Below are 115343 nucleotides of genomic sequence, written 5' to 3'. Positions count from 1 at the left end.
TGTGCGGTGACCGTGACTTCCTTGAGTGTCACCGTGCCGAGTGCTGCGCGTGTGAACGTGAAGAACTCCTCGTCGGCCTTTGCGGCATCCGCGACCACCTGCTTCTCGGCAAGCACGTGGCCGTTATATGTCACCACCAATACATAGGTGCCCGGCTCGACCGCCTCGAAACGATACGTGCCGTCGATGGCGGTTAGCACGTTGCTGCTGTGGCCAGCGCCGCGGATCTCGACACGGGCGCCGGCCAAGGGCCGGTGTTCCTCGGCGCTTTCAACCTGACCCGACAGCGTCGCCGTCCCGGCGGCGTAAGCGAGCTGCACACCGACGGAAAACACCGCAAAGCCGAACAGCTTGAAGCGTCCACTGGACATCGCCGGATTCCTTGAATGGGAAAAGAATCCCCAGCGACACCCGAAGCCCGCCCCGGCCAGCATGTCATCCGGTCGATGCTAGGGATCCTGCGTGACTGTTTAGATACCGATCGTTTACAGATCGGCGGCTCTGCCGCACGTATCCGTTGGCCCGACGCACCCCGCACGCCACGGCGAGCGTTCGTGTTCAGGGAATGCGCACTTGGCTGACACCGGGTCGTTTGATGCAGGGCCAGTGTTCCGGCCGAGCGCACGACCTGGCTATTCGCTCCGGCAGCAGCAAGACACGAGACGCTTGATTACGGCGTCCGCGCATAGCCTGAGGAGAGACAACGAAATTCGTAAATCCCCTCAACGAACTTTTAAGGATCAATGTGTTACAACAACTATGCGTTACCTGTGTTCCCCCAAGACGTGCCCTGCTTTTGCGCCCTGTCGGGTGTTAGAGCGTGCACGGATATCGTCCGCCTGCATGAAGTTCTGATCGCAGCGGATTACCGCTTCTGCAAGAACAAACGGCCGCATCGGTGTCGCTTCGGACACGGTGCGACCACGCAACGCCGCGCAGCGCTCCCTCGTTTCCCGATGCAGAGCCTGGCGGGCGGTCCTGGATGGACCAGCCCGGAATCCGGATGGGCGCAGCGTGCGCCCATGTCGATCCGTGCGTTCAGCAGTCGACCCAGTCCATCTACACGAGAAACCAGAATGATTTTCCGCGTCATCATCGCCAGCGTGTTGCTGGTACCCATCGCACGAGCGCAGCCAGCCGATGCCATGTTTGCGGACGGCTTTGAAGCTGCGTCCTACTGCCCGCCGGGCCGCATCGGCACCACGACCGTCAACTGGCGGTACGACGGATTCGATCAACGGGTCGTGGATGCCACGCAGGCCATCAATATATGGGGCCACAACATCGCGACGGCCCCTCTGGTGGACATGCCATGGGCGCAGGGATACGCCGTGTTCTGGTACTTCCCGCGCGACGGCTATCTGGCCGCAGAATTCACTGTGCCGGAGGGATTGTCGCCGGATCAGCGCGGAATGTTTTCGCACGGCGAAACCCTGCCCGGCCTGAACGTCACGATGGCCATCAGCCCCAAGTGCGGGGACTTCCATCCCACCGGCGCGATGTGCCTTGTCGAGAACGTTTCGCCCGGGGGAATCATGGGCACATGGAAAGTTCCGACCGCCTCCGCACAAGGATGCGAGCTCACGCCCGGACAGACGTACTACGCCAATGTGAAATTCACCGATCCAACCGCTGATAGCTACGACTGCGGATCGACGCAGTGTCGCGCTTCGTTCCAGAGCAACCACACCCCATGATCCATCACTGCAGACGAAGCCTGCGGTGATGGGGTGGGCGGCTACGCGATGCGCTCGGCCCCACCCATGTACTGGCGCAACGCCGCTGGCACGGTGATCGAACCGTCCACGTTCTGGTAGTTCTCCATCACCGCGATCAGCGCGCGACCGACCGCGACGCCGGAACCGTTCAGCGTATGCACGAGTTCGGGTTTGCCGGTCTCCGGATTGCGCCAGCGCGCGTGCATGCGACGCGCCTGGAAGTCCGTGCAGTTCGAGCACGAGGAGATTTCGCGGTAGGTGTTCTGCGAAGGCAGCCAGACCTCGAGATCGAAGGTCTTGGTCGCGGTGAAGCCCATGTCGCCGGTGCACAGCAGCACGCGGCGATACGGCAGGCCGAGCTTCTCCAGCACGACCTCGGCGCAACGCGTCATGCGCTCGTGCTCGGCGAAGCTCTCGGCCGGCTTGGCGATGCTGACCAGCTCGACTTTCTCGAACTGGTGCTGGCGGATCATGCCGCGTGTATCGCGGCCGTGTGAGCCGGCCTCGGCGCGGAAGCACAGCGAATGCGCGGCCATGCGCAGCGGCAGCTTGTCCGCCTCAACGATCTCCTCGCGCACGATGTTGGTCAGCGAGACTTCGGCCGTCGGGATCAGATAGCGCTTCGTTTCGCCGACCTCGGTTGCGAACAAGTCCTCTTCGAACTTCGGCAACTGGCCGGTGCCCTGCATCGCGTCGGCATTGACCAGCAGCGGCACGTTGCATTCGAGATAGCCGTGCTCTGTCGTGTGCAGATCGAGCATGAACTGCGCAAGCGCGCGATGCAGCCGTGCGAGTTCGCCGCGCAGCACGGTAAAGCGCGCGCCGGACAGCTTCGCGCCGGTGTCACCATCGAGCCAGCCCTTGTGTGCGCCGAGTTCGACATGATCCTTGACGGCAAAATCGAACGCGCGCGGCGTACCCCAGCGGTGCTGTTCGACATTGCCGGTTTCGTCGTCGCCGACCGGCGCGGATTCGTGCGGCAGGTTCGGCATGCCGAGCGCGATGTCCGCCAACTTCGCCTGGATCTCGGCCAGATGCTGCTCGTTCGCCTTCAACTTGTCGCCGATGCCGGCGACCTCGGCCAGCAGCGCAGACGCGTCCTCGCCCTTGCCTTTTGCAACGCCGATCGCCTTCGAGCGCGTGTTGCGCAGGTTCTGCAGCTCCTGCGTCTCGGTCTGCGCGCTCTTGCGCTGCGCCTCGATCGCCTCCAGCGCGGCGACATCGAGCGTGTAGCCGCGGGTCGCGAGACGCTTGGCAGTTTCGGCGAGGTGGCCGCGCAGCAGGGCCGGGTCGAGCATGTGAGAGTCCGCGAAGATCGAAAGATCGCGGATTATCGCGGCTGGGCGCCGCTCTCCGCAAACTGCAGTTGCATCGTAGGAGCGGCTTCAGCCGCGATGCTCTCTCAAGCCCTCCCCGTTCAAGGGGAGGGTTGGGTGGGGATGGTGTTCGCCCTATGGAAAAGCATCGCGGCTGAAGCCTGTCCTGAGCCCGTCGAAGGGCCGCTCCTACGGAAGGCTGTGGCCTCCGTCATGGCCCTTACGCACCCAGAACCACAGCAGAAACGCAGCAGCGAATGCGCAACCTGCGCCGAACGCGAACGCCGCGAACGGTGACAGCGTCGACCACAACCAGCCGAACAGCAGTGAGGCCGGCAACAGGAAGATGCCGGAGACGAGGTTGTACCAGCCGAACGCGGTGCCGATGCGCTCGCGCGGCACGAGATCGGCGACCAGCGCCTTCTCGGTGCCCTCCAGCGCCGCGGTGACGACGCCATAGCCGGCGAATGCGACCCACAAGGCCCAGTCCGCACCCGGCAGCAGACCAATGACCAGATACGCGACCGCGTACGCGGCCCAGGCGACGCCGAGCGTGCGTGCCCTGCCCCAGCGGTCGGACAAGGCCGACAGCGGCGTCGACAGCACGGCCGCGACCAACGAGAACAGCGCCCACATCAGGGTCACGCGGGTCGCGCTGGCACCGAGTTCGTTCGCGCGCAGCAGCAGAAACATGTTCGAGGAATTGCCGAGCGTGAACAGCGCGAGCACGAGCAGATAGCGGCGGAACGATGGCGGAAGTCCGCTGAATGTCCAGCGGACCGGTTCCTTCGTGCGCGCTGCCGGATGCTCGGGTTCCGGCACCGCGAACGCGAGCGCGAGCACGATCAGCGCCGGCACGATCGCGAGCAGGAACACGTGACGAAGTCCGACGCCGGCTGCGAGCAGGGCTGCCGCCATCAGCGGCCCGATCACCGCACCGAAGTTGTCCATCGCACGGTGAAAGCCGAACGCGAGCCCGCGCTGGCCCGGTTCGACGCTGAGGCTGATCAGCGCATCACGCGGCGCCGAACGCAGGCCCTTGCCGACGCGATCGGCGAAGCGGCAGGCGAGCACGCCGAGCCAGCTGCTCGTGATCCCGATCAGGGGCCGCGCGAAACCGGCGACGCCGTAGCCGGCGACCACCCAGACGCGCACCTTGCCGCTGCGGTCGGCGAGCACGCCGGCGAACAGCTTGAGCAGGCTCGATACCGCTTCGGCAACGCCCTCGATCAGGCCGAGCGCTTTGGGCCCGGCCATCAACACCGAGGCGAGATACAACGGCACCAGCGGATAGATCATGTCGCTGGCGGCGTCGTTGAACAGGCTGATCGTCGCGACCAGCCAGACCGTGCGAGGCAACGCGCGGATCGCGCCGATCATCGGAACTGTTCCTCGCCGCACATGCCCGGCACTCCCGGAAGAAATGCGGCGATTATGGCCTGCTGGCCGCTCGAGCTGGCCACGCGGCCGTCGGCACGTCCATTCAGCTATTGGCCAGCGCCGAACTCAACCCGGGTCGATCAGTCGCCGATGACTCGAAGAATCCGGATCGTCACAGCGCCCCGCTGCGCTCGATCGCCCGGTCCCACGGCGCCGTCGAAAAGATCCCTAGTCGAAACCGTTGTAGAAGATTTCATCGTCCACGTCCTGCCGCTCGTAGGCGCCAATATCCGCAGCGGCGCCTCGAACCCGCTCGAAGAACGTGCCGCGTTCGTCATACGCGAGGCCGGCGGCATTGTTGCCGGCGTCGACGGCGGGGCTCGTTGGATTCAGAGCGTGCGTGAGCAAGCGCACGACGGACACACCGGTGCCGTGATACGACAAGGGACCCAGCTGCGGGTCCGCGGTGATGTTTCCCGGCGGATAGCGGTTCGACGAAATGATCAGATCGTTCGAACCCGAAAGTATCTTGGTCGGAGGGATGTACAGATCCGCGAAGACTCCGGTGGAGCTGTACATGTTCTTCGCGATGATCGAACTCTGCACGGCCATGTCGGTGCTCGTTTTGACGCCGGGAATTTGACTGTCCGCGACGTTGAACGCGATCGTGCTGTTGGCGATCTTCGTGAATGTTGCCGTCTCCACGCCGCCGGCGATGGTTGCGTGGTTGCCCGAAACGGTCGAGTCGGTCAGATACAGGTGATTGCTACCGCCGGCAAGCGAGCCCGCTAATATGCCGCCGCCATGCGATGCCTTGTTGGAATCGATCGTGCTGCTGGATATCCCGATGGCTCCTCGGGCATATATCCCGCCGCCGTTGGCTATCCTGCCGCCGGACACGCTGTTGCCGCTCACCGCGCTGTAGCCCATCTGCAGTCCGGCGGCTGCGTATATCCCGCCACCGCTTGCATATCCGGTGCTGCCGCTGACGATCACCAGGTTGCCGCTGACCGTACTGTTGGCCACGACCGCGCCGTGCGCATAGATGCCACCGCCGTGAACATTGGCTCCCGCAGTGCTCGAACTCGCAATGCATCCGGTGACGGCGGCCTCGGAGAGAAAGACGGTGCCATTGACCGACACGACGCATCCGCCCTGTGCGTAGGCCGCGCCCGCGTATTTGCCGTTAGCCAACGTCAGGTCTGCGATCTCGAGCGTGCCCGTCCCCGTGTGGTTGAACACGCGGCTCCTGCTGCCGGCGTCGATCGTCAGCGTATGGTCAAGCGGACCCGACACAACGAGACTCTTCTGGGCTACCGCGATCTCGCCCGACTGCAGCGTGATCTTGCTGCAGGAGAGCGAACTCAGGTCGACGATATCGCCCGTTGCCGCGCTGGCGACGACCTTGCGCAGGGTTCCGGGAGACAGGTCGTCCAGGCAACTGGTGACCTTGTCGATGTTGGTAGCCGATGCGCTCAGGGGCGCGCCCAATGCGAACGCAGCGGCCAGGCAGGCAGCGAGTTGCCTGACCGGAAGATGGCGAGTAACCGACGTGGGCTGCATGGATCCTCCGAAAACCGACCAGACCGTCACCCGGAAGGTGGCGGCAACCCGGCACCACCGGACTGCACTCGGGGCTGCCTGTTACCTGAAACGGATCGCGGGGCGGTTTGCGACATGAAGGCGCCGCCCAGGCTTTCACCAGCTAGTCGAAGCCGCTGTAGAAGATCTCGTCATCGTGGTTCTGGCGCTCGTAGGCGCCGATATCGGGCGCTAGCCCCACGGAACGGTTGAGACCACGTTCATCCGTGGAACCTCCCGCAGCAGTGGCCACTCCCTGGTCTACCGCCGGGCTCGACGGATTCAACGCGTGGGTGCGTCTCAATTCGCCGTGATAGGCGAGCGGCGCCAGTTGCGGATCGGCACTGATGGTATCCGCCGGCGCCGTGTTGCTCGACATGATCAGGTTGCTGTTGCCCAAGAAAGTGAAGCCGCTGCCCACGAACAGGTCCTGGAAGGTGCTTGCCGAGCTGTTCTTCGCGATGATGGAACTGACGATCGTCGCGTTGCCTTGCAGATACGCCCCCTGGCGGGTCGTCGAGGTATTGAATGCGATCGTGCTGTTGTAGAGGTGCAGCGAAGACGCGAATACCTCCAAGCCGCCCACGCTCTTCGCGCTGTTGCCGGAGATGGTGCTGGTTTCGATGAGCTCCGTGTCGCTCGAGAAGTGTCCCAGCGACACGCCGCCGACGCGGTCTGATGCCTGATTGGAATCGATCGTCGAATGGTGGATCGACGCGATCCCGGCGAACACACCACCGGCAGCGCCGGTGGCTGTGTTCGAACCGCTGGCCACATTTCCACTGATCGTGCTGTAAGAGCTGGTGAACTTGCTGGTCTTGATGCCGCCGCCACTGGCAAAGTTGTTGTAGTTGGCAGCGATGGCCGTATTGCCGCTGATTTGGCTCTCGTAGAGTGATACCGCGGGCGCATAGATCCCGGCACCTCCCGCGATAAAGGCACTGGAGGGCGCCTTTCCTGATACTTCGACCGAGCAGTTGCTGACAGTGGACCACCGCAGTCTGACCGTTCCCGAGGAAGCGATGCAGCCGCCCACGGCGCTTCCGGTGGTGCTTGTATATTTGCCTCCAGTCAGCTTCAGATAGTTGACGTCCAGATAACCGCTGCCGGTGTGATGCAGCACCCTGCTCCCGTTGGCTGCGTCGATCGTCACCCAGCCGGGAAACGACATGTCCCCTTCGAATTTCAGGTTGTTCACGGCAACCGGAATCTCGCCGTGGGCCAGGGTGATCATGCTGCAGGTGAGCCGGAGCCCGGAGAGGTCGACGAAGTCGCCGTCCTTCGCGCTGGCCACCGCCTGTCGGAGGGTGCCAGCGGAAAAGTCGTCGGCGCAGCTGTTGACGCTCCAGACCGTCGTTGCACCGGTGCGCAACGGCAGTGCCAGGCCCAATGCCATGGCGAGGCAGGCTGCCAGCGGTGCTGTGCGGGGAAAGTGGTCGCGTCGGGTGGCAGACATATTCCTTCCTCCTGTCAGTCCAGCTGTGCAGTCGGCAACGCATACCGGGGGTCTGGTATCCCGGAGATCACCTGCCTGCCTTTTGAAACGGAATACGGCGCGGTTTGCGACACGCGGAGGCCACCCAACCGTAGTCAATCGAAGCCGCTGTAGAAGATCTCGTCGTCGTTTACCTGTCGCTCGTATGCGCCGATATCAGGCGCACCGGCTGGCACCTCGCGGGCGTATCCGGTGCCGCGCTCGTCCGTTGTTAGCGACAGCGGATTTCTTCCGTTATCAACGACGACACTCGTCGCAAGCGGCGCATGCGTGCGCAAGCCGACATTCAGGAAGTCACCATGAACCGCCAGTGGCGTCAGTTGTGGATCTGCCCTGATCGTATCGGGCAAACCAAGATTGGACGAGATGATCAGGTTGTTCGATCCACTCAGAGTATGGCCTGCGCCGTTGACGTACAGATCGGTGAAGCCGCCGAGCGTCGTCGTGTTCTTAGCAATGATGGAACTGACGACCATGGCATTCGCGTTCGAGAACACCGCTGCCTTGTCGTTGCCCGAATTGAAGGCGAACGTGCTGTTGTAGATCTGGATCGGCGCCGCGGAAGAAACGGCGCCGATATTGCCGCTGGCCGTGTTGCCCGAGATCGTGCTGTTGACGAACTTCGCCGTAGTGCCAGTGGACCTCTCGCACAACCCACCGACATTGAGTGCCTGATTCGAATCGATCGTCGTCTGGGTGACGGTGACATTGCCGGTCGCGTTTATGCCACCGCAAATGGCTACGGCAGCGGCATTCTGACCGACGGCGCTATTGCCGCTGATGGTGCTGGCGTAGGCGCTGAACCCGTTCGTCGCAACCCCACCTCCGGTCGCATACCCATCCGGGGTGATTGCGGAATTACCGCTGACGCGGCTCGCGGTCACGTTCGTATAGCCGGAGGAAAAGATGCCGCCACCGACCGCAATGAACCCCGAAGGCGCCGCGGCCGCGCAATTACTGACGACAACCCCTACCACCCTGACGTTACCTGCCGAGTTGATGCATCCGCCCTTGGCATCTCCGCTTACCGGCGCGTAATGCCCTCCTGCCACTCGGAATCCGTTGAGGTGCAGCCGGCCTGTTCCGGTGTGGTGGAAGATGCGACTGCTGGCGCCGCTCGGCACGGTGACGGTCAGCAGCAAGTGGTCGAGAGATACATCCCCCGGTCCCAAATTGGGGCCGCCCGGTCCCTGAAAATCGAGATTGTTCACCGCGATGGGGATCTCTCCATGCATGAGTGTGATCGTGCCGCAGGTGAGCCCCGACATGTCGACGATGTCGCCATCCACCGCCACGCTCACCACCTGGCGCAGCGTGCCAACCGACAAGTCATCCGCACAGCTGATCACGTTGCGGATCGCGGCATGTGCTGACGGTGACGGCAGACCGAGCGCCGCCGCGAGACATGCAACCAAGGGTGCCATGCGTAACGTGTTGGCGAATTGCATGGTGTTGATCCCGTTGCCTCTGTTGCGTGAAAAACCAGACGTGCGAATACGACGGGCCCGAGCGATTGGCATGTTCAGCTTCGTGACGCGGAAGGGTCGCTTCGGCGGCGCGAACGGCTGCGCTGGTCCGCATCAACCACCAGCCTCGTCCTTCTGAAACGGAATACCGCTCGGTTTGCGACAAGACGGTGTGCTGGGGTCGCTCTGGCAGCAGCACATCGATGAGCAACCAATACCAATGGATCCGATTCCGCTGACTGCATGGCTTCGAGCTGCGGCCAGCGGCGACGGCGGTGACCGAGCCTACGCCCGTGTTTACGCCGAGTTACGCCGCTTCGCTGCCCGCCAGTGGGCAGGTCCGGCGATCAGGCCACGCTGACGCCGACCGCGCTGGTCAACGAGACGTTCCTGAGGCTTCGCCGGCGGATCGCCCACGACGCTGAACGACCGCCGTCACTTCTTCAATCTCGCCGCCTGTGCGATGCGTCAGACCGTGATCGACAATGCGCGCGAACGGCTTGCCTGCAAACGCGGCGGCGATCTGGTGCGCACGCAATTCGACGAGGACCTGCCCGACCGCGCGCTCGACGCACCCCAGGCGCTCGCCGTGGAACAAGCGTTCGGCGCGCTCGAACGGCAGGATCCTGAGCTCGCGCAGACCCTGAACTGGAGCGTGTTCGCAGGCCTTTCCGCACTGCAGATCGCCGAACTGCGCGAGGTGAACATGCGCACCGTGCAACGCGACCTTGCGCACCATTGAGCATCCGCTCCGGACTCGGGCGGTCACCTCGTACTTGAAATGTACGGAGGTTGAGGCGCCTCATTCACCTCTGCTGCGACTCGCAGCGCGTCGGGACGCGCGCAACGCTTCGAGCTTGTCGCGAAACTTGCCCTCCAGGCCGCGCTCGGTCGGCGCATAGAACGTCGCGTCGGCGAGGGCATCCGGCAGGCATTGCTGGTCGAGCGCGACGCCGCCCTCGGCATCGTGGTCGTACTGATAGCCCTTGCCGTAGCCGAGCCCCTTCATCAGTTTCGTCGGCGCATTGCGTAGGTGCATCGGCACCTCAAGCGTGCCGGTTTCACGCACGATGCCTTTGACCTGGTTGAATGCCGCGTAGGCCGCGTTGCTCTTCGGCGCGACCGCGAGATACAGCGCAAGCTCGGCGAGACCGAGCTCACCTTCCGGACTGCCGAGCCGGTCATATGTCTCCCAGGCGTCGAGCGCCATGCGCCACGCGCGAGGGTCGGCGAGACCGATGTCCTCGACGGCCATGCGCACCATGCGCCGCGCGAGATACTTCGGATCGCAGCCGCCATCGAGCATGCGCGTCAGCCAGTACAGCGCCGCGTCGGGATCGGACGAGCGCACCGACTTGTGCAGCGCCGAGATCTGGTCGTAGAACTGCTCGCCCCTCTTGTCGAAGCGGCGCGTGCGGTCGGCGAGCACTTGCGCGAGCGTGGCTGCGTCGATCACGCCGTCGTGGGCCAGCTCGGCGGCGATCTCGAGAAACGTCAGCGCGCGGCGCACGTCACCGTCGGCAGCCTGTGCCATTGTCGCCAGCGCAGCGTCGTCGACGCTCAGTTTCAGCGCGCCGAGCCCGCGCTTCGCATCCGCCAGCGCACGGTGGAGCGCCGCGAGGATCGCGTCGGCCGGCACCGCATCCATCACGTGCACGCGGCAGCGTGACAGCAGCGCGGAGTTCAGCTCGAACGACGGGTTTTCAGTGGTGGCACCGACGAACACGATCACACCCTTTTCGATATGCGGCAGGAACGCGTCCTGCTGCACCTTGTTGAAGCGGTGCACCTCGTCGACGAACAGCACCGTGCGCACGCCCTGTGCAAAGCGCACCTCGGCCTCGGCCAGCGCGGCACGCACATCCGGCAGTCCGGACAGCACTGCCGAGATCGCGCGGAACTCCGCATCCGCATATTTCGCCAGCAACAGCGCGAGCGTCGTCTTGCCGCAGCCGGGCGGCCCCCACAGGATCATCGAATGCACGTGCCCGGCCTCGATCGCGCGGCGCAGCGGCGTGTCTTCGCCGAGCAGGCGCGGCTGGCCGACGATCTCAGCCAGCGTGCGCGGACGCATGCGCTCGGCGAGCGGCTTCAGGTCGTCAGACTCGGTGAACAGTCCGCTGACGGGTGATGAGGGTTTGCGGCGGGACATGGCCGCATCATAAGCCACGGCGGCGACCTGCCTGAGTCTTCACGAAGATCCACATGCGCACCTCCCTAGAACCACACCCGCACGCCGGCGACCCAGCGCAGGTCGGTGACATCGTGACCGTCCTCGCGCGCGAAGTCCGCGGTCGCACCAAAACTCTTCGTCCACTCGACGCCAACATACGGCGCGAACTCGCGGCGGATTTCGTAGCGCAGGCGCAAGCCGAATGATGTGTCGGAAAGTCCGGAGCCAATGCGCAGCGCCGGATCGGCCCTGCCATACGCGTTGAGTTCGACACGCGGCTGCAGCACGAGGCGCTGGGTCAGCAGCAGCTCGTAGTCGACTTCCGCTCGCAGCGCGGTCCTATCCTGCTCGCCGACATATGCGGTCGCCGCGATCTCGAACCAGTACGGTGCCAGTCCCTGCACACCGAACGCGACCCAGCCGCGATCCGGACCGCGCCCGAAATCGCGGCGCACACCCAGCTGGCTGTCCCAGAACGGCGCGATCGCGTGGCCCCACAGCAACTCAAGATCCGCGTGCTCGACCGCACCGTTCGCGCGCGAGCCTTCGCTGCGTACGTGCAGCTTGTCGAAATCGCCGCCGAGCCAGCCCTGCGCGCTCCATGAGGTCGCGTAGCCATCGCCGGTCTTCACGCGTTCGAACCGGTCCAGCGCGAACAGTCCGAACATCGCACGATCGTCCATGCCCATGACGTCGACCATCTGCACAGGCGACATCGGACCCATCTCATGGGTCGGCGCTGGCGGCGGCACATGATCGGGCGGCGGACGCGAGGCGACGGCGTGGCTCGCGCCATGCTGCATGCCGCCGTGGTCCATGGCGCTGTGGGCGGATTCTGCAGGCTGTGCACGGGCGCCCTGCGCTTGCACCGGCTTCTTCTCGGACGACTCTTCCGGATGATCGCCATGCGATTGCGCGTGAGCGCCCACGGCAAACGCAAGCGCCAGCGCCAGCGCCGCGCCGAATCGGGGGATGTACCGATGGATGCTCATGCGACCATCACCTCGCGAAACATGCCCGCTTCCATGTGGTAGAGCAGATGGCAGTGATAGGCCCAGCGCCCGAGCGCGTCGGCGCTGACGCGATAGCTGAGCTTCTGCGCAGGCTGCACGACGACCGTGTGCTTGCGCATCTGGAACGATCCGTCCGGCGTTTCGACTTCGCTCCACATGCCGTGCAGGTGGATCGGATGGTTCATCATCGTGTCGTTGACCAGTGTGATGCGCACACGCTCGCCGTGCTTGAGGCGCAGCGGTTCGGCGTCGGAGAACTTCCGGCCGTTGAACGACCAGACGTAGCGTTCCATGTGCCCGGTCAGATGCAGCTCGATGTCGCGCTGCGTATCCACCGAGATCGGTGCGGTCACGCTGTGCAGGTCGGCATAGGTCAGTACGCGGCGGCCGTTGTCGCGCAAGCCGATGCCGGGATCGTCGAGATTCGTGCGCGGCATGTCGACACGCATGTCGACGCCGGGGCCGAACTCGGCGCGCGCGTGCGTGACCGTGGCGACATCTCCGTGCCGCATGTCGCCGTGGTCCATGCCGGGCATCGACGCGTGATCCATGCTGCCGCGCATCGCCGCGCCGCAGCCACCTTCCATGCCCTTCATCGCGGCGCGACCGGACCCGTCCATGGCGCCATGATCCATCCCACCCATCATGTCGCGCATGGTCAGCAGCGAGCGCGGATCGAGCGACGGCACTACGACCGACATGCCTTCGCGTGGGGCCAGTGTGCCGCGCGCGTAACCCGATCGATCCATCGACTGCGCGAAGATCGTGTAGGCATGCTCCGCATCTGGCTCAACGATCACGTCGCAGGTCTCGGCCGGGCCCAGACGGAATTCGTCGACGCTGACCGGCTCGACATCCTGGCCATCGTGCGCGACCACGCGCAGTTTCAATCCGGGAATGCGCACGTCGAAGAACGTCATCGATGCGCCGTTGATGAAGCGCAGGCGCACCTTCTCGCCGCGCATGAACAGGCCGGTCCAGTTCGCGGCCGGCGTCGTGCCGTTCATCAGATAGGTGTAGGCGTAGCCGGAGACATCAGCAAGATCGCTCGGATTCATGCGCATCTCGTTCCACATGCGCCGCTCGGCGAGCGCTTGCTGCAGGCCCCGCCCGCTCGCGTCGCGAAGGAAATCCAGCGCGGTCGGCTTGGCGAAGTTGTAGTAGTCGCTGCGCTTCTTCAGCGTCGCGTAGATGTGCTCGGGATCGATGTCGGTCCAATCCGAGAGCAGGACGACATGTTCGCGATCGCTCGGGAAGCGTTCGCCACCGCGTGGCTCGATCACGATCGGCCCATACAGCCCGATCTGTTCCTGGAAGCGCGAGTGGCTGTGATACCAGTAGGTGCCGGCCTGGTTCACCGTGAAGCGATAGGTGTAGCTCTCGCCCGGTGCGATGCCCATGAACGAAAGCCCGGGCACGCCGTCCATGTCGGCCGGCAGGATGATGCCGTGCCAGTGGATCGAGCTGCGGTCCCGAAGCACGTTGTGCACGCGCAAGCTGACCGTGTCGCCCTGGCGCCAGCGCAGCAGCGGCGCCGGCAACTGGCCGTTGACGACGACCGCGTCGCGCGCGGCGCCGGTGAAGTTGACCGGCAACGCGCCGATCTCCAGATCGAATTCATTGCCGTACAGCACGCTGCGCTTAGGCGAGGCCGCTGCGGCAAATGCCGGCAGCCGCGCCAGACCGAGGCCGGCAGCAAGGCCACCCAGTGCGAGACCCTGTACGAAGCGCCTGCGCGGCAGCAGCACACACGCGGATTTGCGCGGATCCGCGGAAAAAATACCCATGTCGATGATTCTCCGTGTCGCTTTCGATGCGCACGCGCGCATCGGGATCGATCAAGCGTGCGGACTTGCGCCCGCATGCGAGGATCAGGATGGATCCAGGGGGAAATTCAGGCGATCGGAGGCCGCAGCAACCGTGACGTAACCATCGCATACACGTCCGTCGCATTGGCGACGGGTGCCGCAGTGCGCGGCAGGACCATCACGGACGCCATCGGCGATGCGATCCAGCCCGCGCAGACGAAGCCACAGGCACAGACCTTGCCCAAGCAGCATGGGCAATCGCCGGCATGCCGATCGGCATGCGCGGATCGTGGCGTCATCTGATCCGGATGTGCGCAGTGCGTGCTGGCCGCGGCGTGGTGCATGTCGCCGACATTCACGCCGGCCGATACGAACGGAATCGCTGAGGCAGCGATGCCATTCACGAACATCGACATCGCCAGCGCGAACGCGAGCAGACGCAGCACGCGCAGGTGCGCGAGACGACTCAGGCGGAAACGGGAGCTGGCGAAGGAAGGCGTCACGACCGAGAATGGTACGCGCACAGCCGCTGCGGGCCAATACGACCGTCCGGATCGCGCATCGTTCGATCCGTATCGGCGCGCCATGAATACGCGCGCCCACTATCGAGGCTCCATGAACTACCGCCATGCGTTCCACGCCGGCAACTTCGCCGATGTCTTCAAGCATGCCATCCTGATCGGCCTGCTGGGCGCGCTGAAAGCGAAGCCGACACCGTTCTGCTACGTCGACACCCACGCCGGCCGCGGCCTCTACGACCTGCGCGGCGACGCAGCCCAGCGCACCCATGAACATCTCGACGGCGTGCAGCGCCTGCTGGCCGCTACGCAGCTGCCGGCACCGCTGCAGGCGTATGTCGACCTCGTCCGCTCGTTCGATGCAGGCGACAACGGCACGCTCGCAAGCTATCCGGGCTCGCCGCTGATCGCGGGCCGGCTGATGCGTGAGCAGGATCGCGCGATCGTCTGCGAGCTGCACGAGGAGGAAGCGGCCGCGTTGCGCGCCGCGTTGCACGGCGATCCGCGCTTCGCGATCCACCGCCGCGACGGCTACGCATCACTGAGGGCGCTGCTGCCCCCGGCGCAGAAACGCGGCCTGGTCCTGATCGACCCGCCGTTCGAGGCGCAGGCCAGCGAGTACACGCAGATCCAGAATGCGCTGGAAAACGCATTCGAGCGCTGGCCGAACGCGATTCACGCAATTTGGTATCCGATCAAATTGCGTGACCCGATCGCGCCGTTCCACCGCTGGCTGGCATCGCACGAACGCCCTGCCGACGTGCTCGTCGCGGAATTGCTGCTGCATCCGGACAACTCGATGCTGCGGCTGAACGGCTGCGGCCTGGCGATCGTGAATCCGCCCTGGCAGTTCGACCGTGAACTCGGAACGTGGCTGCCGGCACTGGCGGATTTGCTTGCGCAGAGCCGTTATGGCGCGGCCCGAATCGACTGGCTGAAGACCGACGCGGGTTGAAGGCGCCCGAAGCATTCACTGCCGATTCAATCCGTGCGGCTCAAGGTAGCGGAGTCCTCGCGGGCCGGTCCCGCCGCGTGGCGAAAGGTTCCTTTGCCGGCAGGCAAGATGTCGGCGGGCTGAAAGGCACAGCAGCGAAACCGGCGTGGAAATCGCTGGCGAAGCAAGGAGTCTCACCTATGGGCAGCAGCAGCGAGAATGAGCAAAGGAAATGCGCGAATGCACCCTGCAATTGCGTGGCGCGATCACATGACGCGTATTGCAGCGACTATTGCAAGCACGCAGCGACCAGTGGGCCGCCGCGCCAGGAACCGGTCTGCGCCTGCGAACACGAGCTCTGCAAGAAAGAGTGACTCGCGTTCGCGCGAATTGCCGTGGCGCGAAAACGGCCACGTCAGACCAGCAGCCCGGACTCCTCGAACGGCAACTGCATCGCCCCCGCCCGCGTCAGCGCGTCGGCGACCGCGCTTGCACGTATGCGCGCATCGTCGATGATCACCAGGATCCGGCCGTCCTCGATCTCCGCCTCGAACATGCGCCGGACCGGATTCGGATAGCCGGCACCGGCGAGCGCCGACGACCAGCCGCCGACCGCCGCGCCGATCAACGCAAGCAAGCCGGCGCCCGCGATCGTGATGCCGATGGCGGGCACCGCCACCGCCACGATGCCGGCAACACACCCGACGACTGCACCCGCGCCGGCGCCACGCAAGGCTGCCGGCAACATGTCGGTGGAGACCTCCAGCCGTTCCATCGGGACCGACTTCACCTCGATGTCGGAACGCGCGATCAGCGAGATGTCCTCATCCGCGACACCGACCTCGCGTGCAGCGGCGATCGCACGCTCCACGGTCGGCAGGTCCGGCGCACTGAATACATGGCGAATCCTCATGGCGTCACCTCGTTCGGCGACCGTGCCGTACGTCCATCCTGCAGCGGCCCACTTGGCTGCCGAATGAATGGCCTCTCAGGTTTGTGCGCGCAAGGCGGGCAAAAGTTGCTGCGCACGCCCACGAGAGCAAGCAAAGCGCCCCGCGCCGCCCGCGGGCCGCCACAATCGCGCGGCTATACTGCCGCCGCCATCCACCGGGGGAGTTCACAATGGATCTGCGTTCACCCGTGTCCCGCCTGCGGCACGTCGGTACGATTCTGCTCATTATCGTTTCACTGCTCGTCGTCGCCTGCAACCGCCCGCACGAAGGCGTGCCGGACATGCAGGGCAAGAAGCCGGTCACCGCCGAGGCGGCGAAAACGGAAAAGCCGCAGGGCTTTGCACTCGGTTCCGCTCATCCCGAGCAATACCAGGGCCAGCTCGCGATCGCGCTGGAGTTCACGCAGCCGCTGGTCGGCACGCAGGCGTTCGACACGCTGATCGCGGTGACCGATGCCAAGGGCGCGGCGGTCCAGGGCAGCTGGGCGCTCGACCCCGACGGCAAGACACTGCGCTTTCCGTATGTGCAGGCCGATGCAAACTACACGCTGCGCATCAAGGGCGAGCTCGCCGCCGCCGACGGCAAGACGCTGGGCAGCGAGATCGGCCGGGAGGTCTATACCGGCCCGATGCAGCCCGCGGCCGGTTTTGCCTCGCAGGGCAGCGTGCTGCCGGCGCGCGAGACGCGTGGCCTGCCGGTCGTCTCGGTCAACGTCAAGGAGGTCGATGTCGAATTCCTGCGCGTGCACGACAAGGAGGTCGCGAATTTCTTCGCCGCGTACCAGAAGAACGGCAAACGCAGCGGCTGGGAACTGGATCCGCGCGGCGGCTGGTACGGACGCAAGGGCCGGCCGGTTGCCGACATCGCCGATTCGGTCTACTCGAACCGCTTCGTGCTCGCCGGCAAGGAGAACGAGCGCACGCTGAACTATCTGCCGATCCAGAACATCGGCGAACTGGCACAGCCGGGCCTGTACTTTGCAGTCATGAAGCGCGCCGGCACCTTCAGCGAGGAATACGAGACCAGCTTCTTCTTCGTCAGCGACATCGGCCTGCATACGCGCGCCTACAAGAACGCGCTGTTCGTGCACGCGGCGTCGCTCAGGAATGGCGAGCCGCTGGGCAGCGTCGAGCTTTCGGTGCTCGACGCGAAAGGCGAAGCCGTCGTCACCGGCGCGACCGATGCCAGCGGCAACGCGCAGCTTGCCTATGAACTCAAGGCCGACCAGGTGCTGGTCGCGAAGAGCGGCAAGGACGTCTCGCTGCTGCCGTTCAACCAGCCTGCACTGGATCTTTCCGATTTCGCTGTCGCCGGCCGCAAACAGGCCTGGTTCGACGTGTTCGGCTGGTCGGATCGCGATCTGTACCGCCCCGGCGAGACGATTCGCCTTTCCGCACTGCTGCGCGACCATGACGGCAACGCGATCAAGCCGCAGCCGCTGTTCCTGACGCTGAAGCAGCCGGATGGCCGCCCGTATGCCGAGGCGCAGCTCGATCCGAAGGACCTCAATTATTTCGAGTGGTCGCGCGAGATTCCGGTCGACGCGCCGACCGGGCGCTGGCAGGTCGAATTCCGTACCGATCCGAAATCGAAGGAAGCGACCCAGGGCCTGACCTTCCGCATCGAGGAGTTCCTGCCGGAACGCCTGAAGCTGAATCTTTCGACGGCACAAGCCGTGCTCAAACCCGGCGAGTCGCTGAAACTCGCCGTCGAAGGCGACTATTTGTACGGCGCGCCCGCCTCCGGCAACCGCTTCACCGCGCGCCTGACCCTGGCTGCCGACCAGCACCCGGTCGACGCGCACAAGGACTTCTTCTTCGGCGATCCGACCATCGAGCTGCCAAAGGAAGCGAAAGACGTCATCGACGACAAGCTCGACGAGCACGGCAAGCTCGAACAGGACATTCCCATTCTCGGCACGGAGAGACCGGCCGCGCCGATCGCGGCGATGCTCTCCGGCAGCGTCTACGAAACGGGCGGCCGCACGGTCACGCGCACCCTGAAACGCACGGTATGGCCGGCCGATGCGCTGGTCGGCATCCGTCCGCTGTTCGACCTCAAGGACGGCTCCGATGCGCGCGCGCGCGCCGGCTTCGAGGTGATCCGCAGCAACGCGGCCGGCGACCTGCTCGCCGGCCAGCATCTCAAGCTCACCCTGGTGCGCGAATCCCGCGACTATCGCTGGGTCTTCGACAACGAGAGCGGCTGGCACTTCGACTACAACCAGCGCTACGAAAATGCGGAGTCGCGCGAACTCGACGTCGAAGCCGGCAAGGTGCTGAAGTTCGACGTGCCGGTCGAATGGGGCAACTACCGCGTCGAGGTTCTCGATCCGGTCACCGGCCTGATCACGCGCCTGCCGTTCTACGCCGGCTGGAGCTGGAACGACGACAACCGCGGCAAGGAAGCGCGCCCGGACAAGGTCAAGCTCGCGCTCGATAAGCCGACCTATCGCGCCGGCGACACGCTAAAGGTCACGGTCACCCCGCCGCAGGCGGGCCAGGGCCTGCTGCTGGTCGAATCCGACCACCTGCTTTACACGAGGAACATCGACGCCAAGCCCGGCGCGACGTTCGAGATCCCGGTCACCCAGGACTGGGAACGCCATGACGTCTACGTGACCGCTCTGGTGTTCCGCGGCGGCTCCGCGGTCGAGAAGACCACACCGGCGCGCGCGGTCGGCGAGGCGTTCGTGCCGATCGACCGCAGCGGACGCAAGATCGACGTGCAGATCGACGCGCCGAAGCAGATGAAGCCGGAAACGGATCTGCCGGTCACCGTCAAGGCACCCGCGCTCGCCGGCAAGAAGGCCTACGTCACGGTGTCCGCGGTCGACGTCGGCATCCTCAACATCACGCGCTTCGCGCGCCCCGACGCAAACGCCTGGTTCTTCGCCCAGCGCGCGCTCGGCATCGACGCCTACGATCTCTACGGCCGCGTCATCGAGAGCTTCGACGGCAACACCGCGAAGCTCCGCTACGGCGGCGACATGGCACTGGCCGCGTTGCCGCAGGCGCGCCGTCCGACTGCTAAGGTGCTGACGGTGGACCTGTTCTCCGGCGTCGTCGCGCTCGATGCCAAGGGCGAGGCCAAGGTCGCGCTGAAGATGCCGGACTTCAACGGCAGCGTGCGCGTGACCGCGCTCGTGTTCGGCGAGAACCAGTACGGCGGCACCGATGCGGAAACCATCGTGCGCGCGCCCCTGGTCGCGGAAATCTCCACGCCGCGGGTATTGGCGCCGGGCGACAAGTCCGCGCTCACGCTCGATCTGCAGAATTTCTCGGGCGCCGAGCACGAGTTCACCGTGAAGGTCGCCGCGAACAAACCGCTGTCAATCGAGAAAGGCGAGCGCAAGGTCAAGCTCGCCGACAACGCGAAGACCACCTTGAACTTCCCTCTTGGAGCACTCGATGGCTATGGCGTCGGCAAGATCAATGTCACTGCCTCGAGTGGCGACATCAAGATCGACCGTCATTTCGAGATGACCGTGCGCGCGGCGTGGCCGAGCGTACTGCGCTCGACGCCGCGCACCCTCGACAAGCTGGAGCCGGTCACACTCGGCGCCGACACGATCGATGGCCTGCTCGCCGACTCGGTCAATGCGCGGCTGACCGTTTCCAGCCTGCCGCCGCTGCCGTTCGCCAGTGCACTGAAGGATCTGCTGAAGTATCCGTACGGCTGCATCGAGCAGACCACGAGCAAGGGCTTTGGCTCGCTGTTGCTGGACGAGAAGACCGCCGAGAACCTGCACGTGGATGGCCTGCCGCCGGATCAGCGCAAGGCCAGGGTCGACGGCGCGATCGGGCGCATCGCCTCGATGCAGATCCCGTCCGGGCATTTTTCGATGTGGGGCGGCGACAGCTACGTCAGCGAGATCATCACACCGTACGTCGTCGAATTTCTCGAGGACGCGCGCGACGAAGGCTTCACGGTGCCGGATGATCTTTTGCAGAAGGCGCTGAAGCGGCTCAACGACGACCTGCTCTCCGGCGGTCATCCGTATTACAACTACGAGCACAGCGACCACCTGCGCTTTGCGGACGAGGCGTACTCCGGCTACGTGCTCGCGCGCGTCAACCGCGCTCCGCTCGGCACGCTGCGCGCGCTCTACGACAACGATCGCACGAAGTCTGTCACCGCGTTGCCTCTTGTGCATCTGGGCATTGCATTGAAACTCATGGGTGATCAGCCGCGGGCGGAGAAAGCCATTGCCGAGGCGTTCGCGAAAAAGGTCGAGCGCCCGTGGTACCTGGGCGACTACGGCTCGAACCTGCGCGACACCGCGCTGATGATCGCGCTGACGCACCGCTATGGTCTGTCCAAGCCCGAATACGACGGCCGCGTGTTCGACATCGCGAGGTCGCTGACCAACGAAGAACACCAGGCCGACGATCGCCAGCGCAAGTACGGCTGGCGCTGGATGTATCTCAGCACGCAGGAGCAGATCGCGATCGCGCGCCTCGGCAAGACGCTGATCAAGGACGGCGACACCGTCGTCTCGGGCACGCTTGCGATCGGCGCCGCGTCGAATCCGATCAGCCCGGATCGCCTCTGGAGCCGTGAGTTCGGCGCGAGCGAGCTCGCCTCCGGCGTGCGCTTCACCCCACAGGGCGATCTGCCGCTGTACGTCAGCACCGATATCGCCGGCGTGCCGAAGACTGCCCCGCCCGTCGACGACCACTATGTTGCGGTCCAGCGCCAGTTCTACACGCTGGACGGTAAACCCTGGGAGCCGGCGGCGCTGAAGGAAGGCGACAGCCTGATCGTCGGACTGAAACTGGAAGCACGCGAGGCTATGCCGGACGCGCTGCTGGTCGACCTGCTGCCCGGCGGCCTGGAAATCGAGAACTTCAACCTGACCGACGCCAAGCAGTGGGCCGACGTCGTCGTCGACGGCATCACGATCACCGATCGCGCGCAAGCCGCGGAGGTCCGCCACGAGGAGTTCCGCGACGACCGCTACGTCGCCGCGCTGAAGCTCGACAAGGGCCAGACCGCACACGTGTTCTACCTGGTCCGCGCAGTATCGCCCGGCACGTTCCAGGTGCCGCCGCCGCTGGTCGAGGACATGTACAAGCCCGAGGTGCGCGGCATCGGCAAGAGCGTGCCGGCGTCGGTCAAGGTCGTCGAGCCGTAGCACCGAAGCCGCGCTTTGAAGCCCTCCCCTTGAAGGGGAGGGCTAGAGCAGGCAACGGCCCCGGCCATGCAAACGCACAGCGACGACTTCGCTTTGAAACCCTCCCCTTCAAGGGGAGGGTTTGGGTGGGGATGGGTTTCGCGCAACGGCGCAGGTTTGTCGAAATGACGCCGCGCCTGCGCCGCCTGACGAAGCGCTTCGCACTCGCTGCGCTACTGCTGATAGCGGGCGTGATCCTGCTCGACCGCCTGTTCCCGTTGCCCTTGCCCGACGCAAGCGGTGGCAGCACCGTGGTGCTCGCGCGCGACGGCACGCCGCTGCGCGCGTTTCCCGACAGCGACGGGGTCTGGCGCTATCCGATCCAGCTGCAGGATGTCTCGCCGCTGTACATCCAGGCGCTGCTGACCTACGAGGACCGCTGGTTCTGGCGCCATCCCGGCGTCAACCCGTTCGCACTCGCGCGCGCGGCCGCGCAGTGGGTCGTGCATCGCCGACTCGTTTCCGGCGGTTCGACGTTGACGATGCAGGTCGCGCGCATCCTCGACGGCACGCCGCACAGCGCAGCCGGCAAGCTGCGCCAGATCCTGCGTGCGCTGCAGCTCGAGGCGCACCTGTCCAAGCGCGAAATCCTGACCGTGTATCTGGATCGCGCGCCATTTGGAGGCACCATCGAGGGCGTAGAAGCCGCATCGTGGGCCTATCTGGGGAAACCGGCATCGCGCCTGTCGCGCGCCGAGGCGGCGCTGCTCACGGTGCTGCCGCAGATGCCGAGCCGGCTGCGGCCCGACCGCAACGCCGAAGCGGCACGTGGGGCGCGTGACAAGGTGCTCGATCGCATGGCCCAGCTCGGCGTGTGGACGCGCGGCGAAGTGCGCGATGCCGAGATCGAATCGGTCGCCGCGCGCGCCTTGCAACCCCCTCTGTCCGCCGCTCTGCTGGCCGAGCGCCTGCATGCGGAGCAGCCTGAAGCGCACCGCATCGCGACGACGATCGATGCCGAACTGCAACGCGCGCTCGAAGCGCGGGTGACGGATTATCTTGCGCGCCTGCCTGACCGCACGTCGGCGGCCCTGATGGTCGTAGATAACGCGACATTGGAAGCGCGCGCCTACGTCGGCTCGGCCGCATTCGGCGACGAACAGCGCCTCGGACACGTCGACATGGTGCGCGCGTGGCGCTCGCCCGGATCAACGCTGAAGCCGTTCCTGTACGGGCTCGCGCTCGACGATGGCCTGATCGATTCGGAGAGCTTGCTGATCGACGCGCCGCAGTCGTTCGGCAGCTATCGGCCCGGCAACTTCGACCTCGCCTACAACGGCCCCATCGGAGCAGCGGAAGCGCTGCGGCTTTCGTTGAACGTACCCGCCGTCGACCTGCTCGACCGTGTCGGCCCCACGCGCTTCGCCGCGCGCCTGGCCAACGCCGGACTCGATCTGCGCCTGCCGCGTGGCGTGCAACCGAACCTGTCGGTGATCCTCGGCGGCGCCGGCGTGCGCATGGAGGACCTGGTCGGCGCCTACACCGCGCTGAACCGTGCCGGCGTGGGCGGACGCGTGCGCTATGCGCAAGACGACACGATGACTGAACGCCGCGTGCTCTCCGACGGCGCGGCGTGGATCGTGCGCGACATCCTCGAGGCGAACCCACGCCCGGGCTACTCACCCGGCACGTTCGATCCGGGCTCCCGTCCGAGAGTCGCGTGGAAGACTGGCACCAGCTATGGCTTCCGCGATGCCTGGGCGGTCGGAGCGACGCGGCGCTACACGGTTGCGGTCTGGATCGGCCGCCCGGACGGCACACCGCTGCCGGGCCAGTACGGTGCAGTCACCGCGCTGCCGCTGATGTTCCAGGTCGTGGACAGCTTGCCGCGCAACGCGCTCTCGGCGGCGCCGGAACCGCCGCCGGCCGGCGTTACGCAGACCGATGTCTGCTGGCCGCTCGGCCTCGCGTTCGATCCCACGCATGCGGAGCTTTGCCACCAGAAGCGCACCGCCTGGGTACTCAACGGTGTAATCCCGCCGACACTGCCCGAACGCGACGCGACGAGCTGGAGTGCCGGCCTCGTGCACTTGCGCACCGATGCGGACACGGGTGCGCGTCTCGGCGCCACCTGCACGGCCGCGCGAATCACGGAAGTGGAGATCGCGCGCTGGCCAGCCCTCGCCTATCCGTGGCTGTCACGCGATCTGCGCCACCGCGCCAGCCTGCCGCCGCTCGCGAGAGGCTGCGCGTCTGACGGACTCGATGCGAGCCAGCCGATCCGCATCGACGGCATCGCCGACCGCGCCGCGATCGCGCGCGCGCCGAACAGCGATAAGCCCGCCACGTTGCGCCTGCGCGCGCTTGGCGCCGGCGGCGACGTGCTCTGGCTGGTGAATGGCAAGCTCGAAGGCGAGACACGCGGTGCGCAGTCGTTCGAGCACGCGTTCGCCGAACCCGGCGACCAGACGATCACTGCGCTCGCCGCCAGCGGCGCCTACGCGCAGCTGCAGGTGCGCGTGCTGCGCTAATCGTCGTCCCAGAGCGACGTCTTTTTCGCAGGCGCAACGCGTTTCGCGGGTGCGGAATCGGCTACTGCATGCCATACGGCCAACGCATCGCGCGTGATCGCGACATCATGCACGCGCACGATCACGGCACCGTTCTGCACCGCAATCAACGCAGCGGCTGCGGAACCAGCGGCGCGTTCGGCGGGATTCTGGTGGCCGGTCAGCGCGCCGATCATCGACTTGCGCGACAGCCCGGCCATCACCGGCGCCAGTTCCGGGAAGCGACCGAGCTCGCGCAACAGGGCAAGGTTGTGCTCCAGCGTCTTGCCGAAACCGAAGCCGGGGTCGATCAGGATCTTCTTCTTGTCGATGCCGGCCATCTGGCAGGCGAACAGGCGCTCGGCAAGGAAACGGTGCACGTCGCCAACGACGTCGTCGTAGTGCGGTGCGTCCTGCATCGTGCGCGGCTCGCCCTGCATGTGCATCAGGCAGACCGGCACGCCGAGTGCAGCGGCCGCATCAAGCGCGCCATCGCGACGCAATGCGTACACGTCATTGATCAGCCCCGCGCCGGCCGCGACCGCCGCACGCATGACCTCGGGTTTCGACGTGTCGACCGAAATCGGCACCGACGTCCGTTTCGCCAACGCCTCGATGACCGGCACGATTCTCGCGATTTCGTCCGCGGCGCTGACTTCGCCCGCACCCGGCCGCGTCGATTCGCCGCCGATGTCGAGCAGATCCGCACCTTCCTCGACGAGTCTCAGTCCGTGCTCGATCGCGCGTTGCGGATCCAGAAATTCGCCGCCATCGGAGAACGAATCAGCGGTGACATTGACGATGCCGCAGATGCGTGCGCGATCGAGCACGAGTTCGCGGCCATGGCAGTCGATCGTTTTCGCGAACATGCGGACCCCCTAACGAAAAGGGCCGCCCAATGGCGACCCTTGTGAGGCTCGCCCTTCGATACCTCAGGGCGAACGGCATTCCGGAATCATGTCCAGCATATCGAAGGTCAATCGATGCGCACGCGCGGCTGCACCGCTGGCCCGCCGATCGGGCTCTCGCCGCGCGGCTTGCTGCCGCCCGAGCCGGACCCCGGTTTCGAATCGCTGGTCCAGTCCTTCGGCGGGTTGGGGACCTGGCCGGCCATGATCGCGGCGATCTGCTCGCGGTCGATGGTCTCGTACTGCAGCAGCGCGGCAGCCATCGCCTCGAGCTTGGGCATGTTCGTGGTCAGGATGCCGCGCGCGCGTTCGTAGGCGCGATCGATCACGCCACGCACGACCGCGTCGATCTTGCGTGCAGTCTCCTCGGAGACGTGCTTGTGCTGGGTCACCGAGCGACCGAGGAACACTTCATCTTCCTCGTCGGCGTAAGTCATCGGGCCGAGCTCTTCCGAAAGACCGTATTTCGTGACCATATCGCGTGCGAGCTGGGTCGCTCGCTGGATGTCGTTCGAAGCGCCGGTGGTGACCTTGTCCTCGCCGAAGATCAGTTCCTCGGCGACGCGGCCGCCGTACAGGCTGGCGAGGCGGCTTTCCAGCGAACTCTTGGAATAACTGTAGCGGTCAGCTTCCGGCAGGAACATCGTCACGCCGAGCGCCCGGCCGCGCGGAATGATCGTGACCTTGTGCACCGGATCGTGCTCGGGCACGGACAGGCCGACGATCGCGTGACCCGCCTCGTGATAGGCGGTCAGCTTCTTCTCGTCATCGCTCATGATCATCGAGCGTCGCTCGGCGCCCATCATGATCTTGTCCTTGGCGCGCTCGAAGTCCTGCATGCTGACCTCGCGCGAATTGCCGCGTGCGGCGAACAGCGCAGCCTCATTGACGAGATTGGCGAGGTCGGCGCCGGAGAAGCCCGGCGTGCCGCGCGCGATCGTCAGCGGCTCGACGTCGTTCGAGACCGGCACCTTGCGCATATGCACCTTCAGGATCTGCTCGCGGCCCTTCACGTCCGGCAGTGGCACAACGACCTGGCGATCGAAACGACCCGGGCGCAGCAGCGCAGGATCGAGGACGTCCGGGCGGTTCGTCGCGGCGATCACGATCACGCCCTCGCTGCCCTCGAAGCCATCCATCTCGACCAGCAACTGGTTCAGCGTCTGCTCGCGTTCGTCATGACCGCCACCGAGGCCGGCACCGCGATGGCGGCCGACCGCGTCGATTTCGTCGATGAAGATAATGCACGGCGCGTGTTTCTTGGCCTGCTCGAACATGTCGCGCACGCGCGCGGCGCCGACGCCGACGAACATCTCGACGAAATCGGAGCCGGAGATCGAGAAGAACGGCACCTTGGCCTCACCCGCGATCGCCTTCGCAAGCAGCGTCTTGCCGGTGCCGGGCGAGCCGACCATCAGCACGCCGCGCGGGATCTTGCCGCCGAGCTTGGTGAACTTGGACGGATCGCGCAGGAACTCGACGAGTTCGGACACTTCTTCCTTCGCCTCGTCGCAGCCGGCGACATCGGCGAACGTGATCTTGACCTGGTCCTCGCCCTGCAACTTGGCGCGCGAACGCCCGAACGACATCGCGCCGCGCCCGCCGGCGCCGGCCTGCATCTGGCGCATGAAGTAGATCAGCAGGCCGATGAAGATCAGGATCGGCACCCAGTCGAGCAGGATGCGCCACAACGGCATCACGTTGTCCTGGGGCGTCTGACGGACCTCGACGTTGGCCTTGGCGAGCAGTTCCAGCAACTGCGGGTTGCCGTCGATCGGCACCGTGGTCGAAACCGAGTTGCCGTCCTTGAGCTTCGCGGTCGCCTTCGACGGCACCTCGGCGCTGAGCACGACCGAGGCGATACCGCCGTTGCCGATCTGCTGCGTGAAATCCGAATACGGCACGTCGGACGGTGCCGCCGTACGCGGATTGAAGCTCTGGAACACGGTCAGCAGGACGACCGCGATGATCACCCAGAGCAGCAGATTCTTGGCCATGTCGTTCACGATGCGAGTCCCTCGCAAGAGCCCGCACATCCATGTGCGGACTTCTCACGGAATGCAAAAACGGTGATCCAGTTGACGTCGAACACGCTCATTTATCTCCTGCGCGCTTGCCGGTGGCCAGCGCATAGACTTCAGGGCTGCGCGGCCGCGAGGCCTTCGGTTTACGGATGCTGACGCGCTCATAGCCTGCACGCAAGCGCCTTACGAAATCGTCAAAACCTTCGCCCTGGAACACTTTGGTCAGGAATGCGCCGCCGGTGCGCAGATGCGCCGCCGCGAATTCCTCGGCCAATTCCACCAGATGCATCGAACGCGGCTGGTCGACGGCGGTCATGCCGCTGAAATTGGGGGCCATGTCCGAAAGCACAAGATCAACCATGGCGCCGCCCAGCGCCTGTTTCAATTGCTCAAGCACCGCGTCCTCACGGAAGTCGCCCAAGATGAACTCGACCCCGCCGATGCCCTGCATCGGCAGGATATCCAGTGCGATCACGCGGCCCTTGTCGCCGAGCCGCTCGCGCGCAACCTGCGACCAGCCGCCGGGCGCCGCGCCGAGATCGACGATCACCATGCCGGGCTTGAGCAGGCGATCGCGCTCGATCAGCTCCTCGAGCTTGAACACCGCGCGCGAGCGCCAACCCTCGGCCTGCGCGCGCTTCACGTACGGGTCGCTGAAATGTTCCTTGAGCCAGCGGGAGCTGGATTTGCTGCGCGCCATCGCCTCGAAGCCTTGAAGAACAGCGATGTCGCTCCTGTTGAAAAGTCCGCACATGGATGTGCGGACTCTTGCGAAGGACTCGCATACATTCCGCATGATACCCTGTGCGGCTCGCGCACCGCTGCGCCGCCCGTCCCCATTCGGTTTGCGTTCATGAGCCTGACCCCGTCCCAGAAGCGCTACCTGCGCGGTTTCGCCCACGACCTGAAGCCGGTGATCCTGGTCGGCCAGAAAGGCGTGACGCCGGCCCTGCTCAAGGAGTTCGATGGCGCGCTGGAGCACCACGAGCTGGTCAAGGTCAAGCTCGCCGACGACGATCGCGAATCGCGCGCCGAGTCGATCGAGCAGATCCGCGCCAGTTCCGGCGCCGAGCTCGTGCAGACGATCGGCCGCACCGCCAGCTTCTACCGGCGCAATCCGGACAAGGCGCAGTTCGACGAAATGCGAGTCCCTCGCAAGAACCCGCACGTCCGTGTGCGGACTTCTGAATAAACAGCGCCCGTGCAGTTCACCCAGGACCTGCCCGAAGGCTATTTGTTCTTCCGCAACTGCACGGCGGATGCGGTGACCATCGTCGACCGTGTGCTGACGCGCAGCTTCCTGCTTGCACCGGACCGGCTCGTCGAGGATTGGCCGGTGGTTACGGCCGACCAGTTCGATCTCACCGCCGTCGATGCGGTCGCCGCGCTCGATCCCGAGGTCGTCCTGCTGGGCACCGGTGCGCGCCAGGTATTTCCGCCGCGCGAGGCCCAGGCCGCGCTGCTGCGCCGGCGCATCGGCATCGAGGTCATGGACAATGCCGCGGCGTGCCGCACCTACAACCTGCTCGCCGGCGAAGGACGTCGCGTCGTCGCGGCGATCATGCTGCCTGCAAGTTCACCCTAGGACGGCCTTCGCAGGAGCGGCTTCAGCCGCGATGCTTTAAGCCCTCCCCTTCAAGGGGAGGGTTGGGTGGGGATGGTGTTCGCCACGCGACAAGCATCGCGGCTGAAGCCGCTCCTACCGAAAATGCGGGACGCCTTACGATTCATTCGCCAGTACGTTCGTGCGAAAGCTTGCGCAGACGGCGCAGCGCGTCTTCCTGGATCTGCCGCGCGCGTTCGCGCGAGATGCCAAGGTCGCGGCCAATCTCGGCCAGTGACTGTACCGGCGTGCCGTCGAGACCGAAACGGCGCTGCAGCACGAGGCGCTGGCGTTCGTTGAGTGCGGCCATCAGGGTGCCGAGCCGCTCGCTGCTGATCGCTGCGGAGCTGTCACCTGACGCCGCCTCCTCGCGTTCCTGGATATGCCCGATCAGCGCGCGCTCGCCGGAGGAGTCGACCGCATCGAGCGAACCGACGCGCTCGCCGACACGGAACAATTCGGCGACGTCCTGCACGCTCTTGCCTGCCACCGTGGCGATCTGCTCAAGACTCGGTGGCGCGCCAAGGCGCGCGGCGAGTTCGCGTTCCGCGCGCAGCACCTGCGCGAGTTCGCGCAGTATGTGCACCGGCAGGCGCACGGTGCGCCCCTGGTTCATGATCGCCGACTGCACGGCCTCGCGGATCCACCAGACCGCGTAGGTCGAGAACCGCAGGCGGCGTGACGGATCGAATTTACCGACCGCCCGGATCAGGCCGAGATTGCCCTCGGCGATGAGGTCCAGCAGCGGCACGCCACGCCCGACATACGGTCGCGCGACGGAAACGACCAGTCGCAGGTTCGCCTCGATCATGCGCCGGCGCGCCTCGGCGTCACCGGCCTGCACGCGCTCGGCCAGCGCCCATTCTCCTGCGGCATCGAGCAGCGGAATCAGGCCGATCTCGCCCAGATACGCGCTGGTCGAGCTGCGCGCCTCCTCGTCCTGCGGCTCGATCGCATCGACCAGATCGAGGATGTCCTCAGGCGCGGAATCGGGTTCGTCGGGAATCGGTGCGCTCACCAGGGATGCTCTGATCTATTCCGCGCAGGCGTCACCGGTCGGTCTGCCCGCAGATCGAGGCGCGTCGGCGAAGGCAGACGGGCGGTCTGTCGAGCCGGCGCAGCGACGAGCCGCGGGCAGACGGACCGGCCCGGCGTGATGGCAAACGACAGGATGATGTCCAGAAAGCCCGCGTAGCGGCGCGCCCGGCTTTCCCAGGCAACCCGCCTGGGCGGCGCCACGCGCCCCACTTGGAAAACCTTCTGGACATCATGCCGCCTGTGCGGAATAGATCAGAGCTTAGCGCCATCAATGGCGCGGCAGATAGTCGATCGGATTCGCCGGCTTGCCGTTCTTGCGGATCTCGAAATGCAGCGAATCCCGGTTTGCGCTGCTCGAGCCCATCTCGGCGATCACCTGTCCGGACTTCACACGGTCGCCTTCCTTGACCAGGCGCTTGCGGTTGTGGCCGTAGGCAGACAGGAAACCGGGACTGTGCTTGACGATGATCAACTCGCCGTAACCGATCAGACCGTTGCCGCTGTAGACCACGCTGCCGTCGGCCGCCGCACGCACCGGATCGCCGGACTTGCCGGCGATGTCGATGCCTTGCCGGGTCTGATCGCCAGCGACGAAACCTGCGACGACCTGACCATCCGCCGGCCAGCGCCAGGCGACCTCGCTGGAGGACACCGTCGCCGCGCTGGACGGTGGTGGTGGTGGCGACGGCACCGGTTTCGCAGCCGCTTCCGTGGCGACCGCTGGAGCGTTTGGAGCGGGTGCGCTCGGCATCACGGGCGACGATGCCGCGGGCGGCGGATTCGGTGCTGCGACGGGCGAGGACTGCCCGGCCACCGTCTCGAACGGCGCTGGTTTCGGCACGGCCGGCCCCGTCGGGGCAGACGGTTTCACTGGCGCGGGCGTGGGTGTGGCGGCAGTGACCGGGTGCTGCGTCGTTGTTGGTACAGCGGCTGCAACGGGTGCGCCCGTGGAATGCGGCGCGACTCGCAGCTCCTGGCCGACATAGATCGTGTACGGCGCCGAGATGCCATTCCAACCCGCCAGCTCGCGGTAATCGACGCCATGCCGGAACGCGATGCTGTAGAGCGTGTCGCCGCGCTGCACGCGATAGCTGGCGCCCGGCTGGGCGGATGGGCGGGCGGTTTCCTTCCGCGCGCCAGGCGTCGCCCTCGGCGCACCGAGGCTGCGATCCTCGACGGGCGCCGGACCGGTCGACGCACAAGCCGCGAGCAGCAGCGCGGCGACCGGAGCAGCCATCCGCATGATCCTAAAATATCGTTTCATAACAATATTTTATCGGATAAACCTGAAGTAGATAAACAAGCCAACGATCAGCGCGACCAGTGCCCAGCCGATCCATTCGATCCAACGGTGCAGCGCCTCTTCGGCTCGCTTGCCGCCGAGCCGGATCAGGCCGGCGAGCAGGAACACACGCTTGCCGCGGCCAACGAACATGCTGGCGACAAATGCAGGCAAGGGTATCCCGACAATCCCCGAAGCCCAGGTGAAAATTTTCAACGGCACCGGCGTGAAGCCGGCCAGCACCAGCGTCCAGAACGCGGTCCACGGATGCAGCGCGACGTCCTGCTTCAACTGCTCGACCAACGCATCGATGCGCGGCAACCAGCCGAGATCGGCGAACAGCGGGCGCAACGCATCAAACGCGTAGTGACCGAGCGCATAACCGACCAGCGCTCCGAGCAGCGAACCGGCCAGGCTGATCGTCGCGAAGCGCGCCCAGCGTTGCGGCTTGGCGAGCACCATCGGCGCGAGCATGATCTCCGGCGCGACCGGAAAGATGATCGCCTCGACGAAGCTCAACAGCGCGAGATACCAGGCGGCCTGCGGATGCGCGGCCCAGCGAAGCGCATGCTCGTACAACGGACGGAACAACTTCATCGCGCGGCCTCCCTGCCCGGATCGGTGACAGACGCCCTCATTCAGTACCCCCGAGCAGGGGCACGAAGCTGACCGCGCCGAGCGATTCGCGCAGCCAGCCGTCTGCACCGGCGCGCACGCGCAACAGCGTCTGCCGCCCGGCCGGGCCGACTGGCGCGACCAGGCAGCCATCCTCCGCGAGCTGGTCCAGCAGCGCATGCTCGAGCTCGGCGCCGGCTGCGGTCACGATGATCGCGTCGAACGGCGCCTCGTCCGGCCAGCCAAGCCGGCCGTCATCGTGACGCGAGCGGATGTTGGCGAGGCCGAGCTTGCGGAAACGCCGCCGCGCGTTGCGCAGCAGCTCGTCGATGCGCTCGACCGTATAGACCTGCTCGACCAGCTGCGCGAGTACCGCGCATTGGTAACCGGAGCCGGTGCCGACCTCGAGCACGCGACGCGGCAGGCGCTGCTCGATCAGCGCCTCGGTCATGCGTGCGACCACCCACGGCTGCGAGATCGTCTGGCCTTGCCCGATCGGCAATGCGGTGTCCTCGTAGGCGCGCGAGGCCAGCGCCTCGTCGATGAACAGGTGGCGTGGCAGTTGGCGCATCACCTCGAGCACGCGGCGGTCGCGGATGCCTTCCGCAGCCAGGCGCTCGATCAGGCGATCGCGCGCGCGCTGCGAGGTCATACCGAGCCCGCGCGTGGCCGGATCGCGCCGTGAGAACAGACTCATAACAGCGGACTCATGACAGCAGGCTCATGGCAGCGCACTCATGCACGACGCCTCACGCCGCGTCGCCGAGATTCGGCTGCAGCGCGGCGACCCAGCCGCTGACCTTCTCCAGAGCCTGGAAACGGGTCAGGTCGACATGGATCGGCGTGATCGAGACATAGCCATCGCGGACGGCATTGAAATCGGTGCCCGGGCCGTCATCGGCCGCCTCGCCCGGCGGACCGATCCAGTAGATCGGACGGCCGCGCGGATCGGTCTGCGCGACGCACGGCGCCGAGCGATGGCGGCGACCGAGCCGGGTCACTGCGAGACCGCGGATCTCATTCCACGGCCGGTCCGGCACGTTCACGTTGAGGATCGTGTCGGCCGGCAGCGGATCGACGAGCAGGCGCCGCATCAGCAGCAGCACCGCTTCGGCGGCGCTGTCGTAATGCGTGCCCTTGTGGTCCGTCGACGCCAGCGAGACGGCGATCGCCGGCAGACCGAGGAAGCGCCCTTCCATCGCCGCGGAGACCGTGCCCGAATAGATCACGTCATCGCCGAGGTTGGCTGAGTTGTTGATGCCGGAGACGACGATGTCCGGCTCATGATCGAGCAGACCGGACAGCGCCAGATGCACGCAATCGGTCGGCGTGCCGGCAATGCGCCAGCGGCCGTCCTCGAGGCGTGTCGCGCGGATCGGCTGGTCCAGGGTCAGCGAATTGCTGGCACCGGAGCGGTCGCGGTCCGGTGCGACCACGGTCACGTCACCGACCGCGGCGAGGCGCTGCGCGAGCACGCGGATGCCCGGTGCGTCGACGCCATCATCATTGCTGACCAGAACTCGCATGCGGCTTCCTGCGCGGCGCCCGGCGCGAAACGTCCGCAACGCATGGCGAACGATACCGTTGGGGCATCTTGGTGGGAACATGGAATGATAGCGGATTCACGGCGTGCGCCGCAGTCGCAGCGGGCGATCGCGCACGCATGTCGCGGACACGACTCCTCGAGTGTTTCTGCTAGCCTGCCTGCATGGCCGCTCGTGACGAAAACAAGGACGATGCCCACCTGTTCCGCGAGGCGATTGGCGGTGTGCGTCCACTGCGGCAGGCTTACGCCGATGCCCCGCCACGACCACGACCGCCGCCCGAACCGATCCAGGCGCTGCGCGATGAGGCCAGCGTGCGCGACGAACTGCTGACGCACGCAATCGATCCGGCCGCGATCGAGGGCGGCGACGAAATCAGCTACCTGAAACCGGGTCAACCGCCACGTCTGCTGAAACGCTTGCGTCGCGGGCTTTTCAGCATCCGTGCGGAGATCGACCTGCACGAAATGAGCAGCGCGGTTGCGCGCGACGCGATCCGCCTGTTTCTCGACGACTGCCTTCGCCAAGGCGAACTCTGCGTGCGCATCGTGCACGGCAAAGGCCTGCGTTCGAAGGCGCAGGGCCCAGTGTTGAAGCAACTCACCGATTCACTGCTGCGCCGGCGCGCGGACGTGCTGGCCTTCACGTCAGCACGTCCCGCTCAGGGCGGTACCGGCGCGGTGATCGTGCTGCTGCAGCGAAGCTAGAGCCTGACTTCTGCCGCCCAGGCTCCTGGGCTCAGGTGCCGCTCGGCCTGGGGCTGCGCCGGGTCGGATAGTTCACCCAGACCACAGTCGCGTGGCGCCGCTCGGCCCACTGGTTCACCGCGACGACCTTGCCGTAGTCGATATCACTGTCCATGGATCCGCTGCGGGCGATGCCATTACGACCTGCGCTGCCCGCACACGCCGACAGCCCGAGACTGACGGCAGCTGCCGCACCGATTGCCAGCCATTTCATGACGACCTCCGCTTCGAAGAGCGGTCGGCGCGCCGATCGCGTCGGCCGTGGGGAGACTATAGACCCGCCTATCGAGGCGCGGGAGTGCCATCCGTCGCCGAAACCGGGCGTTTCGACGCACTAAGCCGAAAACTCGGCCCAATCGCACAATTCACGCAACACGGTCGTAGCGAAAGCACCCTGCGCGAGCTGGAAATCCAGCACCAGGCCGCCGTCCGGCAACCATTCGTGGACGAGATCGCGTGCGCCGAGACGCAGCGCGCGACGCTCCTGTTCGAGCCCGGCGCGCTGCAAGCCCTCGGCGAGGGCACGCCCGGGCTCAATGGCAGCACGTTCCAGAGCGCGCACCTGCCCCTCGCTGCGCAACTCGCCCCTGCCCCACAGCGGCCCGGTCGGATGGATGTCGAACGCGGCCAGGCGCGCGGCCAGATCGGCGTTCCAGGGTTCCGGACCGAACACCGAATGCGAGCCGTCGAGCATCCAGACCTCGCCGTCGAGCGCGCGATCCCAGCTCGCGTCCGCCACGCGCGTCGCGAGCACGGCGTTGAACAGCTCCGAACGCGCCGCCGACAGCGCGAAACCGCGTTGCGCGCGCGGCATGCGCCGGCCCGCGAACAGCGCTTCGGCGAGCGCGAGATTCTGGCCGTCACGACCGAAGCGCTGCTCACCGAAATAATTCGGCACGCCGCGTTCGCGGATCGTCAGGAGCTTCGTCTCGACCTGATCGAGTTCACCCCGCACGTCGCGCAGGCGGATCCGGAACCGGTTGCCGCGATGCGCACCGCGCTTGAGCTTGCGGTTGTGGCGGGTTGCCGAGATGACGCTGACGCCGGGAATCGCGAGCGCTGCCCAGTCAGGATCCGCGCGACCGGGCAATTGCACGCTGAAGCTCTGGCGCGTGACCGCGTGGCGGTCCTTGAGCCCCGCGTAACCGACCGCAACCGGCGCGACGCCGGCCACCTCCGCAAGCTGACGCGCAACCCACTCGGTGTTCGCATCGGTCTTCTCGACGAGCAGGAACGCGTGCTCGCCCTCTCCTGCCGGCTCGAAGCCGAGGATCTCCTCGACACGGAAATCCGTGGGCTCGGCGCGCAGCCGCCCGGCGATCGGAGGTCCGCCGTGTGCATACGGCAGTGGCTGGCTCATCCTCCTTCCAGATCCGGTTCGAGGCGGCCGACCAGGGCGCGCAGTTCGGGCGTGCTGCCCACGCTGACATTGACCTTCTCGCGGCGCCGCTGCAGCAACACGACTGCGGACGCGGCGATGCCCTCGCCACGTCCGGTAAAACCCAGCTTCTCGCTGGTCGTCGCCTTGACGCTGACGTCGCCGATCGCGCAGCCGAGGTCGATCGAGAGGTTGCGCCGCATCGCATCCACATGCGGTCCGATCTTCGGCCGCTCGCAGATCACGGTGATGTCGGCGTTGGCGAGCTCGTAGCGGCGCTCGATCATCAGCGCCGCGCAATGCAGCAGGAGGTGCCGGCTGTTGACGTCCTTCCAACGCGGATCACCCGGCGGAAAGTGATGGCCGATGTCGCCGAGCGCGAGCGCGCCGAGCAAGGCGTCGCAGAGCGCATGGATCACCACATCGCCGTCCGAATGCGCGATGAGACCCCGCTCATGCAGGATATGCACGCCGGCAAGCACAACGTGGTCGCCGGGTCCGAATGCATGAACGTCGATGCCTTGTCCGATGCGCATGAGAAGGGCCAGGGGCTAGGAATTGGGATCGGGGAGCGAAGGCATAGGAATCGGAGCCCGCGCCAGACGCGAAGCTTGGACAGAAACGGCATGTTTGTCACACCGCCGGATTCCCGCGCCCTCGCTGCTCATTTTCTCATCCCTGCTTCAGAAGGAATTCCGCCAGTGCGAGATCGGCCGCCGTCGTCACCTTGATATTGCTCTCGGCGCCCTCGACCAGCAAAGGGCGGTGGCCGATGCGCTCCATTGCCATCGCCTCGTCGGTGACTGCAACACCGTCGCGTTCCGCTTGCTCGAGCGCCATGGTCAGTTCGCCGCGGCGGAACATCTGCGGCGTCAATGCACGCCAGCGCGCCTCGCGCGGCTCTGTCGCGACGACGCGCGCGGCGCGGTCGCCGAGTTTCAATGTGTCGCGCAACGGTGCCGCGAGCAACGCGCCGCCAGCCGGAACGCCGTACTCGATCAAGCGTTCGATATCGCCTGCCAGTACGCAGGGCCGTGCGGCGTCATGAACCAGCACGAACGCGTCCTCGCTGACCGATTCCGGCAGTGCATGCAGTCCGGCCAGCACCGAACCGCTGCGCTCGGCGGCGCCGCTCGCGGTGAGCACCGGTTTTCCGGCAATCGACTCCAGCTTTGGCCAGTGCGGATCATCGACGGCGAGCACGACCATCAATCCGGCGATCCGCTGCGTCGCTGCCAATCGACGCAGCGTCCAGATGAGCAGCGGCTCGCCGTCCAGCTCGACGTACTGCTTTGGCCGTTCCGCGCCGAACCGCGCGCCGCGCCCCGCCGCGGGCACGACGCACCAGAGCCGATCAATGCCGGGCCGATCAATGCCGGTCATTGGCATTCGTGTTGTCGCCGGATTTCGCGCCATCCGCGGCGGGCTCGACGACCTGATAGAACGTCTCGCCGGGCTTCAGCAGGCCGAGTTCGGACCGCGCGCGCTCCTCGATCGCCTCGTCGCCGTGCTTGAGGTCGTCGACCTCGGCCGAGAGGGTCTCGTTGCGCGTCTTCAGCTTCGCGTTCTCGGCCTTCTGCTCCTCGACCCGTTGGCGCAGGCGCCAGACCTCGCGCATGCCACCCGGCCCGGTCCACAGGTGTACCTGCAGAGCGATCAGCAGGATCAGCAGGATCAGCGCGAGATAGCGCAGCACGCGCGCGACACCTCAGCGACCGAAGTTCGGCAGGCTCGGGAACGCGTCCTTGCCGGCGTAACGCGCTGCGGAACCGAGCGCTTCCTCGATGCGCAGCAATTGGTTGTACTTGGCGACACGGTCGGAGCGGCACAGCGAGCCGGTCTTGATCTGCGTCGCGGCGGTCGACACCGACAGGTCGGCGATCGTGGTGTCCTCGGTCTCGCCGGAACGGTGCGAGATGATCGAGGCGTACTTCGCCGCATCGGCCATCGCGATCGCGTCCAGCGTCTCGGTCAAGGTGCCGATCTGGTTGACCTTGATCAGGATCGCGTTCGCGATGTGCCGGTCGATGCCTTCCTTGAGAATGGCCGTATTCGTCACGAACAGGTCATCGCCGACCAGCTGCACGCTCTTGCCGAGCTTGTCGGTCAGCAGCTTCCAGCCGTCCCAATCGCCTTCGGCCATGCCGTCCTCGATCGTGACGATCGGATACTTCGCGCACCAGCCGGCGAGGAAGTCGGTGAACTGCGCGGAGGTCAGCACCTTGCCCTCGCCTTCGAGGTGGTAGGCGCCGTTCTTGTAGAACTCGGAGCTGGCGACGTCGAGGCCGAGATAAATGTCGGAGCCGACCTTGTAGCCGGCCTTGGCGATCGCTTCGAGGATCGTCTCGACCGCTTCCTCGTTCGACTTCAGGTTCGGCGCGAAGCCGCCCTCGTCGCCGACCGCGGTATTCAGACCGCGACCCTTCAGCACCGACTTCAGCGCATGGAAGATCTCGGTACCCGCGCGCAGCGCCTCGGCGAAATTCGGCAGGCCGACCGGCAGAATCATGAACTCCTGCATGTCGACATTGTTGTCCGCATGCGCACCGCCGTTGATGATGTTCATCATCGGCACCGGCAGGCGCGCCGCGCGATCGCCGGCGAGATGCTTCCACAGTGGCACATGCTTCGAAGCCGCGACCGCATGGGCGTTCGCGAGCGAAACGCCGAGCAGCGCGTTCGCGCCGAGCTTGCCCTTGTTCGATGTTCCGTCGAGCGCGATCAGCTTCGCGTCAAGCCCGCGCTGGTCGTTCGCATCGACTCCCTTCAGCGCATTCGCAATCGTCGTGTTGACGTTCGCGACCGCATTCCTGACGCCCTTGCCGAGGTAGCGCGCCTTGTCGCCGTCGCGGAGTTCCACCGCCTCACGCGAGCCGGTCGACGCGCCGGACGGTACCGCGGCGCGGCCGAACGAACCGTCGGCCAACGTGACTTCGGCTTCGAGGGTGGGGTTGCCGCGGGAGTCGAGGATTTCGCGGGCGTGGATGCGAACTATTTCGGTCATTGCTGGGTCCGGTCGAATGGTTGAAGGAAGGGCAGCGCCTGATCGTTACTTCGACTGATCAGGCGTGCTCCACATCAGGGAGATTTGCTGCGGCACGACCAGCGCCTTGTCAAGGCTATCGAATGTCGGTTTGTCATATGAAGCCGCGTCGACGACCAGGCACGAGGTTTTTCCTGCGTCTTTCGAGGCGATCACTAGGTTGATCAGTTCTTCGACGGATAGGGTTTCGCCCGCTAGGGAAAGCCCCTTCCTAGTGTCGAAACGAACCACAATCGTGCCTTGCGCGCACGCCGGCTTGCCCGTCTTCACGACGGCCATGATTTCCGTTTTCGGAAATGACGCCATCTTCTCTGAATCCTTGAGATCCTCGGCGGTGACTTTCTTTCCGGTCACTGTGATATCAGAAGTCGACGTCGTGTTTTCGAGCGACCATGCGTATGAACAACAGGAAATCGCGAAAAAACAAATCGAAGTCAATACCAACCGAGCAGATGAAATCATTTGATCTCCTGAGCAACGAGTCGCTTGCTGATGTCATCAAGAGCGACCAACGCCTCGAGCAATGAGTGCATCTTCCCCAACGGCCACGCATTCGGCCCATCGCTGAGCGCCTTTTCCGGATCGGGATGCGTTTCCATGAAGATGCCGGCGATGCCGACCGCGACGGCGGCTCGCGACAGCACCGGCACGAACTCACGCTGGCCGCCGCTCTTTCCGTCAGCGCCGCCGGGCAGCTGCACCGAATGCGTCGCATCGAACACCACCGGGCAGCCGGTGTCGCGCATCACCGCGAGGCTGCGCATGTCGGAGACGAGGTTGTTGTAGCCGAAACTCGCGCCGCGCTCGCAGACCATGATCTGCTCGTTGCCGGTCGCCTTCGCCTTCGCAGCGACGTGCTTCATCTCCCACGGCGACAGGAACTGACCTTTCTTGATGTTGACCGGCTTGCCGGCGCTGGCAACGTTCTGGATGAAATCGGTCTGGCGGCACAGGAAAGCGGGCGTCTGCAGCACGTCGACGACGGACGCGACTTCATTCATCGGCGTGTATTCGTGCACGTCGGTCAGCACCGGCACGCCAATCTGGCGCTTGACCTCGGCCAGCACCTTCAGCCCTTCCTCGAGGCCGGGGCCACGGAAACTCGCGCCGGACGTGCGGTTCGCCTTGTCGAAGCTCGACTTGAAAATGAAGGGAATGCCGAGCTTGCCGGTAATTTCCTTGAGCTGGCCTGCCGTATCGAGCTGCAACTGCATCGACTCGATCACGCAAGGGCCGGCGATCAGGAACAGCGGGCGGTCGAGTCCAACTTCGAAACCGCAGAGCTTCATCGGGCAACCGCCCTTGTAGGAGCGGCTTCAGCCGCGATGCGGTTGCCTGTTCTTTCGTTTGAAGGAAAAGCATCGCGGCTGAAGCCGCTCCTGCAAAAATCCATCACGCCACCGCCTCCTTCGCCAGCCGCGGCGCCTCGCGCACCGCCTTCTGCTCGCGCGCAGCGCGCACGAAGCCGATGAACAGCGGGTGGCCGTCGCGCGGAGTCGAGGTGAATTCCGGATGCGCCTGGCAGGCGACGAACCAGGGATGGTTCGGCAGCTCGACCATCTCGACGAGCAGGTCGTCCATCGACTTGCCGGAGATGATCAGGCCGAGGTCCTCGAACTGCTGGCGATAGCGGTTGTTGAATTCGTAGCGATGGCGATGGCGTTCGCGAATCACGTCCTGACCGTAGAGTTCGCGCGACAGGGTGCCGGCCTTGAGACGGCATTCCTGCGCGCCGAGGCGCATCGTGCCGCCCTTGTCCGAGGTCTCATCGCGCTTCTCGACTTCGCCGGCACCGGTGGTCCATTCGGTGATCAGCGCGATCACCGGATGCGCGCAGTTGCGGTCGTTCTCGCTGGAGTTCGCGCCCTCGAGGCCGGCGATGTTGCGCGCGAAATCGGTGACCGCCGCGTGCATGCCGTAGCAGATGCCGAAGTACGGGATGCGATGCTCGCGCGCATAGCGCGCGGCCGCGATCTTGCCCTCGAAGCCGCGCTTGCCGAAGCCGCCGGGCACGAGGATGCCGTCGGCGTCCTTGAGCATGTCCGCGCCCTTGCGCTCGATCTCCTCGGACTCGACCCAGCGCAGATTCACGCACGTCTTCTGCTTGAGCCCGCCGTGGCGCAGCGCCTCGCCGAGCGACTTGTAGGCGTCCTTGTGCTCGACGTACTTGCCGACGATCGCGATCGTGACCTCGCCCTGCGGATGCGCGATCGCATCGACGGTGCGATCCCATTCGGACAGATCCGCCGGCTTCGCGTTCAAACGCAGTTTGTCGATCACGATGTCGTCGAGGCCCTGCGCATGCAGCCATTGCGGCAACTGGTAGATCACGTCGACGTCGGTCGCGCTGATCACGGCCTTCTCGGGCACGTTCGTGAACAGCGCGATCTTGCGGCGCTCGCTCTGCGGCAGCGGCTGCTCGCAGCGGCACAGCAGCACGTCGGCCTGGATACCGATCGAACGCAGTTCCTTGACCGAGTGCTGGGTCGGCTTGGTCTTGATCTCGCCGGCGGCCTTGATGTAAGGCACGAGGGTCAGGTGCATGAAGATCGCCTGCTCGGCACCGTGTTCGATGCGGATCTGGCGGATCGCCTCCAGGAACGGCAGCGACTCGATGTCGCCGACCGTGCCGCCGATCTCGACCAGCGCGACGTCGTAGCCCTGGGTCGCCTCGTAGATGCGGTGCTTGATCTCGTCGGTGATGTGCGGGATCACCTGCACGGTCGCGCCGAGGTAGTCGCCGCGGCGCTCCTTCGCGATCACGCTCTCGTAGATCTTGCCGGTGGTGATCGAATTTTTCCCGGTCAACCGCGTCCGCACGAAGCGCTCGTAGTGGCCGAGGTCGAGGTCGGTCTCGGCACCGTCATCGGTGACGTAGACCTCGCCGTGCTGGAACGGGCTCATCGTGCCCGGGTCGACGTTGATGTACGGATCGAGCTTCATCATCGTCACGCGCAGGCCGCGCGCTTCGAGGATGGCAGCCAGCGACGCCGCGGCGATGCCCTTGCCAAGCGAGGACACCACGCCGCCGGTCACGAAAATCAGGGGGGTCATGGGCGAAACGTTCCGCTGGAAATCGCTATTCTATCGGCTCGGCGCTCGCTCGGCGAGTCCGCGCGTGGCTCCCGACGCCATCGCGGGGAGATCCCTCGCTACTGTGCGGATGCCGGCTCGACCGGTTCCAGCGCCTGCTTTTCCTACTCCAACTGCCAGAAGATCCACGCAGACGCAGCGGTGACCAGGCCGACGCAGACGAAGGTGGCGTGGAATGCGGGCAACGCAGCGGCGCCGTGCTCGGAGCCGAACACGCCGGCGAACGCGGCCAGCAGGCCACTCGCGGTTGCGACGCCGAGGCTCATCGACAGCATCATCACCATCGACAGCAGGCTGTTGCCGCCGCTGGCGAGGTCGCCTTCGAGGTCGCGCAGGGTGATCGTGTTCATCGCGGTGAACTGCAGCGAATTGACCATGCCGAAGAACGCGAGCTGGATGAGGCGCAGCCACATCGGCTGTGTCGGCGAGATCAGCGCGAAGCTCGCCATCGCGAGACCGACCAGGATCGTGTTGCACAGGAGCACGCGGCGATAGCCGAATTCGCGCACCAGCGGCACCACCATGCGCTTGGACACCATACCGGCGAGCGCCACCGGGATCATCATCAGGCCGGCCTCCATCGGACTGTAGCCGAGGCTGACCTGCAGCAGCAGCGGGATCAGGAACGGCATGCTGCCGCTGCCGATCCGTGAAAACAGGTTGCCGAGCACGCCGACCCGATACGTGTGCACGCCGAACAGGCCGAGCGGGAACAGCGGCTTCGGCGCGCGCGTCGCGTGCAGCCAGTAGGCGACGAAACTCGCCATGCCGAAGATCAGCAGCATCAGCACGGTCGCGTGGCGAAGCCCGAGTTCGGACAGGCCGTCCAGCGACAGCGAGAGCGCGACCATGCTGAACGACAGCATCAGGTAGCCGCCGAGATCGAAACGCGCTACCGCGCTGCGCGCATCCGGCATGAAGCGCAAGGTTGCGATGCCGGCGATGAGGCCGACCGGCAGGTTGATCAGGAAGATCCAGTGCCACGACGCGGCCTGTACCAGCCAGCCGCCGAGGGTCGGGCCGATCAGAGGACCGATCAGGCCCGGGATCGTGACGAAACTCATCGCGGCGAGGAAGTCGCCACGCGGCACCGAACGCAGCACCGCGAGCCGACCGACCGGCAGCAGCATCGCGCCGCCGACGCCCTGCACGACCCGTGATGCCGCGATCTGCCCCAGGCTATGCGATTGCGCGCAGAGCAGCGAGCCGAGCGTGAACAACGCGATCGCCGAGAAGAACACGCGCCGCGTGCCGAAACGATCGGCCAGCCAGCCCGAGGCCGGGATCAGCATCGCCATGGTCAGCGCATAGGCGATCACCACCGACTGCATGCGCAGCGGACTCTCGCCGAGACTCGCGGCCATCGACGGCAGCGCGGTGTTGACGATCGTCGAGTCCAGCATCTGCATGAAGACGCCGAGCGCGACGAGCCAGAGCAGGATGCGATTGGATTCTTGTTCGGTCATGGCCGGCGCTGTCGCCGTCCGTGCGACGATCGGTCCTCATTGTCGCATGCCGACGCTTGACCCCTGCGGCCGCGCTCGCCATTCTCGCGGCCGCTCCAGCGGGCGCGAAAGCGCACCTCATCATGGAAACAGCAGATAAATGAACACCCGCTACAACGCCGCCGACATCGAAGTCCTTTCCGGCCTGGATCCGGTCAAGCGCCGGCCCGGCATGTACACCGACACCTCGCGGCCGAACCATCTGGCCCAGGAAGTCATCGACAACTCGGTCGACGAGGCGCTGGCCGGACATGCCTCGACGATTGAGGTCACCGTGCACGCGGATGGCTCGGTCGAGGTCGCCGACGATGGCCGCGGCATGCCGGTCGACATCCATCCCGAGGAGAAGATCCCGGGCGTCGAGCTGATCCTCACGCGCCTGCACGCGGGCGGCAAGTTCTCGAACCGCAACTACCAGTTCTCCGGCGGCCTGCACGGCGTCGGCGTGTCGGTCGTCAACGCGCTGTCCTCGCGCGTCGAGGTCACGATCCGCCGCGACGGCCAGATCTACCGGATGAATTTCAAGGACGGCGATCGCGCCAGCAATCTCAGCGTGACCGGCACGGTGCCGAAGAAGCAGACCGGCACGACGCTGCGTTTCTGGCCGGATCCGAAATACTTCGACACGCCTAAATTCCTTCTTTCGAAACTGAAGCATGTGCTGCGCGCGAAGGCCGTGCTCTGCGCCGGCCTGACCGTGCGCCTGACTGACGAAGCGAGCGGCGAGCAGCTCGAGTGGCACTACGAGGACGGCCTGCGCGACTACCTGCGCTCGATGCTCGGCGAAGGCGAGTATCTGCCGAGCGACCTCTACGTCGGCCACTTGCAACGCGACAACGGCGCGGTCGAATTCGCAGTCGCCTGGTTGCCCGAGGGCGAGCTGACCCAGGAAAGCTATGTCAACCTGATCCCGACTGCACAGGGTGGCACGCACGTGAACGGCTTGCGCTCGGGCCTGACCAATGCGCTGCGCGAGTTCTGCGAGTTCAGGAACCTGCTGCCGCGCGGCGTCAAGCTCGCGCCGGAGGATGTGTGGGATCGCCTGAGTTTCGTGCTCTCGCTGAAGATGACCGATCCACAGTTCTCGGGCCAGACCAAGGAGCGCCTGTCCTCGCGCGACGCGGCCGGCTTCGTCGAAAACGCGGTGCACGACGGCTTCTCGCTGTTCCTGAATCAGCACGTCGAGCTCGGCGAGAAGATCGCGCAACTCGCGATCGAGCGCGCGACGCTGCGGCTCAAGGCCGAGAAGCAGATCGTGCGCAAAAAGATCACGCAGGGTCCCGCGCTGCCCGGCAAGCTCGCCGACTGCGCGTCGAGCGATCTCTCGCGCACCGAACTGTTCCTCGTCGAGGGCGACTCCGCCGGCGGCTCGGCGCGGCAGGCGCGCGACAAGGATTTCCAGGCGATCCTGCCGCTGCGCGGCAAGATCCTCAACACCTGGGAAGTCGAATCGGGCCAGGTGCTGTCCTCGCAGGAAGTGCACGATCTCGCGGTCGCGATCGGCTGCGATCCGGGCAAGGACGACATCTCCGGCCTGCGCTACGGCAAGGTCGTGATCCTCGCCGACGCCGACTCCGACGGCCTGCACATCGCGACCCTGCTGTCCGCGCTGTTCCTCAGGCACTTCCCGAAACTCGTGCGCGACGGTCACGTGTTCGTGGCGATGCCGCCGCTGTTCCGCGTCGACGTCGGCAAGCAGGTGTTCTACTGCCTCGACGAAGCCGAACGCGACGCGATGCTCGAGAAGATCGAGCGCGAGAAAATCCGCGGCGCAGTCAGCACCACGCGCTTCAAGGGCCTCGGCGAGATGAATCCCTCACAGCTGCGTGAATCGACGATCCATCCGGACACACGCCGCCTGGTCCAGCTCACCATTGAGGCCGACGACGGCACCTCGAAGGTCATGGACATGCTGCTGTCGAAAAAGCGCGCGTCGGATCGCAAGGAGTGGCTGGAGACGAAGGGGGATTTGGCGTCGCTGGAGGTGTAACTACCTCGATTGAGCCTGCTCAGATCATCCGTTCCAACGAATCCATGCTGATCGCCGTGGCAGATGCCAAAGCCTTGGAGGGCGGGGTCTACCGGCTCCCGCGCCCAACATCGCCGTGATCCGGTGGTGGCGGTCGGGCCGGAACCCTGAATCATTGATTGGCCAGATAGCGGCTCGGCGACACCCCGATCACGCGCTTGAACATCGTCGCGAACGCGGACGCGCTCTCGTAGCCGAGATCGAATGCGATCGTGGTGATCGGATCGCCGGCAGCGAGGCGTGGCAGCGCCGCGAAGATCGAGGCCTGGCGGCGCCACATCGCGAAGCTGAGTCCGGTTTCCGCGCGAAATTTCCGCGTGAACGTGCGCCGGCTGAGTGCCAGGTCGCGGCACCAGTCGTCGATCGTCTCGTGCGGCGAGGGATGCTCGAGATACGCGCGGCAACGAGCGGCAAGGCGCGCATCCGCCGGGAACGGGATATCGAGTGGCAGCACCGGCGCGCGCGTGACCTCCTGCACTAGCAGCAAGAAGATCAGGTCGGCGCGCGATCCCTTCTCGACCGGCAGCGGAAGATCAGCGGTTTCCAAGAGCAACTGGCGCATCAACGACGAAATGCCGATCACGCGGCAGTCGGTCGGTAGCGCGTCGTCGACGCCCGCTTCGATATAGATGTTGCGCGTGCTGACATGCGCGAGCGCGTTCACTTCATGCTGCATGCCGGCCGGAATCCACACGCCGCGCTCCGGCGGAACGATCCAGCGGCCCGCCTCCGTGCCGACCACCATGATGCCAGTCGCCGCGTACAGCAGTTGTGATCGCCGATGGCGGTGCGGCGGCACGCGGTGATTCGTCGACAATTCGTTCGCGGTCGCAACGATCGCGCCGGGCAGCGCGTCGGCCCTGGTGGCGTGGACATTTCGCATATTGGCCCGATCTCGAAGAAAACTGACCTATCCAATAGTGCGGGCATGCGTGCCTGGTTGTCCAATACACGCCATGTCCGAAACCGTCCTGCCTCCCAGCCACCTCGTCGACGCGCCTATCGCGCCGCCCTCCTCATCCGAGACACCGGTGCAGGCTGCCGCGCGCACGGCGTTCCCCATCCTTGCGATGCTCTCGGTGTGCCACCTGCTCAACGACATGATCCAGTCGTTGCTGCCGGCGATCTATCCGCTGCTGAAGCAGTCGTTCGCACTCGACTTCGGGCAGATCGGCTTGATCACGCTGACCTTCCAGATCACCGCGTCGCTGCTGCAGCCGCTCGTCGGCATCTATACGGACAAGCGCCCTATGCCGTATTCGCTGGCGATCGGCATGGGCTTCACGCTGACCGGCCTCGTGCTGCTGTCGCACGCATCGAGCTTCCCGATGCTGCTCGTTGCGGCTGCGCTGGTCGGTTCAGGGTCGTCGGTGTTCCATCCGGAATCCTCGCGCGTCGCGCGCATGGCCTCAGGTGGGCAGCACGGGCTCGCGCAATCGCTGTTCCAGGTCGGCGGCAACGTCGGCTCGGCGATCGGGCCACTGCTCGCCGCGTTCATCGTGATGCCGCGCGGACAAGGCAGCGTGGCCTGGTTCGCGATCGCGGCACTGGTCGCGATCGCCTTGCTGACGCGGATCGGCGGCTGGTACCGCGAGCAGGTGCCGGCGCATCGCGCGGCGCGTGCAGTGGCGCGCGAGTCGCGACTGCCGCGTCGCACGATCTACCTCACGATGGCGATCCTCGGCGCACTGATCTTCTCGAAATATTTCTATCTCGCCAGCCTGTCGAGCTATTACACGTTTTACCTGATGCACAAGTTCGCGCTGAGCGCGCAAAACGCTCAGCTGCACCTGTTCATCTTCCTCGGCGCGGTCGCGGCCGGCACGCTCGCGGGCGGCCCGATCGGCGACCGCATCGGCCGCAAGTACGTGATCTGGGGTTCGATTCTCGGCGTGCTGCCGTTCACGCTGCTGCTGCCGCATGCGGACCTGTTCTGGACCACGATGCTGACGATCGTGATCGGCCTGATCCTGTCCTCGGCATTCTCCGCGATCATCGTCTACGCGCAGGAACTGGTGCCGGGCCGCACCGGCGTGATCGCGGGCCTGTTCTTCGGCTTTGCGTTCGGCATGGGCGGCATCGGCGCGGCCGTGCTTGGCCAGCTCGCCGACCACATCGGCATCGAGGCGGTCTACGGAATCTGCGCGTTCCTGCCGGCGATCGGCCTGCTCGCGTGGTTCCTGCCTTCGCTCGAATCGCCACGGGCCGCGGCTGCACGTTCGGGTAACTGACAACTCCAAACCCAGGCAAAGAAAACCCCGGGCACTCGCGCACCCGGGGTTGCCTTATATCAACGACGGAGTATTCAGCCGGTCGTGGTCGCGTTCGCGGCCTTCGACTTGTGATGATGCTTGTCGTGCTTGTGCGAACCCTTGTGATGTGCCGCCGGAGCGGTCTGCGTGCTAGCCGACGCTTCGGTCTTCGGCGCGGCCGGCGCTGCTTCGGTCTTCGGTGCGACCGGTGCGGCTTCCGTCTTGGCCGGAGCCTGTGCGGATGCAGTCTTGGCAGGAGCCTGCGCGGCTTCCGTCTTGGCCGGAGCCTGTGCGCTATCGGTCTTCACCGGCGCGGCTGTGTTGGCCTGGGCCAGAGTCTGCGTCGCGGCTGGCTTCGCTGCCTCGGCAGCCTTGACCGGCACGGCGGGCTCGGCCGCAAACGCATTCGCGACAAAAGCACCGACGATCAGGGCACTGAGGATGGACATACGCATGTGAGCAATCTCCTGGGAGGTTGGGATCCGCACGGACCGCGACGTTTCGTCGAATCGGCTTGCGCGTGATCTGCAAGCTAGAGCCACGATGGAATACGCAAGCTGAACGCGGCACAAGTCGTTGGCAGGCGTTCAACTTCGCAAAAAACTGCGTCGCGAACGCCGCCGATGAGACACCCGGATCAGGCGCCGAGACACTCCCCGAGCAACGCCCGCAATACCGCCTGTGTAGCCACTGCACGTTCGGGCAGATACCCGAATGTCGCCTCGTCCATGTAGTTGAGCTGCGCGAGTTCGAGCTGCACGGCCTCCACGCCGTCGCGCGGTCGGCCATAGTGGCGCGTGATGTAGCCACCCTTGAAGCGGCCGTTGACGACATGCGTGTGGTTGCGTTGCGCGGCGAGCACGCCGACCAGCCTCTTCTGTAACGCGGACGAACAGCTCGCGCCATCCGCCGTGCCGAGGTTGAAGTCCGGCAGCCGGCCATCGAACAGGAACGGCACGATGCTGCGGATCGAGTGGCCTTCCCACACGACAACGCGGCCGTACGCTGCGCGCAGGCGTGCGATCTCGGCCGCGAGCGCATCGTGGTACGGCTTCCAGTAGCGCTCGACGCGCGTGGCGATCTCGTCCGGCTGCGGTTCCTCGCCGGCCTGGTAGATCGGCTCGCCGCTGAACTGCACGACCGGACACAGGCCGGTTGTGTTCTGGCCCGGATACAGCGAGGCATTGTCCGACGGTCGGTTGAGGTCAACGACATAGCGTGAATGCGCCGGAACGATCATCGAGGCCCCGAGCTCGTGGGCGAACGCATACAGCCGGGAGACATGCCAATCGGTGTCCGGGATGCGCCGCGCCTCCGGGGTCATCCGTGCGGCGAGATCGGCGGGAACAGCGGTGCCGTCATGCGGCAGGCTGACCAGGAGCGGCGTGGTGCCGCGATGCAGGGTGTAGATGTCCATCAGCGCATTGTAGGTCGGGCTGAGCTTCAGCGATGCCTGACGATGCGACGGATCACTCGCGCGTCGGACTTCGCTGGCGCTCTTCCGAGCAGCAAAGGCGTGCCGCCGCTATGGCTTCGCGCGCGGCCGGAACATCAGCGGCTGTCTGTCGACGACAGGCTTCGCAGCGGCAGCCGCGCAGCCACCACAGGAAGAACAACCGTCGCCGCAACTCCCGCCGCTGGTGCTCTGCGGTTGCAGGCCATGTGCGAGCCTGCGCAGCCAGGCCGGCAGTGATGGCCGGTCGAACAAGTCGACGATCCGCGCCTGTACCCGGCGGCTCGCGACCGGCAGCAGACGGCGTGCGGCGAACAGTACACTCCAGCCGACCGTCAGAGCGATCACCAGGGTCTGCACCAGCATCGGCGTGCTCATGTCAGTGCCTTCGCGATCTGGTAGGTGAGCAGCGAGGCGAGGTAGGCAAGACCGAACAGGTAGCCCGCGGTGACCCAGACGTTGCGCCAGGAATTGGTCTCACGCTTGATGACCGCAAGCGTCGACATGCATTGCGGCGCGAACACGTACCAGGCCAGCAGCGACAACGCGGTCGCCAGCGACCATTGCGTGGCGATCGTCGCGCCGAGTTGCGCGGCGTCGCCTTCGGCGGACATCGCATACACGGTCGCCAGCGAGGACACCGCGACCTCGCGCGCAGCGAGACCGGGAATCAACGCGATGCAGATCTGCCAGTTGAAGCCGATCGGCGCGAACACGTGAGTCATCCAGTGGCCGATGCGACCGGCGAAGCTGTAGTCGATCGCCGGCAACGTCGCGTCCGCCGGCGGCGCCGGGAAGCTCGACAGGAACCACAGCAGCACGGTCAGCGCGAGGATGATGCCGCCGACGCGGCGCAGGAAGATCCGCGCGCGGTCCCACAACCCGATCGCGATGTCGCGCGGATTGGGCAGGCGGTAGGACGGCAGTTCCATCATCAGCGCGTGCTCGCTCTTGTCCGAGCGCATGCGCTTGATCACGTACGCGACCGCGAGCGCGCTGACGATGCCGGCGACGTACAGCGTGAACAGCACGACACCCTGCAGGTTGAACACGCCGAGCACATCGTGGCGCGGGATGAACGCGGCGATCAGCAGCGTATAGACCGGCAGGCGTGCCGAGCAGGTCATCAACGGCGCGACCAGGATCGTGGTCAGGCGGTCGCGCGGATCGGCGATGCTGCGCGTGGCCATGATGCCCGGGATCGCGCAGGCGAAACTCGACAGCAGCGGAATGAACGAGCGCCCGGTGAGTCCCGCGGCGAACATCAGGCGGTCGAGCAGGAATGCCGCGCGCGGCAGGTAGCCCGATTCCTCGAGCATCAGGATGAACAGGAACAGGATCAGGATCTGCGGCAGGAACGCGAGCACGGTGCCGAGACCCGCGAACACACCGTCGGCAACGAGGCTGCGCAGCAGCGGCATCGAGGCGAGCAGATCCGCGACGCGCGCACCGAGCACACCGACACCGGCATCGATCGCGTCGTGCAGCGGTGCGGCCCAGGAAAACACGGCCTGGAAGATCAGGAACATCACGACGGCGAGGATCGCGAGGCCCGCGACCGGATGCAGCACGACGCGGTCGATCGCGTCGTCAATCGCGCTGGTCGCACGCGGCATCGTGACCGTGGCGGCGAGCAGGGCGCGCACCTGTGCATGCACGTCGGAATCCGCGGCGGGATCGACCGGCACATCGCGTTTCCAGCGAAGCGGGCCGAACGCCATCGCGTCGATCCGTTCGACCAGCGTCGTCGCGCCGCCGCGTTTCACCGCGACGGTTTCGACGACCGGGATGCCCAGCGCTCGCTCGAGAGCGGAGGCATCGATGCGGATGCCACGCTGCCTCGCCGCGTCGATCATGTTCAGCGCCAGCACCATCGGCCGCCCGAGCTGCTTCAGTTCCAGCACGAAACGCAGATGCAGGCGCAGGTTGGTCGCATCGGCGACGCAGACGATCAGATCCGGCGCGGCCTCGCCGGGGTACGCGCCGGCGCAGATGTCGCGCGTGATCGCCTCGTCGGGACTCGCCGCGTCGAGGCTGTACGCACCCGGCAGGTCCAGCAGTTGCAGCACGCGCCCGGACGGCGCGACGAAGCGGCCTTCCTTGCGTTCGACCGTGACGCCGGCGTAGTTCGCGACCTTCTGGTGGCTGCCGGTCAACCGGTTGAACAGCGCGGTCTTGCCGCAGTTCGGATTGCCGACCAGCGCGATGCGCAGCGATCCGGCGACGGCATTCACGCGGCGTCCTCCACGATCAGCCGCACCCGCGCCGCCTCGCTGCGGCGCAGCGCAAAACGCGTGTAGCCGATCTGCACCAGCAGCGGATCGCCGCCGAGCGGCCCGCACGCGACCACGCGCACCGGCTCGCCGCTGACGAAACCGAGCTCGCGCAGGCGGCGCGCGATCGGATCGGCGGCATGGGTATCCTCGACTTCGCGAACCACGGCGGAAGCACCCTTGTTCAACTCGGATAGCCGCACTCTGGGACTACACGCAAATAAGAATGGTTCGCATTATACTCAAATGAACCGCTTTGTGTGCACGCCGCGATCCCCGGTGGACATGTTGCCGATGTCTTCGAGCGCGGCAATGTCTGGCACGCACATCGCCGCACCACGGCCGCCGGAAAGATCCGTGCTGTGCCGGTCGGGATCGCCCATGCGATCGCAACCGGCGGCTGGCGCACGCTGTTGATCTTCGACGTGTGACGGTTGCCGTCGCGCAGCGGCTATCATCGCCGCTCTTGCGACATGGGAAACACGCAATGAGCGAAGCCATACTCGTCGCGGTCGCCAACGACGTGGCCACGATCACGCTGAACCGTGCACAGGTGCACAACGCGTTCGACGACACGCTGATCGCAAACCTGACCACCGCGCTGTCCGACTGCGAACGCAATGACGCGGTGCGTGCGGTCGTGCTGACCGGTGCCGGCGCCTCGTTCTCCGCAGGCGCCGATCTCAACTGGATGCGTGGCATGGCGAGCGCGAGCGAGGCCGAAAACCGCGCCGATTCGCTGCGCCTTGCGACGCTTATGCGCACGCTGAACTTCCTGTCGAAACCGACCATCGCACGCGTGAACGGCTCGGCCTATGGCGGCGGCGTCGGATTGGTCGCCTGCTGCGACATCGCGATCGGCGTCGGCGGCGTGAAATTCTCGTTGAGCGAGGTCAAGCTCGGCCTGGTGCCGGCCGTGATCTCGCCCTACGTCGTCGCCGCGATTGGTGTGCGCCAGGCGCGCAGGCTGTTCGTCAGCGGCGAGGTGTTCGACGCCGCAACGGCGGCGCACATCGGCTTGCTGCACGATGCAGTCGCGCCGGACCAGCTCGATGCGGCGGTCGAGCGCGTGCTGCATTTCCTCGGCAAGGGTGGCCCGCTCGCACAAGCCGAGGCCAAGCAACTCGCTCTGCGTACCGGCGGCATGACGCGCGAAGCTGCCGAACGCATCGATACGCAGAATGCCGAACTCATCGCGCGCCTGCGCGTATCGGCCGAAGGCCAGCATGGCCTCGGCGCCTTCCTCGACAAGCACGCGCCCGACTGGGCGAAGGAGTGAAACCATGATCGACCACATCGGCATTGCGGTCTCCGACTATGCGAAGAGCAAAGCGTTCTACGAGCGCGCACTCGCGCCGCTCGGCATCGGTCTGATGATGGAAGTCACGCCGGAACAGACTGGCGATGGTTCCTACGCTGCAGGTTTCGGCGCACAAGGCAAACCGTTCTTCTGGATCAGCAGCAGCAGCGCGCAACAAGGGCGCACACACGTGGCCTTCACGGCTCCGAGCCGCACGGTGGTCGACGCCTTTCATCGCACGGCCCTGGTCGCAGGCGGCCGCGACAACGGCGCGCCGGGGCTGCGTCCGCACTATCACCAGAACTACTATGGCGCGTTCGTGCGTGATCCGGATGGCCACAACGTCGAAGCCGTCTGCCATATGCCGGGCGGCCAGATCTGATCCATCCAGGCCGTACGCGCGCCTATTCATTGGGAAATTGCAGCAGTTCGGGCAGGTACGGTGCGTAAGCCTTCCAGCGTCCGATCGAGCGCGTATAGACCGGCTGGCGCACCTGCCAGAGACTGGACGTGCTGATCGCCGCCGCGTCGCTCCCGCCTTCCTGGAAATCGAACCCGGGCAGACCCAGCCAGCCGGCCAGGTCTTCGAGACAGGCGCGCGAGTCGGTGACCAGCCGCTCATAGCGCACGCCGCGGATCGGGAGCGCGGGATTCTTCCGCGCGTTCGCCATCAGGCGACTGCAGCCTTGCATCACGGCAGCGATGTTCGCGAAGTCGTACGCGAAATTCTCCTCATGACCGGCGAAATACTGCATCCACACCGATAGTGCGGTGTCCCTGCCGTTGCGCTCGCAGTGGATGATCTTCGCGTTCGGGAACAGCGCCGCGATCAGGTCGACGTGCAGGAAATTGAGCGGCTGCTTGTCGATGAACCAGCGCGCACGCGAATCGTCCTGGCGAAGCTGAGTGAGATAGGTCGTCGCAGTCTTTTCGAGCAACGCCTCGGTCGGCTTGCCGGCCAACGCGATCTGCTGGGCAAGAAACGGCAGCCAGGTCAGTTCGCCGCGATGACACACATCCGCATGCCGCGACAACAGCTCCGCAACCAGCGTGCTGCCGGAACGCGGCATGCCGACGATGAAGACCGGAACGCAGTCGTCCGCTGTACGCACCCGGCGTGGCAGCGGTTTCGCGTCGAGACGCGCCGTGACGATGCGCCGCCAGCTCTTGGCGGACCACTCGGTGATCCCGCTCACGACGCGATTGCCTTGCCGGAAATAGTCGGCCGCCTGCTCCGGTTCGCCGAGGTCGTCGTGCGCCTTGCCGAGCGCGAACAGCAGCGACGCGCGACCTCTCTCGCTCAACGCTGGCCGTTGCAACCAATTCCTGAACAGCTCGAAATCGGGATGGCTCGCCTCGGTATAGCGTTGAGCAGCGGAGAGTCCGTTCGGGGCTTGCCAGTCGGCCGCCAGTGGACTATTCGCGAGTGCGAACAGATAGCGCTCACGGGCGCGCTCGAACTGGCCGACCTGAATGCCCAGCATGCCGGCGTAGGCGTGCACGCGCGGATCGGTCGAACCTGCGGCGATCTCGTTCTCGCACAGATCCGCGGCGTCCTGCTTGCGGGCGCAATCGTCGAGCAGCTCGACTGCGCGGATCACGACCTCGGTGGATGGGCGGGCATGCGCGAACAGCGTGCGCATCACGCCCGCCACCGCGTGCATCCTGCCCTGCTCCTTGAGGATCTTCGCGAGCAGGAAGCACGAAGCAACATTGTCCGGATGCCGCGCGAGCAGAGCGCACAACTCGCACTCCGCCGCGTCGGTCTTGCCCGTCTGCCAGAGCACACCGGCCAGCGCATGGCGTAGTTCGGCCGAGTCGGGGTGAGCGGCGACGGCACCTTCGAAAACCGCGGCGGCCGCGCCAATGTCACCGCGCACTACGAGTGCCTGTCCGCACTCCAGCCAGTCCTGTGACGACTGGCCGGCAAGCTCGCCGAGCAGCGCCGATTGCGCAGCCTGCGCACCGTGGACTGCCGCCACGCGCGCGTATTCGGCGAGGTACCGGATGCTGCGGTCGGGCGCGAACGAAATCCGCCCCGCCCCCATGTTCTCCGCCATCGGCCGCCTGTCTCCGCACGTGTCCGCCAACCGGTCATGCTACCGTAAACGCAGTGGCGCACGACGGGACATTCCGTCGTGCGCCGGACGACCATCGATCGCCGCGCCATTGCGCGCGGACCTTCCGCAAGGAATGCAAACGCGTGACTTCCTCATTCAAGAGCGTGCTCATCGCCAACCGCGGCGAAATCGCCTGCCGCGTGATCCGCACCTGCCGCCGGCTCGGCATCCGCACCGTCGCGGTGTATTCGGAGGCTGACGCGACTGCACAGCACGTGCGCCTGGCCGATATCGCCTACCCCATCGGCGGCCCGCGACCGGCCGATTCCTACCTGCGCGGTGACGCGATCATCGAGGTCGCCCTGCGCAGCGGTGCGCAAGCGATCCATCCCGGCTACGGCTTCCTGTCCGAGAACGCGGACTTCGCCGACGCGGTCGAGCGCGCCGGGCTCGTGTTCATCGGTCCGTCCGCGGACTCGATGCGGCGCATGGGCTCGAAGGCCGGCGCCAAGGAACTGATGTCCGCGCGCGGCGTGCCGGTCGTGCCCGGCTACACCGGCGAGGACCAGGATGCCGCGCTGCTCGCACGCGAGGCAGGGCGCATCGGTTTTCCGCTGATGATCAAGGCCGCGCACGGCGGCGGCGGCAAGGGCATGCGCATCGTGCGTTCGGCGGCCGAGTTCGGCGCGAACCTCGAGAGCTGCCAGCGCGAGGCGAGGAATGCGTTCGGACGCGAGCGCGTACTGCTCGAGCGCTACATCGAACAGCCGCGGCACATCGAGTTCCAGGTGTTCGGCGACCGGCACGGCAACATCGTGCATCTCAACGAGCGCGAATGTTCCGCGCAGCGCCGCTACCAGAAAGTGCTCGAGGAAACGCCCTCCCCGTTCGTGACGCCGGAACTGCGCGCGAGGATGGGCGAGGCCGCGGTCGAGGCCGCGCGCGCGCTCGACTACGTGAACGCGGGCACGGTCGAGTTCATCGTCGGGCCAGCCGGCGATTTCTACTTCATGGAGATCAACACGCGCCTGCAGGTCGAGCATCCGGTCACCGAGATGGTGCTCGGCCTCGACCTGGTCGAGCTGCAGCTGCGCGTCGCCGCCGGAGAGGAATTGCCGGCATCGCTGATCCGCAACAAGTCGATCCCGGCGAACGGTCACGCGATCGAGCTGCGCCTGTATGCCGAGGACCCCGATCAGGGTTTTCTGCCCGGCTCCGGCAGGCTCGACAAGCTGCGGCTTCCCGCAGCGTCCGAACACGTGCGCATCGATGCCGGCGCGGTCGAAGGCGATACCGTGACCATCTTCTACGACCCGATGATCGCCAAGCTGATCGTCTGGGACAGCACGCGCGAGGCCGCGCTGGTGCGCATGCGCGAGGCGCTTGCGGCCTGCGACATCGTCGGACCGAAATCGAACGTCGAGTTCCTCGAACGACTGGTCCGGCACCCAGCGATCGTCGAGGGCCGCATCGACACCGGCTATCTGGATCGGCATCTCGACGAGTTCGTCGGTGTCGCCGACAGCGACGAACCAGCCGCGCTGTTCGCCGCCGCGACCGCATGGTTGCTGCACGAGGAGACGGAGATTCCGCAGCTCGCGCGGGTTTCCGGCGATCCGCATTCGCCTTGGGCGCAGGCGGACGGCTGGCGTCTCGGCCATCCTGGCCGACGCATCGTTGCGCTGTCTGGCCGCGGCGAACGCGTGGAGATTTCAGCGCACGGTTCGCATGGCAGCTACCTGCTGGAACACGGCGAGCAGCGCTGCAAGGTTGTGCATGCGGCACTTCGCGATGGCTGGCTCGGCGCGGATTTCGATGGCATCACGCGACGCTGGCGCGTGTCGATCGACAACGACCGCGTAAGTGTCCATGACGGTATGCATCGTCATGCCTACCTCCACGCCCCCGCGTTCGCTTATGCGGCCGACACGACAACGAGCGGCGACCGCCTGGTCGCTCCGATGCCCGGCCGCGTGGTTGTGGTCAAGGCGAGCGCGGGCGATGAAGTCGCCGCAGGCCAGGAACTGCTGGTCATGGAGGCGATGAAGATGGAGCTCAGCCTGAAGGCGCCGCGCGCCGGCCACATCGAAAGCGTTCAGGCCGTGGCCGGCGATTTCGTCGAGGCCGACGCCGTGCTGGTGCGGCTCATCCAGCCCTGATCGCCCGCGCATGATCACCAGCGTCTGGCGCTTCCGGGTCATCGACGGCGCAGTTGCCGCGTTCGAGGAAGCATATGGCCCGCGCGGGGATTGGGCGCGGCTCTTCTCGCGTGCAGCCGGCTTCATCGGAACGGAGCTGCTGCGACTCGATGGTGACGAACCGGTGTACCTCACGATCGACCGCTGGAACTGCGCATCCGACTATCACCACGCAAGGGCCGCGCTGGACTTCGGCTACGCCGCGCTTGATCGCCGCTGCGAAGCCTACACATCCGAAGAAACCTGGCTCGGCCTGCATACGGTCATTGAATGAACACGCCCAGCACTTCGCTCCCCACCGCCGTACGCATCGTCGAAGTCGGCGCACGCGACGGCCTGCAGAACGAGAAGACGGTCATACCGGCCGCGACCAAGATCGAGCTGATCGACCGGCTGTCCGCGACCGGTCTGCGCGCGATCGAAGCGACCAGTTTCGTCAGTCCGAAATGGGTGCCGCAACTCGCCGACGCGAGCGAGGTGTTCAGCGGCATCACGCGCAAGCCGAGTGTCAGCTATCCGGTGCTGGTGCCGAACCTGCAAGGCTACGAACGCGCGCGCGCCGTCGGTGCGGACGAGATCGCGGTGTTCACTGCCGCGTCCGAGGCATTCAACCGCAAGAACATCAATGCCTCGATCGATGAATCGATCGAGCGCTTCATGCCCGTGCTTGATCGCGCGCGCGCCGACGGCGTCAAGGTGCGCGGCTATGTCTCGACCGTGCTCGGCTGCCCCTACCAGGGCGAGGTACCGGTCGCCGATGTGGTGCGCGTCGCGAAGCGGCTGCATGAACTCGGCTGCTACGAAATCTCGCTCGGCGACACGATCGGCATCGGCACGCCGGGCAAGGCGCGCGCGATGCTGCGCGCGGTCGCCGAAAGAGTGCCGATGAGTGCACTCGCGGTGCATTTCCACGATACGCGCGGCCAGGCGCTGGCGAACATCCTCGCCTGTCTCGAGGAAGGCGTCGCCGTCGTCGACAGCTCGGTATCCGGCACCGGCGGGTGCCCATATGCGAAGGGCGCGACCGGCAATGTCGCGACCGAGGACGTCGTCTACATGCTCGAAGGCATGGGCATCGCGACCGGCGTCGACCTGACCGCGCTGATCGCGACCGGTCTGTGGCTGAGCTCGCAGTTGGGCCGGACGACTTCGAGCCGGGTCGCGCGCGCCAGCCAATGATTGGGAGCGTGGGTCCCGCAAATTCCGACTTGATCGCGGTTTTAGTAATTCCGCGGTTGCCCGAGCACCAAGTTTGACGGCAAAGTAGCGGCCAGCGCCAACCTTGGGGCTGATGACGCGATGCAACAGAAAGCGAGGTCGCGCGATACCGCAGGGGGCGGAATCGATGCGATGCAAGGGAGTCACGATGCCGTCGTTTCAGCGCTACACGAGCTAGCGGAGATCGCCGCGAACGGCAAGCTCTCCCCCGGTGTTCGCGCCGCTGCGGAACGAGCGGCCGTCGTATTGCGCGACCGTGACGCCATCGTCAGTGCAACTGCCGCGCGCCACCATGCGCTCGTCGAGGCGATACCGGACGCGGTCGTGCTGCACGACGTGCAGACCCACATCCTCGATGTGAACGCCGCCGCATGCCGGCTTCTTGGCCGCACGCGCGAAACGCTGCTCGCGCGCGACCTGGGCGACTTCGCCCCTGCGCTGACGCCGGAACATCTGTGCCGGGTTGTCGAGGAAGGCCGCAGCGGCCACGCGTCGACGATCGAGGCCGCGATCCACATGGACGACGGCCACGAGATTCCAGTCGAGGTCAGATCGAATCTGTTCCGCGACAACAACGAATCATTCATCGTCTCGCTGCTGTACGACATCACCGCCCGCCACGCGACCGCCGGCAGACTGCATGAAGTCGAACAGCGCGACCTCGCCCTGCTCCATTCGCTGGACCAGGGCGTCACGATCCGCGACGGCAACGGGCACATCGTCTATGCGAATCCGGCCGCCTACCGGATGTTCCAGGTCACGGAGAATCAGCTGCCGCAGATCGAGCGCGACGGCTTTCCGGGCTGGCGCTTCCAGGACGCGCACGGCGAAACCCTCGCTTCCGAGCAGTTCCCCGGGATGAAGGCGCTGCGCAGCGGCGCAGCGACGGAATTGGAATTGATCTGCTGCTGGCTGCCGCACGTGAAGTCGCCGTTGTGGATGACGGCAACCGCGGTGCCGCTGTTTCACCCCGGGGAGGACGCGCCATACCAGGTCGTCACGACCTTCAGCGACGTGACCGAGCTCAAGCGCACGCGCGATCTGCTGGAACAGACGCAAGCACTGGGCAACATCGGCGGGTACGAATTGACGCTCGAGAACGGCCAGCTGGTCTGGACCGAGGAGATGTACCGGCTGTTCGACCTCTCGCCCGAGTTTCCGATCACGCTGGAGCGCGCGCTGGCCCTGTTCACTCCCGACAGTCGCGAACTCGCGCAACGCACGATCAACGAGCTCGCCGCCGGTGCGACCACGAGGCGCGAGTACGAGATCGTCACGGCGATCGGGCGCAAGCGTTGGGTCAGCGCCATCTCGCAACCGATCCGGCATGGTGACGCGATCCACAGCCTGAGCGGCATGTTCCAGGACATCACCGAGCGCAAGCTGCTGGAGCTGGAATTGCGGCACAAGGCGGTCACGGACCCGGTGACCGGCCTGCCCAACCGTGAAAGCATCCTCGACGAGCTCGAGCGGGGTATCGCCGCGATGAGCGACGGCACCGGCCCTACCTTGCTGTACGTGGATCTCGACCGCTTCAAGGTGATCAACGGTGTTCTTGGCGCCGACGTCGGTGACTGCCTGCTGACCAGTGCGGCAGAGCGACTGCGCGAATGCCTGCCGAACGGGGCTCGCTGCGGTCGCTTCGCCGGTGACGAGTTCCTCGTTGTGCTTCCGGGCTCGCTGCGCGAGGACGAGCCGCACTGGCTCGCCGACGCCATCAACCAGGCATTCCAGCGTCCGTTCGAACACGCCGGCGAGGAATTCGTGATCACGGCGTCGATCGGCATCGCACGCTGCCCGCGCGATGGCGAGACGGCCCAGCAACTCCTCCAGCATGCGGAGGCGGCGATGGACGAGGCGAAGGAGCGCGGGCGCAACGCCTGGCGCGCGTTCTCGCCTGCGATCGCACGCCGGATCGAGAACCATCTCGTCATCCAGAGCCAATTGCGCATGGCCCTGGCCAACAACGAGCTGCGCCTGGTCTACCAGCCGCAGGTGGAATTGCTCGGTGGACGCGTCGTTGCGGCCGAAGCGCTGTTGCGCTGGGACCATCCGCTGCGGGGTGAACTGCGGCCGCTTGCGTTCGTGCAACATGCAGAAAGCTCGGGCGACATCGTCGCGATCGGCGCCTGGGCGATCGACCAGGCCTGCCGCCAGTTGCGCGAGTGGCGCGACAGCGGCGTGCACATCGAGCGCGTCGCGGTCAACGTCTCGTATCGCCAGCTGCTCAGCGACTCGTTCCTGGATTCGGTGATCGGCGCACTGCGCCGGTACGACCTGCCCGGCGCGTCGCTGGAACTGGAAATGATCGAGCGCACGCTGATCGACGACACGCCGGACACGATGCGCATGTTCAAGGACCTGCGCGATGTCGGCGTGGTGATCACGATCGACGATTTCGGCGAAGGCTATTCGGCGCTCAACTATTTGCGCCGGTTGCCGATCGACGGCTTCAAGATCAGCTACGACTTCATGCGCCGCGTGCCGGCAAGCGCCGCCGATGCCGCGATCTGCGAGGCGATGATCCGCGTCGGCCACGCGCTGGGTCTCGGCATGGTCGCCGAAGGCGTCGAGAGCGAGGAACAGCGGCGCTTCCTGCTTTGCCACGGCATGACGCTCGGCCAGGGCCATCTGTTCAGCCCGGCCCTGCGCGCGGACGAGTTCCGCGAATTCGCGCGGGCACGAAGCACGCGCTGAACCATCTGCGCTCGCTATACTCGCGCTTTCCCACGCCACCCGCGCGTCCATGCCAGCCAAACTCGCCCCTGATCGCCAGCGCGGCCTGATCGTCGCCAGCGGCGAAATCGCTGCGGACGAACGCAGCACGCAGTTGCTGGCGCGCCTGCTCGCGCTGGTCGGACCGCAACCGCGGATCACCGTTCTCGGCCCTGCCGAAAGCGCGGACGATGCGGATGCCGACCTCGATATCGAGGCCATGCTGTACGCCGCGGGCGGCGGCGAAGTGCACCGGCGCACGTTGCAGACCCGGGCTGACAGCGATCTTCGCAGCGTGCTCGACACCATCGAACATGCACAGCTGGTACTGCTGATGTCCCACCAGCCGCTGCGCCTGTCGACACTGATGGGCGGCACCCAGCTTGCGCGCACGATCCGCCGCCGCAATGCAGACGGTATGGCTGTGGCCGGCTGCGGCGCCGGCGCGGCGCTGCTCTGCGAGCACATGCTGACGCACGGTGCCGAGGGCGCCACGCCGCGCATCGGCGGAGCGAGTTTCGCGCCGGGGCTCGGCCTCACCAACCGCGTCGTGATCGACCAGGGCGGACATGCCAGCGATCGTCTCGGCCGCCTGCTCGCGGCGCTCGCGTTGAATCCGTTCGCGCTCGGACTCGGCCTCGATGTCGCGACCGCGGCGTCAATCGGGCCGGACAACGTGCTCGAAGTGTTCGGCGCCGGCGGCGTCACCGTCATCGACCCGGCTGAAATGGCCGACTCGAACGTCGCCGACCTCGAACCCGGCGCACCGATCCGCATCACCAACCTTCGTCTGCACGCGCTGACCGGCGGCGCGCGCTACGACCTCGACTTCCGCCGCGCGTTGCCCTGATCGTGCCGAAAGCCGCCTTGAGTCCGATCGTCGTCCGTTTCGGCGCATTCGGCGATCTGGTGATCCTGACTCCGTTGCTGCACCTGCTGCATCGCCGCTACGGACAACCCTGCACGCTGGTGACTTCGGGCGCCTGGTCGGAACCGCTGCTCGGCACCCATCCGGACGTGCAGCGCATTCTGCGGCTCGGCAGCCGCCGCCGCGCCTACGCGTTCGACCCGCAGCAATGGCGGCTGACCCGCACGCTGCGCGGCCTCAAGGACACGCCCGTGTATGTCTGCGACGAGTTCGCAGTCGACAAGCTGCGCTGGCTGCTTGCGCGCGGTGGCGTCGAACCTGGTCGCTGCCTGTATATCGGCGAGTATCCGCCCGGCGTCGAGGAGCACTGGGTCGATCGCATGCTGCGGTTCGGCTGCCAGACGCCCCCCGCGTTCGAGGCGGAGGATTTTCCGTGGCGCGACGACGACATCGTTCGCGCGCCGCTGCTGCATATCGACGCGGCCGATCGCGCCGACTGCGCTGCATGGCTGCGCTCGCGCGCTCTCGCCAACGCGCCGCTGGTGCTGCTGCAACCCGGCAACAAACGCACGCTGAAGCGCGGCCGCCTCGGACTGATCGGCGACGACAAATACTGGCCGACCGAACATTGGGCCGCATTGTGCAACGCGATCGTCAAACGCATGCCGGAGGCGCAGGTCGTGCTGTGCGGCAGCCCGCGCGAGCAGGGCGTGCTGGACGACATCCAGCTGGCTGCGAAGCGGTCGCAGATTCATGTGGCCGCGGCTGACTTGCCGCCGCGACGCCTGCTGGCCCTGCTCGAACGCGCGCACAGCATGGTGTCCATCGACACCGGGCCGGCCCACGCGGCCGCAGCGATGGGCTGCCCTCTGGTCGTGCTCTACGGTGTCGCTTCGCCGTCGCACTGGAAGCCGCGCAGCGGGAGCGGCACGGCAGTCACCGCGCTGACCAGCCCGACTGCGGATGCACGCGTCGCCGATATTCCGCCGGATACCGTGATCGAGGCGTGGACGGCCCTGCCGCCACGCGAAGCCGCGCATCGCCTCTCCGCCTCTGCAGCTTCGCCATGAACAACGCAACCGCCTTCTCCATCCGCCCGATCGAACCGCGCGACGACGCGGCCGTTGCCATGATCATCCGCAGCGTGATGCCGGAATTCGGCGCGGACGGGCCGGGGTTCGCGATCCATGACGCCGAAGTCGCCGCGATGAGCGCCGCCTATGCGCGAGCGCGCTGCGCGTACTTCGTGGTCGAGGTCGACGGCGTCGTGCTCGGCGGTGGTGGCGTGGCACCGCTTGATGGCGGCGCCACGGACGTCTGCGAATTGCGCAAGATGTATTTCCTGCCGGCGCTGCGCGGCCTCGGTGCGGGGCGTGCGTTGATCGAGCAATGCATGGCGATCGCGCGCACGTTCGGTTTCCGACGCTGCTATCTGGAAACGCTGACCGGCATGGATGCCGCGCAGCGCCTCTATCTCGCGAACGGCTTCCGGCGCATCGACCACGCGCTCGGCAACACCGGCCACCACGGCTGCAACCGCTTCTACCTCCGGGACATCTAGCGAGGTTGTTGGCGGCGTTCGACGCCCTTGCTCGAACGCTCACGCAGCATCGCGACAGGCCTGGTCCCCTCGCGCCCCCGCGAGCAGAGCATGCATGCCCGACGCTCCGTCGCGCATGCACTGTCAACCGATCCAACACACTCGCGTTTTCCCTAGCCGCAGCGGACGACACGCGTCGGGCCAATCGCCCCCCGCCGTGATTCCACACCGCGATCAACTCTAGGGAGGTCGTCATGGGCCTGTTCGTGTTTCACCGCGCGCGAGGCTTGCGCGCCGCGCGCCGCGCGCACTGCTGTCGCGCTGTCGCGCTCGTCGTGGTTTGTCTCGGCGCTGCGCAGGCGCATGCCTACGACCTGATCTTCTCGAGTGGATTCGAGCAGGTCGCCGACGCGCCGACCTCGGATGCGGAAGCCGCGCGCTTCCTGACCATGGCGACCTTCGGGCCGACACCGGCATCGATCGCGCAATTGCGCAGCGTCGGCTACGGCCAATGGATCGACCAGCAGTTGTCGATGCCGACGACGCCGGAACGGCCGTACGTGCAGGCGCTCGATGCCGGCGTGAAGAATCCCGGCCAGGCCGACCGCATGGAAGCCTGGTTCGCGAATGCGGTGACTGCGCCCGACCAGTTGCGCCAGCGCGCGGCGTGGGCGCTCAGCCAGATCATGGTCGCATCCGACCAGCTCGGTAACCTGCCCGAGGACCCGATCACGCTGGCCGAATACAACGACATCCTCGCGCGCGATGCCTTCGGCTGGTACGACACCGGCAACCAATACCACGCAGGCACCTACTACAACCTGCTCTATGACGTGTCGCACAGCCCGGCCATGGGCAAGATGCTGACCTTCATCCGCAACTCGAAACCGAACCCGGTCACCGGCTATTCGCCCGACGAGAACTACGCACGCGAAGTCATGCAGTTGTTCTCGATCGGCCTGATCGAGCGCAATCTGGATTTCTCGCCGCAGCTCGACGGCGGCGGCCAGCCGATCCCGACCTACACACAGGCCACGATCACCGCCAACGCGCGCGTGCTCACCGGCCTCAGTTACCAGAGCGGATGGAACAGCAATCCGACGGGGCTCAACTGGTCCGCGGCCGACTATCTGCCACTGGTGTGCTACGAGGCCTACCACGACGAGGGCCAGAAGATCGTGCTCGACAACCAGGTCGTGCCGGGCGGTGCGAACAGGTGCGCGCCCGACATCGCCGACCTGCTGCAGATCATCGCCAGCCACAAGAACGTCGCGCCGTTCATCGCGCGCCAGTTGATCGAACGGTTCACCAGCAGCAACCCGACGCCGGCCTACATCCAGCGTGTCGCCGAGGTCTTCCTCAACAATGGCCAGGGCGTCTACGGCGATCTCGGCGCGGTGGTGAAAGCGGTCCTGACCGATCCCGAGGCCGCTTACAACGCGCCCCCGCCCCCGTCACCGTACGTGTTCGGCAAGGCGCGCGAACCGCTGCTCAAGCTGACCGCACTGTGGCGCTACTACGCGGCCGCGGCACAGAACGGCTTGTACAGCTTCAACTATCCGCAGGGCAACTACGCGCAGCGCCCGCTCGGCGCACCGTCGGTCTTCAATTTCTACCTGCCCGACTATCTGCCGCCCGGCGAGATGGCACAGGCGGGTCAGTACGGCCCCGAGTTCCAGGTCCTCAACGAAAGCTCGGTGGTGTCGACCGCCAACGATCTGACCAACCGCGTCAATGCCTATGTCGGCAATCCGGCGAACACCAGCGCCACGATCGCGGTGGACCTGTCCGGCCTCGTCGCGCTCGCTTCGAACCCGACCGCGCTGGTCGCGCAACTCAACCACGATCTCCTCTACGGCAGCATGAGCAGCCAGATGAACACGATCCTGGTCAACCTGGTCACGGCGCTGCCGGCCAGCAATCCCACCGCGCGGGTGACGGGAGCACTGCAGGTGCTGCTCGCGTCTCCCGAATACGCGATCCAGAAGTGAGGTGCATCATGACTTCGTTCTCCTCTTCGCGTCGCGATTTCCTGCGCAAGGCCGCTTGCTCCAGTCTCGCCGCCGCGAGCGGCAGCGCGCTGCTCACCCAACTCAGCCTGATGAACTCGGCGCTGGCAGCTACCTCCTGCGCGAGCTATCCGCCGGTCAGCGACTACCGCGCCCTGGTCTGCCTGTTCCTGCTCGGCGGCAATGATTCGTGGAACCTGCTGGTGCCGACCGATACCGCGCGCTACAACACCTACGTCACTTCGCGCAGCGGCATCATCAATCCGGCGATGCCGAACAACAGCGGCATGGCTGTCGATTCGAGCCAGTTGCTGCCGGTCAACGTGCTCAATGCCGGTAGCGGGCACACCTATGGCGTGCATCCGAGCTGTCCGGAACTCGCCAGCCTGTTCAACAGCGGCGCCGGCGCGTTCGGCGTCAACATCGGTACGCTGTTGCAACCGACCACGAAGACCACCTACGGCAACGGTTCAGTGCCCTTGCCACCGCAACTGTTCTCGCACGCAGACCAGCAGGGACAGTGGCAGTACGGACAGCCGACCGCGAACGGTTCGACCGGCTGGGGCGGCTTGATGTCCGATCGCCTGTACGTGCTGAACGCCGGCGCGACGATCCCGATGTCGATCTCGCTGTCGGGTCAGAACCGCTTCCAGGCCGGTATCAATGTGCAGCCGTATTCGATCAGCGGTGCGGGACCGATCGCCCTCGGCGGATACACCGGCAGCGCCGGCACCGCCAAGCTCAACGCACTCGAGGAACTGCTTGCGCTGAGCTATCCCGATCCGCTTTCGCGTACCTATGCATCCAAGGTCAACAACGCGATCGGCTACTACAACACGATGAGTTCCGCGCTGGCCGGCGCGCCAACCTTGAACACCGTGTTCCCGGCCAACAACCCGGTCGCCGACGCGCTCAAGATGATCGCGAAAGTGATCTCGGTGCGCGGCGCGTTGCAGGCAAAGCGGCAGGTGTTCTTCGTCAGCTATGGCAGCTTCGATACGCACGATACCCAGGTCGTCGGCCAGCCCAAGTTGTTGTCGACGATCTCGTCCGCACTCGGTGCGTTCTACAACGCCACCGTCGAACTCGGCGTACAGAACTCGGTGACCAGTTTCACGCTGTCCGAGTTCGCGCGCACCCTGAACTCGAACGGCGACGGCACCGACCACGCCTGGGCGGGCAACCAGTTCGTGATGGGCGGTTCGGTGAAGGGTCAGAACATCTACGGACGCCCCGCGGTCAGCGGCGGCCTCTTCCCGGACCAGACGCTCAACGGCCCGGATTGCCTGGCGCGCGGCCAGATGATTCCGGGCGCGTCCTGCGACCAGTATTCGGCAACGCTGGCGCGCTGGCTCGGCCTCAACGACTGCGATATCGCGACGATCTTCCCGTATGTCAACAACTTCAACAGCCCGACCTGGGACCTCGGCTTCATGAGCTGAGGCAGTCTGCAACGCCGGAAATCGAACGCGATCGCCTACGTTTCTGGCACGACTTATGCCTGTCGCTTCGCTGCGCCATAGCCGCGTTGACGGCTCCCAAAATCGGGAGGAGAGTCGCTGGCTCCGAACGGATCCGTTCATTGCAAACCCGGAGGGGAAGCAGTCATGCGCGCATCACGTTTGTTGAATCGCAAGACCATCGTCGCCCTGCTCGCGATCGCCGCCAGTACCGTGTTCGCGGCCGAGCAGGCCGCGGTCGCCGAGAAGGCGAAGCACGCTGTCGAGAAAACCCACGAGCACACCAAGGCGCCCAGCGACGCCGAACTGATCGCGAGCGCGATGCGCGCTGCTCCGGCCGGGGTGGCGAAGGCCGCGACCATCGTCGCGATGGGCGAGGACGGCAAGATGCGCACCCTGCGCAAGGGCACCAACGGCTTCACCTGCATGCCGGACAATCCGACGACCCCGGGGCCCGACCCGATGTGCATGGATGCGAACGCGATGGAATGGGCCAACGCGTGGATGGGGCACAAGACACCGCCGGCCGGCAAGGTCGGCTTCATGTACATGCTCGAAGGCGGCACCGACGCGAGCAACACCGATCCCTACGCGACCAAGCCCGAGCCGAACAACCACTGGATCAAGACGGGGCCGCACGTGATGATCGTCGGCGCCGAGGCGAGCTTCTACGACGCCTACCCCAAGAATCCCGACCCGGACACCACACAGCCGTACATCATGTGGGCCGGCACGCCGTATCAGCATCTGATGGCCCCGATCCGCTGAGGTCGCTTGAGCAGCATTCCCCGCCCTCCGGTGCGAACGAAATCGCGCCGGAGGGCGGCCGCGTGACCGCGACTCGCGTCGTGCGGCGTCGCTGCTAGAATCCGCGCCCTCGTTCTCCGCGGAAAATCCCTATGGAACTCGATCAGGTCAAGGCCGTCGTCACCGGCGGCGCTTCCGGACTCGGCCTCGCCGTCGCGAAACATCTGCTTGCACACGGCGCCCAGGTCGCCCTGCTCGACGTCAACGACGAAAAAGGCAACGCTGCGGCGCAGGAGCTGGGCGCTTCGGCGAGCTATTTCCGCACCGACGTGACCAGCGAGGACGGCGTCACCGCGACCTTGAAGGATGCGCAGGCGAAACTCGGTGGCCTCAACGTCGTCGTCAACTGCGCCGGCATCCTCGGCGCCGGTCGCGTGCTCGGCAAGGAAGGCCCGATGCCGCTGAAGACGTTCGCGGGCACGGTCATGGTCAACCTGATCGGCAGCTTCAACGTGTCCAAGGCGGCGGCCGACCTGATGCAGCACAACACGCCCGGCGAGGACGGCGAGCGCGGCGTGATCGTCAACACCGCGTCGATCGCCGCCTACGAAGGCCAGATCGGGCAGGCCGCGTATTCCGCTTCGAAAGGCGGCGTAATCGCGATGACCCTGCCGATGGCGCGCGAGTTCGCACGCATCGGGGTACGCGTGATGACCATTGCACCCGGCGTGTTCCACACGCCGATGGTCGACGGCATGCCCGAGCAGGTCTACCAGTCACTGTGCGCACAAGTGCCCTACCCTTCGCGCCTCGGCAAACCGGAGGAATATGCCGACACGGTTGCATTCATCCTTCGGAACCGCTACCTCAACGGCGAGACGATCCGCATCGACGGCGCGATCCGGCTGGCGCCGAAATAAGTCCTCCGCGCGCCGCTATTTGCGGCGCGCCTTTGCAGGATTCCGCGCACTGGCAACGGGTGTCCGCGCCGGCGCAGGAGACTCGCGCTTCGCGATGTCCACCGCCTGGGTGCCCGGAATGTGCTTCTTTCCCCAGCGCACCAGCGCCAGCAGGATGTCGCCCATGTCCGTGCCCTTCGCGGTCAGCGCGTAGGCGAAGCGCACCGGGCGTTCCTGGTACGCGGATTTCTCGATGATGCCGGCCTCCTCGAGTCGGCGCAGGCGGTCGGCGAGGATGTTGGTCGGAATACGCTCGTACGATTCCTGCAGTTCGCCGTAAGTCTTCTTGCCTCGCAACAGGTCGCGGATCACCAGGAGCGACCACTTGTCGCCGACGATGTCGAGCGTGGAGGCGGCCGCGCAGGGGGAGCGCGCGAAGTCGTATGCCTTGGCAATCCGGTTCATTTGCCGAGTTTCCGCCAGTCACTTGCACATTGCAAGCGCAGGTGCTAGCGTCCTTGTCACTTGCAAACAGCAAGTCACTAGGAGACGCCGAAGTGTCCAATACGATGCCTTCCACCCACTGGCCATCGCCCGTGCTGAAAGCGGGCCTTCCCGCCACGATCCTGCTGGTCGCGTGGCTGCTCGCGATCCTGATCCTCGGTTCGAACGGTGCGTTCGTGGCCGCTCCCGGCGCACCGCCGCTCGCGCTCCTGGTCGCATTCCTGGCGCCGATCGCCGCGTTCCTGGCCGCGTTTCGCATGTCCAACGCGTTCCGAGCGTTCGTCCTGAATGCCGATCCACGTGTGCTCGTCGCAATGCAGGCTTGGCGCTTCGCCGGATTCGGGTTCATCGAGCTGTACGTGCATCGGATCCTGCCCGGCTATTTCGCCTGGCCCGCAGGCCTCGGCGACATGGCGATCGGCCTCACCGCGCCGTGGATCCTCGCCGGCCTGATACGGTCGTCCGAATTCGCGTCGAGCCGGACTTTTGTCGCGTGGAATCTGCTCGGGCTCCTCGACCTCATCGTTGCCATCGGCACGGGCGGGATCGGTTCGTTCCTGGTTACGGGCGGCGCTGCAACGATCACGATGGACGCGATGCCCCGGCTACCGCTGGTGCTGATTCCGGTCTACCTCGTGCCGCTCTTCTTCATGATGCATCTCGCCGCGCTGGCGCAGGCCCGCACGCGCACGGCATGAAAGAGTGCGCACCGGCGCGTGTGGCCGCATGCTGCACGCGCCGTTCGAATGGGGCTGCGCGCTGCGACACGGTCCAATCATTCGGCAGGAGCGCGCCGGATCGCTACAATGCGCGCCGAATCGTTGGAGATCGAATCGAGCATGCGCGCAGCAGAAATCAAGAAAGGCAACGTCGTCGAGCATGACGGCAAGGTCTGGCAGGTCCGCGATATCGAACGCAGCTCACCGCAGGGCCGAGGCGGCAACGTCACCTATCGCTTCATCATGTACAGCGTGCCGGGCGCGCAGAAGCTCGATCTTTCGCTGCGCGCCGAGGACGATCTCAAGGAAACCGAGCTGACCCGCCGCGCGGTCAGCTATTCCTACAAGGACGGCGACGCCTTCGTGTTCATGGACAGCGAGGACTACACGCAATACACGCTCGATGCGAACGTGGTCGGCGACGCCTCCGGTTACATCGTCGACGGCATCGAAGGCTGCTACATGCAGCTGATCGACGATGCGCCGGTCGCGCTGCAGCTGCCGCAGTCGGTCGTGCTCGAAGTCGTCGAGACCGCACCGGAAATGAAGGGTGCCACCGCGACCAAGCGCCCGAAGCCGGCCAAGCTCTCCACCGGCATCGAGATCCTCGTCCCCGAGTACATCACGAACGGCGAGAGAATCACGGTCAACACCACGACCGGTGAATTCAGCGGTCGAGCCTGACGCGCTTATGCGATGCCGCCGGGCATCGCATGCGTCAGGCTCGGGTGAGGCATGGATGCCGAACGGCTGCGTCCCACGGACGGCTGCTTGGCTCTGTCTCCGACGCGCTTATGCGATGCCGTCGGGCATCGCGTGCGTCAGGCTCGGGTGAGGCATGGATGCCGAACGGGCGGCGTCCCAGGGACGGCTGCTTGGCTCTGACCACGACGCGCCCATGCGATGCCCTAAGGCATCGCACGCATCAGGCTCTGGTGAGGCATGGACGCCGAGCGGCAGGCGTCCCAGGGACGGCCGCCTGGTTTACTTCCATGCGCCTATGCAATGCCTTCGGGCATCGCGGTCATCCTCACTATCCATCGAACCCGTCGGAGAAGATCGTGTCGCCGATGACGCGCACGACTTCGAATTCGTCGTTGCTGGTCCCATCGGTATCGGCAAATCCGGCAATCACGATCTTCCCGTCTGGCTGCAGGACGAGGCCGGACGCTCCATTGGTGCGCTCCACTCCTGTCCCCGGCAAGCTGTTGTACGTCATGATGCCGCCCCTTCCAAACGTCGTGTCGAGCGCGCCGTTGGGCATCAGGCGCGCCGCGGCAAAATCGAAATTGCTCGTCGCGGTCTCGGCGATCCCGATGAGAACAAAGCGCCCCATGGAATCGCGTTCGAGGCGAAGGGGCGCATCCTGGAATCCGCCTCCGATATCGAACGGAACCAGCACTGGCGTGAACGCGGGATCGGGCACACCATTGGCGAGAAAGCGCATGCAGCCAAAGTCATAATTGGTCGGATTGTTAGCCTTTACTTCGCCACAGACCATCAGCCTGCCATCCGGCAGCTCGATGAAGTCGGTCGCGATGTCGCCCAAGTCGCCACCGATATCGAAACCATAGGTGGTCTTGCCGCCGACGCCGAAGGTAGCGTCGAGTGTCCCGTTGTCATTGAGCCGTGCCAGCGCGAAATCGACGTTGGTTCCCGCGGGCGTAGTGTTGGCACCGCCGACCACGAGGACGTGCACGCCGTCCGCCAATTGCTTGGCCCGGAGTCCGCGCGCCGCGTCGCCCGTACCGAACTGCAGGGCCACACGGCCGTCGATGTGAAACGTTGAATCGCGCTGCCCGGTCGTCGTGAGCCGAACCAGCGCGAGGCTCGACGTGTACGTTGTCGCATTGGGATTCGACGAAGCTTGACCGACGAGGAGGATCTTGCCGTCGGCCTGCAGATTCACGCGCAATGCCTCATCGTCGCAACCGCTGGTCGCGCAATTACCCAGGTTGAACTGGACGATCGTCCTGCCACTCGTGCCAAACGCGGAGTCAATATTGCCGTTCGTATCGAGGCGGGTCACCGCCATGTCCTGGCCAGTGGTTGGGTCGCCATCGGCGTAGCCTGCCAGCACGATCTTGCCGTCGGCCTGAAGCGCCATGCCGACAACGTGGTCGCCCTTGTCGCTGCCGGCGCGATCGAATGCGACGAAACTTTGCCCGCTGACGCCGAAAGTGGTGTCCACGCTGCCATCGGGCATCAGGCGCAGAACGCCGAAATCCCAGTCAGGTGCGGCAAAGTTGCGTGACGAAGCCACGAGCAGCTTGCCGTCGGGTTGCATTGCAAGCTCGACATTGAATTGGTCGATGAAACTTCCAACCGGATACTTCGTGAATACCTTTCCGGCCGTACCGAAGCCGGTATCCAGATTGCCGTCGCGTGCCGATCCGCATGCCGGAAACACGGCCGCCGCGACAGACAGTGCCAAGCCTGCAAATTTGCCGCCCATGACTCACCCCCTTCAGGTTGCCCGCGACGTCGAACTCAGCTGGCGCGTAGTTTCAACCGATGTGGCGCAAAAGCAAGCAAAAAGTAGAAATGAACACTATTTTGCCGACCGATTCGCCAGCCACTTGCGTGCCATGCGCCGAAGCGAGTCATCGAAGCCGTCGCCTCTGGCAATGTCCGCAATGGACCACCACGCAAGCGCATGTGATTCGTCGCTGACGACGAAATCCTCGCTGACGGTCGCGCGCACGACATAGCGCGCGTCGTAGTGCCAGTGCTCCGGCTCGTTGCCACGCGCGGGGATGCGGTGGCGATCGAGGTCGAAGATCGCCGGCTCGACGACAAGATCAGGCAGACCCGACTCCTCCTCGGCCTCGCGCAACGCGACGCGCGCGAGATCGGTATCGCCATCGGCATGCCCGCCGAGTTGCAGCCAGCGATCGAGCTTGCGATGGTGGGTCAACAGCACGCGCGCACCGTCGGCACTGACCAGCCATGCGGATCCCGTCAAGTGCCTTCCGTTGAGTTCGCGTGAGGCGGCGTCGACGCGCTCCGCCATGAAGCCGCGAAATAGCGCTACAGTGGCGGCTTCATCAGCGTACGCGCGCGCATACGCATCGATGGACGCGATCCAGGCGCGCTGGTGGGGAGCCAGAGCGTGCGGCGGGGCAGCATTTTCGCGCATCGGTTCCTCGCTTGCTGCCCCGGCGGGGCTCGCGTATTTTACCTGCGCGATGCGGCCGGCACTTGCCGGACGCATGCGTATAGATCGGTGACCGCGGCTTCCTGCGTGGCGCTGCTCCCATGCTGTGACAGCTTCGGAAGGGGACACGATGATTTTCTGGCGCGTCAAACCGCTCAATCAGATTCTCGAAACGGCGGAAAGGAAGTCGCTCAAGCGACAACTCGGTCCGATTCAACTGACCTTGCTCGGCATCGGCGCCGTGATCGGCACCGGCATCTTCGTGCTGACCGCGGAAGCCGGTCAGAAGGCGGGGCCAGGCATGATGATCGCGTTCGTGATCGCCGCCGTCGTCTGCGCATTGGCCGCACTGGCCTACGCGGAACTCGCGGCGATGCTGCCGGTATCGGGTTCGGCCTATACCTATACCTATGGCGTGCTCGGCGAACTCGTCGCCTGGATCGTGGGCTGGGCGCTCGGTCTCGAATACGGCATCGGCGCCGCGGTCGTGTGTGTCGGCTGGTCCGGCTACATGAACGGCCTGCTGGCCCATGCGGATTTCTTCGGGCTGGTGCAGCCCGGCGCGCTGGCGTTGCCCGAATTCCTGCGAACGGGCCTGTACGCCGGTGGCGGCTTCAACCTGCTCGCGTTCCTGATCGGCCTCGCCGTCACCGGGTTGCTGGTTATCGGCACCTCGAAGAGCGCGCGCGTGAACGCGGTGCTGGTCGCGATCAAGATCGTGGCGCTGACCGTTTTCATCTGCATCGCCGTGCCGGCCGTCAAGAGTGCCAACTTCGAACCCTTCCTGCCCGGCGGCTGGGGCAGCCCGCTGGGCGGCGTCGGCGTGCTCGGCGCTGCGGCATCGATCTTCTTCGCCTACGTCGGCTTCGACGCGGTTTCGACGGCGGCCGAGGAAACGAAGAACCCGAACCGCAACATTCCGATCGGCCTGATCGGCTCGCTCACGGTCTGCACGATCTTCTACCTGCTGGTCGGCTACGGTGCGGCCGGCTCGGTCGGCGCACAGCCGATGCTCGGCTCGAACGGCATGCCGCTCGATCCCGGCACGCCGGAAATGATGGCCGCCTGCGCAAACTCGGAAGCGCTGGTGTGCAGCAGGGAACCGCTCGCGCACGTGCTGCGCATGCTCGGCTTCCCGATACTCGGCAACTGGATCGGCATCGCCGCGATCCTCGCGTTGCCCTCGGTGATCCTGATGATGATGTTCGGCCAGACGCGCATCTTCTTCACCATGTCGCGCGACGGCCTGCTGCCGGATGTGTTGTCGAAGGTGCATCCGAGTTTCCACACGCCGCACGTGATCACGCTGATCACCGGCCTCGTCGTCTCGGCCTGCGCAGCGCTGTTTCCGGTCGGCAAGCTGGCGGACACCTCGAACTCCGGCACCCTGCTTGCATTCGCGATGGTGTCGATCGGCGTGCTGATCCTGCGCAAGCAGCAACCCGACCGTCCGCGGCCGTTCCGCACGCCGTTCGCGTGGCTGGTCTGCCCGCTGGCCGTACTCGGCTGCCTGCTGCTGTTCGTCAATCTCAGCATGACGGCGAAGATCGTATTCGTCGTATGGGCCGCGATCGGCCTCGTGCTGTATCGCTCGTACGGCTATCGTCGCAGCCAGCTCGCCCCGCAAGGCGCGGGCTGAACCATGCGATAGCACGATCCGATCAGAGGCCGGCGCATGGTCGCCGGCCTTTTTTGCGCCTGGCGCACGCCGCTTTCCGGAACCCACATGCTCGACCAACTGTTCGCCAGGAAAACCGATTTCTCCGATGCCGACGCCAGCGGGGGCCCGTGTCTCAAGCGCACGCTCGGCCCCTGGGGACTGACCGCACTCGGCATCGGTGCGGTGATCGGCGGCGGCATCTTCGTGATCACGGGCCAGGCGGCGGCCGAACACGCGGGTCCGGCAATCATCCTCGCGTTCGTGATCGCCGCGATCTGCTGCAGCTTCACCGCGCTGTGCTACGCCGAGTTCGCGACCTTGATTCCGATGTCGGGCAGTTCGTACTCGTATGCGTACGCGACGCTCGGTGAACTGGTCGCCTGGTTCATCGGCTGGAACATGGTGCTCGAGTACGGCGTCTCCGCGTCGGCCGTCGCGGTCAGCTGGACCGGCTACTTCACCAGCCTGCTCGATCATTTCGGCATCCATCTGCCGCCGGCGCTGACCAACGCGCCGCTGGCGTTCATGGACAACCACCTCGTCGCGACCGGCGCGCTGTTCAACCTGCCCGCGGTCGTGATCGTGCTCGCGCTGACCTGGCTCTGCTACGTCGGCATCCGCGAATCGAGCGGCGCAAACCTGTTCATGGTGATCTTCAAGGTCGCACTGATCCTGATCGTGATCGTGGCCGGCTGGCGCTACGTGAATCCGGACCTGTGGCATCCGTTCATCCCGCCCTCGGAAGGGCCGGACAAGTACGGCTGGTCCGGCGTGCTGCGCGGCGCGGCCATGGTGTTCTTCGCCTACATCGGCTTCGAGGCGACCTCGACCGCGGCCCAGGAAGCCAAGAATCCGCAACGCGACCTGCCGATCGGCACGCTCGCCTCGCTCGCGATCTGCACCGTGCTCTACATCGGCATGGCTGCGGTGCTGACCGGCCTGCTGCGTTTCGACCAGCTCGGCACGTCCGAACCCGTGGTCACCGCGGTGCGCGCGCATGCCGGGCTCGGCTGGCTGCGCGTCGTCGTCGAGATCGGCGCGCTGATCGGCCTGTCCTCGGTGATCCTGGTCATGGTCATCGCGCAGCCGCGCATCTTCATGATCATGGGCCGCGACGGCCTGCTGCCGCCGGTGTTCGCGAAGATCCATCCGAAGTACTGCACGCCGCACATCAATACCGTGATCACCGGCATCGGCATCGCCCTGCTCGCCGCGGTGTTCCCGCTCGACGTGCTCGGCGACCTGGTCTCGATGGGCACCCTGATCGCGTTCTGCGCGGTCTGCGCCGGCGTCTGGATCCTGCGCCGCACCCGCCCCGACCTCCCGCGCACGTTCCGCGTGCCGTGGGCGCCGGTGATCTGTTTCTGCGGCATCGCGAGCTGCCTGGTGCTGCTCAGCACGATGAGCTGGTACAACTGGACCCTGCTGGTGGTCTGGACCGTGATCGGTCTGGCGATCTATTTCGGCTACGGGCACCGGCACAGCCGCTTGCGGCGCGGCTGAGGCCCGCCGAGAGAGTTTTGCGGCAGGCCGCCGACGCATCACGACCCGCGCCCCGCGACGGCGCGGGCCCGCTCATCCAGACCTGATACCTTCAATCCGGCGACAGGGTGCACGTCACCGCTGCGTTGCGGGGTTGATAGTGACGGCCAGGTTTCCGATCATCCGACCTGGATGCGTTTCCCGCATGCGTCCATATAAGGAGCCGCCATGTCGCCGCTGATGCGCCGATGGTTCGAATCCTGGCCCGTGTGGTTCGGCCAGATTCGGGCGATCGACGATATCGCCGGCGAAGGCGACGCGCCGTTGCGCGCGGAACTGCTCAGCGCCGAGCAGATGGAGGAACACGGACGCGCGCTTGGGGCCGAACACCGCGTTTTCACCGGCAAGCGCTCGAACAGCCTGCTGCTGCGCCTGTCCGAGAATGAGACCGTATTGCGCGACAGCTGCGCGCTGCTCGCCGACGCAATCAAGACCGGGCATCGCGTCACCCCTGCCGGCGAGTGGCTGCTCGACAACCTGTACCTGATCGACGAGCAGATCCGCACCGCACGCCGGCATTTTCCGGAACGCTACAGCTGGGAACTGCCGCGCCTGCAGCGCGGCGCATCTGCCGGCCTGCCGCGTGTCTACGACATTGCGCTGAACTCGATCTCGCACGGTGACGGCCGCGTCGACCAGGACACGCTCAGCCGCTTCGTGCACGCCTACCAGGAGGCGCAGCCGCTCGCGCTCGGCGAGCTGTGGGCGATCCCGATCATGCTGCGCCTCGCCCTGATCGAGAACCTGCGTCGCGTTGCGTTCCGCGTGCGCAGCGACCGCCGCTACCGCAACCTCGCCGCGCGCTGGGCCGACGAGATGATCGACATCGTCGAGCAGGACCCGAAGAGCCTGATCCTGATCGTCTCCGACATGGCGCGCTCGCAGCCGCCGATGCGCGGCGCGTTCGTCGCCGAACTTTCCCGCCGCCTGCAGGGCCACAGTGCCGCGCTCGCGCTGCCGTTGACCTGGGTCGAACAGCGCCTGCAGGAAGCAGGCATGACGATCGAGCAACTCGTGCACGCGACGAACCAGGAGGAAGCCGCCGACCAGGTGTCGATCAGCAACAGCATCGGCAGCCTGCGATTGCTGGAAGCGATCGACTGGCGCGAGTTCGTCGAAGGTGCCAGCGGCGTCGAACGCGTGCTGCGCGACGACCCGGCCGGCGTCTATTCGCGCATGGACTTCGCGACCCGCGACAGCTACCGGCATGTCGTCGAGAAGCTCTCGCGCGAATCGGGCAAGGCAGAGACCGACGTCGCGGAATGCGCGATCATGCTGGCGCGCGAAGCCTCGCCGGCCGACGCGGCCGCGCTCGACCGTCACGTCGGCTACTACCTGATCGACGCCGGCGTGGCGGCGCTCGAGCACTGCTGCGGGCTGCACCGTCGCTTTCCGCGCCTGCGCGCGTGCACCGTCCCGTTTCCGCTCTACTTCGGTGCGTTGCTGCTGACCGGCGCGCTGATCGCGGTGCCGGCGCTGCTCGAACTCTGGCGTACCCCGAGCCCGACCTGGCTCATTGTCGCGACAGCCGTCTGCACGATCGTCGCGCTCAGCCAGCTCGCGGTCGCGCTGGTCAATCGGCTTGCGTCGCTCGCATTGGCGCCACGGCCGTTGCCGCGCATGGAGTGCCGCGAGGGCGTGCCGCCCGAGGCGCAGACACTGGTCGTGGTACCGACGCTGCTCGGCAGCGAAGAGGATGCGACCGAACTCGTCGAAGAACTCGAGATCCGCTTTCTCGCCAACCGCGATCCCAACATCCGTTTCGCGCTGTTGACCGACTTCGGCGACTGGCACGAGGCGGAGAAGCCATCCGACGAAAAGATCCTCGCGATCGCCAGTACGGGCATCGCGAACCTCAATGCGCGCCATACCGAATCCGGTAAAGATCCTTTCTATTTGCTGCATCGGCCACGCCGCTGGAGCGAGAGCGAGCGCAGCTGGATCGGCTTCGAGCGCAAGCGCGGAAAGCTCGGCGAGTTGAACGCACTGTTGCGAAACGGTGCATACGATCGCTACTCGCACATCGTCGGTGACCTGGCGCAACTGCGCGCGACGCGCTACGTGATCACGCTCGACTCGGACACCCAACTTCCGCGCGATGCCGCACACCAGCTCGTGGCCACGATGGAGCATCCGCTCAACCGGCCGCGTTTCGACGAGGTCAGGCGCCGCGTCGTCGCCGGCTACGGCATCCTGCAGCCGCGCATCGGCACCAGCTTCACGACCGGGCGCACCACTCGCTACGCGATGCTGTTCGGTGGTGATCCGGGCGTCGATCCGTACACGCGTGCCGTATCCGACACGTACCAGGACCTGTTCGGCGAGGGCTCGTTCACCGGCAAGGGCATCTACGACGTAGACGCGTTCGAGCATGCGCTCGCCGAAAGGGTCCCCCTGAACCGGATCCTGAGCCATGACCTGCTCGAGGGCTGCTACGTACGGTCCGGGCTCGCCACCGACATCGAGCTCTACGAACGTTACCCGCAGGCCTACCGCCTCGACGCGCGTCGCCGCGAACGCTGGATCCGCGGTGACTGGCAGATCGCCGAATGGTTGTTCTCGCGTGTCCCAGTGGCGAACGGATCGCGAGAGAGCAACCCGCTGTCCGGACTTTCGCTCTGGAAGATCTTCGACAACCTGCGCCGCAGCCTGGTCGCACCCGCGCTGTGTGCGCTGCTGCTGCTCGCCTGGACTGCACTCGCGCGCCCCCTCTGGTGGACGCTACTGATCACCGGCATTCTGCTGCTGCCGATGATGATCGACACGCTCCTGTCGGTCGTGCGCAAGCCGCCGGACCTCAAGCCAGGTCGGCATCTGACGCTGTCGTTGCACGATGCCGGGCGGCGTTTCGCGCAATTTCTGTTCGAGATCGCCTGCCTGCCGCACCAGACCTGGCTGAGCCTCGATGCGATCGTGCGCACCGGCTGGCGCGTGCACGTGTCGCGTCGTCGGCTGCTGCAATGGGTTGCCTCGCGCACGCTGGAAAGCGGCGCACACCGCTCGTCATCCGCGCAGGAAGAATGGATCGCCCCCCTCGCGGCGCTGGCAATCGCGACCTATCTGCTCCGCATCCGGCCGGAGGTCCTGCCGATGGCGCTGCCCTGGCTGCTGCTCTGGCTCGCTGCACCGCTTCTCGAGCGTTGGCTCGCGCGCGCGCCGCGCGACGAATCGGAAGTACTCGACGCGACGCAAGTTCCGTTCATCCGCGGCGTCGCGCGGCGGACCTGGGCGTTCTTCGAGCGCTTCGTCGATGCCGACAACCACTGGCTGCCGCCGGACAATTACCAGGAGCAGCCGATCACCAAGATCGCGCAGCGTACCTCGCCGACCAATATCGGCCTCTGCCTGCTCGCGAACCTGACCGCCTGGGACCTGGGCTACCTGAGTCTGGTCAAACTGCTCGAACGCACTGCGCTGACGTTCGACACGCTGCACCGGCTCGAGCGCTACCGCGGGCATTTCTACAACTGGTACGACACCGTCACCTTGCAGCCGCTGCATCCGCACTATGTCTCCACGGTCGACAGCGGCAACCTGGCCGGCCATCTGCTGACCCTGCGCCAGGGATTGCTCGAACTGGCGCACGCACCCGTGATCCATCCGCGTCTGTTCGCAGGTCTCGCCGATACGTTCGGCCTGCTGCGTGATGGCTGGCCGAAAGTCGACGCGGCGCAGTTGGCCGAACTCGACATCGCGTTCGCTGCCATCGAACGCGATCCGCCACGCACCGTGGCGTCGATCCGTGCGCAGTTGCTCAAGCTGATTCCACTTGCCGAAGGCGTGGCGAGCACGCGATCTGCGACGCAATCCGATGCCGTTGTCGCACACGCGCAGACACTCGCGCGCGAATGTCGTGCCGCGCTCGACGACACCGAGGCATGGTTGATCGAAAGCGCGTCGGGTGCAGATGGCAACAGCGCGCACTCCGCAGAACCCGACAGCCTGCCGACACTGACCTCGCTCGACCACCTCGCACCCGCCGATTCTGAACCCGCCACATCCCCGGCATCGCTGCGCGGCGTCGCGCGCGCGCGCGCCTGCCTGCAAGAGATCGAGCGCCTGGCCAGCGCATGCGACGAGCTCGCACGCGCCGGATATCGCTTCCTTTACGACGAGAAGCGCCACCTGTTTGCGATCGGCTACAACGTCAGCGAGGCGCAGCGCGACACCGGTTACTACGACCTGCTCGCCTCCGAGGTGCGCCTCGGCGTGTTCGCCGCGGTCGCGCACGGCCAGGTGCCGCAGGAGAGCTGGTTCGCTCTGGGCCGCCTGCTGACCGCGCACGAGGGACCGCCCACGTTGCTGTCGTGGAGCGGCTCGATGTTCGAATACCTGATGCCGCTGCTGGTGATGCCGGCCTATCCCGGTTCGCTGCTGGCGCAAACCTGCCGCGCCGCGATCGCCCGCCAGATCGTCTACGCGCGGCAGCGCGACGTACCGTGGGGCATTTCCGAATCCGGCTACAACCTGACCGATGCCGCGCAGAACTATCAATATCGCGCGTTCGGCGTACCGGGGCTGGGCCTGCAACGCGGGCTGTCGCAGGAACTGGTGGTCGCGCCGTACGCGAGCGCACTCGCGCTGACCACGTTGCCGCATGCGGCGGCCGACAACCTGCGCGCAATGGCCGCGAAAGGCTGGCTGACCGGTTACGGTTTCTACGAGGCGGTCGACTACACCCCGACGCGCCAACAACCCGGCGAGACGCACACGATCGTACGCTCGTTCATGGCGCACCATCAGGGCATGAGCCTGCTCGCATGCGCGCACGCGCTGCTCGACCGGCCACTGCAGCGCCGCTTCGAGAACTACCCACAGTTCCAGGCCACGCTGCTGCTGCTGCAGGAGCGCGTGCCACGCACGTCCGGCGCATGGGCCAGCGATCCGGAAGTCGTCGACGTGCGCAGCGCCACCGAGCAGCCGCAGATGCCGCTGCGCGTATTCCGCAAGGCCGACACGCGCAGGCCCGCGATGCAGCTGTTGTCGAACGGCCGCTACCACGTGATGGTGACCGCGGCCGGCGGTGGCTACAGCCGCTGGCGCGACCTCGCGCTGACGCGCTGGCGTGAGGACGTGACCCGTGATGCCTGGGGCATGTACGCGTATCTGCGTGATTGCGACAGCGGTCGCATCTGGTCCACCACATTCCACCCCACGCTCGCGACCGTCGACAGCTATGAGGCGGTGTTCACGGAGTCGCGCGTCGAGTTCCGCTGCCGCGCCGGCCAGTTCGACGCACATACCGACATCGTCGTCTCGCCTGAGGACGACATCGAGCTGCGGCGCACACGCATCACCAACCGCTCGCGCGTCGAGCGCACCATCGAGTTCACCAGCTACGCGGAGATCGTGCTCGCGCCCGCCGCGAGCGACGACGCGCACCCGGCGTTCAGCAATCTGTTCGTGCAGACCGAGTTCGTGAAGACGCGCGATGCGATCCTGTGCACACGGCGACCGCGCTCCTCGCACGAAGCGCAGCCGTGGATGTTCCATCTTGTCGCCGTGCACGATGCGCCGAGCGAGGAAATCTCGCACGAGAGCGACCGCATGCGCTTCATCGGGCGCGGCCGCAGCAGCGCGGCCCCGCGGGCGATGCTCGAAGCCGGCCCGTTGTCCGGAACCGCCGGCTCGGTACTCGATCCAATCGCCGCGGTCCGGCACCGTTTCAAGATACGGCCCGAGCAGACCATCTGCATCGACATGGTCACCGGCGCCGCCGAGGGACGCGATGAGTGCCTCTGGCTCGCCGACAAGTACCACGACCGCCACCTCGCTGATCGCGTGCTCGACCTCGCCTGGACACACAGCCGCGTGGTACTCGGCCAGATCAACGTCAGCGAGACCGATGCGCAGACCTACGCGCGCCTCGCCGAATGCCTGGTCTATGTCGACCCGGTGCGCCGCGCCGCGCCCGGCGTCATCGCCAGCAACCGACGCGGCCAGTCGGGGCTGTGGGCCTTCGCGATCTCGGGCGACCTGCCGATCGTGCTGCTGCAGATCGGTGCCTCCGCGAACATCGACCTCGTGCGCCAGCTCGTGCACGCGCACGCGTATTGCCGCCTCAAGGGACTGGTGTTCGACCTGCTGATCTGGAACGCGGAACACGGCGGCTATCGGCAGATCCTGCACGACGAAATCCTCGGCGTGATCGCGGGCAGCGCGGACGCCAGCCTGGTCGACAAGCCCGGCGGCATCTTCGTGCGTGCACTCGAGCAGATCAGCCACGAGGACCGCGTGCTGATGCAGTCGGTCGCGCGCGTCGTGCTGTCCGACGAGGCCGGCTCTCTGATCGAGCAGCTGCGCGCGCGCGAAGCCACCGAGAACGTGCCGCGCTTCACGGCTACGCGCACGCGCGAAGCCGCGCCGGCGCAGAACATCGCGCTGCCGCCACGCACGCTGGTCAACGGCATCGGCGGCTTCTCGCGCGACAGCCGCGAGTACGTGATCGCGACCGACAGCATGCAGCGCACGCCGCAGCCGTGGATCAACGTGATCGCGAATCCCGACTTCGGCTGCATCGTGTCCGAGAGCGGGTCCGGCTGCACCTGGTTCGAGAACGCGCACGAGTATCGCCTGACCCCGTGGAGCGACGATCCGGTCTGCGACCCGAATACCGAGGCGTTCTACATCCGCGACGAGGAGACCGGCCACCACTGGTCGCCGACGCCGCTGCCGGCACCCGGCGCGGCGCGCTACGTGTCGCGGCACGGCTTCGGCTACAGCGCGTTCGAGACGATCGAGGACGGCATCGTCAGCGAGCTGCGCATCCATGTCGATCCGGAGGCGCCGGTGAAGTTCTTCGTGCTGCGCCTGCGCAACGACTCCGGTCGCGCACGCCGACTGTCGGCGACCGGCTACGTGGAATGGGTGCTTGGCGACCTCGCCGCGAAGACCGCGATGCACGTGGTCACCGAGATCGACGCGAGCGGCGCCCTGCTCGCGCGCAACGCTTATAACGCGGAGTTCGCCGATCGCGTGGCGTTCTTCGATGTCGACGACGCACAGCGCACGCTCACCGGCGACCGCAGCGAGTTCATCGGACGCAACGGCAACATGCGCCAGCCCGCTGCAATGGGGCGCGTGTCGCTGAGCGGCCGCGTCGGCGCACGCCTCGATCCCTGTGGTGCGATCCAGATACCGCTCGAACTCGCCGACAGTGAATCGCGCACCTTGATCTTCCGCCTCGGCGCCGGTCGGGATCAGACCGAAGCGACCGCAACGGTGCGACGCTTCCGCCGCTCCGGCTCGGCGCGGAACTCCTTCGAGGCATCCAACGCGCGCTGGGCACAGTTGCTCGGTGCTGTCGTCGTCGACACGCCGGACCACGCGCTGAACGCGCTCGCGAACGGCTGGCTGCTCTATCAGGTCATCTCGTGCCGGCTGTGGGGGCGCAGCGGTTTCTATCAATCCGGCGGCGCGTTCGGATTCCGCGATCAGTTGCAGGATGCGATGGCGCTGGTGCATGCGGCGCCGCACCTGTTGCGCGCGCAGATCGTGCTGTGCGCCTCGCGCCAGTTCCGCGAGGGCGACGTGCAGCACTGGTGGCATCCGCCGGGCGGCCGTGGTGTGCGCACGCGCTGTTCCGACGATTACCTCTGGCTGCCGCTCGCGACCGGCCGCTACCTGCGCGCGAGCGGCGACTGGAACGTACTCGACGAACAGGCGAACTTCCTCGATGGCCGCGCGCTGAACCCCGGCGAGGAGTCGTACTACGACATGCCGCTGCGCTCGAACGAGAGCGCCGACCTCTACCAGCACTGCGCGCGCGCGATCGAACACGGCCTGCGCCTGGGTGTACACGGCCTGCCGCTGATGGGCAGCGGCGACTGGAACGACGGCATGAACAACGTCGGCCACGAAGGTCGCGGCGAGAGCGTCTGGCTCGGATTCTTCCTGTATCGCGTGCTCGTCGATTTCACCGACATCGCCGCGCACCGGGGCGACACCGCATTCGTCATGCGCTGCCGCGACGCGGCGCAGGCGCTCAAGGATGCGATCGACCGCCACGCCTGGGACGGCGAATGGTATCTGCGCGCGTATTTCGACGACGGTACACCGCTCGGTACCGCCAAGGGCGACGAATGCAGGATCGACTCGATCGCGCAAAGCTGGTCGGTGCTGTCCGGCGCCGGCGATCCGCAGCGCGCCGGTCTCGCGCTCGACGCGCTCGACCGCCATCTGGTCAAGCCCGAAGCGAAGCTGATCGAGTTGCTGGAGCCGCCGTTCGACAAGTCATCGCTCGATCCCGGCTACATCCGCGGCTACGTGCCCGGCGTGCGCGAAAACGGTGGCCAGTACACACACGCGGCCGTCTGGGCGGTGATGGCCTTTGCTGAAGCCGGACGCACCGAGCGCGCCTGGGAACTGTTCGACCTGATCAATCCGGTGCGCCATGGCACCTCGCCCGCCGCGATCGCGACCTGGATGGTCGAACCCTACGTCGCCGCGGCCGATGTGCTCGCGGTGCCGCCGCACACCGGCCGCGGCGGCTGGACCTGGTACACCGGCTCGGCCGGATGGATGTATCGGCTCATCGTCGAATCGCTGCTCGGGATCCATCGCGAAGCCGATATGCTGATCCTCGCGCCGCGCTTGCCGGCCGCATGGCCCGCACTGTCGATCACGTATCGGTTCGAGACGACGACGTACGCGATCGAGATCCGTCGCGACACTGAGGTCGCGGGAATGCACGTCACAGTCGATGGCAGCGCGCACGCCGGCACACGCATCGCGCTGATCGATGACGGCGCCGCGCATCGGATCGAGCTGCTGCTTGGCAGCTGAACCCACTTCCGTCGTGGAATTGGCCGCAGGAACCGGAGTGCGCGCGTCATGGGAAGTCCATAGAGTGCCGCCCATCCGACAGACAAGAGGGGCGCAAGGGACGCAATGGACAGGAACATCGATCGAAACTTGATGGAGCGCGTCGGGGCACTCGACTGGGACCGCATCGCCCGTGGCCTCGATAGTCATGGCAGCGCGATGATCGAGCGCCTGCTCCCACCCGCTGCATGCGATGCCTTGTCCGCGTTGTATACGGAGGATGATCGCTTTCGCAGCCGCGTCGTGATGGGTCGACACGGCTTCGGGCGCGGCGAATACAAGTACTTCAGCTATCCCCTGCCCGATCCGATCGCCACCTTGAGGGCCTCGTTCTACGCGCGGCTCGCGCCGGTCGCGAACCGCTGGAACGCGGCGATGGGCATCGATGTCCGTTATCCGGACGCGCATGCGGAGTTCCTCGCGCGCTGCCATGCAGCGGGACAGCAACGGCCGACGCCGTTGCTGCTCCAGTACGGTGTCGACGACTACAACTGCCTGCACCAGGATCTGTACGGCGAGCACGTGTTTCCGCTGCAGGTCGCGATCCTGCTGTCCGAGCCCGGCCGCGACTTCACCGGTGGCGAGTTCGTGCTGACCGAACAGCGTCCGCGCATGCAGTCGAGGCCGGAAGTCGTACCGCTGCGACAGGGCGACGCGGTGATCTTCGCGGTGCACCACCGCCCGGTCCGCAGCAGTCGAGGCGTCTACCGCGTGAACCTGCGACACGGTGTCAGCCGCCTGCGCTCGGGCCATCGCCACACGGCCGGGATCATCTTCCACGATGCGACGTGACGGTTGCGGCCGCTTACTCCGCGGCTGCCCAACCGGCGCCGGCTCTGCACCCGCCCACACCGACGTGACGCAGAAACTCGTGGACAACAACGTCTCCGGTCGTCCGCATCAGGCAGGATGTTCGCTGGTCGTGTTCTCGTCCGCCTCGCCGGCCCCCGCCACGCTCAGCAGGCCCGCCGGCAGTTGCTTCTTCACCGGCGCGCCCATCTCGGCGAGGCTCTGCACCTGCAGCAGCACGCTGCCCTTTCCGCCCTCGGTGAGCCGGCGCAGCGCACTCGCGTGCGCACGCTGCGCCTTGTCGAGCTGGGTACCGATCGCCTCGAGTTCGTCGACGAGCAGCGCGAAGTTGTCGTGCAGTTGCGCGGCGCGCTTGGCGATCTCCATCGCGTTGACGTTGCGGCGCTCGATGCGCCACAGGTGCGCGACCGTGCGCAACGTGGCCAGCAAGGTGCTTGGACTGACCAGCGAGATGTTCTTGCCGAGCGCGTGCGCGTAGAGTCGATCATCCGCGCGCACGGCCTCGATGAACGCGGCTTCGACCGGCACGAACAGCAGCACGAAATCCAGTGTGCGCAGGCCCTCGATGTCGCTGTAGCTGCGCGACGACAACCCGTCGATATGTCGCCGCAGCGAGCCGACGTGCTCCGCCAGTGCGCTCGCACGCTCAGCGTCGTCGACGGTGGCGCAGAAACGTTCGTAAGCGACCAGCGACGCTTTCGCGTCAATCACGATGTCCTTGTCATCGGGCAGATGGACGATGACGTCCGGACGCTGACGCCCTCCGTCGCCATCGCTGAAGCTCGCCTGCGTCGTGTATTCGCGCCCGGCCTGCAGGCCTGACGCCTCGAGCACGCGCTCAAGAACAAGTTCGCCCCACGCGCCCTGCGTGCGCGTGTCGCCCTTCAGTGCGCGGGTCAGGTTGATCGCGTCCTCGCTGATGCGCTGGTTGAGCTGCTTCAGGGTCTGGATTTCCTGCGCGAGCATGCCGCGCTCGCGCTGCTCGCTGGCATGCGTCTGCGTGACCGCCTCGCGGAATTCCGTGAGCTGCACCTTGAGCGGATCGAGCAGGCCGCCGAGCTGCAGCGCACTCTGCTCGCGAAAACGCTCGGCCTTGTCCTCGAGAATGCGGTTGGCGAGGTTCTGGAACGCTTCGCGCAGACGAACCTCCGCCTGTTCGAGCAGTTGCAGTTTTTCCGTGGCGGCCTGCGCCTGCGCCTGCGCACCGGCTTCGAGTGCGGCGTGTTTGCGGGTCAGATCGACGAGGTGTGCCTGCGCTTCGTCTCGACCGCGCCGGACGTCGACAAGCTCGTGACCGAGTCGATCCGCCTGCGCCTGCTGCGCCGCCGCGTGCGCGGAGAGCTTGCGCAGGTTCTGCTCGGCCTGCGCCCAGTCGCGCTCGTAGCGCTCGATGCGCGCCGCACACGCGTCGGCACGTTCGACCGCGGCTTCACGTTGCTCGACCAGCGTCGCCACCTCGGCGTCACGGCTGGCGCGACCGGCCGCATGCGCACTTCCGATCCAGCGGCGCGACACGATATACACCAGCAGCCAACCGGCCAGCAGACCGATCAGCGCGGCGAGGATCAACGGAATGCTCGGTGGAAGATTCTGCATGTACGGGCTCGGCCGAACGACGAGCCCGGATTGTGACAGCCCGAGGTCTCAGTTGCCGAGACGCCGCATCGAGACACGGGATGTGGATCGGCGAGCGCAGCCGCTCCCGTCATTCCAGCGAAGGCAGGAATGACGGGAAGAAACTCGCGGGGAACGCGCCGCTGCCGAAAGCGGACTCAGGCTTTCTTGTTGTAGCTGGCGCACCAGCCCTTCGAATGCACGGACTTGCCCGGGAACAGCAGACACGGGCCGAATTGGTCGCCGGCCTTGCCCTGGAAGAACTGGCAGTTCGCGCAGTTGGAACCGGCCTTGAAGGTCGGGTTGCCGGTCGCGGTCGAAGCATCCTCGGTGTAGTGCAGGGCCTTGGCGGTCGCGTCGTTGACGTCGAGATGCGGCAGGTCGTCGGCGCGACCGATGCGCGGAAGCAATGTTGCAGCGATCGGCGCGGTCGCGGCGCCGATCACGGCGATCTTGAGAAAACGGCGTCTGGCCTGGCTTTCGGCTGGGTTCGACATGGTCCACTCCTGTTGTCCTGACGATGAGCGCGCGAACCGCGCGCGTGGTACATCCGCCCTTCCGTGTATCGAGAGCCGCATGAGCTTAGCGCGGCTCCCTGCACGAGGCACGCCTCTGCGCACCTTTGCCGCACCCGCGGCGCCCGGAGGCTGGCACCGCCAGGATGACCATGTGATGAAGGCGCTGCCATCCGGCTCGGGTATAGTTGCAGGTCCCCAGGTCGCCCCTTTCGGCAAGACACCATCGACATGCAATCCATCGATCGGGTCCAACTCGAATCCTGCGCGCGCCAGATCGCCGACGCCGGCCGCGAACTCGGCGCACTCGGCTGGACGCCGGCGACCAGCAGCAACTTCTCGATGCGTCTCGATGCCGGCCACGCCGCGGTGACGATCTCGGGCCGCGACAAGGGCCGGCTCGACATCGACGACATCATGGTCGTCGATCTCGAAGGGCGCGCGGTCGGCACCGACGCCCGCCCTTCGGCGGAAACCGCGCTGCACACGCAGCTCTATCGCCGCTTTCCCGGCGCCGGCGCGGTGCTGCACACGCATTCGCGCACGCAGACGGTCGCCTCGCGGCTGTTTGCCGGTCGCGGCGTGATCCGCCTCGAAGGCTGGGAGCTGCAGAAGGCGATCGCCGGCACCACGACCCACGAAAGCGTGCTCGACGTGCCGGTATTCCCGAACGCGCAGGACATGAGCGTGCTGGTACGCGCGGTCGATGCCTGGCTCGACGCCGGCAAGCCGCTGCACGGCTACTTGATCGACGGTCACGGCATCTACACTTGGGGACGCGACATGCCCGAGACGCGCCGCCACCTGGAGGCGTTCGAATTCCTGCTGGGCTGCGAACTGGACCTGCTGCGTCTGCGAGGTGAAAGTGGCCTGCAACGCCCATTTTGAAAGCGGCTCGCTCGGCCTCGCGGCGCTGAGCTTGCCCCTCACTCGGCCTGTAGCAACCGCTACAGGCCTCGCTCCGGGCCCGCGCCCATCCCCGCGATTCCTTCGCGATCCATCTTCCAAAATGAACGTCGCAGGCCACACATGAGCCGACTACGCATCTACGACGAAGACAACGGCATCGCGCCGCGCTCCACGCATGCGGAACACGCTGATATCGCCCGTGAACTCGCCGCGGTCGGCGTGCGCTTCGAGCAATGGGAGGCGTCGAAGCCGGTCGTGCCCGGCGCGAGCCAGGACGAAGTGATCGCCGCCTACCGCGGCGACATCGATCGCCTGATGCGCGAGGAAGGCTATCAGGCGGTCGACGTGATCAGCCTGAAGCCGGACCATCCGGAGCGCGCCACGCTGCGCCGGAAATTCCTGAGCGAACATACGCACAGCGAGGACGAGGTGCGCTTCTTCGTCGCCGGCGCCGGCCAGTTCACGCTGCATATCGCGGGCAAGGTCTACGAGGTGCTCTGCGAGAGCGGCGACCTGATCGGCGTGCCGGACCGGACGCGGCACTGGTTCGACATGAGCGAATCACCCTACTTCATTGCGATCCGCCTGTTCACGAACAAGGAAGGCTGGGTTGCCGAGTTCACCGGTGAAGACATCGCGGAACGCTTTCCGCGCATGTCACCGCACCGCTCCGCACAGGCGGCCTGAGCATGGCGTATCTGGACGAGTCGCTCGCGGCCGGCGAAACCATCGTCGCGCGTTTCGCGCTGCACTGGACCGCGAAATGGCAGCTCATCGTGTTTCTCATCCTCGCGATCCCGACGTTCGGCCTTGCGCTGCTCGCCGCGCTCTACGAATGGATCCGCCTGCGCTCGATCGAACAGGGCGTGACGAACCGCCGTGTCGTGCGCAAGACCGGCATCCTCAGCCGCGAAACCGAGGAACTCCGGCTTGCGTCGATCGAGACGATCGACCTGCACCAGAGCGCCTGGGGCCGCCTGTTCGGTTTCGGCGACGTGGTGCTGACCGGCCGCGGCGAGAGCTCGATGATCTTCTCGCGCCTTGCGGCGCCGCTGGAGGCCAAGCGTGCGATCGAAAGTGCCTACGCGGCGAACGTCGAGGCGGCGCGCACGCAAACATCTGCCCATGCATCGTAGGAGCGGCTTCAGCCGCGATGCTCTTTTCGTCGCGACACCAGACCAAGAGCATCGCGGCTGAAGCCGCTCCTACAATTCCCACAGCCGCTCACCATGATCACCACCATCCTCACCGACATCGAAGGCACGACCAGCTCGATCAGCTTCGTCAAGGACGTGCTGTTTCCGTATGCGCGCGAGCGCCTGCCCGCCTTCGTGGTCACGCATGCGGACGAACCCGACGTGCAGCACTGGTTGCACGAAGCGGCCCGGGAAGCCGGCCTGGTCTCGGCGACGCAGCAGGAAATCATCGACCTGCTGATCTCGTGGATCGACGCCGACCGCAAGTCGACCGCGCTGAAGGCGCTGCAGGGCATGATCTGGAAGGATGGCTACACCAACGGCGAATACACCGCGCATGTCTATCCGGAAGTGCCGGCGCGGCTGCGCGCGTGGCATGCCGAGGGCCGACGCCTGTACGTCTATTCGTCCGGTTCGGTACCGGCGCAGAAGCTGTTCTTCGGCCACACCGACGCGGGCGACCTGGCTCCGCTGTTCTCCGGCTGGTTCGATACCGAAACCGGTCCCAAGCGCGACGCGGAGTCGTATCGGCGCATCGCCGCCGCGGTCGGCACGCCCGCGGACACGATCCTGTTCCTGTCCGACATCGTCGAGGAACTCGACGCGGCCCGCGCCGCCGGCCTTCAGACGACCCTGCTTGCGCGCGCGCCATCGCCGTGTCCGTCGCACTGCACGCACCGCTGCGTGGCCGACTTCGACGCGGTCGAGGCACACTGAGCAACGCCTGCTGTGATGGACGCCATGCAGGACCCTCTGATCCGGGCGCTGTGGATCGCCTGGGGTCTGTACTGGCTGATCGCCGCGCGCGGCACCAAGGCCAGCACGCGCGTCGAATCGTCCGCATCGCGCGCCTCGCATCTCGTGCCGCTCGCGATCGCGGCGCTGCTGCTCTGGCTGCGGACGCCGCCGGATTGCTTCCTCTGCGGCCGCATCCTGCCGGCCACATCGACGACATACTTCTCGGGTGTCGCGGTGATCGCGGTCGGTCTCGCGTTCTCGATCTGGGCCCGCGTACACCTCGGCCGCAACTGGAGCGGCGTCGTGACGCTGAAGGAAAACCACGAACTGGTACGCAGCGGCCCGTACGCGCTGGTACGCCATCCGATCTACACCGGCCTGCTGCTCGGCTTCGTCGGCACCGCGATCGCGCGCGGCGAATGGCGTGGCGTGCTCGCGGTCGCGATGGCCTTCGTGGCCTTGTGGCGGAAACTGCGCCTCGAGGAGCGCTGGATGATCGAGACCTTCGGTGACGCCTATCTGCGCTACCGCGCCGAGGTGGCGGCGCTGATCCCGTTCTTGCTTTAAGAACCGCCCCGCGCCGTTCGTGCTGAGGTATCGAAGCACGAGCGGCCCACAGACACGCGCCCCTCCACGCGTCTTTCCGGCAGACCGCAACCAGCCGATAATTGCGTCATCGGCCGCACGGATCGCGGTGCGTAACCCACCCCCTGATCGGTATTCCGTGAAACGACTCCTTGCGACGCTACTGGACGGCCTGCGCGCCGCTTTCCTGCGCCATCCGCGCGGCACGGTCCTCACCGCCAGTGCCGGCGTGTACGTGGCGCTGGTCGCCGTCTACCTTGCGGTTTCGTTCGGCATGGAGCTGGTCGATACCCCCCCGCCTTGGCGGCTCGATCCGGCCGGCATCTCGACCGTGCTGGCCGATTCGCTGCTGACCCTGGTCGCGACATGGCTGCTCGCAACGCTCGCGCAGCGTCGCGACATCGTCTGGGGCGCGGCCGCGATCCTGCTCGCGGCCACGATCGCGACGGCCGCGGTCATCCACTGGCCGCTCGCGTACACCGCGAGTGCGCTGCTGCAACACGACCACGCGGTACTCGCGTTGCTGCTCGAACTGGTTTCGCGTGCGTGGTGGTTCCTGGTCCTGCTCGTGTTCGCGCACTGGCTCGCCCCACGCGGACTCGCACGCGCGCTGGCCGGCGCATTGCTCGCGTACGCGATCTCCGCGGCCGCCTGGTGGTGGCTGCCGGCGGCGCCATTGCTGGAGTCCGCACCGGCATCGGACGAGGTCGCCGAGGACACGAACGCAGCCGATACGACCGAACCGGACGCCGACGCGAACCCGGCAGCCCATGAAGACGACGAAGCCGCGCAGCCCGGCTTCGACGCCGAGGAAGTGATGTTCAACCAGCGCACGCTGCTCGATGCTTCGCTCGCGAAGCTCAAGCCACGGATGCCGGGCAAAACCAACCTCTACGCGATCGCGTTCGCAGGCGACGCCGACCAGGATGTGTTCCGCAACGAGGCGGAATACGCCGAGCGCCTGTTCGCGCAGCGCTTCGATGCCGACGGTTACGTGCTCGTGCTCGAAAACAACGCCGCAACCGTGGCGACGCGACCACTCGCGACCTGGACCAACCTGCACCACGCGCTCGACGCGATCGCGAAGAAGATGGACCCGGCCCAGGACATCCTGCTGGTCTACCTGACCACGCACGGTTCCGAGGACCACCAGCTGCTGGTCGATCTCGATCCGCTGCCGCTCGACCAGATCGAACCGGTGGATCTTGCCGACGCGCTGAAGACCGAGCCCGGCATTCGCTGGAAAGTGCTGGTGGTCAACGCGTGCTATTCGGGCGGCTTTGTCGATGCACTGCGCGACGATTCGACGATGGTGATCACCTCGGCGCGTGCGGACCGCACTTCGTTCGGCTGTGGCGCGGACTCGGACATCACCTGGTTCGGCAAGGCGTTTCTCGTCGAGGCACTGAACAAGACGACCTCGCTGCGCGAAGCGTTCGATCTGGCGAAGCGCGCCGTAGGCAGCTGGGAAGCGGCCGGCAAGAACGAGCCTTCCGAACCGCAGATAGCGAGCTCGCACAGCATCGAGGCAAAGCTGGCCGATTGGCGCAAGCAGTTGCCCGCCCAGCCAGCCGTACCGTTCACGCCGGCCGCGGCGTCGACCACCGCGCGCTGACACAACGCTCTGAAGCCCTCTCCCCCAAGCTTCGCTTGGGGGGGAGAGGGTTGGGTGAGGGGGCGAAACCACGCGCTGGAATGAAGCTGCGATTTTGCACGCTCCAGAAGCGGTGCGTTTCGATGAAGGCACTGCACGCGGCAATGGCGCGTCCTGCATGAAGTCCTGCCCCCTCACCCCAACCCTCTCCCCCAACGGTGAAGCCGTTGGAGGGGAGAGGGAGTACAGCGGGTTTCAGCCACGCTGCGGCCGCGCCGATTTTTATGCGGCTTTTATGCAGCCGCGCCAATTCCCTACGCGCCGCTTATGCGGCGACGCCTATCGTGGTGCCCTTGCGATCGAGGGGCTACGTCGTGGATATCGTCTATCTGATCCTGCTTGTCGTGCTGGTCGGCCTGACCGCCAGCTACCTCTGGCTGTGCGGACGCCTGGAGGAACGCCGATGAGCGCCCTCTATGGACTCGCTGCACTGATCGCGCTGGCGCTGGCGGTCTATCTCACGATCGCGCTGCTGAAACCGGAGTGGTTCGAATGACCACGAACGACTTCCTGCAACTCGGCCTCTACCTGGTTGCCCTGCTCGCGCTGGTGAAGCCGCTCGGCGCGTACATGGCACTGGTGTTCGCCGACGCACCGAACCGCATCACCCGGTTTGGTGCGCCTGTCGAACGCGTGCTCTACCGCGTCGCCGGGATCCGCGCGGACGAGGACATGGGCTGGAAACGCTACGCGCTGGCCATGCTCGTGTTCAATGTCGCCGGCCTGCTCGTCGTGTACCTGCTGCAACGCGTGCAGCAATGGCTACCACTCAATCCTCAGGGTTTCGGCGCGGTCACGCCGGATTCGGCGATGAACACCGCGATCAGCTTCGCGACCAACACGAACTGGCAGGGTTACGGCGGCGAATCGACGATGAGCTACCTGACCCAGATGCTCGGCCTCAGCGTACAGAACTTCCTGTCCGCGGCGACCGGCGTCGCCGTGCTGATCGCATTGATCCGCGGCTTCGTGCGCAGGACCGCGCAGGGCATCGGCAACTTCTGGGTGGATATGACGCGCTGCACGCTGTACGTGCTGCTGCCGCTGTCGCTCGTGCTCGCACTGCTGCTGACCTGGCAGGGCGTTCCGCAGGATTTCAAGCCGTACGCAGACGTGCCGCTGCTGCAGCCGACCACGCAGACCGAAACGGTCAAGGACGCGGCGGGCAACGCGGTCAAGGACAGCGCCGGCAAGGATGTGACGAAAGAGACGCCGGTCACGGCGCAGTCGCTGCCACTCGGCCCCGCCGCTTCGCAGATCGCGATCAAGCAGCTCGGCACCAACGGCGGCGGCTACTACAACGCGAACTCGGCGCATCCGTACGAGAACCCGACACCGCTCAGCAACTTCCTCGAAGTGCTGGCGATCCTGCTGATTCCGGCTGCACTCTGCTACACCTTCGGCACCATGGTCGGCGATCGCCGCCAGGGCTGGGCGTTGCTGGCGACGATGCTGGTGATCTTCGTGCCCCTGCTGCTCGCCTGCACGGCCGCAGAACAAGCCGGCAATCCGGCGCTGGCCGCAACGAGCGCCGATCAAGTGGCGTCGGCCGTGCAGGCGGGCGGCAACATGGAAGGCAAGGAGGTGCGTTTCGGCATCGTGAACTCGACCCTGTGGGCGACCGCGACGACCGCCGCCTCGGACGGCTCGGTGAACGCGTCTCACGACTCGTTCACTCCGCTCGGCGGACTCGTGCCGATGTGGCTGCTGCAGCTCGGCGAAGTGATCTTCGGCGGTGTCGGCAGCGGACTCTACGGCCTGCTCGCGTTCGCCGTGGTCGCGGTGTTCATCGCCGGGCTGATGGTCGGAAGGACGCCCGAGTACCTCGGCAAGAAGATCGAGGCCTACGAGATGAAGATGGCGAGCCTGGTCGTGCTGATCCCCTGCGCGCTGGTCGTCGTCGGCACCGCGATCGCCGTGCTTGCGCCGGCCGGCCTCGCCGCCATCGCGAATCCCGGCATCCACGGCTTCAGCGAGATCCTCTATGCGCTGTCGTCTGCCTCAAACAACAATGGCAGCGCGTTCGGAGGGTTGTCGGCGACCACGCCGTTCTGGAACGTTCTGCTCGGCATCTGCATGTTCCTCGCACGCTTCCCGCTGGCGATCGGCATGCTCGCGATCGCCGGGTCGCTGGCGGCCAAGAAGCACGTGCCCGCATCGGCCGGCACGCTGCCGACGCACACGCCGCTGTTCATCGTGCTGCTCGCCAGCACCGTGATCGTGATCGGCGCACTCACCTTCCTGCCCGCACTCGCACTCGGCCCGATCGCCGAGCAGCTCATGGCTTCCGGACGCTAGACATGACATCGACCACTCTTCATGCACGTGCATTGAGCCGGGATTTGATCGCTCCCGCGATCGCAGACGCGTTCCGCAAGCTGTCGCCGCGACGGCAGTTCCGCAATCCGGTGATGTTCGTCGTGTTCGTCTGCAGCGTGCTGACGACCGGACTGTGGGCGCAGGCGCTCGCAGGCCACGGCGAAGCGCCGGCCGCGTTCATCTTCTGGGTCGCGATCTGGTTGTGGTTTACGCTGGTCTTCGCGAACTTCGCGGAAGCGATCGCCGAAGGGCGCGGCAAGGCGCAGGCGCAGGCGTTGCGTGGCGCCCGGCGTGACGTCATCGCCAAGAAACTGGCGGCGCCCAAGCGCGATGCCGGTGTGGTGTTCACCTCTGCAGCCGAACTGCGCGTTGGCGACCACGTGCTGATCGAGGCGGGCGATACCGTGCCCGGTGACGGCGAGGTCATCGATGGCGCCGCCTCGGTCGACGAAAGCGCCGTAACGGGAGAATCAGCGCCCGTCATCCGCGAATCCGGCGGCGACCGCAGCTCGGTCACCGGCAGCACCCGCGTGCTGTCGGACTGGCTGGTCGTGCGCATCGCCAGCAATCCCGGCGAGAGTTTCCTCGATCGCATGATCGCGATGGTCGAGGGCGCGAGCCGGCGCAAGACGCCGAACGAAATCGCGCTGACGATCCTGCTCGCCAAGTTCACGCTGATCTTCCTGCTCGCCTGCGCGACGTTGCTGCCGTACTCGCTGTACGCGGTGAGTGCCGCCGGCCATGGCAGCCCGGTCACGATCACCGTGCTGGTCGCGCTGCTGGTCTGCCTGATCCCGACCACGATCGGCGGCCTGCTCTCGGCGATCGGCATCGCCGGCATGGACCGCATGATCCAGGCCAACGTGATCGCGATGTCCGGCCGCGCGGTCGAAGCCGCCGGCGACGTGGATGTTCTGCTGTTGGATAAAACCGGCACGATCACGCTCGGCAACCGCCAGGCCGTCGCGCTGCATGCGGCGCCTGGGGTGTCCACGAGCGCGCTCGCCGACGCGGCGCAGCTCGCTTCGCTGGCCGACGAGACACCGGAAGGTCGCAGCATCGTCGTGCTCGCCAAGGAGAAGTTCGGCCTGCGCGAACGCGCCCTGCACGAGCTGGATGCGCACTTCGTGCCGTTCTCCGCACAGACACGCATGAGCGGCGTCGACATGCATGCGCGTGCAGGCGAACCGAATGGACACAGCCGAATCATTCGCAAGGGCGCGATCGATGCGGTCCGCAACCACCTTGCCGCGCGCGGCGCGACGCTGCCGACGACGGTCGTCAAGGTTGCCGAAGACATCGCGCGCAAGGGCGGCACGCCGCTGCTCGTGGTTGAGGACGCCCGCGCGCTCGGCGTGATCGAACTCAAGGACATCGTCAAGGGCGGCATCCGCGAGCGCTTCGCGGAGCTGCGCCGGATGGGCATCAAGACGATCATGATCACCGGCGACAATCCGCTGACTGCCGCGTCGATCGCGGCTGAGGCCGGCGTCGACGACTACCTCGCCGAGGCGACGCCGGAAGCGAAACTGAAACTGATCCGCGACATCCAGGCCGAAGGGCGGCTCGTCGCGATGTGCGGCGACGGCACCAACGATGCGCCGGCGCTGGCGCAGGCCGACGTTGCGGTCGCGATGAACAGCGGCACGCAGGCGGCGAAAGAGGCCGGCAACATGGTCGACCTCGACTCGAACCCGACCAAGCTGATCGAGGTCGTCGAGATCGGCAAACAGATGCTGATCACGCGCGGCGCGCTGACGACATTCTCGATCGCGAACGACGTCGCCAAGTATTTCGCGATCATCCCGGCCGCGTTCGCCGGCACCTACCCGGCGCTGAACGCGCTCAACGTGATGCACCTGGCGACGCCGCAGAGCGCGATCCTGTCCGCGGTGATCTTCAATGCGCTGATCATCGTGTTCCTGATCCCGCTCGCACTGAAGGGCGTGCGCTACCGCGCGGTCGGCGCCGGCGAGCTGCTGCGCCGCAATCTGCTGGTCTACGGCGTCACCGGGCTCGTCGTGCCGTTCGTCGGTATCAAACTCATCGATTGGCTGCTGGTCCTGTGCGGACTGGCATAAGGAACCTCGAACATGCGTACCCATCTGTTGCGTACTGTTGCATCTGCGGAAACGGAGCCGGCTGCCGATACCGGCCATGCGGTGAACGATGATCGCTACGGCGCGCGTGCCGTGCTGATGAATCCCGCCCCATCCGCGCCGACCACCGATAATGTGGCGACGGACTCCGAAAACGAGGACCGCTACTACCTCGGCGGATATGCTGGCATCTGACCCGTGTCGCTCGACCTGCCCCATCAAGAATTCATAGAAACTCAAGGACATTCATCCATGACACGCATGTTCCTAACCGTCGCCACATGCCGACAGAAGCTGGCCGCCGCGCTGGCGCTCGCGTGCCTGCCAGCCGCAGGCGTAGCGTCGGCGCAGACAGCCGACGCACAAGCCGCACCGGCAAGCACGGCACCGACGGCAGGGTCGAGCAGCGACTGCTCGTCGAACTTCTTCTCGCGGCTCGCCGCCGCGTATCGCGAGGACGCCAATCCCGCGCCGGCCGATCCGAACGCGCCGGCGACGCCGCGCCGCGCGATGGACTCGCCATTCAGCTCACCGCCGTTTCCGTCCGCGGAATGGCAGCTCGGTGGCGTCGCCTATCCGATCGGCGTACCGAACGAGAATTCGCAGTATCCGCTCGAGAAGGCGCTCGGTTGCACCGGCTTGGGTCACTGGATGCAGGACCACCGCATCGAGGTCTATGGCTGGATCAATCCCTCGATGAACCTCAGCTCATCCAGCAAAAGCAATTTCCCACTGGCGTACGCGACACGTCCCAATCGCGTCGAGTTCGACCAGTTCCTGCTGCGCTTCGAACGCATCCCCGACACCGTGCAGACCGACCACATCGACTGGGGCTTCCACTTCGATAACCTGTACGGTTACGACTACCACTACACGACCATGAAGGGCGTTCTCAGCAACCAGCTGCTGAACAACCCGAATCCGAACCAGGCGCTCGCCGGCAAGATCTACGGCTACGACCCGATGCTGTTTTACGGCGACGTGTACATTCCGTGGGTCGCGCAAGGCATGGTCGTGCGCGTCGGCCGCTGGCTGTCGCTGCCGGACATCGAGGCGCAGTTCTCGCCGAACAACTACCTGCTCACGCACTCGATCCTCTACACGGCCGATCCCTACACGCAGATGGGCGTGATGACGACGACCAAGCTCAATGACCAGTGGACCGTGCAGCTCGGCATCAACGGCAGCAACGATGTCGCGATCTGGAACCACTCCGCGCGACCGTCGCTGCAAGCCTGCGTGCGCTGGGTCTCGGCCGACAACAACGACATGCTCTATCCCTGCGTCAACAACTGGAACAAGTCCGACTACAACTACAACAACGTGCAGATGTACGTGATGACCTGGGGCCATCGCTTCAGTCCGAACGTGCATATCCTGACCGAGGCCTACCGCATGTATGGCCGCAACATCCCGGGCTTCGGCGCGAACGGCGGCCCGGGAACCGCGGGCGAGTTCGGCATCGTCAACTACCTCAACGTCCAGTTGAATCCGGCCAACATGATCTCGTTCCGCAACGAGTGGTACGACGACGAGAAGGGTCAGCGCTTCGGCTATGCGACGCACTACAGCAGCCACACGCTGGGCATGACGCATTGGGTCTCGCAGGACATCGAGGTTCGCCCCGAGATCCGCTATGAGCATTCCTACGACGTGGCGGCCTACGACAACGGCAGGAAGAGCAACCAGACCACCGCCCTGCTCGACCTGATCCTGCATTTCTGAGGTGGAGACCACCATGCGTACGCTGCTTCGCAATGCTCTGGTTCTGCTGCTCGTACTGACCGTTCTGACCGGCATGGCCTATCCGCTCGTCGTCACCGGGATCGCCCAGGTGCTGTTCCCGCACGCGGCGAACGGCAGCCTGATCGTGCACGACGGCAAGCCGCTCGGCTCGGAATTGATCGGCCAGCCATTCTCGGATCCGAAGTATTTCTGGAGCCGGCCGTCCGCGACCACGCCGTTCGCGGATAATTCCGCCTCGTCCGGTGCATCGAATCTCGGCCCGACCAATCTGGCACTGACCGATGCGGTGAAGCAGCGCATCACCGCGCTGCGCGCCGCCGATCCCGGCAATACCGCACCGGTCCCTGTCGATCTGGTCACCGCGTCCGGCAGCGGGCTCGATCCGCACATCTCGCAGGCTGCGGCCACGTATCAGGTGCAGCGCGTCGCGCGCGTGCGCGGCCTCGCACCCGTGCAGGTCGCAGCGCTGGTCGCGCAAGCCACCGAAGGACGCCAGTTCGGAGTACTCGGCGAACCACGCGTAAACGTCCTCAAGTTGAATTTCGCGCTGGACGGCCAATGAGGCCGCAACTGGGGCGCGGGACCGGCGGACAACGTAGGTCGGGCTGAGCGCCAGCGATGCCCGACGCACCCACCCGCATGAGTCGGGCTTCCTTCGTCAGCCCGACCTACGGAGATAGCCACGCCACTTGCGATTGCCGCATGATGGTGGCCACAGCGAACGCATCTCCATGCCTTCCACCGATCCAGAACGCCGCCCCGATCCCGACGCACTGCTCGCGCGTGTGCAGCACGAGGAGTCGCGTGCGCATCAAGGCCGCCTGAAGATCTTCTTCGGCGCGACCGCCGGCGTCGGCAAGAGCTATGCGATGCTCGAGGCCGCGCGTCGCCAGCGCGCGGATGGCGTCGATGTCGTCGTCGGCTATGTCGAATTGCATGGCCGGCCGGAGACCGAGGCGCTGCTCGAAGGCCTCGAGGTTCTGCCGCCGATGCGCCTCGAGCATCGCGGCCTCGTACTGACGGAATTCGACCTCGACGCCGCGCTCGCGCGCCACCCACAACTTCTTCTGGTCGACGAACTCGCGCACAGCAACCATCCCGGCGCGCGTCATCCGAAGCGCTGGATGGACATCAAGGAGCTGCTGGACGCCGGCATCGACGTCTACACGACGGTGAACGTGCAGCATCTGGAGAGCCTCAAGGACATCGTTGCGCAGATCACCGGCGTCGACGTGCGCGAGACCGTGCCGGACCGCGTGTTCACCGAAGCCGACGAGGTCGAACTCGTCGACCTGCCACCGGATGAGCTGCTCGAACGCCTTGCCGAGGGCAAGGTCTACGTGCCGGACAAGGCACGCCAGGCCGCGCAGGCGTTCTTCCGCAAGGGCAACCTGATCGCGCTGCGCCAACTCGCGCTGCGTTCAACCGCCGAGCGTGTCGACGCAGCGATGCGCGAATACCGCGACCGTCACGCGATTACGCAGCCATGGGCAGCCGGCGAACGCCTGCTGGTCTGCGTCGGACCCGATCCGCTGTCGGCGCGGCTGGTGCGTTCGGCACGGCGCATGGCCACCGCGCTGAATGCGCAATGGCTCGCGGTCTACGTGGAGACGCCGGCGCTGGCGCGTCTGCCGCAGGCCGCGCGCGATCCGATCCTGCAGACGCTGAAACTGGCCGAGCAGCTCGGCGCGGAGACCGCGAACCTGAGCGGCGAAAGCGTCGCCGCGACGGTGCTCGACTTCGCGCGTCGGCGCAACGTCAGCAAGATCGTCGTCGGCAAGCCGGTCCGCAGTGGCTGGCGCGATCGTCTCAAGGGTTCCCTGGTCGACGAGTTGATCCGCCGCAGCGGCGCGATCGATGTCTATGTGATCACGGCCGAGCCAGGCACCGATACCCGCACGCCGGCGCGCGCCTTTCATCGCAGCAGCCGCTGGCCGGCCTACCTCAAGAGCATCGCCGTGGTGGCGCTCGCGACCCTGATCTGCACGCAGATGAGCGGGCTCTTCGAACGCACCAACATCGTCATGGTGTATCTGCTCGGCACGGTACTGGTCGCCGCGCGCTTCGGGCGTGGGCCGTCGGTGCTGGCCGCGGTGCTCAGCGTCGGCCTGTTCGATTTTCTGTTCGTGCCGCCGATCTATTCGTTCGCCGTTTCGGACACGCAGTACGTGATCACGTTCGGGGTGATGTTGACCACCGCGCTGCTGATCAGCCATCTCGCCGCGCTCGGCAAGCGCCAGGCCTCGGTCGCGCGCCAGCGCGAACGCCGCAGTGCGGAGCTCTACGCGCTGAGCCGCGAGCTGGCGCGCCGGCGCACACTGGAGGAACTGGCGAAATTCCTCTGCCGCCACGTCGTCGCGAGTGTCGATGGCGAGGCGGCCGTGCTGCTGCCGGATGCGGACGGCAAGATCCAGGATCCGACTCATTTTTGTGACCGCGGCGTCGAACGCGCGGAGTCGAACCTCGCGCGCTATCCGGTGCCGGGCAACGATCTGGGCATCGCACAGTGGGCTTACGACCATCGCCAGAAGGCCGGCCTCGCCACCGACACGCTGGCCAGCGCCGGCGCGATCTACCTGCCGTTGAATGCTCTCAAGCGCTGCATCGGCGTGCTCGGCTTGCGTCCGCGCGATGCGCGGCAGCTGCAGACGCCCGAGCAGATGCATCTGGTCGAGGCGCTGGTCAACCAGGCCGCCGTAGCGATGGAGCGTGTGCAACTCGCCGAGGCCGCGCGCGAGGCTGGCGTGCAGGTCGAATCCGAGCGCCTGCGCAACGTACTTCTGAGCGCGATCTCGCACGACTTTCGCACGCCGCTGGCGACCATCATCGGCTCCGCATCGACCCTGCGCGACAGTGCGCCCGGCCGCCTCGACGAGGCTCAGCGCGCAACCCTGCTCGACACGCTGCTGCACGAGGCCGGGCGCATGAACCGGCTGATCGGCAATCTGCTCGACCTGACCCGGCTCAGCGAAGGCCGCATCGAGCTGCGCCGCGACTGGTTCGCCATCGATGAAGTGATCGGCGCCGTGCTGGCGCGGCTGCGTGACCTGCTGGCTCACCATCCGGTCACGTTGCATCTCGCCGACGACCTGCCGCTGGTCCAGGGCGACGAGGTGATGATCGAGCAGGTGCTGTCGAACCTGCTCGAGAACGTCGCACGGCATACGCCGGATGGCGCGGCAGTCGAGCTGTCCGCAGGCGTTGTCGGCGACGCGATCGAGGTCACGCTGCGCGACCACGGCCCCGGCTTCAGCGCTGGCGATGAGGCACGTGTGTTCGAAAAATTCCATCAGGCACGGCCGGAAGGCGCACAGAGCGGCTTCGGACTCGGACTGGCGATCTGCAAGGCGATCGTGGAAGCACATGGTGGCACGATCAGCGCCATCAACGCGCGCGGCGGCGGCGCCGAATTCCGCTTCACGCTGCCGCTGCATCCCGATTCGACCGGGCCCGACCCGACATGACGACGCCGCGCGCAAACCTGTTGCTGATCGAGGACGACCCGCAGATCCAGCGCTTCCTCACGACCGCGCTGGAGGCGCACGGCTACACGCTCGCGATCGCCGGCACTGGCGCGGAAGGACTGAAACTTGCCGCGCTGCGCCAGCCGGACATGCTGATCGTCGATCTCGGCCTGCCCGACATGCCGGGGCTGGACGTGATCCAGCGCGTGCGCGAGTGGTATGCGCGTCCGCTGCTGGTGCTGTCGGCACGCGATCGCGAGGCGGACAAGGTCGCTGCGCTCGATCTCGGCGCCGACGACTACCTGACCAAGCCGTTCGGCATCGGCGAGTTGCTGGCGCGGCTGCGCGTGATGGAGCGGCACCTGGCCGGACGCAGCGGCAACGACGATGCGCGCCTGCGCATCGGCGACGTCGTGCTCGATCTCGCCGCACGGCGCGTCCTTCGCAACGGCGAAGACGTTCATCTGACACCGATCGAGTACCAGTTGCTGACGACGCTGGCGCGGCACCGCGGCAAGGTGCTGACGCATCGCCTACTGCTGCGCGAGGTATGGGGCGCCGCGCACACGGAATCGCCTCACTACCTGCGCATCTACATGCGCGCTCTGCGCCGCAAGATCGAAGCCGATCCCGCGCAGCCGCGCCTGCTGCTGACCGAAATCGGCGTGGGCTACCGGCTGCTCGATGCGCCACTCGGCAGCGACGTGCCTGCAGCCGACTGAGATCGCTGCCCCCAGGAAAAAGCCGCGCTATTCATTAAATTCCATAGGGCTCGAAGCCGTCGGCAAAAATCAGGTCGCCGCTGTTGTAGGCCTGACGCGTGCTTTCGATCAGGCCTTGTGAGCCGTTCCCATCACCGGACGAGAGTTGCCCCTGCGCGCGCAGATAAAACGTATTGCCGACTGCGGGAAGCAGCAGCCCGCTGTAGCGCCAACCGCCAGCGATCCGGCTCACCGTGCCCAGCCAGGCACAGAAACTACTTTTCGACGAGCACAACAGGTCTGGTGGCAGCGCCAATTCCGGTGACGTGCCGGAGCGCAGCCAAGTCACCGTATTGCCACTGAGCGTCAGCGACTGCAATGCCGCCTCCCGCTGAGAGAGTCGGGCAATGTGGTTTCGGGCTGTGTAGATGTAATGGCCATTGACGATGATCACGTTGAACTTCGTGAATGCGCCACCGATGACCAACTTGCCATCGGCTTGAAGCGCCAGCGCCTCAACACTGTTGTTCGCTTGCAGGTCGGGAAACGTGGCGTCCAAGTTGCCGTCGGCACTGAGTCGCGCGATGGAACTGCGAGCTGCCCCGCTCACGACAGCGAAGGAGCCGCCCAACGCCACCTTGCCGTCGGCTTGCAACGCCAGCGCGTACACGGCTTTATCCGCGTCCGGGTGGAACGCGATATCCAGATTACCGTCGGCATTGAGCCGCGCGATGCGATTGCGCGTCGACCCGCCCGTCCCACCGTCGATCGAGGTAAAGTTTCCACCCAACACCATCTTGCCGTCGGCTTGCAGCGCCAGCGCGAACACGGGGCCGTTCGCATTCGGGTCGAATGCGGTATCCAGGCTGCCGTCGGGATTGAGCCGCGCAATACGGTTGCGCGTGTACGCGCCGACTTGGGTGAAGTTGCCGCCGGCCACGATCTTGCCATCGGTTTGCAGCGCCAGCGCGAGCACGGAGTCAAAGACTCCGCCTACGCCCGGGTTGACGAACGCGATATCCAGGCCGCCGTCGGTATTGAGCCGCGCGATGTGGTGGCGGAGCGTCCCGCCGATCGTGGTGAAGTTGCCGCCCAGCACCAGTTTGCCGTCGGGTTGCAGGGCCAATGCGTACACGTCGCTGTCCGCGCCGCCTGCGCCCGGGTTGAAACCGATGTCAACGCTACCGTCGGTGTTCAAGCGCGCAATCCGGTTGCACGCGCACGCTCCGACTTGAGTGAAGGAACCACCGATCAGGATCTTGCCATCGGCTTGTTGCGCGAGCGCGGCGACGTGGCCGTTCACCTGCGGCTGGAACGTGGTGTCCAGGCTGCCGTCGGGATTGAGCCGCGCGATGTAGTTGCGCGTCGTCCCGCCTGTCCCGCCGTCGATCAAAGTGAAGTCTCCGCCCAGCACCAACCCGCCGTCGGCTTGCTGCATCAACGCGTACACATTGCCGTTCGCATTCGGGTCGAAGTCGGTTTCCGTGCTGCCGTCGGCATTGAGCCGCGCGATACGGTTGCGCGGCGTTCCACCGATCGCATCAAAGAAACCGCCCAGCATCAGCTTGTTGTCGGCTTGCTGCGCCAGCGCAATCACGGCGTAGTTCGCACTTGGGTTGAATCCTGTTTCCAAGCTGCCATCGGCATGCAGCCGTGCGACATTGTTACGGATCGACCCGCCCGTCCCGCCGTCGATCAAGGTGAAATCGCCGCCCAGCACCAACTGGCCGTTTGCTTGCAGCGCCAGCGCGTGTACGGCTGGGCCGGACATGCTTCCGCCGCTCACGTTCGGGTTGAACGTGCTGTCCACGGTGCTGTCGAGATTGAGCCGAGCAACGCAATTGCGGGGCTGACCACGGACACTGGTGAATTTACCGCCGACCAGCAGCTTGCCGTCGGCTTGCTGCGCGAGTGCATACACGACGTCGTTCGCATACGCGCCAAACGTGCTATCCGGGCTGCCGTCGGCGTTGAGCCGCACGAGGCGCGGGTGGAATCCCCCGACAAACGTAAAGTAGCCACCAGCAACGATCTTGCCATCCGCTTGTAGCGTCAGCGCGAGCACGGTGCTGTCCGCGTTCGGGTCGACGAAGGTCATATCCAGGCTGCCGTCGGGATTGAGCCGAGCAACGTGGTTGCGGGTCGTTCCTCCCGTACCGCCATCGATCGAGGTGAAGTCACCACCCAGCACCAGCTTGCCGTCTGTTTGCAGCGCGAGCGCGCGCACAACGTTGTTCGCATTCGGATTGAACGCAGCATCCACGCTGCCGTCGGGATTGAGTCGCGCGATGTTGTTGCGCGCGTAAGTGCCAACTTTGGTGAAGCTGCCGCCGATCAGGATCTTGCCATCGGTTTGCAGCGCGAGTGCGTACACGGTTCCATTGACCACGGGGTTGGCAAGCGTGAAGTCCAGGCTGCCATCGGGCCACAGACGCGCCAGGTGGGGGCGGGACTGCCCAGCAATGTTGATGAAGTCACCAGCGGCCACGAGTTTGCCGTCGGCTTGCACGGCCAGTGCCCATACCGCGTTGTCGGCGTTCGGGTCGAAGCCGTCATTGACCTTCTGTGCGAACGCCGGAGCGATCGCGAGGCCGAACAGCCATGCGCAGACGAGCACGATGGTCCGATGAACGACGGTGTGATGGGACCAGCAGGGCAATAGCATTGAGCACCTCTGCGAATCACGTCCGGATACATCGTCCCCGCCGGAGTCGAATACGTCGGCTCCCACAGGAGCTAAAGAGAATCCGCGATCAAGCTCTCGTCGAGCGCTCATCACCGCTGGCAATTCACCATGAGGATGCGGGTGTGCTCGGCGTACTCAGCAGGTTCGCTGATTACTACAAACGCGGTACGGTGGTACCGACTGACATCGCGGCGACTGCGAGGGGGCGAATGTTCTCCGATGCCCCGACCGTGATGACGGTCTTCGCTGCGCTGGGAGCGGTCACCGTTGCAGGCAACGCACGCTCACTCGCGGAGGAGACGTACTGGCGCGCGTAGCGCGAACACGACGATCTGCTCGTCACGCCAGACCGGGAGGCCGAGCTTCGCGGTGACATTCGCAGTGCAGGCGACCATGTCCGGCCATTCGACCGGGAACGGATAATCCTTGCCCGGCGGCAGCGTCCACGGCTGCTGTCGCATGACCAGGTAGTCGGCACCGTAGGTAGCGCCGTCGAGGATGTCGGCGAGCTTCACCATGCGGCGGAAGCGCGCGCCCGTCGCGGTGTACGGATATTCGTCCCAGTCGCCGACGCCGCAGACCGGCGAGGCGAGCGCGAACTTGACGTTCTGGCGATGGATCTTCTGGTACCACGGATCCGGCACCAGGTTCGACTGCGCGCGCGCCGGTGTCTCGATCACGGTCACGCTGCCTGGTGGCTTCTTCGCGAGATCGAGGTAGAACGGCGACACCGGCCCGAGCTGCAGCAAGGTCGCGTAAGGGTTCGTGCGCACGTCGTAGTCGAACTGGAAGATCTCGTGATCCATGAACTGGTTCGGTGTGTAGTACCAGCCCGGCAGCGGCCCCGCCATGAACAACGCGCCGATGCCGAGCGACGCAAGCGCAGTCCCGGCGACCTGCGGACGTACGCGTTCCAGCACGCCGATGAAACCCTCCGCGACGTACAGCAGCAGGAACGGCAGGATCGGCGCCGCGTAGCGCACCAGCACCGGCGCGTGCTGGATCCAGGCCGGTCGCGCGGCGCAGATCACGAGCAGGCCAACGGCAGTTGCGCTCAGCGTCAGCGCGACGAGATCCCGATCGCGTTGCCACATCCGCCAGACACCGAACGCGAGCAACGCGAACAGCAGCATGCACAGCCACGCATCCGCGATGCCGAACTGCATCAGCAGCGTGCGGTACAGGCTCTGCGCCGTTGCGCTGTTCGCACCGGCCTTGGCCGCCATCGCGCCCCAGTCGTTGAGCAGCGGCGGCGCCAGCACGATCGCGAGCGGAACCACGGTGGCGACGCCGAGCCCGACCATCGCGAGCAACGAGCGCCACGCGGTTGCTCGTGACGAATTGCGCAGGACGCCGCGCAACGCGCCGATGCCGTAGTACGCGAACGGCCACAGCGTGAACACCAACGACAGCAGATGCATCCAGCCCGCCACGAACGTCGCGGCAACGTACAACGCTGCCCACGCGCGACGGTACCCGCGCCGTGCCTGCCAGTTGCGGAACGCGGTGATCGCGACGAACCCGAGCAGCGCGACCAGCGCGTACGGTCGCGCGGTACGACTGAAGTAGATCAGCGTCGGCGAGATCGCGAGCAGGCCGGTCCAGACCGCGCGCGTTGGCAGCGAGACCACCCGGCGCAGCAGCCACGGCGCGACGAGCAGCAACGCGATCCCGGCCAGCAGCAGCGGCAGATGCATCGACCACTCGCTGAGCGCCGCATGGTCGTACAACCAGCGGTAGTACAGGGTCAGCGGGATGCAGTAGTCGGCGAGTCCGAAGTGGCCCGCAATGCCATCTCCATCGACGCGAATCAGCATGCGCACCGAGTGCCATTCATCGTCGAGCAGCATCTGTGCGCGCAGCTGATACCCGCGCAGGATTGCGCCGGAGACGATCGCCACGAACATCAGCGCGAGCCATGGCCACGCATCGCCCCACGCCCGCGGAGTTCGGCCTTGCGGAAAATGCGGAAGCCGCGATGCTTCAGCCGAGCGCGAAGCACGCGCGCCGCGGCTGCCGCCGCTCCGATTGTTCACGCCGCGGATGCCTTCGTCGATGCGTCAGTCGGCTGCAGGCGCAACGCCGCATCGCGTGAGAAGAGTTCAGAACGCAGCAGCTTCCACTTCCACAGGCGATAAACGAGCGCAGTCCACAGCACACCGAAACCGTACACGACCGAACGGCGGAAATTGATCTCGCTCGCATCCGCGAAATACTTGGTCGGACAGGAGATCTCGCCAATGCGCTGATCGAACGCGAGCGCCTGCACCAGCATCTGGTTGTCGAACACGAAATCGTCGGAATTCGCGGCGAGTGGCAGGGTCTCGAGCACGCTGCGCGAGAATGCGCGATAGCCGCTGTGGAACTCGGAGAGCTTGGAACCGGCAAGCACGTTCTCGAGCGCGGTCAGCACACGGTTGAAGAAATACTTGTAGCGCGGCATGCCGCCGGCGATCGCAGTGTTGCCGAGGATGCGCGAGCCGATCACCACGTCGTAGACATCGGACGCAACCATCGCCGCCATCGCGGTGATCAGGCGCGGCTCGTACTGGTAATCCGGGTGCAGCATCACCACGATGTCGGCGCCCTCGGCCAACGCGAGTGCGTAGCAGGTCTTCTGGTTGCCGCCATAGCCACGGTTCGCCGGGTGCCGATGCGTCGTGATGCCGAGCCGCTGCGCGACTGCGACCGTGGCATCGTCACTGGCGTCGTCGACCAGCAACACGGAATCGACGATGTCGTGCGGGATCGCTGCGTAGCACGCTTCCAGCGTCTTTTCGGCGTGATACGCCGGCATCACGACGACGATTTTCTTTCCATGGAGCATGGGCGGCGGGAGCGTCGATGACAAAGGTTTGCACAGGCTGACGTGCCTATGCGGGCACGTCAGCGCCCGGCACGGGCGACCGCGAATTCTAGCATCGTCGGGCGCGATGGCCGGCCGGTGCGGACATCAGACTGGCCCGGTCGCAACCTCGATCTCGCCACCGAGCGCCGCCTTCTTGAAGCGCGCGTAGTCGGCCTCGTTCTGGTCCGCATAGGCATGGGCGAAGTCGGCCATGCAGGCATCGAAATGCCGCCCGCGACCGAGGTAGGCGGCGATAGCCGCTGCCGGCCCCGAACGCGCGTGCGCGTTGGCCAGCACCGTGCCGCAGACCAGCGCGTATTCGGCCATCTGGCGCGCGTCGAAACGCTCGATCAGCGGCTTCAGTTTCGCGTCGTTGAGCTGGCGCACATAGAAATGGCGTTCCGCAGAACCCGGGCACCAGCCCAGGAACACGTCACTCGCCGCCTGCATCAAACGTTGCCCGACCACGACACGCTGGCCGTGGTCACCATAGCGGCTCTTTCCGGCATGCGCCTCCAGGACAGAACGGCGCGCCTCCTTGACCTGCAACAGCAGTGTGTCGTCCTTGCCGGCGACGAACAGCGCAACCGCGCACAAGGTGCCGACGCTGCCGACGCCGACCACCTTGATCGCCAGATCGGCGAGACGGTAGCGATCGAACAACACACGGCGCTCGTCAGCCAGCGACTCGCGGTAGCGCTTGAGTGCGGCACCGAGCAGGCGCCGAAGATGCTGGTCGTGCGCTCCCTTGAGGTGGTAGAGCAGCGGCGGGTGGTCGACCAGCGCAAGCCCGCTGCCGGAGCGCACGTGGCGCACCGGCACATGTGACTCGACGTGCGCATCGGCGAGCGCCTGGCGCACGTCGCGGCGTGCGAACTCGAAGATCGTCGGGTCGCCGGTGATCGAGGGCAGCGCATCGAGATCGACCCGTGCATACCAGACCTGCAGCGCGGTTTCCCCGGCCACGGCATGCATGCGCTCGCGGTAACCACGCACCGCGCTCTCGACGATCTCGCGGCTTCGCGCCTCGCCGATACCGTTGCCGCGCGAGGCCACGACGAAACCCGCGGCAAGACGCTTGAGATCCCATTCCCACGGCGCCGGCAAGGTCTCATCGAAATCGTTGACGTCGAACAGCAAGCGCCGTTCCGGCGTCGCGAATCCGCCGAAGTTCGCCGGATGGCAGTCGCCTCCGGCCTGCACGCGCAGGCCAGTGACCGGCGTGCGCGCCAAGTCCGCCCCCATGATCGCGGCACCGCCGCGGTAGAACGCGAACGGCGACTGCAGCATGCGCGCGTGGCGGATCGGCAGCAGTTCGGCGACGCGACCGCGTTCCGATTCGCGCAGGATGCCCAGCACGTCGCGTCCGCGCGTCGCGACCTTCCAGTCGGCGTGCGCCTTGCGCGGAGCGTGCTGGCGCAAGGCGCGGCCCTGCTCGCGCAGATTGAGCGGAGGTTGCGTCGAGGCCTTGGATGCGCGCCTGGAAGCGTTTTTTCGCGAAGAAGCCATCGGATTTCCCACCTCGGCAGCAGCCCCGCGAGAGCATAGGGCCAATGCCGGCAGCGACTCCAGCGATACTTTCCTGCGATAATTCTTGCCCGCCGGTGCAAGGCAACGGCCGCATAGCTCAGCGAGTGGCGAACTGAGCGCTTGCGCGATGTCCTGGCATTGCGCGAGAAGCGAGCCGGTGAGGCAGGAATGCCGATCGGATGCCGCACCATGGATGGATCTGCGCGAGACTTTTCAATCGGCCCCGTAGCTCAGCTGGATAGAGCGCGCCCCTCCTAAGGGCGAGGTCGCCCGTTCGAATCGGGCCGGGGTCGCCAGAACCTGCACGCTTCATGGCCGGCCGTCGGTCGACCATGAAACCCGAGCGTCGAATCCGGCAAATCGCGCTGACGTTGGTGACGTTCAAGCGCGAAATCGATGCCTACACGCAATTTAAGCAACACCAACTGCCCGCCCTTTTTGCGACAGCAGATGGAAATTCTTCAAAAAATACACTAACGTGCGAATCGCTTCGTACGTAACCATTCGGTGTTTGGGTACCTTGGACACGATCGCCGAGGGAATGCAGGCGCTGGGCAGTTCTGGCACATATCCTGCAAGCCCTGCGTACCCTCCAGGCACAAGGGCGCAGCCATGGTCCGCGTCATCGAGATGCCAGTCGAACGCTTGTCCGACCACGAACTCGGCATACGTCAGTGGGAAGCCGTCATGTCCTGTGGCTACGGCTCGCCGGAACACCAGTGGCTGGAGCGTGAAATCCTGCGCAGAACGCCGAGTCAGAACGGGGAAAAGAAAGGGAAATAGGGGCTGATCCCTATTCCTTCCTCGGGAAGCAGCGATCTATGGCACTGAATTTGCTGGACGACAGAGCCGGGCGTGTCCTAGATTCTGCGTAAACGGGCCCTGGCAGGAAGCTGCCGCATAGGCCGGAGACACGATGACAACACGCAGATAGGCAACCTTGCCCACGCAGGAAGATGTCTCATGTCCATATCAAAGTTCGCACGTAGCATCGCGCTGATTTGCTCGCTATCGCCGCTGACTGCCATCGCCGCCAGCAGCGGCAGTTGCAATTACCACGGTACGAAAATCGCGGTCATCGATGGCATCGCCTATCACAAACCCGTATTCGACAAGCTGCAGCCCGCCATTGCGCTCGCGTCGGTCAAACTCGATACCGCTAAAATCGCTGCATCGGGCGATAGCGACAAAGCGCTACGCGAGCAGGTGTCCAACCTGCAAGACGGTCTTGTGCAACTCAGCTTGTCAGACAGAGGTGTTGACGACATCAGAGGCTACTTTCCGGACGCCCATAGCGTGCAGGACAACGCCTTGATGTACCCCGACAAGAGAATCGGCGAGTTGAAACTCGCGCGCAGCGACGCCAAAGGTATTGCGGGCAGCTTCACGCTCAAAGCCAGCAAGCCCGATGATCTTTCCTGCGATCTCAAATTCGATCTGAGCTATAGCGGATTTCACACAAAGGACTGATACGCCGCGCACCCTCGCGGCAACACCCAGCGCAGTGGCCAGATGGGTTTTCGACGAACTCATGATTGCTGATGCGATCCTCGAGCGGATCGCGCATAAACGCGCACAAGATCGCGCTTATGAGCATCAAACGCGCGTGTACCGCGCTTTCCGTCGAAACGTCCCTGCCGATGCGAATGGTCGAAAACGGGGTCCGAAACCGGGTTAGCGAAATCCGGAGGCAGAGTGCACTTCTCCAGTGCCGCCTGCCTTTCATGGCCTGCCGATCTTCGCCGGGCCCGATGTGTAGAGGAACACGGGCGAGATCAAGACGGCTGCCTGGCCATGACTGCAGAAACGCGGGTCAGAGTGCAGTTTCAGGGAAAGTCGACTCTGACCCTGTTTTATCGCGGTGATGGAGCTGCCGTCTCCGCCGGGCCACTGTGGAACGATTCGTTGGGCATGGACTAACCGCCCCTGTCCGTTGGGCCGATCTGCGCCAACAGCCAATCGCGAAACGCCACGCCGTTCTGCGTGAGCGTGGCCTTCGCCGGCCACACGAAGTAGTACGAATACTGCGAGGCGGCTGCGATTGCGGGAAACAAGCGCACGACGGCACCGCTGGCCAGTTCACGCTCGGCAATGCTTTGCCTGGTCAGCGCGATCCCGCTGCCATCGATCGCCGCCTGCAGGGCGAGGCTCGCATCACCGAAATCGAGTCGGCGTTTGCCGCGTGGAAGCGCGGCATCCGCTGCAGCAAACCAGCGCTCCCAGCCTTCCGGATCGCTCTCCAGCCACGCCCAATCCTTGAGGTCGCTGATCTGCCGCGCCTTCTTTCCGCGCAGCAGGCGCGGGCTGCATACCGGAAACAGTGCGTCGTGCATGAACAACTCCGCCTGCAGGTTCGGCCACTGGCCCGTACCGAACCGGATGGCCAAGTCGACCTCATCGCGCAGGAAATCCGCATGCGCAGTCGTCGAGCGGATCGTCAGATCCAGACCCGGATGCCGATCGACGAAGAGGCCTATGCGCGGCATCAGCCAGCGCGCAGCGAACGAGGGCAGCACGCTGACGGTCAGCCGATTCCGCTGTCCGCGACGCAGGGCATCGGCGGCTTCGCCCATCGAAGTCAGCGCGGCCGAGACATGCTGGGAAAGAAACGCGCCCTCGCGAGTCAGCGTCACTTGACGCTTGCCGTTGCGCACGAAAAGGCGAACGCCGAGATATTCCTCGAGAGCCTTGATCTGGTGGCTGATCGCACTCGGCGTCAGATGAATGTCTTCGGCCGCGCGCGAAAAACTGTTGAGCCGCGCGGCGGCTTCGAACGCGCGGAGGGTCGTCAGCGGCGGAAGTCCTGCGCCCATTATTGTGAATCTCATTAAAAATACTTGATAGCAATCATCGCTTGCACATGTACGCGGATATGCCTAGTTTTTCGCACATTCCGCGCATCTACTCACGAGCCATAGATGAATGTAACTCATGTCATGAGCCTTTTGCTCCGCACCGCCGTGCGTGCCCTGGCAGCCACCGAGCCGAACAGCGATGAATCTCTCTAGCCTGGCCCTGTTTGCAGCCGCCCTCGCCGCCGCATGCGCGATCCCCGGACCGGCGACGACGGCCGTCGTCGCACGCGTCTTGTCGCAGGGGTTGTCCGGTGCATGGCCACTCTGCGCCGGCCTGCTGTTGGGCGACCTGCTCTGGTGCGGGGCTTCGATGTTCGGCGCCGGCGCGCGCTTGGCGCAGACCCAGCCGCTGGCGCTCATGTTGCGCTACGCAGGTGCGGCGTACCTGGCGTGGCTCGCATGGAAACTATGGAACACGCTGCCGGCGGCGACAGCGACCGAAACCGGCGACTCGGGTGCCGCGCGCGCGATGCTGGGTGGACTGGCGATCGCGCTGACCAATCCGAAAACCATGCTGTTCTATCTCGCGCTGCTGCCGACGATCATCGACGGCGGCGACGCAACGCCGCTCGAATTCGCGTTGCCCGCACTCACGATAACGATCGTCTACGGCAGCGTGTTGATGGCGTATGCGCTGGCGGCCACGGCCGCGCGCTCGCGGCTCCACTCTCCACGACAGGCGTGGCGCATCCGTCGCGCATCCGGCGTCGTGATCGCATCCACGGCGCTGCTGATCGTCATGCGCTGACCTTCTACTCCGAACCATCCATCTGAACCGAGGACGACATCATGGCTCCGCAATACCTGATCATCGCCGCCAGCCTGTTCATGGCGAGCTTGCCTATCTGTGCGGCAGGGCTGGATTGCAAAACGCAGCATACGCCGAACCAGAAGAAGGACGACGACACGATCCGGCGCATCGAGCACGATTGGCTCGCGGCCGAATATCACGGCAATGCGGAGTTTCTCGACTGCCTGCTGGCACAGGGTTACGCGGTGATCGTGTCGAAGAGCAACGCGATCCGCGCAAAGAGCGAGTTGTTGGCCCATGTCGCGCAAAATAAAGGCAAGGACCCGCAGATCCCGCCGCTGCAAACGACGGTCGTCATCAACGGCGACTTCGCGACCGCGTACTCGTCCATGAAGACGCATGACAAGAACGGCGAGCCCTCCGAATCCCGCTTCGTGGACTCCTACTTCTTCAAGGACGGCGTCTGGCACGCCTTTGGCGGCGTCGATCTGTAGCGACCTGCAAACTCGACAGCCGGAGCATACGCTGCGCGACAGGTTCTTCGGCCGTGCGACGCCGACTCGAATCGGCAGACCGCTGCGATCAGATGCGCCCTCTACCCCGTTTCGACTTCGCAGGCATCCCCAGTACGTCATCCAGCGTGGCAATGATCGCCAGCCCTGCTTCCTCGCGGACCAGGACTATCGCCGCTACCTGCGCGGCCTGCAGGAAGCGTCGCTTGCTCGCGACTGCGGTGGCCGACAGCCGGTGCTGCGCGAGGTTAACGAGAGCGGCGGCAGCTAAGGCAGCAGACTGACCGGCGACAACGCGTCAACAAAAGAGCCCCGCCGAAGCGGGGCTCGGAAGGCTTTGCTGCTGGATCGATCGAACGTGCGTTGGGGTTCGCTGGCTCACCCCAACCTACCGCGCTACCTCATCGAGCCATTGCGGCGGAAGGGGCGTAGCTATTCCCGCCGACTCTGATTCGCAAGAAACTCTTCGCAACTGCTGACGGAAAGCGATTGCGGAACAACGTCAGTTCGCTCTTCGTACGGATCGGGCCGCATCTTCTCCGACATGAAAGTCACTTCCTTTACGTCGCACACAACGTTAGAGCCACGCGGTTGCTTTAGAATCAATATCGCATAGGCCACCGTGTATTCGACGCGCGCAGTGCCATGACAATCGTCGAAATCGTGGAGTCGGCGTTGGCCGTAAACCCACGACGCGATACGCAAATCATCGGATTTTTCAACCCTGTCAGGCCGCCCGAGATACCTGACTGCCTTGTCGATCCCGAGCATTCCTTCCGTTCTCAACGATGACAAATCGTCAACGATATTTCTCTCCTGCATGGGAGAGAATCGAGTATCCCAAGCATGAGGTTTGCAATCGCCATCGTTCGCCAATGCGGACTGCGCGGAAAGGCAAATTGTTAAGAGCACCATTCGCTGCTTATCCATGCGGTCTACCCCATCTTATTTTGCAATTGAAGCACTGTTGCTCAATATACAAACTTCGATCTTCGCTGCCCCTATTGTACGTGCCAGCTCCGGTCCGGTTCATATGATTGGCTTCATGAGCCAGAAGAGCTGGTAAATTGCAGCAGTTTCCCGCAAGACCTCCCGAAGTTATTGAGATGTGATTCGGCTTGTCGGGTGGAGCTTGACCGCAGAGATCGGGGCCGTACATCCCGACGGCCACCACCAAGTCATAGGTGGCACTACTCAAGTTCCTCTGAATCTCTGAGCGATCATCCTCGGTAAGACAATACCTCTCGTTTCCCGGATAGCAATAACAACTCGAGCATTTCTTCATAACCTCAATTGCCGTATTTATTGCATCCTCCATTTTCTTCTTCTGATCTGGCGCAAAATCGTTGAATTCTGCCAATCCAAATCTATCGTAAGTGTATAACGGGCGTGACTTCACGTAAGAGTACGTCGAAGGCCCGTCACCTAAACCAATCGGATCGCTCTCGATGTAGCGGCCGGTGGCGGACTCATAATCACGCTGATAGTTGTAGTTCAACCCGGTTTCAGCATCAAAGTACTGACCGGGCAACCGTACCCTTGACGCGACTCTGCGCCGACGACGGTGGGTCGCCTCGATGCAGCGC

General features: G+C 65.6%; 95 protein-coding genes, 1 tRNA gene and 1 pseudogene (1 of these 97 running past the window's edge). 49 read left to right on the top strand and 48 right to left on the bottom strand.

Annotated elements, in window-relative coordinates; genetic code table 11:
• Window positions 1–371, bottom strand: partial view of a TonB-dependent receptor gene (locus tag ABD002_RS10220; RefSeq protein WP_343790475.1) — the start only. Its footprint begins 2470 nt before the window's first position; only the first 371 of its 2841 coding nucleotides appear in the window; it begins with the start codon at window positions 369–371; the stop codon falls past the left edge of the window.
• Between the two features lie 705 nt (window positions 372–1076).
• Here ABD002_RS10220 and ABD002_RS10215 point away from each other — a divergent pair.
• Window positions 1077–1697: a hypothetical protein gene (locus tag ABD002_RS10215; RefSeq protein WP_343790472.1), complete on the top strand. Its 621-nt coding sequence runs from the start codon at window positions 1077–1079 to the stop codon at window positions 1695–1697.
• 41 nt (window positions 1698–1738) lie between these two features.
• Here the strand turns inward: ABD002_RS10215 and serS are convergent, their stop codons facing one another.
• The 5 genes from serS to ABD002_RS10190 form a co-directional block, all read right to left on the bottom strand.
• Window positions 1739–3016, bottom strand: coding sequence for a serine--tRNA ligase (gene serS, locus ABD002_RS10210; protein ID WP_343790469.1), 1278 nt, complete (start codon window positions 3014–3016; stop codon window positions 1739–1741).
• Between the two features lie 207 nt (window positions 3017–3223).
• Entirely contained in the window at window positions 3224–4414 is a 1191-nt protein-coding gene (locus tag ABD002_RS10205; RefSeq protein WP_343790466.1) for an MFS transporter, read from the bottom strand.
• A gap of 228 nt (window positions 4415–4642) precedes the next feature.
• Window positions 4643–5977, bottom strand: a complete 1335-nt coding sequence (locus tag ABD002_RS10200) for a choice-of-anchor Q domain-containing protein (protein WP_343790463.1) — start codon at window positions 5975–5977, stop codon at window positions 4643–4645.
• A gap of 142 nt (window positions 5978–6119) precedes the next feature.
• A complete protein-coding gene (locus ABD002_RS10195) occupies window positions 6120–7451 on the bottom strand; it encodes a choice-of-anchor Q domain-containing protein (protein WP_343790460.1) in 1332 nt (443 codons plus the stop codon).
• Window positions 7452–7585: 134 nt separating this feature from the next.
• On the bottom strand, window positions 7586–8938 hold the full coding sequence (locus tag ABD002_RS10190) for a choice-of-anchor Q domain-containing protein (RefSeq protein WP_343790457.1): 1353 nt from the start codon (window positions 8936–8938) through the stop codon (window positions 7586–7588).
• A gap of 439 nt (window positions 8939–9377) precedes the next feature.
• Here ABD002_RS10190 and ABD002_RS10185 point away from each other — a divergent pair, with 439 nt between their 5' ends.
• Complete coding sequence (locus tag ABD002_RS10185) at window positions 9378–9698, top strand: ECF-type sigma factor (RefSeq protein WP_343790697.1); 321 nt, start codon at window positions 9378–9380, stop codon at window positions 9696–9698.
• A 60-nt stretch (window positions 9699–9758) separates the two neighbouring features.
• Here ABD002_RS10185 and ABD002_RS10180 read toward each other — a convergent pair whose 3' ends face one another.
• The 4 genes from ABD002_RS10180 to ABD002_RS10165 all read right to left on the bottom strand — a co-directional run bounded on the left by ABD002_RS10180 (window position 9759) and on the right by ABD002_RS10165 (window position 14453).
• Window positions 9759–11108 carry a replication-associated recombination protein A gene (locus ABD002_RS10180; protein WP_343790454.1) on the bottom strand — a complete coding sequence of 450 codons (1350 nt, stop codon included), beginning with the start codon at window positions 11106–11108 and terminating at the stop codon, window positions 9759–9761.
• 65 nt (window positions 11109–11173) lie between these two features.
• Window positions 11174–12121, bottom strand: coding sequence for a copper resistance protein B (locus ABD002_RS10175; RefSeq protein ID WP_343790451.1), 948 nt, complete (start codon window positions 12119–12121; stop codon window positions 11174–11176).
• Complete coding sequence (locus ABD002_RS10170; protein ID WP_343790448.1) at window positions 12118–13929, bottom strand: copper resistance system multicopper oxidase; 1812 nt, start codon at window positions 13927–13929, stop codon at window positions 12118–12120. Before ABD002_RS10170 ends, ABD002_RS10175 begins: the two co-directional genes overlap by 4 nt.
• Before the next feature lie 107 nt (window positions 13930–14036).
• Window positions 14037–14453 (bottom strand): hypothetical protein, encoded by a 417-nt coding sequence (locus ABD002_RS10165; protein WP_343790445.1) that lies wholly within the window; start codon window positions 14451–14453, stop codon window positions 14037–14039.
• A gap of 112 nt (window positions 14454–14565) precedes the next feature.
• On the opposite strand from ABD002_RS10165, the gene ABD002_RS10160 reads away from it, so the two are divergent.
• Window positions 14566–15423: a 23S rRNA (adenine(2030)-N(6))-methyltransferase RlmJ gene (locus ABD002_RS10160; protein ID WP_379989186.1), complete on the top strand. Its 858-nt coding sequence runs from the start codon at window positions 14566–14568 to the stop codon at window positions 15421–15423.
• A gap of 394 nt (window positions 15424–15817) precedes the next feature.
• Here ABD002_RS10160 and ABD002_RS10155 read toward each other — a convergent pair whose 3' ends face one another.
• Window positions 15818–16315, bottom strand: a complete 498-nt coding sequence (locus tag ABD002_RS10155; RefSeq protein ID WP_343790439.1) for a hypothetical protein — start codon at window positions 16313–16315, stop codon at window positions 15818–15820.
• A gap of 209 nt (window positions 16316–16524) precedes the next feature.
• On the opposite strand from ABD002_RS10155, the gene ABD002_RS10150 reads away from it, so the two are divergent.
• Entirely contained in the window at window positions 16525–21492 is a 4968-nt protein-coding gene (locus tag ABD002_RS10150; RefSeq protein WP_343790436.1) for an alpha-2-macroglobulin family protein, read from the top strand.
• A 164-nt stretch (window positions 21493–21656) separates the two neighbouring features.
• A complete protein-coding gene (gene pbpC, locus ABD002_RS10145) occupies window positions 21657–24002 on the top strand; it encodes a penicillin-binding protein 1C (protein ID WP_343790433.1) in 2346 nt (781 codons plus the stop codon).
• On the opposite strand, the gene folP is transcribed toward pbpC, so the two are convergent.
• From folP to rlmE, 3 genes are all read right to left on the bottom strand, one after another.
• Complete coding sequence (gene folP, locus ABD002_RS10140; RefSeq protein WP_343790430.1) at window positions 23999–24889, bottom strand: dihydropteroate synthase; 891 nt, start codon at window positions 24887–24889, stop codon at window positions 23999–24001. The genes pbpC and folP overlap by 4 nt on opposite strands.
• A 107-nt stretch (window positions 24890–24996) precedes the next feature.
• Complete coding sequence (ftsH, locus tag ABD002_RS10135; RefSeq protein WP_343790427.1) at window positions 24997–26934, bottom strand: ATP-dependent zinc metalloprotease FtsH; 1938 nt, start codon at window positions 26932–26934, stop codon at window positions 24997–24999.
• Between the two features lie 88 nt (window positions 26935–27022).
• Window positions 27023–27652 (bottom strand): 23S rRNA (uridine(2552)-2'-O)-methyltransferase RlmE, encoded by a 630-nt coding sequence (gene rlmE / locus ABD002_RS10130; protein ID WP_343790424.1) that lies wholly within the window; start codon window positions 27650–27652, stop codon window positions 27023–27025.
• A 153-nt stretch (window positions 27653–27805) separates the two neighbouring features.
• Between rlmE and yhbY the strand changes: the two genes are divergently transcribed.
• Window positions 27806–28144 (top strand): ribosome assembly RNA-binding protein YhbY, encoded by a 339-nt coding sequence (gene yhbY, locus ABD002_RS10125; protein WP_343790421.1) that lies wholly within the window; start codon window positions 27806–27808, stop codon window positions 28142–28144.
• 9 nt (window positions 28145–28153) lie between these two features.
• Window positions 28154–28537 carry an Mth938-like domain-containing protein gene (locus ABD002_RS10120; protein WP_343790418.1) on the top strand — a complete coding sequence of 128 codons (384 nt, stop codon included), beginning with the start codon at window positions 28154–28156 and terminating at the stop codon, window positions 28535–28537.
• A gap of 142 nt (window positions 28538–28679) precedes the next feature.
• On the opposite strand, the gene ABD002_RS10115 is transcribed toward ABD002_RS10120, so the two are convergent.
• From ABD002_RS10115 to surE, 5 genes are all read right to left on the bottom strand, one after another.
• Entirely contained in the window at window positions 28680–29573 is an 894-nt protein-coding gene (locus ABD002_RS10115; protein ID WP_343790415.1) for a sigma-70 family RNA polymerase sigma factor, read from the bottom strand.
• Between the two features lie 288 nt (window positions 29574–29861).
• Window positions 29862–30830 carry a peptidoglycan DD-metalloendopeptidase family protein gene (locus ABD002_RS10110; RefSeq protein WP_343790412.1) on the bottom strand — a complete coding sequence of 323 codons (969 nt, stop codon included), beginning with the start codon at window positions 30828–30830 and terminating at the stop codon, window positions 29862–29864.
• Between the two features lie 36 nt (window positions 30831–30866).
• The gene (locus tag ABD002_RS10105; RefSeq protein ID WP_343790409.1) at window positions 30867–31472 is read right to left on the bottom strand and encodes a YqaA family protein; all 606 of its coding nucleotides are present in this window, start codon (window positions 31470–31472) and stop codon (window positions 30867–30869) included.
• A 37-nt stretch (window positions 31473–31509) separates the two neighbouring features.
• On the bottom strand, window positions 31510–32187 hold the full coding sequence (locus ABD002_RS10100) for a protein-L-isoaspartate(D-aspartate) O-methyltransferase (protein WP_343790404.1): 678 nt from the start codon (window positions 32185–32187) through the stop codon (window positions 31510–31512).
• 52 nt (window positions 32188–32239) lie between these two features.
• Window positions 32240–33016, bottom strand: coding sequence for a 5'/3'-nucleotidase SurE (gene surE, locus ABD002_RS10095; RefSeq protein ID WP_343790402.1), 777 nt, complete (start codon window positions 33014–33016; stop codon window positions 32240–32242).
• A gap of 182 nt (window positions 33017–33198) precedes the next feature.
• On the opposite strand from surE, the gene ABD002_RS10090 reads away from it, so the two are divergent.
• On the top strand, window positions 33199–33741 hold the full coding sequence (locus ABD002_RS10090; RefSeq protein WP_343790399.1) for a Smr/MutS family protein: 543 nt from the start codon (window positions 33199–33201) through the stop codon (window positions 33739–33741).
• A 31-nt stretch (window positions 33742–33772) separates the two neighbouring features.
• Here ABD002_RS10090 and ABD002_RS10085 read toward each other — a convergent pair whose 3' ends face one another.
• The 10 genes and pseudogenes from ABD002_RS10085 to mdtD form a co-directional block, all read right to left on the bottom strand.
• On the bottom strand, window positions 33773–33994 hold the full coding sequence (locus tag ABD002_RS10085; protein ID WP_343790396.1) for a hypothetical protein: 222 nt from the start codon (window positions 33992–33994) through the stop codon (window positions 33773–33775).
• Between the two features lie 120 nt (window positions 33995–34114).
• Entirely contained in the window at window positions 34115–35140 is a 1026-nt protein-coding gene (gene truD, locus ABD002_RS10080) for a tRNA pseudouridine(13) synthase TruD (RefSeq protein ID WP_343790393.1), read from the bottom strand.
• Window positions 35141–35226: 86 nt separating this feature from the next.
• Window positions 35227–35694: pseudogene (gene ispF / locus ABD002_RS10075) on the bottom strand (2-C-methyl-D-erythritol 2,4-cyclodiphosphate synthase); the annotation flags it as partial.
• A 136-nt stretch (window positions 35695–35830) separates the two neighbouring features.
• Entirely contained in the window at window positions 35831–36541 is a 711-nt protein-coding gene (gene ispD, locus ABD002_RS10070; RefSeq protein ID WP_343790390.1) for a 2-C-methyl-D-erythritol 4-phosphate cytidylyltransferase, read from the bottom strand.
• Window positions 36528–36854, bottom strand: coding sequence for a cell division protein FtsB (gene ftsB / locus ABD002_RS10065; RefSeq protein WP_343790387.1), 327 nt, complete (start codon window positions 36852–36854; stop codon window positions 36528–36530). The genes ispD and ftsB overlap by 14 nt, the downstream gene beginning before the upstream one ends.
• A gap of 12 nt (window positions 36855–36866) precedes the next feature.
• Window positions 36867–38162 carry a phosphopyruvate hydratase gene (eno, locus tag ABD002_RS10060; protein WP_343790384.1) on the bottom strand — a complete coding sequence of 432 codons (1296 nt, stop codon included), beginning with the start codon at window positions 38160–38162 and terminating at the stop codon, window positions 36867–36869.
• Window positions 38163–38207: 45 nt separating this feature from the next.
• Complete coding sequence (locus ABD002_RS10055) at window positions 38208–38663, bottom strand: hypothetical protein (protein ID WP_343790382.1); 456 nt, start codon at window positions 38661–38663, stop codon at window positions 38208–38210.
• Complete coding sequence (gene kdsA / locus ABD002_RS10050) at window positions 38660–39490, bottom strand: 3-deoxy-8-phosphooctulonate synthase (protein ID WP_343790379.1); 831 nt, start codon at window positions 39488–39490, stop codon at window positions 38660–38662. Before kdsA ends, ABD002_RS10055 begins: the two co-directional genes overlap by 4 nt.
• 103 nt (window positions 39491–39593) lie before the next feature.
• Window positions 39594–41255, bottom strand: coding sequence for a CTP synthase (gene pyrG / locus ABD002_RS10045; protein ID WP_343790376.1), 1662 nt, complete (start codon window positions 41253–41255; stop codon window positions 39594–39596).
• Between the two features lie 143 nt (window positions 41256–41398).
• Window positions 41399–42760: a multidrug transporter subunit MdtD gene (gene mdtD / locus ABD002_RS10040; protein ID WP_343790373.1), complete on the bottom strand. Its 1362-nt coding sequence runs from the start codon at window positions 42758–42760 to the stop codon at window positions 41399–41401.
• Window positions 42761–42899: 139 nt separating this feature from the next.
• Here mdtD and parE point away from each other — a divergent pair, with 139 nt between their 5' ends.
• Complete coding sequence (parE, locus tag ABD002_RS10035; protein WP_343790370.1) at window positions 42900–44789, top strand: DNA topoisomerase IV subunit B; 1890 nt, start codon at window positions 42900–42902, stop codon at window positions 44787–44789.
• 151 nt (window positions 44790–44940) lie between these two features.
• Here parE and ABD002_RS10030 read toward each other — a convergent pair whose 3' ends face one another.
• On the bottom strand, window positions 44941–45711 hold the full coding sequence (locus ABD002_RS10030) for an AraC family transcriptional regulator (protein WP_343790367.1): 771 nt from the start codon (window positions 45709–45711) through the stop codon (window positions 44941–44943).
• 73 nt (window positions 45712–45784) lie between these two features.
• Between ABD002_RS10030 and ABD002_RS10025 the strand changes: the two genes are divergently transcribed.
• The gene (locus ABD002_RS10025; RefSeq protein ID WP_379989154.1) at window positions 45785–47059 is read left to right on the top strand and encodes an MFS transporter; all 1275 of its coding nucleotides are present in this window, start codon (window positions 45785–45787) and stop codon (window positions 47057–47059) included.
• A gap of 74 nt (window positions 47060–47133) precedes the next feature.
• Here the strand turns inward: ABD002_RS10025 and ABD002_RS10020 are convergent, their stop codons facing one another.
• From ABD002_RS10020 to ABD002_RS10000, 5 genes are all read right to left on the bottom strand, one after another.
• Complete coding sequence (locus tag ABD002_RS10020) at window positions 47134–47535, bottom strand: hypothetical protein (protein WP_343790364.1); 402 nt, start codon at window positions 47533–47535, stop codon at window positions 47134–47136.
• A gap of 182 nt (window positions 47536–47717) precedes the next feature.
• On the bottom strand, window positions 47718–48500 hold the full coding sequence (gene hutG, locus ABD002_RS10015; RefSeq protein ID WP_425545127.1) for an N-formylglutamate deformylase: 783 nt from the start codon (window positions 48498–48500) through the stop codon (window positions 47718–47720).
• A 105-nt stretch (window positions 48501–48605) separates the two neighbouring features.
• Window positions 48606–48911 carry a DUF6587 family protein gene (locus ABD002_RS10010; RefSeq protein ID WP_343790359.1) on the bottom strand — a complete coding sequence of 102 codons (306 nt, stop codon included), beginning with the start codon at window positions 48909–48911 and terminating at the stop codon, window positions 48606–48608.
• Window positions 48908–50767, bottom strand: a complete 1860-nt coding sequence (feoB, locus tag ABD002_RS10005) for a ferrous iron transport protein B (RefSeq protein WP_343790356.1) — start codon at window positions 50765–50767, stop codon at window positions 48908–48910. Before feoB ends, ABD002_RS10010 begins: the two co-directional genes overlap by 4 nt.
• The gene (locus tag ABD002_RS10000; protein WP_343790353.1) at window positions 50764–51009 is read right to left on the bottom strand and encodes a FeoA family protein; all 246 of its coding nucleotides are present in this window, start codon (window positions 51007–51009) and stop codon (window positions 50764–50766) included. Before ABD002_RS10000 ends, feoB begins: the two co-directional genes overlap by 4 nt.
• 57 nt (window positions 51010–51066) lie before the next feature.
• Here ABD002_RS10000 and ABD002_RS09995 point away from each other — a divergent pair, with 57 nt between their 5' ends.
• Genes ABD002_RS09995 through ABD002_RS09985 form a run of 3 tightly spaced genes read left to right on the top strand, consistent with a single transcriptional unit; the run spans window position 51067 to window position 52488 of the window.
• A complete protein-coding gene (locus tag ABD002_RS09995; protein ID WP_343790350.1) occupies window positions 51067–51237 on the top strand; it encodes a hypothetical protein in 171 nt (56 codons plus the stop codon).
• Between the two features lie 56 nt (window positions 51238–51293).
• Complete coding sequence (locus ABD002_RS09990; protein WP_343790347.1) at window positions 51294–52085, top strand: enoyl-CoA hydratase-related protein; 792 nt, start codon at window positions 51294–51296, stop codon at window positions 52083–52085.
• A 4-nt stretch (window positions 52086–52089) separates the two neighbouring features.
• Window positions 52090–52488 carry a VOC family protein gene (locus tag ABD002_RS09985; protein WP_343790344.1) on the top strand — a complete coding sequence of 133 codons (399 nt, stop codon included), beginning with the start codon at window positions 52090–52092 and terminating at the stop codon, window positions 52486–52488.
• A 22-nt stretch (window positions 52489–52510) separates the two neighbouring features.
• On the opposite strand, the gene ABD002_RS09980 is transcribed toward ABD002_RS09985, so the two are convergent.
• Window positions 52511–54166 carry a tetratricopeptide repeat-containing sulfotransferase family protein gene (locus ABD002_RS09980; RefSeq protein ID WP_343790342.1) on the bottom strand — a complete coding sequence of 552 codons (1656 nt, stop codon included), beginning with the start codon at window positions 54164–54166 and terminating at the stop codon, window positions 52511–52513.
• Between the two features lie 143 nt (window positions 54167–54309).
• Here ABD002_RS09980 and ABD002_RS09975 point away from each other — a divergent pair, with 143 nt between their 5' ends.
• The 11 genes from ABD002_RS09975 to ABD002_RS09925 all read left to right on the top strand — a co-directional run bounded on the left by ABD002_RS09975 (window position 54310) and on the right by ABD002_RS09925 (window position 67841).
• Complete coding sequence (locus ABD002_RS09975; protein ID WP_343790340.1) at window positions 54310–56325, top strand: ATP-binding protein; 2016 nt, start codon at window positions 54310–54312, stop codon at window positions 56323–56325.
• Between the two features lie 10 nt (window positions 56326–56335).
• Window positions 56336–56638 carry an antibiotic biosynthesis monooxygenase family protein gene (locus ABD002_RS09970; RefSeq protein ID WP_343790337.1) on the top strand — a complete coding sequence of 101 codons (303 nt, stop codon included), beginning with the start codon at window positions 56336–56338 and terminating at the stop codon, window positions 56636–56638.
• On the top strand, window positions 56635–57543 hold the full coding sequence (locus ABD002_RS09965) for a hydroxymethylglutaryl-CoA lyase (RefSeq protein ID WP_343790334.1): 909 nt from the start codon (window positions 56635–56637) through the stop codon (window positions 57541–57543). The genes ABD002_RS09970 and ABD002_RS09965 overlap by 4 nt, the downstream gene beginning before the upstream one ends.
• A 171-nt stretch (window positions 57544–57714) precedes the next feature.
• A complete protein-coding gene (locus ABD002_RS09960) occupies window positions 57715–60279 on the top strand; it encodes a sensor domain-containing protein (protein WP_343790331.1) in 2565 nt (854 codons plus the stop codon).
• Window positions 60280–60328: 49 nt separating this feature from the next.
• A complete protein-coding gene (locus tag ABD002_RS09955) occupies window positions 60329–61147 on the top strand; it encodes a cyanophycinase (protein ID WP_343790327.1) in 819 nt (272 codons plus the stop codon).
• A gap of 17 nt (window positions 61148–61164) precedes the next feature.
• A complete protein-coding gene (locus tag ABD002_RS09950; protein ID WP_343790324.1) occupies window positions 61165–62235 on the top strand; it encodes a glycosyltransferase family 9 protein in 1071 nt (356 codons plus the stop codon).
• Window positions 62232–62726 carry a GNAT family N-acetyltransferase gene (locus ABD002_RS09945; RefSeq protein ID WP_343790321.1) on the top strand — a complete coding sequence of 165 codons (495 nt, stop codon included), beginning with the start codon at window positions 62232–62234 and terminating at the stop codon, window positions 62724–62726. The genes ABD002_RS09950 and ABD002_RS09945 overlap by 4 nt, the downstream gene beginning before the upstream one ends.
• Before the next feature lie 233 nt (window positions 62727–62959).
• The gene (locus ABD002_RS09940) at window positions 62960–64696 is read left to right on the top strand and encodes a DUF1800 domain-containing protein (RefSeq protein ID WP_343790318.1); all 1737 of its coding nucleotides are present in this window, start codon (window positions 62960–62962) and stop codon (window positions 64694–64696) included.
• An 8-nt stretch (window positions 64697–64704) separates the two neighbouring features.
• The gene (locus ABD002_RS09935; protein ID WP_343790315.1) at window positions 64705–66156 is read left to right on the top strand and encodes a DUF1501 domain-containing protein; all 1452 of its coding nucleotides are present in this window, start codon (window positions 64705–64707) and stop codon (window positions 66154–66156) included.
• Window positions 66157–66321: 165 nt separating this feature from the next.
• Entirely contained in the window at window positions 66322–66942 is a 621-nt protein-coding gene (locus ABD002_RS09930) for a hypothetical protein (protein WP_343790312.1), read from the top strand.
• Between the two features lie 131 nt (window positions 66943–67073).
• Window positions 67074–67841 carry an SDR family NAD(P)-dependent oxidoreductase gene (locus ABD002_RS09925; protein WP_343790310.1) on the top strand — a complete coding sequence of 256 codons (768 nt, stop codon included), beginning with the start codon at window positions 67074–67076 and terminating at the stop codon, window positions 67839–67841.
• A gap of 15 nt (window positions 67842–67856) precedes the next feature.
• Here the strand turns inward: ABD002_RS09925 and ABD002_RS09920 are convergent, their stop codons facing one another.
• Window positions 67857–68285, bottom strand: a complete 429-nt coding sequence (locus ABD002_RS09920) for a winged helix-turn-helix transcriptional regulator (RefSeq protein ID WP_343790306.1) — start codon at window positions 68283–68285, stop codon at window positions 67857–67859.
• A 92-nt stretch (window positions 68286–68377) separates the two neighbouring features.
• Here ABD002_RS09920 and ABD002_RS09915 point away from each other — a divergent pair, with 92 nt between their 5' ends.
• Together ABD002_RS09915 and efpL are read left to right on the top strand one after the other, a co-directional pair.
• On the top strand, window positions 68378–69022 hold the full coding sequence (locus ABD002_RS09915) for a hypothetical protein (protein WP_343790303.1): 645 nt from the start codon (window positions 68378–68380) through the stop codon (window positions 69020–69022).
• Window positions 69023–69163: 141 nt separating this feature from the next.
• Window positions 69164–69727, top strand: a complete 564-nt coding sequence (efpL, locus tag ABD002_RS09910; protein WP_343790691.1) for an elongation factor P-like protein EfpL — start codon at window positions 69164–69166, stop codon at window positions 69725–69727.
• Window positions 69728–70076: 349 nt separating this feature from the next.
• Here efpL and ABD002_RS09905 read toward each other — a convergent pair whose 3' ends face one another.
• A complete protein-coding gene (locus ABD002_RS09905; protein WP_379989147.1) occupies window positions 70077–71498 on the bottom strand; it encodes a hypothetical protein in 1422 nt (473 codons plus the stop codon).
• Between the two features lie 96 nt (window positions 71499–71594).
• Window positions 71595–72182 (bottom strand): NUDIX hydrolase, encoded by a 588-nt coding sequence (locus ABD002_RS09900; RefSeq protein WP_425545126.1) that lies wholly within the window; start codon window positions 72180–72182, stop codon window positions 71595–71597.
• 148 nt (window positions 72183–72330) lie between these two features.
• Here ABD002_RS09900 and ABD002_RS09895 point away from each other — a divergent pair, with 148 nt between their 5' ends.
• From ABD002_RS09895 to ABD002_RS09880, 4 genes are all read left to right on the top strand, one after another.
• Window positions 72331–73839 (top strand): amino acid permease, encoded by a 1509-nt coding sequence (locus tag ABD002_RS09895; protein WP_343790300.1) that lies wholly within the window; start codon window positions 72331–72333, stop codon window positions 73837–73839.
• An 87-nt stretch (window positions 73840–73926) separates the two neighbouring features.
• Window positions 73927–75363 carry an amino acid permease gene (locus ABD002_RS09890; protein ID WP_343790297.1) on the top strand — a complete coding sequence of 479 codons (1437 nt, stop codon included), beginning with the start codon at window positions 73927–73929 and terminating at the stop codon, window positions 75361–75363.
• A 207-nt stretch (window positions 75364–75570) separates the two neighbouring features.
• Window positions 75571–84186, top strand: coding sequence for a glycoside hydrolase family 94 protein (locus ABD002_RS09885; protein WP_343790294.1), 8616 nt, complete (start codon window positions 75571–75573; stop codon window positions 84184–84186).
• A gap of 132 nt (window positions 84187–84318) precedes the next feature.
• Window positions 84319–85017, top strand: coding sequence for a 2OG-Fe(II) oxygenase (locus ABD002_RS09880; protein ID WP_343790291.1), 699 nt, complete (start codon window positions 84319–84321; stop codon window positions 85015–85017).
• A 108-nt stretch (window positions 85018–85125) separates the two neighbouring features.
• Here ABD002_RS09880 and ABD002_RS09875 read toward each other — a convergent pair whose 3' ends face one another.
• Window positions 85126–86631 carry a DNA recombination protein RmuC gene (locus ABD002_RS09875; RefSeq protein ID WP_343790288.1) on the bottom strand — a complete coding sequence of 502 codons (1506 nt, stop codon included), beginning with the start codon at window positions 86629–86631 and terminating at the stop codon, window positions 85126–85128.
• A gap of 176 nt (window positions 86632–86807) precedes the next feature.
• Complete coding sequence (locus ABD002_RS09870; RefSeq protein ID WP_343790285.1) at window positions 86808–87146, bottom strand: high-potential iron-sulfur protein; 339 nt, start codon at window positions 87144–87146, stop codon at window positions 86808–86810.
• A 249-nt stretch (window positions 87147–87395) separates the two neighbouring features.
• On the opposite strand from ABD002_RS09870, the gene ABD002_RS09865 reads away from it, so the two are divergent.
• From ABD002_RS09865 to ABD002_RS09800, 14 genes are all read left to right on the top strand, one after another.
• A complete protein-coding gene (locus ABD002_RS09865) occupies window positions 87396–88052 on the top strand; it encodes a methylthioribulose 1-phosphate dehydratase (protein WP_343790282.1) in 657 nt (218 codons plus the stop codon).
• Between the two features lie 141 nt (window positions 88053–88193).
• Window positions 88194–88760, top strand: a complete 567-nt coding sequence (locus ABD002_RS09860) for a 1,2-dihydroxy-3-keto-5-methylthiopentene dioxygenase (RefSeq protein WP_343790279.1) — start codon at window positions 88194–88196, stop codon at window positions 88758–88760.
• Between the two features lie 2 nt (window positions 88761–88762).
• A complete protein-coding gene (locus ABD002_RS09855; protein ID WP_343790276.1) occupies window positions 88763–89209 on the top strand; it encodes a PH domain-containing protein in 447 nt (148 codons plus the stop codon).
• A 93-nt stretch (window positions 89210–89302) separates the two neighbouring features.
• Entirely contained in the window at window positions 89303–89986 is a 684-nt protein-coding gene (mtnC, locus tag ABD002_RS09850; RefSeq protein ID WP_343790274.1) for an acireductone synthase, read from the top strand.
• Window positions 89987–90001: 15 nt separating this feature from the next.
• Window positions 90002–90574 (top strand): methyltransferase family protein, encoded by a 573-nt coding sequence (locus ABD002_RS09845; RefSeq protein ID WP_343790271.1) that lies wholly within the window; start codon window positions 90002–90004, stop codon window positions 90572–90574.
• A gap of 157 nt (window positions 90575–90731) precedes the next feature.
• Window positions 90732–92207, top strand: coding sequence for a C13 family peptidase (locus ABD002_RS09840; RefSeq protein ID WP_343790268.1), 1476 nt, complete (start codon window positions 90732–90734; stop codon window positions 92205–92207).
• A 442-nt stretch (window positions 92208–92649) separates the two neighbouring features.
• Window positions 92650–92742, top strand: a complete 93-nt coding sequence (kdpF, locus tag ABD002_RS09835) for a K(+)-transporting ATPase subunit F (protein WP_343790265.1) — start codon at window positions 92650–92652, stop codon at window positions 92740–92742.
• Window positions 92739–94544: a potassium-transporting ATPase subunit KdpA gene (gene kdpA / locus ABD002_RS09830; RefSeq protein WP_343790262.1), complete on the top strand. Its 1806-nt coding sequence runs from the start codon at window positions 92739–92741 to the stop codon at window positions 94542–94544. Before kdpF ends, kdpA begins: the two co-directional genes overlap by 4 nt.
• Window positions 94545–94546: 2 nt before the next feature.
• The gene (kdpB, locus tag ABD002_RS09825) at window positions 94547–96646 is read left to right on the top strand and encodes a potassium-transporting ATPase subunit KdpB (protein WP_343790259.1); all 2100 of its coding nucleotides are present in this window, start codon (window positions 94547–94549) and stop codon (window positions 96644–96646) included.
• 12 nt (window positions 96647–96658) lie between these two features.
• Window positions 96659–96859, top strand: a complete 201-nt coding sequence (locus tag ABD002_RS09820; RefSeq protein ID WP_343790256.1) for a hypothetical protein — start codon at window positions 96659–96661, stop codon at window positions 96857–96859.
• 57 nt (window positions 96860–96916) lie between these two features.
• Window positions 96917–98389, top strand: coding sequence for an outer membrane beta-barrel protein (locus ABD002_RS09815; protein WP_343790253.1), 1473 nt, complete (start codon window positions 96917–96919; stop codon window positions 98387–98389).
• 13 nt (window positions 98390–98402) lie between these two features.
• Window positions 98403–98972, top strand: coding sequence for a potassium-transporting ATPase subunit KdpC (gene kdpC, locus ABD002_RS09810; RefSeq protein WP_343790250.1), 570 nt, complete (start codon window positions 98403–98405; stop codon window positions 98970–98972).
• Between the two features lie 169 nt (window positions 98973–99141).
• Entirely contained in the window at window positions 99142–101874 is a 2733-nt protein-coding gene (locus ABD002_RS09805) for a DUF4118 domain-containing protein (protein WP_343790248.1), read from the top strand.
• Complete coding sequence (locus ABD002_RS09800) at window positions 101871–102596, top strand: response regulator (RefSeq protein ID WP_343790245.1); 726 nt, start codon at window positions 101871–101873, stop codon at window positions 102594–102596. The genes ABD002_RS09805 and ABD002_RS09800 overlap by 4 nt, the downstream gene beginning before the upstream one ends.
• Before the next feature lie 34 nt (window positions 102597–102630).
• Here the strand turns inward: ABD002_RS09800 and ABD002_RS09795 are convergent, their stop codons facing one another.
• From ABD002_RS09795 to ABD002_RS09780, 4 genes are all read right to left on the bottom strand, one after another.
• A complete protein-coding gene (locus tag ABD002_RS09795; protein ID WP_343790242.1) occupies window positions 102631–105240 on the bottom strand; it encodes a delta-60 repeat domain-containing protein in 2610 nt (869 codons plus the stop codon).
• A 305-nt stretch (window positions 105241–105545) separates the two neighbouring features.
• Window positions 105546–107168 carry a hypothetical protein gene (locus ABD002_RS09790; RefSeq protein WP_343790239.1) on the bottom strand — a complete coding sequence of 541 codons (1623 nt, stop codon included), beginning with the start codon at window positions 107166–107168 and terminating at the stop codon, window positions 105546–105548.
• Window positions 107169–107293: 125 nt separating this feature from the next.
• Window positions 107294–108088 (bottom strand): glycosyltransferase family 2 protein, encoded by a 795-nt coding sequence (locus ABD002_RS09785; RefSeq protein ID WP_343790237.1) that lies wholly within the window; start codon window positions 108086–108088, stop codon window positions 107294–107296.
• Window positions 108089–108214: 126 nt separating this feature from the next.
• Window positions 108215–109618 carry a DUF2252 domain-containing protein gene (locus ABD002_RS09780; RefSeq protein WP_343790234.1) on the bottom strand — a complete coding sequence of 468 codons (1404 nt, stop codon included), beginning with the start codon at window positions 109616–109618 and terminating at the stop codon, window positions 108215–108217.
• Window positions 109619–109858: 240 nt separating this feature from the next.
• Here ABD002_RS09780 and ABD002_RS09775 point away from each other — a divergent pair.
• From ABD002_RS09775 to ABD002_RS09765, 3 genes are all read left to right on the top strand, one after another.
• A tRNA-Arg gene (locus ABD002_RS09775) sits at window positions 109859–109935 on the top strand.
• A 316-nt stretch (window positions 109936–110251) separates the two neighbouring features.
• Window positions 110252–110422 (top strand): hypothetical protein, encoded by a 171-nt coding sequence (locus ABD002_RS09770; RefSeq protein WP_343790232.1) that lies wholly within the window; start codon window positions 110252–110254, stop codon window positions 110420–110422.
• Window positions 110423–110602: 180 nt separating this feature from the next.
• Entirely contained in the window at window positions 110603–111109 is a 507-nt protein-coding gene (locus ABD002_RS09765; protein ID WP_343790229.1) for a hypothetical protein, read from the top strand.
• Window positions 111110–111555: 446 nt separating this feature from the next.
• On the opposite strand, the gene gcvA is transcribed toward ABD002_RS09765, so the two are convergent.
• On the bottom strand, window positions 111556–112452 hold the full coding sequence (gcvA, locus tag ABD002_RS09760) for a transcriptional regulator GcvA (RefSeq protein ID WP_343790226.1): 897 nt from the start codon (window positions 112450–112452) through the stop codon (window positions 111556–111558).
• Window positions 112453–112633: 181 nt separating this feature from the next.
• Between gcvA and ABD002_RS09755 the strand changes: the two genes are divergently transcribed.
• Window positions 112634–113242, top strand: coding sequence for a LysE family translocator (locus tag ABD002_RS09755; protein ID WP_343790223.1), 609 nt, complete (start codon window positions 112634–112636; stop codon window positions 113240–113242).
• Window positions 113243–113283: 41 nt separating this feature from the next.
• On the top strand, window positions 113284–113739 hold the full coding sequence (locus ABD002_RS09750) for a nuclear transport factor 2 family protein (RefSeq protein WP_343790220.1): 456 nt from the start codon (window positions 113284–113286) through the stop codon (window positions 113737–113739).
• A gap of 450 nt (window positions 113740–114189) precedes the next feature.
• Here ABD002_RS09750 and ABD002_RS09745 read toward each other — a convergent pair whose 3' ends face one another.
• Entirely contained in the window at window positions 114190–114687 is a 498-nt protein-coding gene (locus ABD002_RS09745) for a hypothetical protein (RefSeq protein ID WP_343790216.1), read from the bottom strand.
• Window positions 114680–115343, bottom strand: a 664-nt coding sequence (locus ABD002_RS09740; protein WP_343790213.1) for an RHS repeat-associated core domain-containing protein, incomplete at its 5' end; no start/stop codon positions are given. The genes ABD002_RS09740 and ABD002_RS09745, both read right to left, overlap by 8 nt.

Origin of the sequence: Dokdonella soli (genome assembly GCF_039523175.1) — a bacterium.
Lineage (GTDB): Bacteria > Pseudomonadota > Gammaproteobacteria > Xanthomonadales > Rhodanobacteraceae > Dokdonella_A > Dokdonella_A soli.
This window is presented reverse-complemented; position numbering and strand designations above follow the sequence as displayed.

Excerpts from the sequence above, each read along its gene's own strand:
- ABD002_RS09865 (WP_343790282.1), top strand. The coding sequence starts at position 87,396 with ATGCAATCCATCGATCGGGTCCAACTCGAATCCTGCGCGCGCCAGATC.
- pyrG (WP_343790376.1), bottom strand. The coding sequence starts at position 41,255 with ATGACCCCCCTGATTTTCGTGACCGGCGGCGTGGTGTCCTCGCTTGGC.
- ABD002_RS10150 (WP_343790436.1), top strand. The coding sequence starts at position 16,525 with ATGGATCTGCGTTCACCCGTGTCCCGCCTGCGGCACGTCGGTACGATT.
- ABD002_RS10160 (WP_379989186.1), top strand. The coding sequence starts at position 14,566 with ATGAACTACCGCCATGCGTTCCACGCCGGCAACTTCGCCGATGTCTTC.
- ABD002_RS10175 (WP_343790451.1), bottom strand. The coding sequence starts at position 12,121 with ATGAGCATCCATCGGTACATCCCCCGATTCGGCGCGGCGCTGGCGCTG.
- ABD002_RS09765 (WP_343790229.1), top strand. The coding sequence starts at position 110,603 with ATGTCCATATCAAAGTTCGCACGTAGCATCGCGCTGATTTGCTCGCTA.
- ABD002_RS10055 (WP_343790382.1), bottom strand. The coding sequence starts at position 38,663 with ATGATTTCATCTGCTCGGTTGGTATTGACTTCGATTTGTTTTTTCGCG.
- ABD002_RS10090 (WP_343790399.1), top strand. The coding sequence starts at position 33,199 with ATGGCCGCTCGTGACGAAAACAAGGACGATGCCCACCTGTTCCGCGAG.
- ABD002_RS10010 (WP_343790359.1), bottom strand. The coding sequence starts at position 48,911 with ATGAGCACGCCGATGCTGGTGCAGACCCTGGTGATCGCTCTGACGGTC.
- ABD002_RS09750 (WP_343790220.1), top strand. The coding sequence starts at position 113,284 with ATGGCTCCGCAATACCTGATCATCGCCGCCAGCCTGTTCATGGCGAGC.
- pbpC (WP_343790433.1), top strand. The coding sequence starts at position 21,657 with ATGACGCCGCGCCTGCGCCGCCTGACGAAGCGCTTCGCACTCGCTGCG.
- ABD002_RS10030 (WP_343790367.1), bottom strand. The coding sequence starts at position 45,711 with ATGCGAAATGTCCACGCCACCAGGGCCGACGCGCTGCCCGGCGCGATC.
- ABD002_RS10110 (WP_343790412.1), bottom strand. The coding sequence starts at position 30,830 with ATGGCTGCTCCGGTCGCCGCGCTGCTGCTCGCGGCTTGTGCGTCGACC.
- ABD002_RS09875 (WP_343790288.1), bottom strand. The coding sequence starts at position 86,631 with ATGCAGAATCTTCCACCGAGCATTCCGTTGATCCTCGCCGCGCTGATC.
- eno (WP_343790384.1), bottom strand. The coding sequence starts at position 38,162 with ATGACCGAAATAGTTCGCATCCACGCCCGCGAAATCCTCGACTCCCGC.
- ABD002_RS10025 (WP_379989154.1), top strand. The coding sequence starts at position 45,785 with ATGTCCGAAACCGTCCTGCCTCCCAGCCACCTCGTCGACGCGCCTATC.
- efpL (WP_343790691.1), top strand. The coding sequence starts at position 69,164 with ATGCGCGCAGCAGAAATCAAGAAAGGCAACGTCGTCGAGCATGACGGC.
- ABD002_RS09940 (WP_343790318.1), top strand. The coding sequence starts at position 62,960 with ATGGGCCTGTTCGTGTTTCACCGCGCGCGAGGCTTGCGCGCCGCGCGC.
- folP (WP_343790430.1), bottom strand. The coding sequence starts at position 24,889 with ATGTTCGCGAAAACGATCGACTGCCATGGCCGCGAACTCGTGCTCGAT.
- ABD002_RS09800 (WP_343790245.1), top strand. The coding sequence starts at position 101,871 with ATGACGACGCCGCGCGCAAACCTGTTGCTGATCGAGGACGACCCGCAG.
- ABD002_RS10155 (WP_343790439.1), bottom strand. The coding sequence starts at position 16,315 with ATGAGGATTCGCCATGTATTCAGTGCGCCGGACCTGCCGACCGTGGAG.
- truD (WP_343790393.1), bottom strand. The coding sequence starts at position 35,140 with ATGAGCCAGCCACTGCCGTATGCACACGGCGGACCTCCGATCGCCGGG.
- rlmE (WP_343790424.1), bottom strand. The coding sequence starts at position 27,652 with ATGGCGCGCAGCAAATCCAGCTCCCGCTGGCTCAAGGAACATTTCAGC.
- serS (WP_343790469.1), bottom strand. The coding sequence starts at position 3,016 with ATGCTCGACCCGGCCCTGCTGCGCGGCCACCTCGCCGAAACTGCCAAG.
- ABD002_RS10105 (WP_343790409.1), bottom strand. The coding sequence starts at position 31,472 with ATGAAGTTGTTCCGTCCGTTGTACGAGCATGCGCTTCGCTGGGCCGCG.
- ABD002_RS09900 (WP_425545126.1), bottom strand. The coding sequence starts at position 72,182 with ATGCGCGAAAATGCTGCCCCGCCGCACGCTCTGGCTCCCCACCAGCGC.
- ABD002_RS09745 (WP_343790216.1), bottom strand. The coding sequence starts at position 114,687 with ATGGATAAGCAGCGAATGGTGCTCTTAACAATTTGCCTTTCCGCGCAG.
- ABD002_RS09890 (WP_343790297.1), top strand. The coding sequence starts at position 73,927 with ATGCTCGACCAACTGTTCGCCAGGAAAACCGATTTCTCCGATGCCGAC.
- ABD002_RS09805 (WP_343790248.1), top strand. The coding sequence starts at position 99,142 with ATGCCTTCCACCGATCCAGAACGCCGCCCCGATCCCGACGCACTGCTC.
- ABD002_RS09990 (WP_343790347.1), top strand. The coding sequence starts at position 51,294 with ATGAGCGAAGCCATACTCGTCGCGGTCGCCAACGACGTGGCCACGATC.
- ABD002_RS10195 (WP_343790460.1), bottom strand. The coding sequence starts at position 7,451 with ATGTCTGCCACCCGACGCGACCACTTTCCCCGCACAGCACCGCTGGCA.
- ABD002_RS10200 (WP_343790463.1), bottom strand. The coding sequence starts at position 5,977 with ATGCAGCCCACGTCGGTTACTCGCCATCTTCCGGTCAGGCAACTCGCT.
- kdpA (WP_343790262.1), top strand. The coding sequence starts at position 92,739 with ATGACCACGAACGACTTCCTGCAACTCGGCCTCTACCTGGTTGCCCTG.
- yhbY (WP_343790421.1), top strand. The coding sequence starts at position 27,806 with ATGAGCCTGACCCCGTCCCAGAAGCGCTACCTGCGCGGTTTCGCCCAC.
- mtnC (WP_343790274.1), top strand. The coding sequence starts at position 89,303 with ATGATCACCACCATCCTCACCGACATCGAAGGCACGACCAGCTCGATC.
- ABD002_RS09870 (WP_343790285.1), bottom strand. The coding sequence starts at position 87,146 with ATGTCGAACCCAGCCGAAAGCCAGGCCAGACGCCGTTTTCTCAAGATC.
- ABD002_RS09935 (WP_343790315.1), top strand. The coding sequence starts at position 64,705 with ATGACTTCGTTCTCCTCTTCGCGTCGCGATTTCCTGCGCAAGGCCGCT.
- ABD002_RS09930 (WP_343790312.1), top strand. The coding sequence starts at position 66,322 with ATGCGCGCATCACGTTTGTTGAATCGCAAGACCATCGTCGCCCTGCTC.
- ABD002_RS09815 (WP_343790253.1), top strand. The coding sequence starts at position 96,917 with ATGACACGCATGTTCCTAACCGTCGCCACATGCCGACAGAAGCTGGCC.
- kdpF (WP_343790265.1), top strand. The coding sequence starts at position 92,650 with ATGAGCGCCCTCTATGGACTCGCTGCACTGATCGCGCTGGCGCTGGCG.
- ABD002_RS10020 (WP_343790364.1), bottom strand. The coding sequence starts at position 47,535 with ATGCGTATGTCCATCCTCAGTGCCCTGATCGTCGGTGCTTTTGTCGCG.
- kdpB (WP_343790259.1), top strand. The coding sequence starts at position 94,547 with ATGACATCGACCACTCTTCATGCACGTGCATTGAGCCGGGATTTGATC.
- ABD002_RS09820 (WP_343790256.1), top strand. The coding sequence starts at position 96,659 with ATGCGTACCCATCTGTTGCGTACTGTTGCATCTGCGGAAACGGAGCCG.
- ABD002_RS09925 (WP_343790310.1), top strand. The coding sequence starts at position 67,074 with ATGGAACTCGATCAGGTCAAGGCCGTCGTCACCGGCGGCGCTTCCGGA.
- ABD002_RS10100 (WP_343790404.1), bottom strand. The coding sequence starts at position 32,187 with ATGAGTCTGTTCTCACGGCGCGATCCGGCCACGCGCGGGCTCGGTATG.
- ABD002_RS09785 (WP_343790237.1), bottom strand. The coding sequence starts at position 108,088 with ATGCTCCATGGAAAGAAAATCGTCGTCGTGATGCCGGCGTATCACGCC.
- mdtD (WP_343790373.1), bottom strand. The coding sequence starts at position 42,760 with ATGACCGAACAAGAATCCAATCGCATCCTGCTCTGGCTCGTCGCGCTC.
- kdsA (WP_343790379.1), bottom strand. The coding sequence starts at position 39,490 with ATGAAGCTCTGCGGTTTCGAAGTTGGACTCGACCGCCCGCTGTTCCTG.
- ABD002_RS09985 (WP_343790344.1), top strand. The coding sequence starts at position 52,090 with ATGATCGACCACATCGGCATTGCGGTCTCCGACTATGCGAAGAGCAAA.
- ABD002_RS09880 (WP_343790291.1), top strand. The coding sequence starts at position 84,319 with ATGGAGCGCGTCGGGGCACTCGACTGGGACCGCATCGCCCGTGGCCTC.
- ABD002_RS10085 (WP_343790396.1), bottom strand. The coding sequence starts at position 33,994 with ATGAAATGGCTGGCAATCGGTGCGGCAGCTGCCGTCAGTCTCGGGCTG.
- ABD002_RS09845 (WP_343790271.1), top strand. The coding sequence starts at position 90,002 with ATGGACGCCATGCAGGACCCTCTGATCCGGGCGCTGTGGATCGCCTGG.
- ABD002_RS09790 (WP_343790239.1), bottom strand. The coding sequence starts at position 107,168 with ATGTTCGTGGCGATCGTCTCCGGCGCAATCCTGCGCGGGTATCAGCTG.
- ABD002_RS09795 (WP_343790242.1), bottom strand. The coding sequence starts at position 105,240 with ATGCTATTGCCCTGCTGGTCCCATCACACCGTCGTTCATCGGACCATC.
- ABD002_RS09885 (WP_343790294.1), top strand. The coding sequence starts at position 75,571 with ATGTCGCCGCTGATGCGCCGATGGTTCGAATCCTGGCCCGTGTGGTTC.
- ABD002_RS09980 (WP_343790342.1), bottom strand. The coding sequence starts at position 54,166 with ATGGCGGAGAACATGGGGGCGGGGCGGATTTCGTTCGCGCCCGACCGC.
- gcvA (WP_343790226.1), bottom strand. The coding sequence starts at position 112,452 with ATGGGCGCAGGACTTCCGCCGCTGACGACCCTCCGCGCGTTCGAAGCC.
- parE (WP_343790370.1), top strand. The coding sequence starts at position 42,900 with ATGAACACCCGCTACAACGCCGCCGACATCGAAGTCCTTTCCGGCCTG.
- ABD002_RS09945 (WP_343790321.1), top strand. The coding sequence starts at position 62,232 with ATGAACAACGCAACCGCCTTCTCCATCCGCCCGATCGAACCGCGCGAC.
- ABD002_RS10180 (WP_343790454.1), bottom strand. The coding sequence starts at position 11,108 with ATGTCCCGCCGCAAACCCTCATCACCCGTCAGCGGACTGTTCACCGAG.
- ABD002_RS09955 (WP_343790327.1), top strand. The coding sequence starts at position 60,329 with ATGCCAGCCAAACTCGCCCCTGATCGCCAGCGCGGCCTGATCGTCGCC.
- ABD002_RS09960 (WP_343790331.1), top strand. The coding sequence starts at position 57,715 with ATGCAAGGGAGTCACGATGCCGTCGTTTCAGCGCTACACGAGCTAGCG.
- ABD002_RS09860 (WP_343790279.1), top strand. The coding sequence starts at position 88,194 with ATGAGCCGACTACGCATCTACGACGAAGACAACGGCATCGCGCCGCGC.
- ABD002_RS09770 (WP_343790232.1), top strand. The coding sequence starts at position 110,252 with ATGGTCCGCGTCATCGAGATGCCAGTCGAACGCTTGTCCGACCACGAA.
- ABD002_RS09905 (WP_379989147.1), bottom strand. The coding sequence starts at position 71,498 with ATGGGCGGCAAATTTGCAGGCTTGGCACTGTCTGTCGCGGCGGCCGTG.
- ABD002_RS10170 (WP_343790448.1), bottom strand. The coding sequence starts at position 13,929 with ATGGGTATTTTTTCCGCGGATCCGCGCAAATCCGCGTGTGTGCTGCTG.
- ABD002_RS10205 (WP_343790466.1), bottom strand. The coding sequence starts at position 4,414 with ATGATCGGCGCGATCCGCGCGTTGCCTCGCACGGTCTGGCTGGTCGCG.
- ABD002_RS10190 (WP_343790457.1), bottom strand. The coding sequence starts at position 8,938 with ATGCAATTCGCCAACACGTTACGCATGGCACCCTTGGTTGCATGTCTC.
- ABD002_RS10215 (WP_343790472.1), top strand. The coding sequence starts at position 1,077 with ATGATTTTCCGCGTCATCATCGCCAGCGTGTTGCTGGTACCCATCGCA.
- ABD002_RS09755 (WP_343790223.1), top strand. The coding sequence starts at position 112,634 with ATGAATCTCTCTAGCCTGGCCCTGTTTGCAGCCGCCCTCGCCGCCGCA.
- ABD002_RS09970 (WP_343790337.1), top strand. The coding sequence starts at position 56,336 with ATGATCACCAGCGTCTGGCGCTTCCGGGTCATCGACGGCGCAGTTGCC.
- ABD002_RS09855 (WP_343790276.1), top strand. The coding sequence starts at position 88,763 with ATGGCGTATCTGGACGAGTCGCTCGCGGCCGGCGAAACCATCGTCGCG.
- kdpC (WP_343790250.1), top strand. The coding sequence starts at position 98,403 with ATGCGTACGCTGCTTCGCAATGCTCTGGTTCTGCTGCTCGTACTGACC.
- ABD002_RS09895 (WP_343790300.1), top strand. The coding sequence starts at position 72,331 with ATGATTTTCTGGCGCGTCAAACCGCTCAATCAGATTCTCGAAACGGCG.
- ispD (WP_343790390.1), bottom strand. The coding sequence starts at position 36,541 with ATGACCGGCATTGATCGGCCCGGCATTGATCGGCTCTGGTGCGTCGTG.
- surE (WP_343790402.1), bottom strand. The coding sequence starts at position 33,016 with ATGCGAGTTCTGGTCAGCAATGATGATGGCGTCGACGCACCGGGCATC.
- ABD002_RS09920 (WP_343790306.1), bottom strand. The coding sequence starts at position 68,285 with ATGAACCGGATTGCCAAGGCATACGACTTCGCGCGCTCCCCCTGCGCG.
- ABD002_RS09780 (WP_343790234.1), bottom strand. The coding sequence starts at position 109,618 with ATGGCTTCTTCGCGAAAAAACGCTTCCAGGCGCGCATCCAAGGCCTCG.
- ABD002_RS09965 (WP_343790334.1), top strand. The coding sequence starts at position 56,635 with ATGAACACGCCCAGCACTTCGCTCCCCACCGCCGTACGCATCGTCGAA.